This window comes from Dactylosporangium sp. CA-152071 (assembly GCF_050936335.1).
GTDB lineage: Bacteria > Actinomycetota > Actinomycetes > Mycobacteriales > Micromonosporaceae > Dactylosporangium > Dactylosporangium maewongense.
Genome location: NZ_JBNJMZ010000002.1, coordinates 3,113,126 through 3,224,499, shown reverse-complemented (window position 1 = coordinate 3,224,499; position 111,374 = coordinate 3,113,126). Strand labels below are relative to the sequence as shown.

The window sequence follows — 111,374 nt, the reverse complement described above, 5'->3', positions numbered from 1 at the left end:
CGAGGACCTCGGGGTGTCGCCGGAGGCGCTCGAGGTGTACGACGTCGAGCCGGGGCTCGGCAACGGCGGGCTGGGGCGGCTGGCCGCGTGCCTGATGGACTCCATGGCGACGCTGGACATCCCGGCGGTCGGGTATGGGATCCGGTACGAGTTCGGCATCTTCAAGCAGACGTTCCGCGACGGCAAGCAGGTCGAGCGGCCCGACGACTGGACGTTCTACGGCAACCCGTGGGAGTTCCCCGCGCCCGACGACCGGCAGCTGGTCGGGTTCTACGGCACGACCGTGGCCGACCCGAAGGACCCGGAGAACCTGCGGCGGAAGTGGACGCCGGCGGAGACGGTCAGGGGCGAGCCGAGCCACATGCTCGTGCCGGGGTACGGGACGCAGACCGTCAACATCATCCGGCTGTGGCAGGCCAGGGCGAGCCGCGAGTCGTTCGACCTGGCGAGGTTCGGGGTCGGGCAGTACGTCGAGGCCGTCGACGACATCGTGAGGGCCGAGAACATCAGCAAGGTGCTGTACCCCGACGACAGCACGGAGCCCGGGCGGGAGCTGCGGCTCAAGCAGCAGTACTTCCTGGTGGCGTGCTCGCTGAGGGACATCATCCGGCGGTACCGGCTGCGCAACAGCGGATGGGAGGGGTTCGCCGACAAGGTCGTGATCCAGCTCAACGACACGCATCCGGTGATGGCGGTGACCGAGCTGATGCGGCTGCTGGTCGACGAGCACGGGCTCGGCTGGGACGAGGCGTGGGGGATCACCCGCCGGACGTTCAACTACACGTGCCACACGCTGCTGCCGGAAGCGCTCGAGACGTGGCCGGTGCAGCTGCTGGAGCGGCTCCTGCCGCGGCACATGGAGATCGTCTACGCGATCAACCACTTCTTCCTGGAGGAGGTGCGGCAGGCGTACCCGGGCGACGAGGACGTCGTGCGCCGCATGTCGATCATCCAGGAGGGCGACGAGCGGCGGGTGCGGATGGCGCACCTCGCGGTCGTCGGCAGCACCGCCGTCAACGGGGTCGCCGAGCTGCACACGAAGCTGCTGGCCGGCACGACGCTGCACGACTTCGCGCAGCTGTGGCCGGAGCGGTTCCACAACGTGACGAACGGGGTCACGCCGCGGCGGTTCCTGCGCATGGCCAACCCGGCGCTGTCGGAGCTGATCACCGAGATGCTCGGCGACGAGGGGTGGCTGACGGACCTGGAGCGGCTGCACGGGCTCGGTCCGCACGCCGACGACCCCGCGTTCCGCGCCGCGTGGCGGGACGTGAAGCGGCACAACAAGGCCGGGCTCGCCGCCGCGGTCGAGCGGTCCACGGGCGTCCTCATCGACCCCGACGCGCTGTGCGACGTGATGATCAAGCGGTTCCACGAGTACAAGCGGCAACAGCTGAAGCTCCTGCACGTGATCACGATGATGAACCGGATCCGGGCCGACCCGCAGGCGACGTACGTGCCGCGCACGGTGCTCTTCGGCGGGAAGGCGGCGCCGGGCTACCACGCGATGAAGCTGCTCATCGAGCTGGTCAACGCGGTCGCCGGCGTGGTGAACGCCGACCCGGTCGTCAGCCGGTATCTGCGGGTGGTGTTCCCGGCGGACTACAACGTGACGAAGGCGCAGTTCATCATCCCGGCCGCCGACCTGTCCGAGCAGATCTCCCTGGCCGGCAAGGAGGCGTCCGGCACCGGCAACATGAAGCTCGCCCTGAACGGCGCGCTCACCATCGGCACCCTCGACGGCGCGAACATCGAGATCCGGGACCGGGTCGGCGCGGACAACTTCTTCCTGTTCGGCATGGACACCCCGGCGGCGACGGCGCTGCGCCGGTCCGGGTACTCGCCGCGGTCGTTCTACGAGGCGGACTTCGAGCTGCGGCTCGCGGTCGACACGATCGCCTCCGGCACGTTCGCGAAGGGCGACCGCGACGTGTTCGCCCCGGTCGTCGACGCGATGCTGGGGCGCGACGAGTACATGGCGCTCGCCGACTACCGGTCCTATGTGGACTGTCAGGACACGGTCGCGGAGGCGTGGACGGATCCGGACCGGTGGACGCGGATGTCGATCCTCAACACGGCCCGGTGCGGCTTCTTCTCCTCCGACCGGACCGTCCGGGAGTACTGCGAGCAGATCTGGAAGGTGGACCCGGTCCGCGTCGGGGAGGCCTAGACCGCAGCTAGCTCGCCAGGGCGTCGACGATGCGCTTGGTGGCGCCGGCGAGGCCCCAGCGCTCGGCGAGGGCGAGCAGCGCGTCGGGGTCGGCGGGGGCGGATGGCAGCTTGGTGTCGACGTCGCCGAGCGGGATGGTGCGGGCGACCGCCACCACGTCGCGGGCGGCGGTGAGGTACTCGCGACCGGCGGCGATCTTCGTGCGCAGTCCCGGGGCGAAGCCGGACGCCGGGTCGTCGAGCGCGGCGAGGATGCCGTCGAGGTCACCGTACCGGTCGACGAGGCGCGCGGCCGTCTTCTCGCCGACGCCCGCGACGCCCGGCAGGCCGTCGGACGGGTCGCCGCGAAGGGCGGCGAAGTCGGCGTAACCGGCGGCGGGCACCCCGTACTTGGCGTGCAGGGCGGCGTTGTCGAGGACCTCCAGCTTCGCGACGCCGCGGCCGCAGTACAGGACGGTCACCTCGCGGGTGTCGTCGATGAGCTGGAAGAGGTCGCGGTCGCCGGTGGCCACCTCGACCGGGCCGGGCTCGCGGGTGGCGAGGGTGCCGATGACGTCGTCGGCCTCGTAGTCGTGGGCGCCGACGGCGGTGATGCCGAGCGCCGCCAGGAACTCCAGGATGATCGGCACCTGCGTCGACAGGGCGTCGGGGACCTCCTCGCCGCCGGCGGGGGTGAGCCGGTGCGCCTTGTAGGACGGCAGCAGCGCCACCCGCCACGCCGGCCGCCAGCTCTCGTCGAGGGCGCAGACGAGCCGGTCCGGCTGCCGGCCGCGGACCAGGGTCGAGAGCATGTCCAGGAAACCGCGGACGGCGTTGACCGGGGTGCCGTCGGGGGCGACGGCCGCCTTCTCGGGCACGCCGAAGAACGCGCGGAAGTAGAGGCTGGCGGAGTCGACGAGCAGCAGAGGTCGGGCCACTGCAGCAGCCTACCCAGTCAGCCTAGCGAAGCACGTGCACCCGGGTGGTGGTGCCGGTCTGGCTGGTGTGTCGCTGGACCAGGTCGACCAGGTAGTGGACCATGACGAGGCCGCGCCCGCCGCGGCCGCCGGTGGGGCGCAGCCGGCCGGCCATCACGTCGGTGAGGTGGCCGAAGTCGCGGACCTCGCAGACCACCCGCTCCTCGTCGCGCCAGGTGCGCAGGGTGCCGGAGCCGCCGGCGTGCATGATGCTGTTGGTGGCGAGCTCGTTGACCGCGCTCTGCAGGTCGCCGATGCGGTCCGGCGGCAGGTCCGCGTCCAGGCCGATCTCGGCGACGGCGCGGCGGACCTTGACCAGCCCGCCGACCTCGAAGCGCAGCGTCGTGGCGCCGAACGGGGGCTCCGACAGCGGCACGTTGTAGGCCTCGGTGATGCTGTAGGGATCGTACGCGTCGCTGGCGGACCGCGCGCCGTCCTCGATCATCGTCGGGTGCGTCGCGTAGGCGTCCTTGACCATGTGCGGGTCGAGGCGGCTGGTGTCGTAGGGGCAGAGGATCGACGCCTCGCGGCCGTGGAACGCCACGTTGATCATCGCCTCGTGCTGGACGCAGGCCGGGTACTCGTCCTCGGAGCGGCCGGACCAGATCGGCTCGCCGATCACGCGGACCCGCTTGCCCGGGTGCTCGTCCATGAACTTCGACAGCACCCAGGGGATGATCCGGCCCGGGTTGCGGCCCGCCTCCCGCATGTCGGTGAACGCGCCGAGGCGCTCGCGGATCAGCTGCACGTTGGCCGGCGGCGCGGCGACGGCGACCGGCTCGCCGAGGGAGACGCCCTCGTAGATGAAGTGCATCGTGCCGTCGAGGAACGTGGCGGCGTCGCGGTAGAGCAACGCATCATGGGCGAACGGCTCGTTGCGCCGGTCGCCCGCGATGGCGGCGTTGCGTGCGCTCATGCGATGCGCTGCTCGTCTCGATCGGGGAACCGCTCGGTCCGTGCGATCTCTGCCCTTACTCAAGCTCCGACTGCAGACTACGCCAAAGGTCCCCGACCGACACCTATCCGTTGGTGTCGACTCCGGGTGGTCGCCCGGAAACCAAACGAACGTTAAGCTTGCACACGTGTCCCAGAAGGAACAGCGACTCCGTGCCGCGCAGTCCGCCGCCATCGCGGCCGGACTCGACGCGCTCCTCATCCCGCCAAGCGCTGACCTGCAGTATCTCACGGGTTACGACGCGCACGCGCTGGAGCGGCTCACCCTGCTCGTGCTGCCCGCCGACGGCGAGCCGACCCTGATCGTGCCCCGCCTGGAGCGCCCGGCCGCCGAGGCAGCCGATCCCCACGGTGTACGGATCGTCGACCACGTGGACGGTTCGGACCCGTACGAACTGGTGAGCGCAGCCATCGGCAAGGCCGACGCGGTCGGGCTCGGCAACCGGATGTGGGCCGAGCAGGTCCTCGCCCTGCGCGCCGCGCTGCCGTCCGCCGAGCAGCGCCTCGCCGGCGCCGTCCTGGCCGCCCTGCGGGTGCGCAAGTCGCCCGGCGAGGTCGAGGCGCTGCGCCGGGCCGGGCAGGCGATCGACGCCGTCCACACCCAGATGGGGCAGTGGCTGCGGGCCGGTCGCACCGAGAACGAGGTCGCCGCCGACATCGCCGCCGCGATCCGCGCCGCCGGGCACGCGACCGTCGAGTTCACGATCGTCGCCGCCGGACCCAACGGCGCCAGCCCGCACCACGGCACCTCCGACCGGGTGATCGCCGCGGGTGAGCCCGTCGTCGTCGACATCGGCGGCCGCATGCCCGACGGCTACTGCTCCGACTCGACCCGCACGTACTGCATCGGCGAGCCGCCCGCCGAGTTCGCCGCGTACTACCAGGTGCTGTTCGAGGCGCAGCGCGCCGCGGTCGCCGCCGTGCGGCCCGGGGTCACCGCCGAGTCCGTGGACGCCGTCGCCCGCGACCTCATCGCGGCCGCCGGCTACGGACCGGCGTTCCTGCACCGCACCGGCCACGGCATCGGCCTGGACGGGCACGAGGAGCCCTACATCGTGGCCGGCAACGACACCCCGCTCGAAGAGGGCATGGCGTTCTCGATCGAGCCCGGGATCTACCTCTCCGGCCGGCACGGTGCCCGCATCGAGGACATCGTCGTGTGTACGAGCAGCGGCGTCGACCGGCTCAACACGATCCCGACCGAGCTGGTGATCCTGTGAGCGCCCAGCGGCGTCAGGTGGAGCGGATCCTGCCGACCGAGGAGGCCGCGGACCTCATCGGGCTCGTGCGGGAGATCTCTGACGGGGAGCTGGCGCCGCGCGTCGACGACTTCGAGGCCCGCGGCCAGTTCCCCCGCGAGCTGTTCCGCCTGCTCGGCCGGGCCGGGCTGCTCGGGCTGCCGTTCGACGCCGAGTACGGTGGCGGCGGCCAGCCCTACGAGGTGTACCTGCAGGTCCTCGAGGAGATCGCGGCCCGCTGGCTGGCGGTCGCCGAGGGCGTCTCCGTGCACAGCCTCGCCTGCTACCCGACCGCCGCGTACGGCACCGAGACGCAGCGCAAGCGGCACCTGCCCGACATGCTCGGCGGTGAGCTGCTCGGCGCCTACTGCCTGTCGGAGCCGCAGAGCGGATCCGACGCGGCGTCGCTCACCACCCGGGCCGACCCCGACGGCGACGGGTACACGCTCAACGGCACGAAGGCCTGGATCACCCACGGCGGCAAGGCCGACTTCTACGACGTCTTCTGCCGCACCCCCGAAGGCATCTCCTGCCTGCTGCTCGACGCCGGCACCCCCGGGCTGCTGCCGCAGGCACCCGAGCGGACCATGGGCCTGCGCTCCTCCACGGTCGCGCAGATCGTGCTCGACGGCGCGCACGTGCCCGCCGACCGGCTCCTCGGCGAGGCCGGAGGCGGTTTCAAGATCGCGCTGAGCGCCCTGGACGGCGGCCGGCTCGGCATCGCCGCCTGCGCCGTCGGCGTCGCCCAGGCCGCCCTCGACTACGCGGTCGCCTACGCCAAGGACCGCGCGCAGTTCGGCCGCCCGATCGTGGAGTTCCAGGGCGTCGGGTTCATGCTCGCCGACATGGCCACCCAGATCACCGCGGCGCGGGCGCTGTACCTGTCCGCGGCGAGACTGCGCGACGCCGGCCGCCCGCACAGCGCGGAGGCCGCGATGGCGAAGCTGTTCTGCACGGACACTGCGATGCGCGTCACCACCGACGCCGTCCAGGTGCTCGGCGGGGCCGGCTACGTGCAGGACCACCCCGTCGAGCGGTACATGCGGGAGGCCAAGGTGCTGCAGATATTCGAGGGGACCAACCAGATCCAACGCCTCGTCATCGCCCGGTCGCTCTGAGAATCGTGCCTGCGCGCCGGGGCGGGCACCAGTTAGGGTTCGTGCCGTGGAAGAGACCGATCGCGCGATCGTGGCGGCCCTGGCCGCCGACGGCCGCCTGTCCTACACCGACCTCGCCGAGAAGGTGGGGCTGTCGGTGTCGGCGGTGCACCAGCGGGTGCGCCGCCTGGAGCAGCGCGGCGTCATCAAGGGCTACACGGCACGGCTCGACCACGACGCGATCGGACTGCCGCTGACGGCGTTCGTCGCGATCCGCCCCATCGACCCGTCGCAGCCCGACGACGCCCCCGACCGGCTGGCGAAGCTGCCGGAGATCGAGTCGTGCTACTCCGTCGCCGGCGAGGACTTCTACATGCTGCTCGTCCGGGTCGAGAGCCCGCTCGCGCTGGAGCGCCTGCTGCAGGAGATCCGCACCGCCGCCAACGTCATCACCCGCACGACGGTCGTGCTGTCCACGCCGTACGAGAACCGGTCGCCGAAGATCTAGCGGCCGGTGCGGGCCCGGCTGATCGCGTCCCCGACTCCGCCGGTGTCGGACAGGTCGGGCAGGACCACGTGCGCGCCCGCCGCCGTCAGCTCCTCGACCGTGTAGCGGCCGGTCGCCACCGCCACCACGCCCGCGCCCGTGGCGAGGGCCGCCTCGACGTCCAGGGGTGTGTCGCCGACGAGGACCGTCCGCAGGCCGTCGAAGGAGCGCTCGTAGCGGTCCCGCGCCGCCGCCCTGGCGATGCCGACGAGGTTGGCCCTGACGGTGTGGCTCCAGCCGTACGCGCCCGCGTCCAGATCCAGGTGCTCCACCAGGCCGAACGGGCCGAGCTTCACCTCCGCGATCCGCCGCAGGTTGCCCGTCAGCACCGACTGCACCCCGTTCGCCGACATGACGGCGGCCAGGGCGCCCGGCAGCGCCCGGCCCCGCACCGGCAGGAGATGCGCCAGCTCGTCGAACGCCGTCTCCGCCGCGACCCGCAGCCCTTCCAGATGCTCCGCGGACGTCGGCGCGCCGTTGAGCCGCAGCACGTCGTGCGCGATCGCCCGGTCGGTGCGGCCCGCCATCGGCGGCTGGTTGGTCACCGGCCGCCCGTACCGGCGAAAAAACGCCAGATCGTAGGCCTCACGACCGAGTCCATCGACGTCGACGAGTGTATGGTCAACATCCCAGAGCACCAGAACCTCGTCCACGAGACGCACTGTAGCGAAGCGAGGCAGAATGAGGCGGATGGGCGACATCGTCGTGGTGCGGCACGGACAGACCGAGTGGAGCGCCGCCGGGCGCCACACCTCGAGGACCGATCTCGACCTCACCCCGGCGGGTGAGCGGCAGGGCCGGGCACTCAGCCGGGCGTTCATGACGGCGGGCTTCGTCGCCGTCGTCAGCAGCCCCCGCCGCCGCGCGCTGCGCACGGCGGAGCTCGCCGGCCTCACGGTCACCGAGGTCGACGCCGACGTCGCCGAGTGGGACTACGGCACGTACGAGGGGCTGACCACCCCCGAGATCCGGGCCGAGCGGCCGGACTGGGACCTGTGGACCGACGGCTGTCCCGGCGGCGAGACCCCGGAGCAGGTCACCATCCGGCTCGACCGGTTCCTGGCGCGGGTCCGCCCGATGCTCGTCGTCGGTGACGTCGCCGTCGTCGGCCACGGCCACGCCTCGCGCGCCCTGGCGTCGCGGTGGATCGGCGAGTCCGTCGCGTTCGGCGCGCGCCTCAGCCTCGACACCGCGACCCTTTCGACCCTAGGCCACGAGCACGACCTGCCGTCGATCCGCACCTGGAACGCGACCATTTGAAAGACGGCCGATAAATAGGGTTGTCGCCGTCGGCGGCGCGCCCTATCGTATTCATCAACACCGGATGAAACACGAGAGACAGGAGAAGGGCCATGAAGCGGCTCCCCAGTGACGCGACGCGACGGCAGCTGCCGCGCGGTTGCGGGGAAGCCGTGTTCGGAGGCAATCTCCGCGGTTATCTCTGTGAGCGACTTCAGCAGCACCAGGGCAGGTGGAGCGGCTAGCATCCCGCTGGCACAGCACCCCGCCGCCCTTCCCGCACCCGGGACCGGGCGGTTTTTCTTTGCCCGCTCGCCGGTCGATGAATGCCGTTCTTTGACAACTCCACAATGGATGACACACGTCTATATGAATGTGCGAAATAGCGCCCGTGAGGCTGAGGAAGGTAGACCACTGGACTCTCAATCCGGAAGACCGGGTTCAACCCCCGGACGGGCGACGCAGCTCTGGTGAACTCGGCGGACACGCCGCTCTTCCACAGCGGAGAAACGGGGTCGGTGCCCGTGAGCTGTTCTGGGTGCCCGGGGAAGGGAACGCGAGGGGGACGCTCGCCTCCCGGGGCACCAGCACGTGCGGTTGTAGCTCAGTGGTCAGAGCGTCGCCTTGCCATGGCGAAGGTCCCGGGTTCAAGTCCCGGTTGCCGCTCCGTTGTTCCCCGGCCGGCGGGCCATCACCCCGCCGGCCCCTTGCAGGCTGGTGTAACCCGGCAACACATCCGGCTCTGAACCGGACATTGGGGGTTCGAATCCTCCGCCTGCAGCGCACGCCCCGGGGCTGTCCGGGGCGCCGTCAAGAAAGTCCGGCCCTCGTGGTCCAAAGGTAGAGGCACGGCGTTGAGGTCGTCGTAGGTGCGCGTTCGAATCGCGCCGAGGGCACGCAGTTCACGTCTTCGTAGCTCAGGGGAGTAGAGCGCCAGGTTGCGGACCTGGGGGTCGCTGGTTCGAATCCAGCCGAGGACACGCAGTACAGCGCGCCGCTAGCTCAATGGGTAGAGCGGCTGGCTCTTAACCAGCAAGTTCGGGGTTCGAGTCCCTGGCGGCGCACTGCGGGGTGGAGGAGTTCGGTCGTCCTCGCCGGTCTCATAAGCCGGAGCATCGTGGGTTCGAATCCCACCCCCGCATCTCACGTGTACGACCGTGTATGAAGCATGGCGCGGTGGACGAATTGGGAGAGTCGCCCGGCTTTCACCCGGGACACTGTGCGGGTTCGAGGCCCGTCCGCGCTACGTCAGTTCGGTGTCAGTCCGGTCCGGCGTCGCCCAATCGGCAGGGCAAACGGCTGTTAACCGCAGGGGGTGCGTCGTGGTAGGGGTCGGTGCGAGGCGAGGTCCAGGCGTCGACTGGGGCCGCGCTGGGCGCGCCCGGATACCGGGGTTGTATCCGGGTGTGACCGGCGTGGTTCCAGGCGGCGTCTGGGCCCGCCGCAGCCCGGCACCTACCGCGACGCACCCCCTGGGTCCCGGTTCGGGTCCGGGCGCCGGAGCAACACCAGATCATGCGGGTGCGCCGACGTTGGAGAGTCGGGCTTGGCTGTAACCCAGGTGCCTTTGGCTCAGGGGGTTCGAATCCCTCCACCCGCACGCAGTACACGCGCCTTCGTAGCTCAGTGGAGCAGAGCGCCAGGTTCCGAACCTGAAGGTCGCTGGTTCGAGTCCAGCCGAGGGCACGCAGTATCACGACCGTATGCCCGAGTCAGGTCAGGGGGCCGCCTGCAAAGCGGTGCACGCCGGTTCGAATCCGGCTTCGGTCTCCATCGTCACATCATGACGTCGTCATCCACTGTGCGAGTGCGAAGATCGTTGCGCCGCGCATGTCGAAACCGCCGGGGTGGCTCCGTTCCCATGGTGACCGCCGCCGGACGGCGCGGCGCGACGTGAGGAGCCGGGGATGGCGAAGTACCTGCTGATCGTGGACTACAACGGCGGCGACGTGGACACGCCGATGGACGAGTGGACGCCGCAGGACATCGCGGCGCACATGGACTACTACGGGGCGCTGCGGCAGGAGCTGCTCGACAGCGGTGAGCTCGTCGACCAGCAGGCGCTGACCGGGCCGGAGCACGCGAAGGTGGTCACGTCCGACGGCGTCGCGGCGCCGGTCGTCACCGACGGGCCGTTCGCCGAGTCGAAGGAGCTGCTCGCCGGGTATCAGCTGGTCGACGTCGACTCGGAGGCCCGGGCGATCGAGATCGCCGCGAAGATCTCCTGCGTGCCGGGGCCGGGTGGGGTGCCGCAGCGGCAGCCGATCACGGTCCGCAGGGTGATGGACGCGGCCGACTTCGAGCTGCTGACGTCCGAGGTCTGAGCCGGTGAAGGACTCCGTCGAGGACCTGCTGCGCGAGCTGGCGCCGCAGGTCCTCGGCGCGCTGGCCCGCCGGTTCGGCGACTTCTGCGCCGCGGAGGACGCCACGCAGGAGGCGCTGCTCGCCGCCGCCACACACTGGGACGAGATCCCCGACAACCCGCGGGGCTGGCTGATCCGGACCGGTTCGCGGAAGCTGCTCGACCAGCTGCGGGCCGACCAGGCCAGACGGCGGCGCGAGGTGCTCGCCGTCGAGCCGCCGCCGGTGGTGTACGAGCGGGACGACACCCTGACCGTGCTGTTCCTGTGCTGCCATCCGGCGCTCACCGAGGCGTCGGCGATCGCGCTGACGCTGCGGGCCGTCGGCGGGCTGACCACGGGTGAGATCGCCCGGGCGTTCCTGGTGCCGGAGGCGACGATGGGTCAGCGGATCAGCCGCGCGAAGCAGAAGGTCCGCTCCCTCGACGCGCCGTTCCGGATGCCGGAGCGGCCGGAGTGGGCGTCCAGGCTGCGGTCGGTGCTGCACGTGCTCTATCTGATTTTCAACGAGGGGTACGCCGGCGGTGGCGGCGAGCTCGTCCGCGTCGACCTGTCCGCCGAGGCGATCCGGCTCGCCCGGATGCTGCGCGCGTTGCTGCCCGACGACGGTGAGGTCGCGGGGTTGCTGGCGCTGATGCTGCTCACCGACGCCCGGCGGCCCGCCCGCGTCGACGCCGCCGGTGACCTGGTGCCGCTCGCCGAGCAGGACCGGCGGCGGTGGCTGCGGCCGCTGATCGTGGAGGGCACCGCCGTGCTCGACGCGGCGTTCCGCGCCGGCGCGGTCGGGCCGTTTCAGCTGCAGGCCGCGATCGCCGCCCTGCACGACCGGGCGGCGAGCACGCAGGACACCGACTGGCCGCAGATCCTCGCCCTGTACGGGCTGCTGGAGCGCATGACCGCGAATCCGGTCGTCGCGCTGAACCGGGCGGTCGCGGCCGCGATGGTGGACGGCCCGGCGGAGGGGCTGCGGCTGCTGGCGGCCCTGGACGGGCGCCTGCCGGGCAGCCACCGGCTCGACGCGGTCCGCGGCCACCTGCACGAGCTGGCCGGTGACGCCGCGGCGGCGGCCGGGCACTACCGGGCGGCGGCGTCGGCCACGGCGAGCATCCCGGAGCGGCGGTACCTGACGATGCGTGCCGCGCGGCTCAACGCCGGCGGAAATGTCGTACCCGGGTCGTAGCGTGTGCGCATGGCAGACACGAACCAGACGGTGGCGGGCGACGGTGATGTCGGCGAGTTCGTCGAGGGGGTGGCCGACGAGCGGCGGCGCGGGGAGGCGCGGCAGCTCGTCGCGCTGATGGGCGCGGTGACGGGCGAGCCGGCGGTGCTGTGGGGCAAGGCGATCGTCGGCTTCGGCTCGCGGCACTACCGCTATGACTCGGGCCGGGAGGGCGACATTCCGGCGGTGAGCTTCTCGCCGCGCAAGGCGCAGACGGTGCTGTATCTGACCGGCGGGGTGGACGCGTATCAGGACCTGCTGGGCCGGCTCGGGCCGCACACGACCGGCAAGGGCTGCCTCTACATCAAGCGTGTCGATGCCGTCGACGACGCCGTCTTACGCGAGATCGTGGGTCGTTCGTTCCACATGACCTTGTAGCAAGGGGTTCACGAGACATTCATACCCTGATATACGTCGATGCGTGACGTCACCCGTCACGGATGGACCCACTCAGGGAGGGCCAGTGAGAAGAAGCTTCGCGGCGCTGATCGGCGCCGTGCTTGTCGTGCCCGCGACGGCCACCGCCGCGTTCGCGGGACCCGTCGGCTCCGGCGGACCGGCCGTCGAGGTGTCCGGCGGCTCGGCCGGCTCGGCCACCGTCGACCGGGCGCTGCGGCTGCACGGTGCCGACGCGAAGGTCGCGTCCGGTGACGCGTTCAAGGTCTACCGCGCCGAGGTGGAGGCCGGCGGCGCCGCCCACGTGCGTTACACCCGCACGTATCACGGGCTGCGCGTCTACGGCGGCGACGTCGTCGTGCACACCGACGCCAAGGGCGCCTACGCGGGCACGTCCAACAGCCTCGACGCGCCGCTGCGGATCTCCGTCACCCCGTCCGTCGCGGCGGTCGCCGCGCAGCGCACCGCCAAGGCCGCGTTCGCCGGCAGCGTGACCGCCACCCGCGCGCCGCAGCTCATGGTCGACGCCTCCAGCGGCACGGGGCGGCTCGCGTGGGAGAGCGTCGTGGAGGGCTGGGCGCCGGACGGGCAGACCCCGTCCGTGCTGCACGTCGTCACCGACGCGACCAGCAACGAGGTCCTCGGCACGTGGGACGAGATCGAGACCGTGGCCGGCACCGGCAAGACCATCTACTCCGGCAACGTCAGCATCGACACGACGCTGAGCGGCAGCACGTATCGGATGAGCGACCCCTCGCACGGCAACAACACCGCCTGCGACATGAACAACACCACCTCCGGCACGTGCACCGTCTTCACCGACGCCGACAACACGTGGGGCACCAACGCCAACAGCAACCGGCAGTCCGCCGGCGCGGACGCCTACTTCGGCGCCGCGAAGACGTTCGACTACTTCAAGAACGTGCACGGCCGCAACGGCATCTTCGGCAACGGCGCCGGCGTGCCGTCGCGGGTGCACTACGGCAACGCGTATGTCAACGCGTTCTGGAACGGCTCGCAGATGACCTACGGCGACGGCTCCGGCAACGCGCGGCCGCTGGTCTCCCTCGACGTCGCCGGCCACGAGATGAGCCACGGCGTCACCGCCAACATCGTCTCCGGCGGCCTCACCTACTCCGGCGAGTCCGGCGGTCTCAACGAGGCCACCAGCGACATCTTCGGCTCGATGGTCGAGTTCTACGCCAACACCGCCAGCGACCCGGGCGACTACCAGATCGGCGAGAAGATCAACATCCGGGGCAACGGGACGCCGCTGCGGTACATGTACAACCCGTCGCTGGACGGCTCGTCGCACAGCTGCTGGTCCACCAGCACCAAGAACGTCGACGTGCACTACTCGTCGGGCCCGGCGAACCACTTCTTCTTCAACCTCGCCAACGGCACCGGCAGCACCGCCTTCGGCACCTCCCCGGTCTGCGGCTCCGCCCCCGCCGTCACCGGCATCGGCCGGTCGAAGGCCGAGCTGATCTGGTTCCGCGCCGTTAACCTGTACTTCACGTCCAACACGTCCTACGTCAACACCGCCAACCCGGGCAACACGGCCCGCGCCTACTCGCTGCGCGCCGCCGCCGACCTGTACGGCAACTGCTCCACCGAGTACAAGGCGGTCAAGGCCGCCTGGACCGCGGTCAACGTCGCCGGCAACGACGCCGCCTGCCCGTAGCGGGCAGCGTTTCAAGTCCAACGTCGAGACAGGGCCCGGCCATGCGGATGGTCGGGCCCTGTCCCGTGACGGGGCTCGCGCCTGTCGATGACTCCCTTGCGCCGGCGATCTACCGCCGTTCCCGGTTCGTGCCGCTGGTGCCGGGGCCGGGTGGGGGATCGCTCGCGGAGGTGGCCGGGAGCGTCGCCCGAGTCGGTCGCCGACGCTCCGCCATCTGCCTGTGAAAGGGTGAGACCGGGGGCGGGACGCGCTTCGCGGCGCCGGCCGGGTGCGTCCGGTCACACGAGGCGAACGCCTAATCGTCTGTGTGGCAGAATATCTGCATGACCGACTACGGGCACGAGCTGCGCTTCGGGACGTTCCTGCCGGCCGAGGCGGCGACCGCCACGGAGACGCTCCGGCTCGCCCGGCTCACGGAGGAGCTCGGCCTCGACCTGACCAGTGTGCAGGACCATCCGTACCAGGCGCGGTTCCTGGACGCGTGGACGCTGCTGTCCGTCGTCGCGGCGCAGACCAGCACGCTCACCGTCTTCCCCAACGTCGCCAACCTGCCGCTGCGCCCGCCGGCCGTCCTCGCCCGGGCCGCCGCCAGCCTCGACGTCCTCACCGGCGGCCGGGTCGAGCTCGGCCTCGGCGCCGGCGCGTTCTGGGACGCGATCGCCGGCATGGGCGGCGAGGTGCTGACCCCCGGCGCGTCGCTCGAGGCCCTGGAGGAGGCCGTCGATGTCATCCGGGCGCTGTGGAGCACCGAGCGCAGCGCCCGCGTCGACGGCACCCACTACCGCCTGCGCGGCGCCCACCCCGGCCCGCCGGCCGCCCACCCGATCGGCATCTGGATCGGCGGTGTCAAGCCACGCATGCTGCGCCTCGTCGGCCGGCTCGCCGACGGGTGGCTGCCGAGCGCCCCGTACGTGCCGCCGCCGCAGCTGGCCGAGGCGAACCGGCGCATCGACGACGCCGCCACCGCCGCCGGCCGCTCCCCGGGCGACATCCGCCGCCTGTACAACGTGGCCCCCGGCCAGGCGCCCCTCGCCGGGCACCCGAGGACGTGGGCGGCGCAGCTGGCCGACCTGGCGCTGGGGGAGGGGATGAGCACCTTCGTCCTGATGGTGCAGGCGGGCGGGGACGGTGTGCTCCGCACGTTCGCCGAGGACGTGGTGCCGGAGACCCGCCGCCTCGTGGCCGCGGCCCGTGGCGCCACCGACGCGCCCGCGCCGGACGCCGCGCCGGAGGTGGTGTCCGTGACGGCGGCGGGCGAGGTGTCGGGGGCGGTCGCGCTGTGGGACGAGTCGCAGCGGCCGGCGGGGCCCGTGCCCGGGACGCCGCTCACCGCCGCGCAGCGGGCGTCCGGGCAGCACCTGGTCGACGTGCACGACCACCTCCGCCAGGAGCTGGAGCAGCTGCGGGACCTGGTCGAGCAGGTCGCCGCGGGCGGCATGGACGTCGGCCGGGCCCGGTCGATGATCAACACGATGACGATGCGGCAGAACGCCTGGACCCTCGGCACGTACTGCGAGAGCTACTGCCGGGTCGTCACCACACACCACACCATCGAGGACGTGAACCTCTTCCCGCGCCTGCGCGCCGCCGACCCGCGCCTCGTCCCGGTCGTCGACCGGCTGGAGGCCGAGCACCACGTGATCGCCGACGTGCTCGAGCGGGTCGACGCCGCCCTCGTCGCCATGGTGTCGCGGCCCGACGGCATCGCCGACGTCCGCAAGGCCGTCGACCTGCTCGGCGACACGCTGCTGTCGCACCTCGCCTATGAGGAGCGCGAGCTGGTCGACCCGATCGGCCGCCTCGGCCTCTTCTGACGCCGCCCGCAGGACAGCCGCCCGCGGGAGGCCGGCCCGCGGGACGTCAGAGGTCGACCCAGGCGTCCAGGCCGCTCGGGGAGACGCAGTGGACGCGGCCGCCCGGGTGCAGGGCGGGGTCGGCGGTGTACCGGTCGGCGAGCTCCCGCTCCGCCTCGACGGCGCCCGCGTCGGCGGCGAGCAGCCGCTCGGCGACCCAGTCGGCCAGCTCCTCGTCGACCTCGCCCCACTCGTCCCAGAGCAGCAGCTCGTCGCGCTGGCGGTGGGCGAGCTCGTGGCGGACCTGGTCGAGCAGGAAGCGGTGGCCGCGGTACGGGCCGACCGGATCCGCGCCGAAGTTGTCGGCGTCGATCTCCTCGCGGCGGTGCGCGGTCCACGCCTCGGCCGCGGTGATGAACTCCCGCACGTCGAAGGTGTCGACGTCGGTCGAGGCGGGGTCGAGTTGGGCGTCGACGCGGACCCAGCGCTCGCCGTTCCAGTACTCGGCGACCACGTGGTCGTAGTGGAACGCGTCGCCGAAGTAGCCGGCGAAACCGATCCGGCTGCGGGCGGCTACCCCGCGGTGGCGCAGCGCGGCGACGGTGAGCAGGGTGAAGTCGCGGGCGCAGCCGACGACGCGGGTCTTCGGCTCGCGGGGCGCGCCGAGCGGGCGGGTGTGCCGGGACCGGTCCGCGGCGAGCATCCGCGACACCCACCGCGAGTCGACCTCGGCAAGTCGAACGCCGGAGAACGACAGGCCCTGCGCGAAGTAGTGCACGACGACGTTGCGCACGACGCTGACCAGGCCGGGAATGTCCGTCGGCAGATGGTTGAGCAGCGCGGAGTACGGACCCGGGTCACTGAAGGCGGACTGCGACCGGTACCGATCGACCATGCGCCTCAATGTACCGTCACCCGATGCGCATCGACGTTCGCGGGTTGACCTTCGAGGTGCACGCAAAGGGTCCCGCGGACGGCCCGCCGGTCCTGCTGCTGCACGGGTTTCCACAGGACAGCCGGGAGTGGGACGGCATCACCGGCGGGCTGCACGACGCCGGCCTGCGCACCTTCGCCCTCGACCAGCGCGGCTACTCCCCGGACGCCCGGCCGGACGGCAAGCGGGCCTACCGGATGGCCGAGTGCGTCGCCGATGTCGTCGCCGTGCTCGACGCGCTCGGGCTGCCCGACGCGCACGTCGTCGGGCACGACTGGGGCGCGGTGGTCGCGTGGCAGGTCGCGGCCCGGCACCCGGACCGGGTCCGGACGCTGACCGCCGTGTCCGTGCCGCACCCCGTGGCGTACGCGACCTCGGTCAAGCGCGACGTCGCGCAGACGCTCAAGTCGGCGTACATGCTGTTCTTCCGCACGCCGTGGCTGCCGGAGCGGCTGCTGTCGGCCCGCGGTGGCGCGCTGCTGCGCAGGATCGCCGGCGGTCACCCCACCACGGAGCCGGACAACCTGACGGGTGCGCTCAACTGGTACAGGGCGATCTCCGGCCACGACCTCAAGGGACTGGGGCCGGTCACGGTGCCGACGACGTTCGTCTGGAGCGACGGCGACGTGGCGATCTCCGGTCACGCCGCCCGCCGGTGCGCGGCCTTCGTGACCGGAGACTTCCGCTTCGTGACCCTGCGTGGCGTCAGCCACTGGATCCCCGACGAGGCACCCGGGCCTCTGCTGGAGGCGGTGCTGGAGCGGGTCAGCCCCCGTCCACCGCGGTGAAGGGCTTCAGCGGTTGCTTCGCCGCGATCGCCGGCACCGTGACCCGCTCGACCACGTCGAACATGGCCCGGCCGAGCACCGCGTGGGCCTCGACGGCGGGGTGCGTCGCGCCGTAGTTGTCGAGGTCGCCGAGGCCCTCGGCGAACAGCCCGTAGACGAGGGCGGGCGCGCCGTCGGCGCCGAACATGATCCCGGCCTCGTGCCGGGAGGCGCCGAGGGTGTTGAAGTCCTGGCCGTACTTGGACGCGACCCGGCTGCGCTCCGCCGAGGACATGTTGCGCCGGATCCCGTCGTGGTAGCCGTTGATCCAGCGCAGGATGCCCAGCAGGAAGTCGCAGGAGGCGGGCTTCAGCAACGTCTTCGTCGCCAGGCGCCACAGCAGGTCGTGGATCTCGCGGGGCGTGGTGTCGCCGAGGAAGAACCGGTTCGGGTTCGCGACCGGCTCGACCCTGGTGTGGGTGAAGCCCTTCGCGGCGAGGATCTCGTTGATCTCCAGGGCCGGCACGACCCGGCCGCACATGCGCACCGCGGTGTTGTCGGAGACGAGCAGCATCGCGGTGAGGAAGTTGGCGACCGTGATGTCGTCGCCCCACACCGTGTGCAGGAAGTAGATGCCGGTGCCGCCGAGGATGATGTCGGCCTGCAGGTCGAGCTTCTGGTCCAGCCGCAGCTCCCCACGGTCGATCTTGTCCATGACGGCGGTGGCGACGGCGAGCTTCTGCACGCTGTAACCCTTGGTGACGTGGTCGGCGTCGTCCTGGACGACCGGCTGCGGCACCCCGGCCGCGTCGACCAGGGCGATGTGGGCGTGCCAGGTGCCGCCGGCCTTGGCCTTCTGCCGCTCGTACACGCGACGGATGCGCTCGGAGGGTGACCCTGCCGCCGTCGTCGCCGCCTCCGCCGAAGCGGGTGAGCCGACGAGCGGGACGGCCGCGGCCCCGGCGCCGAGCGCGATGGCGGCGCGGCGGGTGAGCTTGTTCGTCATGGTCTGGACGCTAACCACGCGCCATGACCGATTCAACATGACAAATCCCATCTGCTGCGCTTTCAACCTTTGACCGCCCTGCGGCGTCGTCCTTGTAGCGTTTCATCATGGACATAGCGGCGTCCCTCACCGAGGCACTTGAGGCCGTCACGTTCGCCGACCGGGGCGCCGACGAGGTCACCGGGCTGCTCGTCGAGGCGGTCGTGGCGTGGGCCGAGGGGCAGGGCTGGCGGACCTATCGCCGCGCCGCGAGCGTGTTGCCGTTGCCGCCACCGTACGAGCGGCAGCGCTCCGTCCTGGATGTCGCCTGCGCGCGGCCCGGCGGCCCGCCCGTGGTGGTCGAGGTCGACCACGGCGACCGGCAGCGCACCGTCGACAAGCTCGCCGCCGAGGCCGCCGCCGGGCGGGTCGCGATCTGGGTGCGGTGGGGCACCGGCCGGCTCGCCGTCCCGGAGGGGGTGTGCCTGGTGGCGCTGCCGGTGACCGCGCGGGCCGGCCTGCACGGGCGCGGCAGGCTGTTCTCCCGGGTGCCGGACCTGCCGGCCCCGGAGCACACCGCGGGCGGCGGGTCGTACACGGCGGAGGAGCTCGGCGCGAGCGGCGGTTCCGACACGGCGCAGGAGCTCGGCGCGGATAGCGGGTCATCCACTGTGGAGGAGCGCGGCACGGGCGGCGGGTCATCCACTGTGGAGGAGCGCGGCGAGGGTGGCGGGTCGTACACGGCGAAGGAGGCCGAACAGGACCCGCCGGCACCGGAGCGCGGTGCGGGCGGTGGGTCACCCACCGAGGAGGAGCTGGACAGCGATCTGGCGCTGGTGCTGCGCGCCTACGCCGCGTTCGCGCGGGGTGACATCGACGGCGCGGTGCGGGACCTGGCGCCGGACGTGGACTGGGTCGAGCCGGACGAGTTCCCCGACGGCGGACACCACCGCGGGCCGGCGGCGGTCGCGGCGTACCTGCGTAACTCCTACGACGGCTGGGGCGAGCTGCACTCCGAGCCGGTCGCGCACCGCCGCGGCGACCAGATCGTGATCGTGCACCGGGTGTGGGGCGCGCTCCGCGACGGCACGCCGGCGTCGGCGACGGTCGCGGACGTGTTCACCGTCGAGGACGGCAAGGTCGTGCTGATGATGGCCTACGCGGACCCGGCGGACGCGTTCCGGTAGGCGGCGCGCTGCGGGCACGGGGCGTGGGCGACGCGGCCCTTGCCGCCGGTCTTCGCCGCGTACATGGCGACGTCGGCGTCGTGCATGAGCTCGTCGATCGGGACCTCGCCGTCCCACAGTGACACGCCGACGCTGGCCCGCGGGGTGAGCGTGGCGCCGTTGTGCTCGGTCGGGACCTGCAGCGCGGCGAGCAGGCGGCCGGCGACGGCGTCCACGTCCTAGCCCCGTCTTTCGCACATCGTTGTGAGTGGCGGTGTGGGTGTTGGCGGGTTGGGGTGTTTAGGTCGGTGGGTGGGTGTTGGTGGTGGGTCTCGGGGTCGTCGGGTGGTGTCCGGGCGGCGGGCTGAGGTTGTCGCGGTGCCGGTGCTGGAGAAGCGGTTGGGGTCGTTGCCGGTGATCGCGGAGTTCTCCCGTCGTCTGGACATCGCCGGGGTCATCGACCGGGCGTGCCCGATCCGGGATCTGGCCGACGCGACGCATGGTCAGGTGATCGAGGTCCTGATCGCGAACCGGCTGACGAACCCCACGGCGATGGTGGGGATCGCCGGGTGGGCGCAGGCGTGGGCGGTTCAGGAGGTGTATGGGATGCCGGCAGCGGTCCTCGGTGATGACCGTCTCGCCCGGGCTCTGGACGCGATCGCCCCGCACCTGGATCAGATCATCGGGTCGGTCGGCGCGGCAGCGATCACGGCGTTCGGCATCGACGTGGCCCGGCTGCACTGGGACATGACCAGCGTCTCGCTGCACGGCGCCTACGACACTGTCGATGACGGGTTCCCGGCACCCGGATGGGGACACCCGAAGGACCGCCGCACCGATCTGAAACAGATCCAGGCCGGGATCGCGGTCGCTTCCGATGGCGGTGTCCCGATCTTCCACCAGGCCTACGACGGCGGCGCCGGGGAGATCTCCCAGGTCGTCGAAGCGATGCAACGCCTGCAGGCTCTGGCCGGACCCCGCCGGTTCCTGCTGGTCGGGGACTCGAAACTGCTGTCCTACGGCAACATCACCGCCATGGCCGATGCCGGGGTCGGGTTCATCGCACCCCTGGCCGCTGCCCGGGTCCCTGCCGGGCTGTTCGCCGGACTCGACCCGGCCGCAGCCGTGCCGGTGGACTACACCGCCCTACGCGACGCCGCCAAGCCCGCCGACCGGCGCGGCGGCTACCGGGTCATCGAGGACGTCATGGACATCCCCGGCCCCCGCAAACGCGACCCGATCCATCACCTGCGCCGAGTCCTGGTCCACTCCACCGCCAACGCCGCCGCCGCGGTCAAGGCCAGGACGCTGAAACTCGGCAGAGCCGCCACCGAGCTGGACACCCTCACCCGGACCGCCGGCACCCGCTACCACCCCGACACCGCAGCGGTCACCGCCAAAGCTGAGCAGATCAGCCGGCACCGCCGCATCAGCAGCTACCTGCGCACCCGGATCACCGAGCACCCCGACACCGGCAAACCAATCTTCGCCTGGCACTACGACCAGGCCGCGATCGACGCCGAAGCCGCTACCGACGGCTGGTACGCCCTGCTGTCCAACCTGCCACCCGACGAATCCGACGCCGCGGAGATCCTGCGCCGCTACAAGAACCAACCCGCCGTGGAACAGCGCTACGCCACGATCAAAGGCCCCTCGCGGTCGCTCCCATGTTCCTGCGGCACAACCGGCGCATCGCCGCACTCATCACCGTCATCTGCCTCGCCCTGCTCATCTTCAGCCTCATCGAACGCGAGGTCCGCACCAACCTCGCCCCCGACACCGAAATGATCGGGTTCTACGCCTACGACAACCGCGCGATAAGACCCACCGGCCGGCTCATCCTGCAAGCCCTCCACGACCTACGACTCATCCCCGCACACGACCGCCAGCCACCCAGGATCCCCCAACCCGGATGGCTGCAAGCCCAACTCCTCGCCCTACTCAACACCGACCCAACCCAACCCCGCTGGTGAACCACAAGCCACCGCTCACAACCATGTGCGAAAGACGGGCCTAGCGGGCGTCCATGCCGTCGAGCAGGACCGCGAACTCGTCCCCGCCGAGCCGGGCCACGGTGTCGCAGGCGCGGACCCCGGCGAGCAGCCGCTCGGCGACGACGGTGAGCAGGTGGTCCCCGGCGGCGTGCCCGTGCACGTCGTTGACCTGTTTGAAGCCGTCGAGGTCGACGAGCAGCATCGCGACGGGCAGTCCGCTGCGGGCGTTGCCGCGGGCCGCGCCGAGCCGCTCGCGCAGCAGCGCCCGGTTGGCCAGGCCGGTCAGCCCGTCGTGGGAGGCCCGGTGGTGCACCTCCTCGAACACGCCGCGCAGCACGCCGAGCGTCTCGTTGAGCGAGCGCCCCATCTGGCCGACCTCGTCGGCGCGGTCCAGCTCGACCCGGCGGCTGAGATCGCCGCGGGCGACTCTGGCGAGGACGTCGACGACCTCCCGCAGCGGTCTGGAGATGGTGCGGGCGGCGAGCACCGACAGCAGCACCGCGGCGAGCGCGCCGATGGCGAGCAGCAGGCCCATCAGCTGGGCGGTGCGCACGCTGTTGGCCCTGGTCCTGCGGGCACCGTCGTCGACGGCGTCGACGAGCTGGTCGAGGAAGCTGCTGGCCCGGTCCTTGACGGCGCGGGCGATCGCCTCGGAGCGCACCAGCATGACGGAGGCGGCCTTGCGCTGGTCGCCGTCGCGGGCCGCGTCGAGCGCCGCGTCGCGGGCGGTGCGCCACATCGTGATCGTCGCGGCGAAGGAGCGCAGGCTCTCGTGTTCGGCGGCGGACAGCCCGATGACGGTCAGCGCCCGCACGTCGGTGTCGATGGCCTTGTCGGTGTCGGCGATGATCTCCGCGTAGCTGTCCCGGTAGAAGCCGGGCTCCGACAGGATGTACGACAGCACGGACTCCTGCTGGGAGCCGACGGCGGAGCGGACCGCGGTCATCCGCGCCAGGGCGACGACGTTGACCTTGTACTCGTGGTCCTGCTCGGCGACGAGCCGGCGCAGGTTGAGCAGGCCGACGACGCCGGACGCGGTGAAGATCGCGGTGACGACGAGCGACACACTCATGATCTTCGTGGCGATCCGGCGGTCAGCCGTCCAGCGCCGCATCCGGTCGTACACGCCGCTGACATCGGCTCGGGGCGGCGGAAGCTAAGCGGGCCATGTGGCGTCGACCCGGTGCAACGCGGTTGCCGTGGGGGTGCCCTTCACCCACGCGGTCATCTCGGTCCAGAACGAGCCGGCGCCGACGGTCGCGGGCATCAGGTCGGAGCCGTCGAAGCGGAACGTGACGGCGGGGTCGGCGAGCAGGTCCGCGGACAGCTTCGCCACCGGCGAGGTGAGCAGCGACCGGTCGAGGCCCTTGTTGGCGCTGACGATGTCGCCGCTGACGGCCCGGCGGTCGGCGAACTCGGGGGTGGCCAGGTAGGCGGCGAGCGCCTGGACCTCCGGGCGGTCGGTGAAGGCGCCGGCGAACACCCCGGCGCCGAGGACGGGGCGGCCGGCCCCCGATCCCGCCGCGGGGTCGACCGGCGGCAGGTAGAACGCGAAGATGTCGCCGTCCTCGGTGATCTTCGCGGTCGAGGGCCACCAGGTGCTGTAGAACGACGCCTGCCGGTGCATGGCGCACTCCTGCTGCAGGATCGGCAGGCCGCCCTCCTGGAACGCGGTGGTGGCGACGCTGTCGACGCCGCCGTAGCCGCCGTTGACGTAGGCGGGGTTGCGCAGGATCCCGCCGACGCGGTCGAGCGCGGCGACGACGGCGGGGTCGTCGAACGGGATCCGGTGCTCGACCCACCGGTCGTAGACGTCGGGTCCGGCGGTGCGCAGCAGCGTGTCCTCGAGCCAGTCGGTGACCGGCCAGCCGGTCGCGGCGCCGGACTCGATGCCGGCGCACCACGGCTTCACGCCGTCGGCGGCGATGCGGTCGCTGAGCGTGAGCATCTCGGCCCACGTCTTCGGCACCGTGTAGCCCTTCGCGGCGAAGTACTTCGGCGAGTACCAGACGAAGGACTTCACGTTGGCGTCGACGGGGGCGCCGTACAGGACGCCGTCGACGCTGCCGTAGCGCTTCCAGTCCGCGGAGAACCACCGGTCGACGTTGGCGACGACCTCGGTGCCGGCGGGCTTGAGGGCGCCGGCGCGGACCATGCTCGTCAGCAGGCCCGGCTGCGGGAAGAGGGCCAGGTCGGGCGCGTCGCCGGCCTTGACCCGGGTGGGCAGCGCGGTCTCGAAGTCCGCGGAGCCCGTGTAGTTGATGGAGATGCCGGTGCACGCCTGGAACGCCTCCCAGGCCTTGGCGAGCTTGTCGGCCTCCACGTCCCGGATCGACGAGGAGACGCTGACGGTGGTGCCGCGGTGGCCCTGGTAGTCCGCGTAGGGCGCGCAGCTGGCGGAGGCGGCCGGCCCGTCGTTACCGCCACCGCCGCAGGCGGCCGCGGCGAGCACGACCGCGATCGCGACACCCCTCCGCAGCGTCCGCGAAATCCCCATGAATGCAGCATATGCGGTTGATTCGGTCAGGTGGGCGCGGTCGCCGTACAGGGTCGGCCGGTCGGCTCCGGACCGGTCGGCCGTTCGGTACGGACAAATACGGCCATTCCAGGGTGCAGGCGGGCAATCGTGGCTGTGAATGATTTCACGCCCGCCAACGTCGGGCGGATGCTGCGGTTAGCGTCGCCGACGGCCCTCATGACGGCCGGTAACCACATCGTCCGTTTCGCCCGGTACTTCGGGTCCGTCCGGCTTCCGCAGCGGCAGGCATCCCGAGACACGCATGAGAGCACCGGGCCGACAGTGGAGTCATCCTGAACGCACGCCAGCCCCTGCACCGCATCGCGGCCGGCACCGCCGCACTCGCCCTCACCGCCGTCTGGCTCGGCCCCTCGGCCGCCGCGGCCCAACCAGCACCACCGAACGAACTGAGCGTCGACTCGGCCGGCACCCTCGCCGACCAGGAGCTCCAGTTGGCCGCCTACGAGCGGGCCGACAAGGCCTACCGGACGCTGCGGCTGCAGACCCGCACCGCTCCCGGCGCCCACGACGCCGACACCCGCCCCGCGCCCCCGGCGCAGCCCTCGGTCAACGTCGCCAAGCCGGCGCCGAAGACGGCGGCACCGAAGAAGTCGACCGGCTCAGGATCGGGCGGGTCCACCGTGAAGCCGTCCTCCGGCGCCGCCGGGACCGTGGTGTCCTTCGCCCTCGCCCAGGTCGGCAAGCGCTACGTGTACGCCACCTCCGGGCCGAACACGTATGACTGCAGCGGCCTGGTGTCGGCCGCCTACGCCCGGGTCGGGATCAAGCTGCCGCACCAGAGCGAGCAGATCGCCGCCCGCGGCCGGCGCGTGCCGTCCGGGCAGTGGATGCCGGGCGACGTCATCCACACCTCCGGGCACGTCGCCATCTACATCGGCGGCGGCAAGGTCGTCGAGGCCGCCAACCCCAGCGCCGGTGTGCGCGTCGCGCCGGTGCGGGGCGGCACCGCGTACCGCTTCCTCTGACGTCTCAGGCCCCGCCGGTGCCGATGTACCGGCGGGGCCCGAAACGCTCAACAACCGTCCCGCACCGCCGATGCACCCGGTGTGACCGCTTCTGGACGGCCGGTCCTGCTCGCGCCGGCACTCTGGCTCGCGGACCGGGTCCGCACCAGCACCCGCCTCGCGGTGCTCTGCGTGGTGCTGCTGATCCCCGGCCTGGGCGCCACCTGGGCGTACACCGGATCCATCAACCACCAGATCGACCTCACCGGCGCCGAGGTCGACGGCACCGAGGTGGTCCATCCGGCGCTGGACGCGATGGCCGACCTCGCCGCCGGCCGCACCCCGGACCTGGGCCGGCTGCGCACCGAGGTCGCCGGCCACCCGCGCCTGGGCCTGTCGGACGAGATGAACGCCGTCACCGCCGCCCAGGGGAAGCTGCCGGCGGCCGAGGCCATCGCCGCGCTCATCACCGAGGCCGGCAACACGTCCAACCTCACCCTCGACCCGGACCTCGACACGTCCCACGTCGCGGGCATCCTGATCGGGCTGCTGCCCGAGGCGATCCTGGCGGCCACCGGCGCGGCAGCCCAGGACACCTCCGCACCCCACCACGACCGCGTCGCGGCCCAGGCCGTCCTGGCCGGCACCCTCAACGGCACCGCCGGCGAGATCCGCGAGGCGGTGCAGACCGCGACCCGCGACACCGGCGACGCGTCGCTCGCGCAGCGGCTCACCACGCTCGGCGCCGCCGCGGACGCCGTCGAGGCGCTCGGCGCCACCCTCACCGCCACGCTCACCGAGCCGGGCCCGACCGCGTTCGACGGCGCCGCGGCCGTCGTCGCCACCGTCGAACCGGCCATCGCCGCCCTGAACCGGCTGCTCGGCACCCGGCTCGACCACCTGCGCCAGGACCGGCTGATCAACCTCACCGCCACCACCGCCGGCCTCGTCATCGCGCTGTGGCTGGCCGCGGCCGTCTGGTGGCGCACCCGCCACGACGTGAACCTCGCCTGCGACGGCGTCGTCGCCACCGCCGACGGCGACCTTGCCGAGCGGGAACTGCCCGACGGGCGCGACGAGCTCGGCGACCTCGGCCGGGCCCTGCGCAAGGCCCGCGGCCGCCTCGCCGAGCAGGACGCGGAGCTGCGCCAGGCCCAGCACGTCCGGGAGGATCAGCTGCACGCGTCGTTCGAACAGCAGCGGGAGGCGCAGCGGCAGCTCCGCGAACGCGCCCAGGGCGTCGTCGACGAGTCCGTCGGCGAGATCTCCCGCGAGCTGCGCGACGTCCGCGCGCAGGTCGACGCCGTCCGCGACGCCGCCCGCACCATCGACGAGCGGGTCACCGAGGCCGACCACGCCACCGCGTCCGTCGTCGAGCGGGCCCGCCGCGCCGAACAGGTCGTCGCCGCGCTCGGCGAGAGCCTCCGCCAGGTCGACGGCACCACCCAGCTCATCGCCGGCATCGCGGCGCAGACCCGGCTGCTCGCCCTCAACGCCACCATCGAGGCCGCCCGCGCCGGGGAGGCGGGCCGCGGCTTCACCGTCGTCGCCAACGAGGTGAAGGACCTCGCCGGCACGACGGCCCAGTCCACCGAACAGATCGCCGCCACCCTCACCACGCTCGAGCGCAGCGCCGCCGACATGACGAACACGATCGCCGCGATGGTCGCCGGCGTCGGCGGCATCGGCGATGCGACCGGCGTCCTGCGGCACGTCGCCGTCGACCAGCACAGCGTCGTCGAGGTCCTGGACCGCCAGGTCAACGGCACGATGGAGCGCATCGAGCAGATGTCGGCGCTCGCGGAGAAGCTGGAACGCCGCCACGCCGAACGCATCGCCGCCACCGGCCCCGTCCGCCTCGGCCTCGCCGGCGGGCGCGACGTCGTCCCCGCCCAGCTGCAGGACCTCAGCCACGGCGGCCTGCGCTGCCAGGCCGACGGCACCCTCGACCTGCGCACCGGCGGCACCCTCGACGTCGAGCTCATGCTCGACGGCACACCCACCCGCCTGCACTGCCAGGTCGTGCACTGCATCGCCCGCGGCCCCCACCCCGAGCTCGGCCTGCAGTTCCTCGCCCCGCCCACGGACACCGTCGAACGGATCCGCCGGCACATGAACGCGACCAGCTGAATTCGGGGTACACCACGACATGTCGAAATTCCTGCGCGTCACAGCCATCCTGACCGTGGTGTTGGCGTCTGTACTGATGTCCGCGCCGGCGTCGGCCTCGCCCGTTTCGCCCGCTGTGCTGGATCTCCCCGAAGGGTTCCAGCCCGAGGGCATCGCGACCGGTCCCGGGCCCTTCGCGTACCTCGGCTCCCGCGCGGACGGCCGCATCTACCGCGCCAACCTCGTCACCGGCAAGGGCACCGTGATCAGCCCCGCCGTCGGCACCCCGTCGCTGGGCATGAAGACCGACCAGCGCGGCCGCCTCTTCGTCGCCGGCGGCAACGCCGGCAACGCCCGCGTCATCGACCTGCGCACCGGCGCCGTCCTGCGCTCCTACCAGTTCGCGACCGCGCCCACGTTCGTCAACGACGTCGTGCTCACCCCGCGGGCCGCGTACTTCACCGACTCCAACAAGGCCGTCGTCTACCGGCTGCCGCTCGGGCGCGACGGCTCCCTGCCCGCCACCTTCGAGACGCTGCCGCTCACCGGCGACTTCGTCCTCGACCCGAACGGCCTCAACCTCAACGGCATCACGCAGACCCCGGACGGGCGCGCCCTGATCGCCGTGCAGTCCAGCACCGGCTACCTGTTCCGCATCGACCCCGCGTCCGGCGTCACCGCCCGCATCGGCGACCTGGCCCTCGTCAACGGCGACGGCCTGCTCACGATCGGCCGCACCCTGTACGTCGTGCAGAACCGCCTCAACCTGCTCACCTCGGTGAAACTGTCGAAGGACGGCCGCGCCGGCACCGTCATCGCGTCGGTGACCGACGCCCGCTTCGACGTGCCGACGACGGTCGCGAGGTTCGGCAACCGGCTGTACCTGCCGAACGCCCGCTTCACGACGCCGCCGACGCCGACCACTCCGTACACGGTCGTCGCCGTCCGCCTCTGACCTTGATGTGTGCGGCCTTTGATGTGTGCTGCCGCCACCGGACACCCGGCGGCGGCGGCACGTCAGTCGTCCTGCTGCTCCTTCTTCTTGCGCTCCTCGTCCTTCTCGCGCTGCGTGGCGAGCTCGAGCGCGAGGACCGCGGCGAGGATCAGGACGTGGTTCTCCGAGTCGGCGATGCGCACCGCGTAGCTGTCGCGGATGCTCAGCCAGCGCTTCGACACCGAGGCGACCTCGCGGCCGTCGCGCTCCACCGTGTACTCGTGGTCGAACAGGTCACCGCTCATCGTCAGGTCGCCGTCGCCCGGCACGTCGATGGTGAACTTCTCGCGGAACGGCGTGAACAGCTTCTTGCGGACCTCCGCGGCGTCCTCGCCGGCGATCCTGATCTGGTACGTGGGCCGCAGCGCGATCAGCTGCCGGTGGACCGACGCGACCTCGGCGCCGTGGAGGTCCTCGATGACCAGCTTGTCACGCAGGCTCAGCACCTTGCCGTCGACGTGCAGCACCTTGCGGCCTGAGTCGTCGGTGATGTCGAAGTCGTCACCGATGTCGAAGAACCGTTCCTTGATGACATACATGATCCCGATTCTCCTCCGGTCAGGCGTTCCCTGCCCGGCGGGCGAGCGTCACGGTCGTGCGCAGGTCGAGGGTCGTGCCGCCGCCGAGGCCGTCCAGCGTCCGAGCCAGCGCGGCGAGGAGCGTCTCCTGCTCCTGCGGTGTCCTGGCCCGGAACGGGCCGAACGTGCGGACCAGCCGCAGGTACTCCGCCGTGGTCATCGGCAGCTCGCGGCCCATCTGCACCAGCTCCACGCCGGTGAACAGGCCCGCCGCCGCGATGTCGTCCCGCGCCCAGGTGTCGGGCCGCGGCCGCACGCCGTCGTCACGCAACGTCCGGAACGCGGCATCGATCGCGGCCTCGTGCGCCGGGTCGGCGTACGCGTACCGGTGCCCGAACACGGCAAGGGCCCCGCCGGGCGTGATCGCGTCGAACGCGCGCTTGGCGCGTGTCTGCGGGTCGAGCCAGTGCCACGCCATCGCGCAGCCGAGCAGCGACACCCCGCCCGGCGGCGGCACCCACCGCTCGAACGGCGCCACCACCACCGTCACCGCGGGAAACCGGGCCTGGAGGACCGCCGCCATCCTCGCGTCCGGCTCGACGCACGTGACCGGCGCCCCCAGCCCGAGCAGCACCGCCGTGCCGTGCCCGGTGCCGGCGCCGATCTCCGCGACCGTCTCCAGTGGACGCTCCACATAGGACGCCATCGCCGCGCCGACCTCCGGCGGGTAGCCCGGCCGGGCGTCGTCGTACACCGCCGCGACCTCACCGAACCGGTTTCCCCGTCCCTGCATGCCTCAGATTTTGTCAGACCCCGGGCCAGCAGTCGGGTTGGGGAGCGTCCACCATGCCGCAATCCTGCCCCATTGAGCCAGGGTGCCGCGGCGCGTGTGGATGGGTCGGCGCAGCATGTGTGCGGTGTTGTCCTGTGGACGTCTGCTGTGGACGTCTCCTGCGGACGCGGTGGTGTTCGTCCGCCCCGGGCGGGGCGGTGGCGGGACGGCCCGAGGGGTCACGGCGCCGGGGTGGTGGTGACGTTGTGCCACAGGTGGAGGTGGCCGTTGCCGTCGGCGGCGGCGAGGGTGGTGCCGTCGGGGTGGAAGGCGGGGGCGTTGACGAGGCGGGTGCCGGTGTTCAGGAAGCGGGGATCGGGGGTGCCGGGCGCGGGGCGCAGCTTGATGATGCCGCTCGCGCAGCCGATGGCGAGCACGTCGCGGCCCCAGGCGAGGGACAGGACCCGGCGGCGGCCGCCCGGGTTGCGGGAGCCGGTCAGGGTGCCGGTGGCGACGTCCCACAGGCGGACCACGCCGCCGAGGCCGCCGGCGGTGAGGGTGGTGCCGTCGGGGGAGTGGGCGAGCGCCATGACCTGGGCGCGGTGCCCGCGCAGGGTGGCGCGGCGGGTGCGTGACGGCACGTCCCACAGCAGCACGGAGCCGTCGAAGCCGGCGCTGGCGAGGGTGCGCCCGTCGGGGGAGAACAGCACCTTCTCGACGTGGCCCGAGTGCCCGGTCAGCACCGCGAGGGGGTCGCCGGTGGCGGCGTCCCACAGCCGCACGGTCAGGTCGATGCTGCCGGTGGCGACGAGCCGGCCGTCCGGCGAGACCGCGGCGGACTTCAGCGGCGCCGTGTGGCCGGACATGGTGGTCAGCTCCGCGCCGGTGGCGGCGTCCCAGCGTTGGGCGAGGCCGTCGGCGCTGCCGGTGACGAGGCTCCGGCCGTCGGGGGTGAACGCGACCGCCATGACCCAGCCGCCCGGCGCCGGCCGGTCTGCCCCGGTGTCCTCGCCGGTCCGCGCGTCCGCGATCCGCACCGTACAGTCGGCGCCGCCGGTGGCGACCAGCGTGCCGTCGGGCGAGAAGGCCACCGCGGCCAGCCCGTCCTGCCGCGGGTCCACGGACACGTCCGGCAGGCGGCCCATGCCGCGGTAGGAGTCCTTGACGAGCTTCGGGTAGCCGACGAACCCGGGCAAGAACACGGCCACCCGGCCGGCGGTGGAGTCCAGCTGCGTCATCCACCATACGGCGCCGACCGGCAGGATCACCCCGAGTATCACCCCACACATACACAGTGATGCTGATAGTTACGAAGGTGATCGTCAATGGCCGGGAAGAGGTCTCGGACACATCCCGGACAGCAGACACCGGACCGTTGCGCGGGTGCAGGAGAATAGCCCGGGCGTGATCACAGGTAGATCACGTTCACTGGGTGCCGCCAACCGCGCGGCGGGGGGAATGCGTCGGAGGTTGTGTGAGCCCAACTCTCGGCGGGGTGACGGGGCCCGCCCAGCGGGCGACCCTGCCCACAATCCCGCGTCAACGTGTCCAGCCCGGCGGTGTTCGTACACCGGCGGCGACGACAAGCCGGAAGACCCGGCTCGTCACGGTCGGGGCGGTCGTCGCCGGCCTGGCGGTCCTGCTCCTCGGCTACCTGCGCATGGCGCGGGCCACCCCCACCAACAGTGACGCCGCCGCCAACGCGCTGCAGGCCTGGGACATGCTGCACGGTGACGTGCTGCTGCGCGGCTGGACGCTCAGTGACGTGTCGTTCTACAGCACGGAGCTGCTGCAGTACGCGCTGATCGAGGTCTTCTTCGGTCTCGACCAGCGCGTCGTGCACGTGGCGTCGGCGACCACCTACCTGCTGCTGATCGTGTTCGCGTCGCTCGCCGCCAAGGGCGACGCGACCGGGCGCGCGGCGTGGGCGAGGGTGGCGGTGGTCGTCGCGACCCTGCTCGTGCCCCAGCCGCACGGCGGGTGGGCGGTCGTGCTGTATGCGCCGGACCACACCGGCACCGCCGTGCCGCTGCTGCTCGCGTGGCTGCTCGTGGACCGCAGGTCGGCGACGCCACTGCGCCGCTGGTGGCCCGTCGGGGTGCTGGTCGTGCTCGCGCTCGCGCAGGTCGCCGACCCGCTGGCCATGTTCATCGGCGCGGTGCCGCTCGCGCTGGTGAGCGCGGCGCGGCTGATCCGCGGGCGGACCTGGCGCGGCACCGACGCGCACCTGCTCGCCGCCGCCGCCGGGTCGGTCGTGCTCGCGCACGCGCTGCTCGCCCTGGTCTGGTGGGCCGGCGGCTTCTCGGTGCACTCGCCGGTGGCGCGCTTCAGCCCCGCCGCGGAGCTCGGCGACCACGTGGTGACGGCGGTGAACGCGACCGCACACAACTACGGCGCGTACCTGCCGACGCTGGACGGGCCGCTCGCGCTCGCCGCCGGGCTCGTCAACCTGGCGCTGCTGCTGCTCGTCGTGGCCGCGCTCGGCGCGACGGTGGTCCGGTTCTTCCGCACGTCCCCGGACGGCGCTTCCCCGGACGGCAGTTCTCCGGGGGGCGGTGACCGGATCGCGCAGGTCCTGACGGCCGCGATCCTGGTCAACCTGTCCGCGTTCATCGCCTCCACGCAGGCCGGCGACATCGGCAGCGCCCGGCAGATCGTCGCCGTGCTGCCCTTCGGCGCGGTCCTCGCCGCCAGGGTGTGGGGCGACCGGCTCCTCACGGCCGCCCCCGCCGTACGGCGGATCGGGGCCGTCGCCGGCGTGATCCTCGTCGTCGCGTTCGCGACCCAGTCAGCCGGCGCGAAGCCGCAGCCGCCGGAGGCGCACGAGGTCGCGGAGTACCTCGTCGCGCACGACCTCCGGTACGGGCTCGGCAGCTACTGGGGCTCCAATGTCATCACCCTCGCCAGCAACGGACGGGCGCAGGTCGCGCCGGTGATCGGCCCCGACATCCGCTCGTACCGCTGGGAGTCCGACGCCGACTGGTACGACGCCACCAAGCACGACGCCCGGTTCCTTGTCATCGACCTGAAGCACGCCCGGTACGGCACGGTCGACGCCGCGGTCGCGCAGTTCGGCGTGCCCGTCGAGCGGCACGACTTCGGCCGGTGGGCGCTGCTCGTCTACGACCACAACCTGCTCGCCGGACTGCCCGCGCAGTGCGGCGGCCTGGCCGCCGCCACCCACACGCACTGCCCGCCCCTGTCCCCGAAGATCCCCGGCGCCGGCCTATTGGACTGATGACCGACCCCATGGATGGCTGGTCCCATGGCTGGCCTGCTGGACTGACAGCCGATCCCGGCGCCGGCTTATCGGACTGATGGCCGACCTCATGGATGGCTGATCCCATGGCCGGCCGCTGAGCTGACGGCTGATCCCGGCGCCGGTCTGCTGGACTTAATTGCCGATCCCGTGGGCGGTCTGCTGGACTGATGGCCGGTTCCGTGGGCGGTCTGCTGGCGGATGCCGGCCGTCCACGTGCCCGAGCTCAGTGGTCGTGTTACACCTTGTGCAATTCCTGGACTGATGGCTGATGCCGGCCTTCTGGGCTGGTGCCGGGCTGCCGGGCTGACGGCGGATCTCGTGGGCGGTCTGATGGCGGATCTCGTCAGATCGCCCTGTGAGATCAGATCGCTGTGAGATCAGATCGCTGTGAGATCAGATCGCTGTGAGATCAGATCGCTGTGAGATCAGATCGCTGTGAGATCGGACTTGGTGCTTGGTTCCGGTGGCGCGCCGACTAACCCACCTTAGCATCACCGAAAAAACTTCTTGTCGGTCCTGCACCGACCGTAACTCCCCGCCGTCAGCGCGTCAAGCGGCGGTCCGGTTCCGGTGGTGAGTGGGCGCTCGTTGGGCGTCGAAAGTTTCGGGGGTATTTCGGTACTGCTTCCCGGGGTGTACGGTCCCCATCACTGTGTTGCCGTTCGAAAGGTTGCGGCATGGTGACGAAACGGCCGACGATGGCGGAGATCGCGCGGGAGGCCAACGTGGCGATCTCCACCGTGTCCAAGGTCCTCAACGGGCACACCGACGTCTCGAACGCGACCCGCAAGCACATCGAGCAGCTGCTTGCCGACCGTGGCTACCAGCGGCCGCACGCGTCGCGCCGGCCCGGGCGCCGCAGTGACCTGGTCGACCTGGTCATCAACGAGCTCGACAGCGTCTGGGGGCTGTCGATCCTGACCGGGGTCGAGGAGGTCGTGGAGGCCGCGGGCCTCGGGCTGGTGGTCTCCGCGGTACACAACCGGGAGAGCCTGACCAGACGGTGGCTGGAGTCGCTGCTGGCCCGCGGGTCGCAGGGCGCGATCCTCGTGCTGTCCGAGCTCAGCGAGCACCAGCGGGCCGAGCTGGCGCGCCGGAGCATGCCGTTCGTCGTCGTGGACGGGGTGAGCCAGCCGCCGCCGGACGTGGCCTCGATCGGCGCGACCAACTTCGCCGGTGGGTACGCCGCGACCGAGCACCTCGTCGGGCTCGGGCACCGGCGGATCGCCGCGATCGGCGGGCCGGAGCAGCTGCAGTGCACCCGCGCCCGCATCGCCGGCTACCGTGCCGCGCTCGAGTCGGCCGGGATCGCCGCGGACCGGCACCTGGTGCGGTACGGAAACTTTCACCACGACGGCGGGCTGCGGGCGATGGCCGGCTTCCTGGCGCTGCCGGACCCGCCGACCGCCGTGTTCGCCGGCAGCGACCAGCAGGCCACCGGCGTCTACGAGGCGCTGCGGCAGGCCGGGCTCGGCGTGCCGCACGACGTGAGCGTGGTCGGCTTCGACGACCTCAACTTCGCCGAGTGGACCGCGCCGCCGCTGACCACGGTCCGCCAGCCGCTGCACGAGATGGGTGTCGCCGCGGCCCGGACCCTGCTGCGCATCATCGCCGGTGAGCGCCTCGAGTCGACCCGGATCGAGCTGGCCACGCGGCTCGTGGTCCGGGAGAGCACCGCCGCGCCGGCGATGGTGCCGCTGTAAGGGCCGGCGATGGGTGCCGCTGTAAGGACCGTCACGCTCGGTATACGGGACAGGGGGCCTGACGGGGCGTCGCGGGCGGCGGACGATGGCGGGCATGGGCAAGGTCTACGAACGTATCGCCGGCCGGCTGCGGGCCTTCATCGAGGCGCAGCACATCTTCTTCACCGCGACCGCGCCGCTGTCCGGCGACGGCACCATCAACCTGTCCCCGAAGGGGCTCACCGGCTCGTTCGCCGTCATCGACGAGCTGACCGTCGCCTACCTCGACTTCGCCGGCAGCAACGCCGAGACCGTCGCCCACCTGCGGGAGAACGGGCGGATCACGCTCATGTGGTGCGCCTTCGACGGCCCGCCCAACATCGTGCGCGTGCACGGCCGGGGCGAGCCGGTGTTCCGCGACGACCCGCGCTGGTCCGGGCTCGTGGCACACTTCCCCGGCATCGACACGACCCAGCACGGCCTGCGCGCGATCATCGTCGTGCACGCCGAGCTGATCCGCGACACGTGCGGCTACGCGGTGCCGTTCATGACGTACGACGCCGACCGCGACCTGCACGGCAAGCGCTTCGCGCGGGAGGACGACGCCTCGCTCGGCGCGTACTTCGAGAGCAAGGAGCACGTGGGGGTCAGCATCGACGGGCTGCCGGGCCTGCCGCTGCCACTGCCGCCGACCCCCGTTTGAGGTAAAGGACGGAACCTGTCCGCAATGGTCGGCAGGATGGACCCTGACAAGCGAAACAAGCGAAATAAGCGAAATAAGGGGTCCTGTCATGCCGGGTAACGTGCCTCCGGTCGCCGACGAGCGTTCAGGTCTGCTCGCGTTCCTCGACCAGCAGCGCCAGGGCGTGCGCATCGCGGCGTTCGGGCTCACCGACGAGCAGGCCCGGCTCGCGCCGGTCGCGAGCACGCTGAGCGTCGGCGGGCTCGTCAAGCACCTGGCCCAGATGGAGCGCAGCTGGGTCGCGACGATGCTGCAGCGGCCCTCGCCCGCCGTCGACTACGAGGACGGGTTCGTGCTGCGCGCCGACGAGACCCTCGCGGACGTCCTGGCCGACTACGTGAAGGCAGGCGAGGAGACCGACGCGGCGGTCGCCGGGATCACCGACATGGGGCAGTCGGTGCCGGTGCCGAAGGGCGTGCCGTGGTTCCCGGACGACGTGGACGCCTGGTCGGTCCGCTGGGTGCTGCTGCACCTCATCGAGGAGACCGCCCGCCACGCCGGCCACGCCGACATCGTCCGCGAGGCCGTCGACGGCGCCACCTGCTGGCCGCTGATGGCCGCCGCGGAGGGCTGGCCGGCGACGCCCTGGGTGCAGCCCTGGCAACCCGCCACCGGGACCGCGCAGCCCGTCTAGCCTGGGGTTCATGGCCGTCCTCCGACGCGCCCCGGCGGTGGCCGGGGCAGTGGTCGCCGCCGTCGCCGCGAGCGGGGCCGCGATGCTGGCCGGTTCGGGTCGTGGCGCGCCGGCCGGCCCGTCCCTCGCCGCCCAGGTCGCGCCGGCCCCACCGCCGCCAGGACCGTCCGGCCCCGGATCCGGCCCGCCCGACGGGTCGCCGCAAGGTCCGCTGGACGGGTCGTTGCCGGGTCAGGTGTACGGGTCGCCGCCTGGCCCGCTGGACGGCTCGCCGGGTGGTTCGGCGTCGCCGTCCGGGCTGGCGACGGGGCCGTTCGCCGGCACCGTGACCGGGCCCGCGCCGCCGTCGCCGTCGATGGAGCCGCCGTCGCCCGGGGCGTCGCCGTTCGCGTCCGGTGCCGCCTGGGGCGCCGTGAACTGCGCCGAGGTCCGCATCCGCTTCGCCGGCGGCCCGCCGACCGACGCCGGCGGCCCGCTCGTGCCGTTCGGCGCGACCACCGTGACCCGCTGCGAGACGCCGCTGGCCCGCACGGCCCCCGCGGTCACCGGCCTGACCCCGCCGAAGGTCCTCACCACCGACGTCGACCGCCTCACCGCGATCCTCAACGCGCTCCCGGCCGTCCCCGCCGACCAGGCCTGCCTGCCGATCACCCTGCCGGTCCAGGTCAGCCTGGTCTTCACGTTCCGCGAGCAGCAGCCGCTCGCGGTCGTCGTCGACCCCACCTGCTCGGCGCTGATCGCGGGGGACCGGGCCAGGTCGTACACGGCGATGAACCCACTACCGGTCTTCGACGCCCTCTTCGGCGCTCAGCCCGGCGTCACGCCCTCCGCACGGCGATGACCGCACCGTCCGGGCCGAGGACGACCCGGCCGCCCAGCGGGGCGTCCAGGACGAGCGTGTGCTGGGCGTAGCGGAGCACGTCGTCTGAGGCGCAGTCGTCGCGCGTCGGCCCGGGCACGACCGACCCGGTGCCCGCGGCGCGCAGCCCGACGGCGACCGCCGCCGGGGAGGCCACCGCCTCGGCGGTGAAGGCGACCACGGGGCTGCCCGGGCAGGCCCCGCCGGCGGGTGTGAGCAGCGCGACGGTCAGCGTACGGTCGTCGCCGGCGATCACGGCGGTCGTGCCGGCGTCCGGGTTCTCGCCGGGCCGCCACAGCGCCGCCGGGTCGACGGCGGGCCACGCGATCGCGCCGAGCACGCCCGGCCCGGAGAACTGCCACGCGGGCAGGGCCAGCGGCCCCCGGTCGGTGGGGAACGTCGCCGGCGCGTACCGGACCTGGTCCAGCACGAGCACGGGGTCGGCCGAGCCGGCGAGGGGGCGGGCCAGCGCCGCGACGGCCGCGGCGGCGCCGATGACACCGAGCTCGGCCGGCCCGTCCGGCAGCGCGACGGTCGCGGTCGCCGACCCGGCGGGCAGCGCGGCGGTCACACTGAACCGCTTCGCCGCGAAGGCCTGCTTCGCGGCGCCGTCGGTGAATCCCGCACCGGCCGACGCCGGGTCGCCGAGCAGCACGACCGGCCGCGGATGCCGCCCGGCCGGGAAGTCCGACCAGCGGGCGAGCGCGGCGCGGTCGGGACCGGCCGTGCCGACGACGAAGGGCGGTGGGCCACCCCGCCGGAAGTCCGGCCCCGCACAGCCGGCGAGCAGCACAAGGACCGCCACCACCACGGCGACCGCTGCCCTCCGCGCCGTCATCTCGCCGGGAGGCCCGCGGCGTCCGACGCCGCGGGCCTCACGGGGTGAGTGCGGGTCAGCCGAGCTTGAGCCACAGGGCGCCGAGGGGCGGGATGCGGAGCTCGGCGGAGGCGGGCAGGCCGTTCCACGGCTTGGCGGTGGCCTCGACGGCGCCGAGGTTGCCGACGCCCGAGCCGCCGTAGATGTCGGCGTCGGTGTTGAGGATCTCGGCCCAGCGGCCGGCGAAGGGCAGGCCGACGCGGTAGCCCTCGTGCGGGTGGGCGGCGAAGTTGACGACGACGGCGACCGCCGAGCCGTCGGCGGCCCAGCGCAGGTAGGAGAAGACGTTGCCGCCGGAGTCCTCGTTGTTGATCCAGCGGAAGCCGTCGGGCGTGACGTCCTGGCTCCACAGGGCCGGGGTGCGCTGGTAGACGGCGTTGAGGTCGCGGACGAGGCGTTGCAGGCCGGCGCGCTGCGGGTCCTGCAGCAGGCCCCAGTCCAGGCCGCGCTCCTCGCTCCACTCCTGCTCGTCGCCGAGCTCGCAGCCCATGAAGAGCAGCTGCTTGCCGGGGAAGGACCACATGTAGGCGAGCAGCGCCCGGGCGTTGGCGAGCTTCTTCCACAGGTCGCCGGGCATCTTGCCGATGAGGGAGCCCTTGCCGTGCACGACCTCGTCGTGGCTGATCGGCAGCATGTAGTTCTCGCTCCACGCGTACACCGTGGCGAACGTCATCTGGTTGTGGTGATACTGCCGGTAGACGGGGTCCTTGGCGACGTAGGTCAGGGTGTCGTGCATCCAGCCCATGTTCCATTTGAAGCCGAAGCCGAGGCCGCCGGAGTCGGTGGGGCGGGTGACGCCGAGCCACGCCGTGGACTCCTCGGCGATCATCATGATGCCGGGGTGGTGCTTGTAGACGGTCGCGTTCGTCTCCTGCAGGAAGGAGATCGCGTCGAGGTTCTCCCGGCCGCCGTACTGGTTCGGCGCCCACTGGCCGTGCTCGCGGGAGTAGTCGAGGTAGAGCATGGAGGCGACGGCGTCCACGCGCAGCGCGTCGGCGTGGAACTCCTCGCACCAGTAGAGGGCGTTGGCGACGAGGAAGTTGCGGACCTCGGCGCGGCCGAAGTCGAAGATGAGCGTGCCCCAGTCGGGGTGTTCGCCGCGCCGCCAGTCGCCGTGCTCATACAGCGGCGTGCCGTCGAAGCGGGCGAGGGCCCAGGCGTCCTTCGGGAAGTGCGCCGGCACCCAGTCGAGGATGACGCCGATGTTGGCCTGGTGCAGGCGGTCCACGAGGTGGCGGAACTCGTCGGGGTGGCCGAAGCGGGCGGTCGGCGCGTAGTAGCCGGTGACCTGGTAGCCCCACGACCCGCCGAACGGGTGCTCCATCACCGGCAGGAACTCGACGTGGGTGAAGCCGAGGTCGGTGACGTACTCGGTGAGCTGGTCGGCGAGCTCCGTGTAGGACAGGCCGGGGCGCCACGAGCCGAGGTGCACCTCGTAGACGCTGATGGGCGCCTCGTGGTTGTGGCGGTCGGCGCGCTGGGCGAGCCAGTCGGCGTCCTTCCAGTCGTACGTCGAGCGGTAGACCACGGACGCGGTCGCCGGCGGCACCTCGGTGTGCTGCGCGAGTGGGTCGGACTTCTCGACCCAGCCCTCGTAGGGGGTCAGCAGCCGGAACTTGTACCGGTTGCCGGCCTGCGCGCCCGGCACGAACAGCTCCCAGACGCCGCTGCCGCCCAGCGACCGCATCGGCCAGCCGTCGTGCGGGCCCCAGCCGGTGAAGTCGCCGACGACCCGGACGCCGCGGGCGTTGGGCGCCCACACCGCGAACGCGACGCCGCCGGGGCGGGTCTGCGCGCCGAGGACCGTCCACAGCCGCTCGTGCCGGCCCTCCTGGATGAGGTGCAGGTCGAGCTCGCCGACGGTCGGCAGGTGCCGGTACGGGTCGTCGGTCAGCACCCCGTCGGCGTCGATGCGGTAGTCGGTGACGACGCCGGGCAGCTCGATCTCGAAGACGCCCTCGTCGTGCACCTGCCGCATCGGGTGGCGCTCGTCGTCGACGACGACCGACACGGTGCCGGCGCCGCGGCGCATGGCCCGGACGACGGTCGTCTCGGCCCCGGAGCCGGCACCAGCGCCACCGACGGGGTGGGCGCCGAGGACGCCGTGCGGGTCGTGCGAGCGGCCGGCGATGAGGTCGTCGAGATTCATAAGCTCCGTCACCTGGGTTCCGTCAGAGAGCCGTTGACCAGCCGCTCGATGGACTGCAGGGGGATCCGCAGCCAGGTCGGCCGGTGCCGCGACTCGTAGGCGGTCTCGTAGACCGCCTTGTCCAGCTCGTAGGCGCACAGCAACGCCTGATCCTCGCGGGGGTCGTAGCCGGCAGCCGCAGCGTAGCCGTCGCAGAATGCGGCGCGGTTACGGTCCACCCACTGCTTCGCCCGCGCGGCGAGCGCCGCGTCACCCTCCTCGCCGACGAGCAGCTGGTAGGCGGCGTACTCGTAGGAGCGCAGCATCCCGGCCACGTCCCGCAGCGGCGAGTCGGGGCGGCGGCGGACCTCCACCGGTACACCCGGCTCACCCTCGAAGTCGATCAGCAGCCACGACTCGGGGGTCCGCAGCACCTGACCCAGGTGCAGGTCGCCGTGGATGCGCTGCACGGTGATCGGGTCGTCGCCGGCGTCGCGGAACATCGCCTGGGCGCCCGGCACGAACTCGGCGAGCTGCGGCACCGCCTGGACCGCGGCGTCGAGCCGGGCCAGCATCGCCTCCGCCGGCGCCGGGGCGGTCTGCGTGCCGAGCTCCACGGCCAGGGTGCGGTGCACGTGCGCGACCGCCTCCCCGAGCCGCCACGACTCGGCGGCGAAGTCGCCGCCGACCTCGTCGGGGTTGAGGTCGTGCTCCGCGAACAGGTCGCGGGCGCTGGTCGCGGCCATCGCCCAGCCCTCCGCGGAGTTCTGCGCGTACTCGGTGACCATCGCGAGGGTGACCGGCGCGCCGTCGGCGTCGGTGCTCTCCACCGCGCCGAGCAGCCGTGCCACGTTGGGGCAGCCGGCGCGGGCGAGGACCCGGTTGAGCTCCAGGTCCGGGTTGATGCCGGGGGTCACCCGGCGGAACACCTTGAGGATCGCGGCGCTGTCGTACACGACGCTGGTGTTGCTCTGCTCGGCGTCCACGACCCGGGCCGGCGCCTGCACGGGCAGCGCCACGCCGGGCTCCGGCACGAACCGGACCCCTTCGACGGTGGCGCCGGTGTCGATCAGGCCGAGCAGGCGCTGCGCGGACTGCTCGTCGTAGAGCGCGTCGAAGCCGGCGCGGTCGTGCTCGGCGGCGCCGATCAGCGCCGCCGCGTGCAGCTCGGGCACGACGTTGAGGTCCCAGCCGACGAACACCTGGTAGCGCTCGGTGCCGCCGTCCTCGTAGTGCGCGTCGAGCAGCACGTGGTCGACCTGGTCGGGCAGCGCCGTGACGGCCGCCGGGCGGACATCGGTCAGGGTGCGGTTGCGGCCCGCGTACCACCGCTGGTGCGGCAGCCACTCGGTGAACGGCAGCGTCGTCATGAGATGGGTCTCTCCTCAGCTCTGCTCGGCCGGCGCGACGAGCTGGAACCAGTAGAAGCCGTGGCCCGGCAACGTCAGCAGGTACGGCAGTTGGCCGATGTTCGGGAACTGGACGTGTCCGGTGAGCTCGATCGGGGTGTACCCGGCCCACTGCTGCAGGTTGAGCTCGATCGGCTGGGGGAAGCGCGACAGGTTGTTGACGCACAGGACCACGTCCTCCTCGTGCACGCGCACGAACGCGAGGATCGAGGGGTTGGACCCGCCGAGCTCCCGGAACACGCCGACCGCGAAGGCCTCGTGCCGCCGGCGGACCTGCAGCATGGTGCGGGTCCAGTTCAGCACCGACGTCGAGCTCTCCTTCTGGGCCTCGACGTTGATCGACTGGTAGCCGTACACGTGGTCCTGGATCGCCGGCAGGTACAGCCGGCCCGGGTTCGCCTGCGAGAAGCCGGCGTTGCGGTCCGGGGTCCACTGCATCGGGGTGCGCACGCCGTCGCGGTCGCCGAGCCAGATGTTGTCGCCCATGCCGATCTCGTCGCCGTAGTACAGGACCGGCGACCCGGGCAGCGACAGCAGCAGCGCGGTGAACAGCTCGATCTGGTTGCGGTCGTTCTCCAGCAGCGGCGCGAGGCGCCGCCGGATCCCGACGTTGGCGCGCATCCGCGGGTCCTTGGCGTACTCCGCGTACATGTAGTCGCGCTCCTCGTCGGTGACCATCTCCAGGGTCAGCTCGTCGTGGTTGCGCAGGAAGATGCCCCACTGGCAGTTCGCCGGGATCGGCGGGGTGTGCGCGAGGATCTCCGAGATGGGGAAGCGCGACTCGCGCCGGACCGCCATGAAGATGCGCGGCATCAGCGGGAAGTGGAACGCCATGTGGCACTCGTCGCCGTCGCCGAAGTACTGCACGACGTCGGCCGGCCACTGGTTGGCCTCGGCGAGCAGGACCCGGCCGGGGAACTCGTCGTCGATGACCTTGCGGCAGCGGCGGAGGAACTCGTGCGTCGCCGGCAGGTTCTCGCAGTTGGTGCCCTCGTCCTCGAACAGGTAGGGCACCGCGTCGAGGCGGAAGCCGTCGATGCCCAGCCCGAGCCAGAACCGCAGGACGTCGAGCATCTCCCGCTGGACCTCGGGGTTCTCGTAGTTGAGGTCCGGCTGGTGGTGGAAGAACCGGTGCCAGTAGAACTGCCGCCGCACCGGGTCGAACGTCCAGTTGGACTCCTCGGTGTCCACGAAGATGATCCGCGCGTCGGAGTAGGCGGTGTTGTCGTCGCTCCAGACGTAGTAGTCGCCGTAGGGCCCGGTCGGGTCGCGCCGCGACTCCTGGAACCACAGGTGCGAGTCCGAGGTGTGGTTCATGACCAGGTCGGTGATGACCCGGATGCCGCGCTTGTGGGCCGCGTCGAGCAGCTCGACGAAGTCCTCGACCGTGCCGAAGTCCGGCAGCACCTTGTAGAAGTCGCGGATGTCGTAGCCGCCGTCGCGCAGCGGCGAGTCGTAGAACGGCGGGAGCCAGAGACAGTCGACGCCGAGCCATTGCAGATAGTCGAGCTGGCCGATCAGTCCCTGGATGTCCCCGGACCCGTCGGCGTTCGAGTCGGCGAACGCGCGGACGAGCACTTCGTAGAACACCGCGCGCTGATACCAGGTCTCGTCCGCCGGCAGGATTCTCGCGTTGCCGAAGTCACTGGCTGAGGGGTGTTCGACCGTGCCGTCCGCGACGACGTGGGTGCCCTCGACCGGATCCGTCATGCTGCCACCTACCTTGTGCTGTCACCGGTGACGATGCACCGTGAACACGTGTGCCGGCTCGTACAGGGGGTCGAGTCGGACCGCGTTGTGTTGTCCCCAGTCGAAGGTCGCACCGCTGAGCTCGTCGCGCACCGTGAACCGCTCGTGCCAGTCGAGACCGAGCGCGGGCATGTCCAGGGTGGTGTTACCCCACTGGACGATGTGCGAATCCAGCGAGACCACGACGAGCACGGCGTTTTCGCTGTCAGGGTCCCGTTTTGAGAAGCACAGCAATTGTTCGTTGTCAATGCCGTGGAAGACGGTGTTGCGCAGCCAGTGCAGTGCGGGGTTGTCCCGGCGCACGAGGTTGAGCCGGCGCAGGTACGGCGCCAGGGACTCCCCGACGGCCTCGGCGGCGGCCCAGTCCCTGGGGCGCAGCTGGAACTTCTCGTTGTCCAGGTACTCCTCGGAGCCCGGACGGTGCAGGTGCTCGTAGAGCTCGTAGCCCGAGTACATCCCCCACGAGGGGCTCAGCATGCTGGCCAGGACCGCCCGGATCTTGAACATCGGCGGGCCGCCGTGCTGCAGGTGCTCGGGCAGGATGTCCGGCGTGTTGGGCCAGAAGTTGGGCCGCATGTAGTCGGCGGCGGCGATCAGCTCCTGTACGTATTCACGCAGCTCCCATGCCTGCACGCGCCAGGTGAAGTACGTGTAGGACTGGGTGAACCCGATCTTGCCCAGGCCGTGCATCATCGCGGGTCGCGTGAACGCCTCCGCCAGGAACAGCACGTCGGGATCGACCGACTTGACCTCGTTGATGATCCAGTGCCAGAACCCGACGGGCTTGGTGTGCGGGTTGTCGACCCGGAAGATCTTGATGCCCTGCTCGACCCAGTGCAGCACGATGCGCAGGATCTCGTCGCGGATGCCCTGCGGGTCGTTGTCGAAGTTCAGCGGGTAGATGTCCTGGTACTTCTTCGGCGGGTTCTCCGCGTAGGCGATCGAACCGTCGGCGCGGGTGGTGAACCACTCGGGGTGCTCGGTGACCCACGGGTGGTCCGGCGCGCACTGCAGCGCCAGGTCCATCGCGATCTCGACGCCGGCGTCGCCGGCCGCGGCGATGAACGCCCGGAAGTCCTGCAGGGTGCCGAGGTCCGGGTGGATCGCGTCGTGCCCGCCCTCCTCGGCGCCGATCGCCCACGGCGAGCCGACGTCCTGCGGCCCGGCGACCAGGGTGTTGTTCGGCCCCTTACGGTTGACCCGGCCGATCGGGTGGATCGGCGGCAGGTACACCACGTCGAACCCGAGCTCGGCGACCTCGGCCAGGCGCGGGGTCGCGGACGCGAACGTGCCGTGCTTGATCGGCTTACCGTGCTCGTCGACGAGCGCACCCTGGGAGCGGGGGAAGAACTCGTACCAGGCGGAGAACAACGCCCGCTTCCGGTCGCACCACAGGGGCAGCTCCTTGGAGCGGGTCACCTGCTGGCGCAGCGGATGACGCCACAGCACGTCGGTGAGGCCCAGCGCCGGGGACACCCTGGCGAACAGCGGGATCGCCGTGTCGGCGAGGGCCTGCGCGGCGCCGGTGACCCGGGAGCGCTCCGCCACCGGGACGCCGGTCGCGGCCTGGTTGAGCAGCGCCGCGCCCTCGGCCAGGTCGTTGCCGAGGTCCTGCAGGCCCTGCCCGGCACCGATCTTCTTCGTGACGGCGTCGTGCCAGGTCAGGTACGGGTCGGAGAACGCCTCGACCGCGAACGTCCACGCGCCGACCGCGTCGGGGCGCACCGTGCCGAGCCACGTGTCGGTGCCGGCCGGGCCCGGGCCCATGCGGGTGAACGGGCCCTCCTTGCCGTCGGGGCCGATGAGGACCACGTTGCAGCCCATCATCGAGTGGCCCTCACGGTAGGAGACGGCCGTCACCGGGACGAGCTCGCCGACGACGGCCTTCGCCGGGAACCGGCCGCCCTCGACCTGTGGCGTGATCTGCTCGATGGGGAACCGGTCCGCGGTCACGACACTCGGACCGGTGGCGGCCTGCCATGTTCCCGCGGGCGCGTCTGGTACCACCACGGGATCCTCGGAGGCGAGCGCGGTCTCGGTGTCGGTCCGGGCGATGGCAGGTGCTTCGGGTGTCGGGGTACCCATGATCCTCACCGTATCGAATCCGCGCGGGGTTGGCAGCGTTAGCGTCGTCTTCCTACGGCATGATGCGTTGACCCTTGCCGATGACCACGATCCCGCCCTCGGAGACCGTGTAGCGGGTCCGGTCCTTCTCCAGGTCGACACCGATCTCGGTGCCCTCCGGCACGATGACGTTCTTGTCGATGATGGCGTTGCGGATCACGGAGTGCCGGCCGATGTCGACGCCCTCCATCAGCACCGAGCCCTCCACGTGCGCCCACGAGTGGACCTTCACGTTGGGCGACACCACCGAGTTCTCCACCAGGGCGCCGGAGATCACCGCGCCGGGGGAGATCATCGACCCGACCGCCCGGCCGACCCGCTCACCCCAGCCGTGCACGAACTTCGCCGGCGGCCACGGGCTGTTGCCGGTGTAGATCGGCCACTCGAAGTTGTACAGGTTGAACACCGGCTGCACGGCGATGAGGTCCATGTTGGCCTCGTAGAACGAGTCCAGGGTCCCGACGTCGCGCCAGTAGCCGCGGTCGCGGTCCGAGCTGCCCGGCACGACGTTGTTGCTGAAGTCGTAGACGGCCGCCTCATGCTTGTCGACGAAGTACGGGATGATGTTGCCGCCCATGTCGTGCTTGCTGGACGGGTCCTGCGCGTCGCGGGTGACCGCGTCGATCAGCGCCCCGGTGGTGAAGATGTAGTTGCCCATCGACGCGAAGATCTCGTCCGGCGCGTCCGGCAGGCCCCGGGCGTCGCGGGGCTTCTCCCGGAAGGCGGAGATCCGCCGCCCGTCGTCGGCGACCTCGATCACGCCGAACTGGTCGGCGGTGGACAGCGGCTGCCGGATCCCGGCGACCGTCACCGACGCGCCCGACTCGATGTGCTGGCGCATCATCTGCTCCGGGTCCATCCGGTAGATGTGGTCCGCGCCGAACACGATCACGTAGTCGGGACGCTCGTCGTTGATGAGGTTCAGGCTCTGGTAGATCGCGTCCGCGGACCCGGCGAACCAGCGCGGCCCGAGCCGCTGCTGCGCCGGCACCGGCGTCACGTAGTTGCCGAGCAGGGTCGACATGCGCCAGGTCTTCGTCACGTGGCGGTCCAGCGAGTGCGACTTGTACTGGGTCAGCACGACCATCTTCAGATAGCCGCCGTTGGCCAGGTTCGACAGGACGAAGTCGATCAACCGGTAGATGCCGCCGAACGGCACCGCCGGCTTCGCCCGATCAGCGGTCAAGGGCATCAATCGCTTGCCCTCGCCGCCGGCGAGGACGATCGCGAGGACTTTTTTGGCGGCCATGGTCGTGACGCTAAACGTGTCCGGCGTGTTGCGCCAGACGAACCCAATTAGTCTTTCCAACGTGCGCGTAGACCTACTGACTCGAGAGTACCCCCCGGACGTTTACGGTGGTGCCGGCGTTCATCTGGAGTACCTGGCGCGGGAACTGCGCCGGCTGCCGCTGGACGTGCGGGTGCACTGCTTCGGCGCGCCCCGCTCGGAAGCGGGCGTGGTCGGCTACCCGGACCCGCCCGGGCTGCAGGGGGCGAACGCCGCCCTGCGGACCATGGGGGTGGACCTGGAGATGGCCGCCGGCGCGGCAGGCACCGACCTGGTGCACAGCCACACCTGGTACGCCAACTTCGCCGGGCACACCGCCAAGCTGCTGCACGGCGTCCCGCACGTCATCACCAGCCACAGCCTCGAGCCGCTGCGCCCGTGGAAGGCCGACCAGCTCGGCGGCGGCTATGCGCTCTCATCCTGGTGTGAGCGCACCGCGGTCGAGGCCGCCGACGCCGTGATCGCGGTGTCCGCCGGGATGAAGGCCGACGTGCTCCGGGCCTATCCGAGGGTCGACCCCGACCGGGTCCACGTCATCTACAACGGCATCGACACCGAGCAGTACGCGCCGGACCCCGGCCTGGACGTCGTCACCCGGCTCGGCATCGACCCGCAGCGGCCCAGCGTTGTGTACGTCGGCCGGATCACCCGGCAGAAGGGCCTGCCCTACCTGCTGCGGGCGGCCCGGCGGCTCCCCGCCGACGTGCAGCTGGTGCTGCTCGCCGGCGCCCCCGACACGCCGGAGATCGCGGCGGAGGTGACCGCGCTCGCCGATGAGCTGCGCGCCACCCGCTCCGGCGTCGTCTGGGTGCAGGAGATGCTGCCGAAGCGGGAGGTCATCCAGGTCCTCACCCACGCCACCCTGTTCGTCTGCCCGTCGATCTACGAGCCGATGGGTATCGTCAACCTGGAGGCGATGGCCTGCCAGACCGCGGTCGTCGCGACCGCCACCGGCGGCATCCCCGAGGTCGTCGCGGACCGCGAGACCGGCCTGCTCGTGCCGATCGAGCAGGTCACCGACGGGTCCGGCACGCCGCTGGACGAGGACCGCTTCGTCGCGGACCTCGCCGACGCGATGAACGAGCTGCTGGAGGAGCCGGCCCGGGCCGCCGAGCTCGGCCGTGCCGGGCGGCAGCGCGCCCTGGACCACTTCTCCTGGTCGGCGATCGCCCAGCAGACCCTGGACGTCTACCGGTCCGTGTCGTAACCCGCCACGTGGTGCTGGACCGCCCACGCGAGGCGGTCCAGCCAGCTCTCCGGGTCGTGGACGGGCCAGCTGGTCCAGTCGACCCGCATGACGCGGACGGCGTCCGGGTCCAGGGCCGGCAGGAGGCGGTGCAGGCGCGGCGGGAGGGTGACGCCGTCGAGCTCGCCGAGCAGGACGGCGTCGTAGACGTCCTTGCCGTGGGCGGCGCCCTCCCGGGTCAGGTCCTCGGCGAGCCACTGCAGCTTCCACAGCAGCGACAGCGCCCGGCTCGCCGTCCACACCGCCGTCGGCGGCCGGCCCGCGCCGCAGGGCACGACGGTCAGCACGGGCGGCTCCGGCAGCGCCTCGTCGTAGGCGAAGTCCAGCTGGACGGTGCCCTCCTCGTCGCCGGACCGCCACGGGATGTGGACGCGGGCACCGGCCGAGCCGCCGTAGTCGAGGCGGTAACCGGCGTAGTCCCAGTCCGGGTCGGGTCTGGCGTTCGCGATGTCCAGGACCGCGCCGCCCGGCGTCCGCGGGTGCCGCTCGAGCGCCTCCATCACCTTCAGGTGCGGCTGGTCGTCGGGGTCGATCTCCTCCGCGTGCATCCAGCGCAGCCCGTCCGGCGGCAGCAGCGCCCGCACCCCGCCGGTGTCCTCGTCCAGGAACGCCGACGGCTGCGCCCGGCCGGCGCCCTGCGTCGCCTCGGGCCAGTACTGCACCGGGTCGACCCGGTCCACCCACGGGTGCGGGTGGCGGCTGTCCAGGCCCGTGACCAGCACGGGGCGGACGACCCAGTCGAGGTCGCCGGGTGGGCGGGCCCGGGCGCCGACCCAGGCGGGCATCGTCATGCTGCCCCGCAGGACCAGCGACTCGCCGGCGGGGTCGGCGGCGACGACGGCGAGGACGTGGTCGAGCACGTCCCGGTGCGCGGTCACTGGATCCATCCGGCGTCCAGCCCCGGGTTGTCGTCGACCAGCACGTACTCCTCCTCGACCTCGACCGGCACGAACGGCAGCTCGGCCAGCAGCGCGTCGAGGCGCCGCCGGGCCCCGGCGCGGTCCATGTCGTGGCAGCGTTGGGTCACGAACCGCTCGTGGCGGCCGTCGTCGCGGGTCCGGCGCGCGTTGCGGGACAGGTGGGCGCCGTGCCGCACGGCCACCGACCGTGCCGCGTCGATGTCCGCGGCGGTCAGGACCAGCTTCACGTGGTGCTCGAAGTAGCCCGCCGGCACCACCGGGTGCCAGGGCGGGGCCTCGATCTTGACCCGGCGCACCGTGAACCCGTCCCCGCGCAGCCGCTCCACCAGGGCGCCGGCCGCCGCGCGCTGCCCCGCCAGGTCGCCGCGGCCACGGCCGGTCAGCATCGGCTGGTCGGCGTGGCCGCCCCGGTCGAGCCGGATCCTCGTGTACTTGAGGCCGGCGGCCGACGCCCACGCCGCGAGGCGCGGGTCGAAGTCGACGGTCACGTGGGTCTCGTAGTCACCCACCCACGTGGTCCCTGACGAGCTGGGCGATCGCGTCGGCCTGCTCCACGTTGGCCAGGTGGGCCGCGCCCGGCAGGACCACCAGGCGGCTGCCGGCGATCCCGGCGTGGATGCGCTCGCCGTGCTCCGGCGGGGTCGCCGGGTCGTCGGCGCCGGCGATGACCAGCGTCGGCGCGGTGATCCGCGGCAGGTCGTCGCGCAGGTCCATGGCGCCGATCGCCTCGCAGCAGCCGGCGTACCCCTCCGCCGGGCACGCCGCGATCATCGCCCGGTAGGGCGCGACCTTCGCCGGCAGTGCTGCCCGGAACCTGGGCGTGAACCAGCGGCCGAGGACCGCGTCGGCGATGCTGCCCATGCCCACGGTGCGGACCTGCTCCGCGCGCACCGCCCAGCCGTCCGCGGGCGGCAGGTGCGCGGCCGTGCAGATCAGCACGAGCCGCTCGATCCGCTCGGGCGCGTTGGCGGCGAGCCACATGCCGACCATCCCGCCCAGCGAGAGCCCGCAGTAGGACGCCCTGGCGATGCCGAGCCGGTCGAGCAGGGCCAGGACGTCACGGCCCAGGTCCTCGATCCGGTACGGCCCCGGCGGGGCGGGCGAGGCGCCGTGTCCGCGATGGTCGAAGCGCACCACCCGCAGGTCCGCGAGGGCGGGCAGCTGGGGGCGCCACATGTCGAGGTTGCTGCCGAGCGAGCCGCCGAGCAGCAGGACCGGCGCGCCGGGGGGTCCACTGGTGCGCTGGAACAGCGTCGTTGCCGTCACCGCGTCGTTGTACCACGCCACCCACCCGGCGGCCCCGCGCCGAGGTCCTAGCGTGTGAACAATGCCGCTGCGAACACGGCCACGATCCACGTCCAAAGTACGGTGAACCCGGCGTACCCGGCCCGGTGCAGCCGCGACCCGCGCCAGGTCCCGGGCGGGAACGCGACGAACTGCGCCGCCCACCGCAGCCCCCAGAACACGCACTCGGCGCCGAGCACGGCCGCCGGGACCCGCCCGGGCCGCAGGAGGTCGGCGGCGAGCAGCAGCGGGGCGAGACCGAGCAGCACGCACATCACCCCGATGAAGCCCGATGAAGAAGGTGTGGGTGTACAGCACGTGCCGGGTCAGCGGGTGCAGCGCCGCGAACTGCGGCCGCCACGCCAGGACGCGGGGCAGCGCCACGTGCGCGACGCCGAGGGCGACGAGGACCGCCCCGACCAGCCGCAGCTGCACCTCGACGGCCGTCACCGCCGTCGCGTCGACGGCCACCGCCGTCATGTCGATGGCGGTCACCGCCGGAACACCAGCGCCCGCACCAGGGGCGTCATCGTCGTCTCGCCCGCGAGGGTGAGCCGGGCGCCGCGGGCCAGCCCGAGCCACTCCCGGCGGGGGTAGAAGTGCCAGGCGCCCGGCCCGTACGCGGCGACGGTCGCCGCGCCGCGGCAGTGCTCGACGAGCACCAGGTGCCCGCCGGGGCGCAGGGCGCGGGCGACCTCGGCGAACAGCGCCGCCCGCTGCTCCGGGACCCGCAGCTCGTGCGCCGCGAACGCGAGGAACACGGCGTCCTGTCCGCCGTCGGCCACCGGCAGCGCGGTCACCCCGGCCGGGATCGCGCCGGCCGGCGGCGGGTGCAGCCGCCTGGCCCGCCGGACCGAGCCCTCGGTCATGATCACCGGGTCGAAGCAGTCGAGCACCGTCGGCTCGGCGTCCGGCAGCAGGCCGCGCAGCGCGGGGCTGATCTCGTCGAGGCCGGTGCTGATCACCGCGTACCGGCGCGGCGGCGGCACCAGGTCCAGCGCCCAGCGCCACTCGTACAGGCGGCTGCGGTCATACACCCACCAGGTGGCGGCGAGGCTCACCGCGACCCCGGCCGCGCCCGGCACCGCCAGGAGCCGCCACGGCCACGGCAGCGCCGCGGCGGCGACCAGCAGCACCGCCGCGACCAGGTACTTCGGCCAGTTGTAGCGGACCATGTGGATCACCGGGCGCTCCCGTCGAGGGCGCGGCGGACCCCGCGGTGCCAGCCGTAGTCGAGCCCGGCGACGTGGAACGCCTGCGCCAGGACCGGCGCCGTCCCTTCGAACGGGCCGCGCTCCAGGAACGTGCACCGGGTGACGCGGACCGCGACCGGCACCGGCGTCCAGGTGCTGCGGTGCGCCTTCACCACGACGATCCCGCCGTCCTCGGCGTCGAAGGTGTACGGCAGCGGCCCGGCGAACCTGCGGGCGGCGGTCGCGTCGGCGAACGGGGAGCCCGCCGGCAGCGGCGCGGGCGTGCCGTCCCGTGCCGGGGCGAGGTCGGCGGTGACGGTGAGGTCGGCGCCGCCGTCCCGGCTGTCGACCGTGGCGGTGAGCACGTCGCCGTCGACGGTGAGCCCGACCGTGCCGACGTGGTAGCGGTACCGGGTGAGCAGGTTCCCGGCGCGGGCGAGGGCGGGCCGGCCCGTGTCGCTGCGCAGGATGTACAGGCCGCGCATGGTCCTCCCGGCCGGCGTCGGGAACCTGGTGAAGATCCGGTAGCCGGTGAGCACGGCGTCGATGCCGAGCGCCGCGGGCAACGGCGCCGGCCGCAGCCCCTGCGTGGACACGATGCCGATCGCGACGAAGCCGTGGCTGCCGTGCGGGCCCTCGTACGTGTCGAGGGTCAGGCCGGGCGGCAGCAGCGGCGCCAGGACCGGGGCCGGCAGCGCATACGTGAGGACGAGCGAGTGCCCGAAGCGGGTGCGCATCGGCAGGGGGTGTCGTCGCAGGGCCTGCAGCATGGTCATGCTCCGGCGGTGAGGGGGTGGAGGCGGACGACGGCGCCCCAGAGCAGGGACCGGTCGGGCAGCGGGTCGCCGGGCAGCGGGGGCGTGTCGCGGAACGTCCGCAGCACGACCGGGCCGCCGGGCCGGACCCCGTGCCGCAGCGCCGCGGCGAGCTCGGCGGCGAACGCGGGCGGCGGGCCGTCGAGGACGTTGGAGAGGGTGGCGGCGTCGTACCAGCCGGGCGGCACCGACCGGAGGTGCTCGACGACGTCGGCGTGCACCCACTCGATGCCGCCCTCGATGTCGCCGGCCGCCGGTCCGGGTGGTGCGGCGGGGCACTCGCGGCCCAGGAGGAGGCGCCAGGCCCACGGGTTGGTGGCGTTCGGGTGGCCGGTCAGGCCCTGCTCGAGGCGGCGGCGCAGGACCCGGTCCATCCGGGGCGGCAGGGCGCGCCACAGGTCCCGCCGGACGAGTCCCGCGGAGGCGAACGCGAGCCGCATCAGCGCCCTGAGCGCGGGCCGGTCCAGTCGCTCCCGCCAGTGCGCGCGCTGCGCCTCGAGGTCGGCCAGGCGCAGGAACTCCGTCATCGCGGCGGGGCGCCAGCCGGGGACGACCAGGCCCGCGGCGCGGCGGGCGACGGCCTGGAGGCGCTCGGCGGTGCCGGTGACCGTGGGGCCGCCGGCGAGCCTGGCCCGCGCGTAGGCCAGCTGGGTGGCGCTGATGTCGACGGCCGTGACCCGGTGCCCGGCCCGGGCGAGGGCGGCCGCGGTGTCGCCGGCGGAGGCGATGGCGAGGACCCGCCCCGCCGGTGGGAACACGCTCAGCTCGGCGGCGGGGTCCTCGTACATGCGGCCGAACATCACCTGGGGGCGCCTGCCGACGGTGAGCCGGCCCCGCTGCCAGGGGTTACGCATCTGCGGTCTCCGGTGCCGCGAGGAGCCAGGCGAGGGCGAGGAGCGCGGCGTTCGCGGTGAGCATCCGGCCGGCGTCGGTGATGTGGTCCCGGGCGAAGAGCAGGCCGCCGGCGTTGAACGCGACCAGCAGCACCGTCTGCGTCACCGCCGCGGCCCGCGGCCACCGTCCGGTGAGGACCCAGGCCGCGAGGGCGACCTCCGCGAGGCCGATCCCCGTCAGGGCGGCGGGCCCGAGCAGCGGCGCCGCCGCGACGATCTTCTCCTGGTCGGGATCGCCGTGCAGGAGCTGGCACCACAGGCCCTCATACAGCCACACCGCCGCCACCGCGGCCCGCGCGGCGTGCTTCGCCTTCACCGGGCGGCCTTGCGGAGCTTCGCCTGCAGGGCGCGGCGGGCGACGGGGCCGAGGCCGTCGACGACCTCGACGAGGACGCCCAGGCGCTCCAGCGCGGCGACGGCGGTGGCCGCCCCGTCCGGGTCGACGCCGGTGAGGAGCTCCAGGCCGATGAACGTCGACGCGACCACCCTGGCCAGCCCCGGCACGTCGACGAGGTCGGCGACGGGGGAGGCGGCGGTGACCCGGTGCAGCACCGGCTCGATCTCGGCGATCCACAGCTTCAGGCAGGCGGCGACGGCCGGTGCGAGGCGCTTGTCGGTCTGGGCGCCGGCGAGCATCTGCGCGAGGATCGCGACGTTGCCCTCGGCCCGCTCGATCTGCTGCAGCTGCCGGCCGACGTCGAGGAGCTCGCCGATGCTCGACACGGCCGCGAACCGCTCCCGGTAGAGCGCGACCCGGCTCTCGGTCGCCTGCCGGCAGGCGACCGAGAGCAGCTGGTCGACGGTCCCGAAGTGGTAGAAGACGAGCGCCTGGTTGACGCCGGCCGCCGCGGCGATCGTCCGCGCCGACGCGCCCGCGAGGCCGTCGCTGCCGAGGACCTTGATCGCCCCGTCGACCAGGCGCTCCTTCGTGTCCGCCACCACGCACCCCATTCAGTTGAGCACTCGCTCAAGCCGTCGGGGCTATTTAAGCATTCGCTCAAGCTCCCGGGAAGTGACGAACGTGAGACCGTCCTCATCGTGGTCGATCGTGACCGTGTCGCCGGGGCGCAGCGCGCCGAGCAGGATCCGCTCCGACAGGGGGTCCTCGACCGCCCGCTGCACGGTGCGCCGCAGCGGCCGGGCGCCGAGCACCGGGTCGTGGCCGCGCGCCGCCAGGTGCGCGCGGGCCCGCGGCGTCACCGCCAGCCCGATGTCCTGGAGGGCGAGCCGCGCCGCCACGTCCAGCACGAGCCGGTCGACGATGCCTTCGACCTCCGCGGGGCCCAGCGGATGGAAGACGACGGTCTCGTCGATGCGGTTCAGGAACTCCGGCCGGAAGTGCTTGCGCAGCTCGTCGCCGACCCTGTCGTACATGGGCAGCGGCCCGTCGTGGAAGCCGGCCGGCCGGGTCAGGTCGCGGGTGCCCAGGTTGGTCGTGAGGATGAGCACGGTGTGCTTGAAGTCGACGACGCGGCCCTGGCCGTCGGTGAGCCGGCCGTCCTCCAGGATCTGCAGCAGCGTGTGGAACACGTCCGGGTGCGCCTTCTCCACCTCGTCGAACAGCACGACCGAGAACGGCCGCCGCCGGACCTGCTCGGTGAGCTGCCCGCCGTCGTCGTAGCCGACGTAGCCGGGCGGCGCGCCGACCAGCCGCGCCACCGTCGCCCGGTCGTGGAACTCCGACATGTCCAGCTGGATCAGCGCGTCCCGGGCGCCGAACAGGAACCCCGCGAGGGCCTTGGCCAGCGACGACTTCCCGACGCCGGACGGGCCGGCGAAGATGAACGACCCGGCGGGCCGGCGCGGGTCCTGCAGGCCGGCCCTGGTCCGGCGGATCGCCCGCGACACGGCGGCGACCGCCGCCTCCTGGCCGACGAGCTCCTCGTGCAGCGTCTGCTCCATCCGCAGCAGCCTGGCGCTCTCCTGCTCGGTGAGCCGCTGCACCGGGATGCCGGTCCACGCCGCCACCACGGCCGCGATCTCGTCCGCGTCGACCTGCCGCGCTTCCGACGTTCCGGTCTTGTTCGCGGCTCCGGCCCCGGTCTTGTTCGCGGCCCCGGCCTCGTCGATCAGGTCGATCGCCTTGTCCGGGAGGCGTCGGTCGGTGATGTACCGGTCGGCGAGCAGCGCCGCCGCCCGCAGCGCCGCGTCGGTGTACGTGACGCCGTGGTGCTCCGCGTACCGGTCGCGCAGGCCGCGCAGGATCAGCACGGTGTCCTCGGCGGTCGGCTCCGGCACCGCCACCGGGTGGAACCGCCGGTCCAGCGCGCCGTCCTTGGCGATGAACCTCCGGTACTCCTCGTCGGTGGTCGCCCCGATCGTCCGCAGCTCCCCGCGCGCCAGCAACGGCTTGAGCAGCGACGCGGCGTCGATGGCACCCTCGGCCGCGCCCGCGCCGACCAGGTTGTGGATCTCGTCGATGAACAGGATGATGTCGCCTCTGGTGCGGACCTCCCTGGTGACCTTCTTCAGCCGTTCCTCGAAGTCGCCGCGGTATCGGGAGCCGGCGACCAGCGCCCCCAGGTCGAGCGTGTACAGCTGCCGGTCCTTGAGCGAGGCCGGCACGTCACCGGCGACGATCCGCTGGGCCAGCCCCTCGACGACGGCGGTCTTGCCGACGCCGGGCGGCCCGGTCAGCACCGGGCTGTTCTTCCGGCGCCGCGACAGGACCCGGATGACCCGCTCCACCTCGGCGTCCCGCCCGATGACCGGGTCGAGCTGCCCGTCGCGGGCCGCGGCGGTCAGGTTGACGCCGAACTGGTCGAGCACCGTCACCGGCGGCGCGCTCTCCGGCGCCTTCGTGCTGGACGGGTGCCCGGCCAGCAGCTGGATGACCTGCGCCCGCAGCCGGTTGAGGTCGGCACCCAGCCGGACGAGCACCTGGGCCGCGACGCCCTCACCCTCCCGGACCAGCCCCAGCAGCAGGTGCTCGGGCCCGATGAAGTTGTGCCCGAGCTGGAGCGCCTCCCGCAACGCCAGCTCCAGGACCTTCTTCGCCCGCGGCGTGAACGGCACGTGCCCGCCCGGCGCCTGCCCACCCAGGCCGATCATCTCCTCGACCTGCCGCCGCACGTCCTCGAGCGACACCCCGAGCGCCTCGACGCTCCGCGCCGCGACGCCGTCGCCCTCCTGGATGAGCCCGAGCAGCAGATGCTCGGTCCCGATGGCATGGTGATTGAGAACCCGGGCTTCCTCCTGCGCCAGCACCACGGCACGTTTGGCCCGGTCGGTGAACCGCTCGAACATCGACGATCACGCCCTTCGCCTTCACGGCGTTCGGCGGGCCCACGCAGCCGCATCCCTTCGGATGCGCTGAGTCAGGGCCTCTTGACCGCCGCCGGAGGCGTGGGCTCCGTCGATCCGCGGCACGGGCAGGCGCGCTGCCCCCTCCACCATAACCGACCGCCGGCACCCCGTCGCCCCACCAACTCGGGCCGCCGATCAGGACGGGTGCGGATCCGGGTCGCCAGGGACGTCAGGATGATCGACCTGTCGGGGGATTGGGTTCGGACCGGCTCCGGACGCATTCAGCAGACCACCGACCCGCGTCGTCATCCTGAGCGGTTTCTGGTCGTGCCAACCGCCCCGGCGGTGTGGGCCGTCGTGCTGGTGCTGGCCGTCGTGCTGCCTGGGAGGCTGTCGGGTGGGGCCTCCTGCGCTGGGGCGGTCAGACCTGGAGGGCGGTGGCGGTGGACTCCTGGCGTGGCAGGACGATCAGGTCCTCGGGGCGCATCGTGTGGGTGGCGGGGTCGCCGTCGAGACGGATCTCGTAGCCGCGTGGTGGTCCTGCGGCGGCCCAGCGTGCTCCGATGATCGTGCCCGATGCCGGCGGGCCCGGGAGCGGCGCGCCTGCTGCCGGCGGATCCTGGGCGGCCTCACGTGCTTCCGGCCGGCCTTGGTCGGCCTTCCCTGCTGGCTGTCGAACCTGGGTGACCTCACGTGGTTGTGGCCGGGCCTGGGTGGTCGTGCCTGGTGCCGGTGGGGCGGGGGTGGTCGTGCCCGCGGCGGGACCCGTGGTCGCTGGGTGGGTGAGGCGGACCCTGGTGCCGGGGGCGTGGCCGTCGTCGGCGATGACGAGGAGGGCGTCGAGGATCTGGGCGGCGCCGGTCCAGGGGGCGCGGAGGACATACGGCTCGCCGTCCGGGCCCTCGACCGGCATCGTGAACATGCGGCACACCAGCGACAGCCGGTCGGCGTCGTGGCGGATGGCGGGGCTGGGGTTGGCCTGGCCTGACCGGAGGGCGTCCTCGACCCTGGCCCACAGGCCCGCGATCCCGTCGTCGAGGACGAGGCGGGCGGCGCGGTCCACCTCGGCGCACTCCATGTCGACGGCGGTCTCCTCGCCGAGCTCGGCGGTCCATGCAAGGTCCAGGGCGGCGGGCACGAGGCCCGGGGCCTCCCGCACCACCACCAGGTAGAGCATGGCGAGCAGGTCTTCGAGGCCGTCGCCGGCGTAACAGGGGCCCGCGTGGCTCTCGCCGGGTGGGAACCGCTCCACCAGGTGCGCCGCCCGCCCACCCGCGAGGCGTGCCGCCCGCCGCGTGTCGTGGATCTTCACGGCGGCGGGGCGTAGCTCCCGGGCGATGACGGTCCACCTGCCGGGCAGGCCGACCGGATACACCGTCCTGCCGAGGCTGGCCAGGGTCTCGCCCGGGCCGACGCCGAACCCCGCGAGCTGCCGCGCGGCCACCGAATATGCGACACCCGTCTGGGCCGCATGCGCCCTGATCGCCCGCCGCCGCTTCCGATCCCGCCGCGCCCGCCCGGTCCCGTCCTGCTGCTGCCGGTCCTGCTCTCCGCCGCTGCGCTGTTGCCCGCCGTCCCGCTGCCCGCCGCTGGGATGGCCGCCGTCCTGGGCGGGGTCAGGGGCTGGCTGGTGCTGGTCCTCTTCGTCTGGCATGGCGACCTCCGGCGTCGACCCACGCTCGCACCGATCGGACGGCGGGACCTCCGCCGGGCAGCCTGCACCACCGCGCTGAGTCTGAGACTCTTGGCCTCGGGTCACGGCAGGCGTGGGCAACCGTGTCGGGCTCAGGCAGGCGCTCTACCCACCACGACCATACCGCCGCACCGCCCCCCGAGCGCACCCCAAACCTGTTCGCCGACAGCGGACTGCCGGGCGGCGGGTCCGCCCCGCGTGGTCAGAGCGTGACGAGGGAGCGGACCGCCAGGGCGGAGCCGACGAGCAGGACCAGGGCCGCGGTGCCGGTGGGGGCGAGCCGGGTCAGGCGACCGCTGATCCGCAGGCGGGCGGGCCAGCGGTCGCGGATCTTGATGAGCAGCAGGCCGGCGGCGGTGAGGGTGGCGGCCATGCCGAAGCCGTACGCGAGCACGAGCAGCACACCGAACCACGTCCTGCCGAGGGCGACGGCGCCGAGGAGGACGACGAGGGCGGAAGGGCTCGGCACCAGGCCGCCGGCGATGCCCATGCCGACCAGCGCCAACCTGTGCGGGTGACCGTGGTCGTGCGCATGGTCATGGTCGTGGTCGTGGTCGTGGTCGTGCGAGCCCGAGCCGTGGGAGTGGGTGTGGGAATCAGCGCCGTGGGAGTGGGCGGCGGGCCCGTGGCTGTGGGAGTGGGCGGCGTGGGAGTGAGAGTGGGAGTGGTCATGGGAGGAGGCGCGGCGGGACAGGAGCATGGTCAGGCCGATCGTGGCGACCAGCACGCCGCTCGTCACGCCGAGCCAGCCCAGCACCGTCTCCCCGGCCAGCCCCGCCGCGGTGGTCAGGAGCAGGCCCAGCAGCAGGACGCCGCCGGTGTGGGTCAGGGTGACCGTGGCGCCGACGGTGAGCGCGTCCCGGGGGCGACCCGCGCGGCCCGCGAGGTACGCGGCCATCACCGTCTTCCCGTGCCCCGGCAGGGCGGCGTGCGCGGCGCCGAGGGCCAGCGCGAGCAGCACCGCCAGCACCCCGACCCACGGCGTCAGCGACCGCGAGGCCACCCATCCGCGCAGCTTCAGCTCCGCGGTCCCGGCCCAGCCGGGCAGGACCGGCGACGACAACGGTCCAGGGGGAGCCTGAGCGGCCGGGCCCGTGCTGCCCCCGGGTTCGAGTCGCAGTGTCGCCCGATGTACCGCCGGCGGAGAGCTGAGCAGGTCGGCAGGGTAGGACCGCAGCCCCGCGGAAGCCGAGACCGTCGGCAGCGGCGAGCCGACGATGTGCACCCCGGCCGCGACGGCGGTCAGCTCGCGCCACCCGACGCGGTCGGCGGCGAAGTCGTTGACGACGTCCACAGTGGACGGGCCGGAGACCGCGAAGGCCCCCGAGAACGCGCATTCCAGGCGGCTGGTACGCAGCCCGGCCGCACCGTCGGAGTAGGTGAAGGAGGACCGGTCGACCGTCCAGCCGACCGGGCGTCCGTCGACGGCGACCCGGAAGAGCGGCGCCACCGTCGTACACGAGGGGACTGACTGCAACGTGGGGAGCTCGGCCAGGTCGGCCACGTAGTCGACCGTGACGCGGTCGGGGTGGAAGGTCAGCGCGCCCAGCTGGTTGACGGAGAAGTTGCCCAGCGGGTGCGCCTGCGCGGTGCCGGGCCACAGCAGCGGCCCGCCCACGGCCAGGCACAGCAGGACCAGTGCGCGACGAAGCACCATCAGGACTCCAGGGTGGCGAGGGTCCGCACCGCGATCGGCGCGTCGACGGGGGAGAAGTGCGGGTTGAGCGCGAGCGCCAGCCGCAGCTGCACCCGGGCGGTCTCCCTGTCGCCGGCGGCGGAGGCGACCATGCCGTAGTGGTAGGCGAGGGCCGCGTCGACCTGCCCGAGCGCGTTGGCCCGCTTCGCGAACGGCAGCGCGGCGGCGGGGTCGCCGGCGGCCATCAGGGTCCACGCGACCATGTCGGCGACCTCGCCGAACTGGCGGCGGTCCCACTCGGCGACCGCGAGCCTGGCGGCGGTCACGGCGTCGCCGGTGGCGAGGGCGAGCGACGCCGCGCCGAGGTCGTCGGTGCCGCCGTTGGCGGTGAAGAGCGAGTGCGCGGCCCGGGCGAGGGCGAGCGACGGCCCGGGGTCACGCCCGGCGGCCCGCAGCATGCGCGCCTGGTCGAGCAGCGCGTCGACGGTCGGCGTGCGGGCGACCACCTTGGCGAGGTCGTCCAGCGCCGCGGTCAGGTCGCCGGCGGCCGCGTCGAGCTTGGCCTTGAGCTGCCAGAGTCCGACGGCGCCGGCGTCGGCGGCGAGGCCCAGGGACACGTGCCGGGCGGCGGTGGCCAGGTCGCCCGCCGCCCACGCCAGGCCGGCGAGGTGCTGGTGGCAGAACGCCACGTCGGCCGGCTCGGTGGCGGCGGCGAGGGCGAGCCGCATGAGCGCGACCGCCTCGGTCCGCTTGCCGTGCTGTTCGAGGTCGTACGACCCGCGGGTGTACGAGCCGAGCCCCGGCCGCAGGTCGAGCATCCGCTGGACGGCGGCGGTCGCGGCGTCGGGGTGCCCGAGCTGGGTCTCGGCGTCGGCGAGGACGCCGTAGGCGGTGTCGGACCACGCGTTGACGGCGAGGGCCCGGTTGGCGAGCTCGCGCGCGCCGGCGAAGTCGTGGCGGGCGTTGGCGAGCGCGCCGAGCCCGGTGAGCGCGTCCGCGTTGCCGTCGGGGCGGACCTCGAGGGACCTGCGCAGCGCGCCCTCGGCCTTCGGGTAGTAGGCGGGGTCGGCGCTGACCCGGGCCTGCTCCAGGTACGCCTCGCCGAGCGCGGCCCACGCGGTCCAGTCGCCCGGCACCTCGCGCAGCCGCTCCTGGTGCGCCGCGATCGCCGCGGCGAGCCGGCCTGTCGACTGTGGACGGTCGGGCTCGACGAAGGCCGGCGACGGGCGCCGCCCGATCAGCGCGCCGAGGCCCAACAGCAGCGTCGCAGCCAGTACGACACCCAACACCATGCGAACCCGCATGACTCCTCCTCCCGGGAGATGAAGGGGGCGCGCCACGCGCACGAAGCGCGCCCCCGGGGAACGGGTCAGGGCTGGACGGACCCGCGGCGCCGCCGCCACCAGCCGACGAAGAGCAGGGTGCCGAGGCCGGCCGCGATCGCCGACGTGCTGACCGCGACGGCCGTCATGCCGGTGCCCGACTCGAACGCCGACGGCGTGGTGGCCGGCTGCGCCGCGACGGACGCGGACGCGGCGGCGGACGGCCGCACCGGGGACGGCGCCGAGCCGTTGGGCAGCGCCACGTACGGGAACTGCGCACCGAACGCGTTGTCGTTCGCGTCCACCTTGTCGCCGGTGGCCAGGGCGTCGACGAGCTTGCCGGTCAGCGCCGCGCCCTCGACCGCCTGCACGGCGATGTCGACGACGTCGTCGGTGAGCCGCCGGCCGTTCGGGAAGCCCTGCAGGTCGCCGGCGAGCACGCCGAGCCGGTTGGGCTGCGCGGCGACCGGCACGCCGAGGTTGAGCCGCAGCATCTCCGACGGCCGGAAGTCGGCCGCGACGACGTCGGCGTTGTTGAGTTGCGAGTTGAGGTCGGCCTTGATCGGCCCGCCGGCCTTGGTCGTGATGCCGGTCAGGAAGATCTCGACGAGGTCGTTGCGGGGTGCGGCGGGCGCCGGCACCTTGTAGATGCCCTCGATGAGCTTCGGCAGCTCGGGGTCGGTGACCCGGGCGACGACGGCGGGGATGCCGGCGTCCTGGTCGGGGCTGATCGAGTTGAACGCGTCCTTCAGCGACGCCGGCACGACGACCTCGTTGACCAGCGGGTTGCCCAGCCGGGACACCTGCACCTTCTCGCCGGTGACAGGGCCGGACTGCCCGGTGACGCGGGTCTTGGCCCGCTCGGTGGTCGTCCAGATCCCGATGACCGGGTTGCGCTTCACGTCGCCCTTGAGCGCCACGTCGGAGAACGGCACCTGCAGCGCGATCGTGTTGACGTTGTAGCCGGCGAGGGTGTCCTGCCCGACCTCGCTCAGGTCGCCGCCGTACAGCAGGTCGAACACCCGCAGGTCCAGGAAGAACGGGTCGTCGGCCTGGCCGGCGTAGACGTTCCAGCCGCCGGGGAGCCGCTTGTCGGCCTCGCCGCGCAGCTTCGCGTAGTCGGGCATCGTGGCCTTGCCGACCCGGGACGGCGCGACCGGCGCGCCGGTGACCCGCGTCTTGAAGGGCTCGCCGTGGAACGAGGACTCCAGCGTGTACGTCTGGCGGAAGAGCAGGTTCTCGTCGTCGATCGAGGTGACGGGACCGTTGGCGTAGAGGAACGTGTCGCCGCCGCGGCGGTCGATGTTCTGGAACGTCCAGCGGAACACCGCGTCGGCCTTCGCGTCGCCGTCGCTGTCGACGTTGATGTTGTAGACGGCGTCGGTGGCGAAGGGGAAGAAGTTCGGGCCGCCGTCCGGTGCCGAGAACGGCTGCCAGTTGGCGATGAAGGTGACGTACCCGGCCCGTTCGGGGCTGACGAACGCGTACAGGTCGGTGTTGTCGACGGCAGGGTCGGCGGCGACGAGCGGCGCCTCCCGGTGGCTCGAGGCCGACGACGTGCCGGGCCCGAGGCCGGCGAACGCCACACCGGCCGCCACGAGCGCGGCCGCGGTGGCGCGCCACCGGCGGCCTGCCCGGGTTGGAGTGGTCATCTGCGTGGTCCCCTCGCGTCTGGAGCGGTCCGGTGACCGCCGCACGAGAGGACTTCGCCTTCACCCGGGTCGATGGATGGGTCGGTGTCGGCTTGCTGTCAGCGACCCATCCGCGCCCCCGTCAGCTCCGAATCGGCCGCCCGCCCCCGCCTTGCCGTCAGCGAGCCGGCCGCACGCCCACGCCTTGCTGTCAGCGGCCCGGCCGAACGCCCACGGCGCCGTACCCGTGGGAGACCTGCTCCTCGCCGTTGTCGGGGCGCCAGTCGCCGAGCCACACCAGCCCCGGGTCGAGCAGGTCGTAACCGTCGAACAGGGCAGCGATCTCCGCCCTGGTACGGGGGACGATCGGCGCGCTGGACCGCCGGTACACCTGCTGGCCGGCGGCGGCGGGCGCGGCGGGGACCCCGTCCAGGGTGAGGTGGGAGACGACGAGGTGGCTGCCGGGGACCGTGGCGTCGCGCAGCCGGGCGATGATGCCGCCCGGGTCGGCCTCGTCGGGCACGAAGTGCAGGATCGACACCATCAGGATCGCGACCGGCTCGCCGAAGTCGAGGTGCCCGGCGACGTCGGGGTCGGCGAGCAGCGCCTCCGGGTCCCGCAGGTCCCGGCACGCCACCGACACGCGGTCCAGACCGTCCACAAGGGACCGTGCCTGGGCGACGGCCACGGGGTCGTTGTCGACGTAGACGACCCGGCCGTCGGTCATCTCGTGCACGTTGCCCTGCGTCGGCAGCCCCGTGCCGATGTCGAGGAACTGCCGCACGCCGGCCCGGTCCAGGTGCTGCACCGCCCGCTGCAGGAACCGCCGGTTGGTCCTGGCCGCCGCGGGCGTGTCCGGGAAGATCGCGAGGATCTGCTCCGCGGCCTCGCGGTCGGCGGCGAAGTTGTGATACCCGCCGAGGTAGTAGTCGTACATGCGGGCCACATTGGGAACGCTGGCGTCGACGTCGCCGAGACCGGTCATCCATCCACCTTAATGGGGTAGGTTCTGCGACCGTGCTGGACGGACTCGACGAGATCGACTGGGCCTCGCTGGAGCACGCGTACGGCCCGGCCGCCGACGTGCCCGGTCACCTGCGGGCGCTGCGCTCCGGCGCCGCCGGGGACCGGCGCGGGGCGCTGTCAGGGCTCATTGGCGGGATCTGCCACCAGGGGACCCGGTACGAGGCGAGCGCCCCGGCGGTGCCGTTCCTGCTGGAGCTCCTGGCGGACCCGGCGACCCCGGACCGGGCCGCGGTCGTGGAGCTGGTCGCGTCGATCGCCGTCGGGCACCACGGGGCGTGGCTGCCGGACGGGTTCCCGGTCGCCGAGCTGCGGGCCGCGGCCGTGGGCGGCGCCGAGCTGCTGCGTGCCGCGCCACCGCCGGCCGAGGACGACGAGGACGAGGACTTCGAGGGGGAGAGCCGCCTGGACTACTGGGAGGCTCTCGACGACGACCAGCGGTCGGCCATGGCGGCGCACGTGGAGCTGGCCGCCTACGACGCCGTGCGCGCCGGCCTGCCCGTGCTGCGGGAACTCGTCGTCGGCGGCGACGCGCACGGTGACGCCGCGTTGCGGGCGGCCGCGGCGTTCACGCTCGGCTGGTTCCCCGAGGACGACGCCGCGAGCGTCGCGGTGCTCACCGCGGCGGTCGCCGACCCGTCCCGGTCCGTCGCCGCCACCGCGGTCGTGTCGCTCGGGCTGCTCGGCACCGTCGTGCCGGCGGCGCTGCGCGACACCAGGGGGGAGATCCGCTGGGCGGCGGCGGTCGCACTCGCCCGGGTCCGGGGCGCCGGTGCCGGCGACGAGGCCACGCAGGAGCTGCTGCGCTGGGCCGGGGGCGCGAGCACCGCCCGGGCCGGCATCCCGTTCCTCGGCGGTGACCTGGCCGGCTACGCGGCGCTGTCCCTGCCCGCGCTCGCCGCCGGTGACGCCGCCCTGGACGCACTGCTGGCCCGGCTCGGGACGGTCACCGGCGTGGAGACCCTGCCGGTGCTCGGCACCGCGCTGCGGCTCGTGTTCCCGGACGGTCCCGGGTCCGGCGTGGCCGGCCCGCGGCAGAGACTGGTGCGGGCGCTGGCGGAGGCGCCCGCCGCGTGGCAGATCGGCGGGCGGAAGTCCGGCGACGTGTCGGGGCTGCTGCGGTCGTTTGGCCTGCCCGGCGACCCTGCGGCGATGAACGACCTGCTAGAGGGCTGACACGCCGGTCGGAGGGGTGCGACTGTTGTCATGCGGCAATCTGTTGTACGGTGGGTGAGTCGTCACCTCCGGCGGCCTGCCACATGTTGCGCAAGCAGCGTGCGCGGCGGGTCACCGGCCGGGCCCGTCCAGACAGCGGCGGTCCACCCGGTGCCGTGACGGTTCTCGGTCTCACCGCCGGCGCTCAAGACACGGGCGCTGTGAGCGATTTTCTGACCGGTCTCGAGTCTCGTGCGCCCTCAAGCTGGGGATGCCCTGCTCGGCGTTGCCTTAAACGACGTCCTACAGGACGGACCGGTCATTGCACCGAAAGGCTGACCCTGCCGTGAGCACTGACCTGCACACTGACGCCACTCGCACCGCCGACCTCCACGACGTCGACTCCGTCCCGGCCGCCGACGCGGCCACGGGCGCCGGTTCGCACCGGACCAGGGAGACCGACGCCCAGGCCAAGGCGTTGCTGTCGCTGCTCGGCGACCTGCCCGCCGGCACCGACCGCGACCGCGTCCGGGCCCGCCTCATCGAGCTGTACATCCCCCTCGCCGAGTACCTCGCCCGGCGCTTCCGCAACCGCGGCGAGCAGTTCGACGACCTCGCCCAGGTCGCCAACCTCGGGCTGATCAAGTCGGTCGACGGGTTCGACCCGGAGCGCGGTGCCGCCTTCACCAGCTACGCCATCCCGATGATCGTCGGCGAGCTCAAGCGCCACTTCCGTGACAAGGGCTGGGACGTCCGCGTGCCCCGCCGCCTGCAGGAGCTGCGCCTGGAGATCTCGAAGGTCTCCGGCGACCTCGCCCAGGACCTGGGCCGCTCCCCGACGGTCGCGGACCTCGCGGCGAAGCTCGGGGCGAGCGAGGAGGACGTCATCGAGGGCCTGGACTGCGGGCAGGCGTACCGCGCGCTGTCGCTGGACGCGCCCGTCGGCGAGGCCGGCGACGGCGGCGTCACGGGCCTCGGCGACCTGCTCGGCGGCGACGACCCCGACATGGCCAACGTGGAGAACCGCGAGGCGCTGCGCCCGCTGCTGGCGAAGCTCCCGGCCCGCGAGCAGAAGATCATCGCGATGCGGTTCCACGGCAACCTGACGCAGTCGCAGATCGCCGCGGAGCTCGGCATCTCCCAGATGCACGTGTCCCGCCTCCTGGCCGGCGCCCTGCGCACCCTGCGCACGTCGCTCACCCAGGACTGACCACAGTCGGCGAAGCCGGCTGACCACGGTCGCCGGCGACGTCAGGACTGACCACGGTCGCCGGCGACGTCAGGACTGACCACGGTCGCCGGCAAAGCGAAGGCGGCGGGCCTCGGCCCGCCGCCTTTCACCGTCCCGTGAACCGGGCGGCCGGCAGGCCGGTCGCGTCCGGGTCGAGCAGCAGCAGGTGCCCCGACCGGGGCGCCGCGGCGCCGCGCCCGCGGCGGGCGCTCGTCACCGCCATGAGCTGCAGCTCCGGCCCGACGAACGCGCACCGCGTCGGGCGGGGCACCGGCAGTTCCACCACCCGGTCGATCCGGCCGTCGGGGGAGTAGCGGACGATCCGCCCGCCGTCCCACTTGCAGTTCCACACGAAGCCGTCCGCGTCGACCGTCACCCCGTCCGGGAACCACGCCTCGTCCTCGTCGGAGGCGAAGAGCCGCCCGCCCCCCACGGCGCCCGTCGCGGGGTCGAACTCGTAGGCGGTGATCCGGCTGCGGGCGGAGTCGACGTGGTACAGGGTGCGCCCGTCGGGGCTCCACGCCGGGCCGTTGGAGACGACGACGCCGCCGAACGCCTTCGTGACGCTCAGGTCCTCGCGCAGGCAGTAGAACGCGCCGCTCGCCGTCGCCTCCGTCTCGTTCATCGTGCCGAACCAGAAGCGGCCCCCGGGATCGACGGCGCCGTCGTTGCAGCGGTTGCCCGGTACATCGGACTCCACCTCGGCGACGACCTCGACGGTGCCGTCGTCGGCGACGAAGGCCAGGGCGTGCCGCAGCGCCGCGACCAGGCCGCCGCCGGACCGCAGCCCGACGCTGCCGACCGTGGCCGGCAGGCGGATGCTCGCCACCCCGCGGGTGGCCCAGTCGAGGGTGAACAGCAGCGCCCGGTCGATGTCGACCCAGTGCAGCCGGCCCGTGACGTCGTCCCACAGCGTGCTCTCGCCCAGCTCGCAGGGGATGTCGCAGAGTGTGTCAGCCGGGGTCTCAGTCATCGGCGCGCTCCCTGCCGTAGGTGAAGAGGATGGCGAGGATCACCAGACCATAGATGACGTTCCGACCGTACTCCGGGACCCGCTCCGCCTGGAGCAGCGTCACGATGGCGACCAGGGTGACCGATCCGGCGACGACGCCGGCGTAGTGGCCGCGCCCGCCGAGGATCGAGACGCCGCCGACGACGACCGCCGCGATCGACTCGAACAGGTACGGGTCGCCGAGCCCGAGCGACGGCTGCCCGCCGTAGGCGACGAGCGTGACCCCCGCCAGGGCCGCGAACACGCCGCTGAGCACATACAGCGCGACCGTGACCGGCCGGACGCCGACCCCGGCGAGGAAGGCGGCGCGCGGGTTGTTGCCGACCGCGTAGACCCGGCGGCCGAACGTGGTGAAGGTCAGCAGCACCGTCACGAGCAGCGCCACCCCGGCCCACAGCAGCAACTGCGACGGCACGCCCCACACCCGCCCGACCACGAGCCGGCGCAGCGGCTCCGGGGCGTACGACGCGCACGAGGCGCAGGTGAGCCCCTTCGACAGGCCGAGGGACAGCCCCTGCAGGACGCCGTTCATGCCGAGGGTCATGACGACCGCGGGCACGCCGAGCCACGCGACGCCGAGCCCGTTGCACAGCCCGACGGCGGCGCCGGTGCCGAGCGCGAGGAGGACCGCGAGCGGCAGCCGGCCGGACTGGCCGAGGCTGCTCGTGGTGAGGACGATCGCGGCGCCGTTGAGCACCCACGGCATCGACAGGTCGATGCCGCCGACGAGGACGACGAGCATCTGCCCGGCGCCGACGAACCCGATGAAGCTGGCGAGGACCAGCATCGTGCGCAGGCTCGGCCACGACCCGAATCCGGGGTGGATGACCGCCCCGGCGACGAGGATCGTGGCGGCGGCCGCGAACGCGTACCGGATCCGCCGCTGCGGGGCGGCCTTGCGCAGCACGGCTTCCAGGTTCATGACCGCCTCCAGCGCAGCAGGCCGCCGAACCGCCGCAAGCGCAGCGGGCTGCCGAACCGCCGCAAGCGCAGCGGGCTGCCGGACCGCCGCCAGCGCAGCAGGCTGCCGAGCAGCACCGCGACGACCAGGAACAGGCCCTGGAACAGCGACTGGTACAGCGGATCGATGCCGGCGAAGAACAGCACGTCGATGACGAGGGTCAGCGCGAACGCCCCGGCGACCGCGCCCAGGGCGGAGCCGCGCCCGCCGGCGAACGCGATCCCGCCCACGACGACCGCGGCGATCGACGTGAGGATGAACGGGTCGCCGGCGTTCGGGTCGCCCGACGTCGTCGTCGACACGTAGAACACCGCGGCGAGGCCGCTGCACAGCCCCGACAGGCTGTACACCCCCACCTTCACCCGGACCGTCGGCACGCCGGAGGCGCGGGCGGCCGCCTCGTCGCTGCCGACGGCGTAGACCCGCATGCCGAAGCGGGTGCGGCGCAGCACCAGCCACCCGGCGACCGCGGCGCCGAGCCAGATCAGCCCCGTCGGCAGGTCCGGGTCGGTGAGCACCGAGCGGACCGCCGGGGAGATCTCGCCGCCCGGCACCGGCAGCACCTTGAGCGCGAGTCCACTGTAGACGGACAGGGTGGCGAGGGTGGTGAGGATCGGCGCGATGCGCCCCCTGGCGACGACGACCCCGTTGACGGCGCCGCAGGCGGCCCCGGCGGCGACCGCCGCGAGCATCCAGCCCGCGGTGACGGCCGCGCTGCCGGTCGACCCGGCCGCGACGATCGCGACGCCGAGGCCGACCATCCCGCCGACGGACAGGTCGATGCCGCCGGTCAGCACGACCAGGCTCTGCCCGATCGCCACGAAGACGAGGGGCAGCGACGTGTTGAGCAGCGACAGGTAGTCGAACGGCGTCGGCAGGTGCCCGAGGCTCGTGGTGTAGACGGCGAGGTAGGCCGCGGCGGTGGCCGCGAGCACCGCGTAGCCGAGCGTCGCGGCCCGCAGCTCAGACATGCTGATGCTCCTTCATGGCGGCCGCGACGATGCGCTCGGCGTCGCCGACCGGCCCGTCGAGGGTGGCGGCGACCCGCCCCTCCCGCATCACCAGGACCCGGTGGCACAGGTGCGCGATCTCCTCGGTCTCGCTGCTGTACAGCAGGACCGCCCGCCCCTGCGCGGCGAGACCGGCGACGAGGACGTAGAAGTCGTGCTTGGTCGCGGCGTCCACGCCCCGCGTCACGTCGAACAGCAGCAGCACCTCGGCCCCGCTGAGCAGCCAGCGGCCCATCAGGACCTTCTGCTGGTTGCCGCCGGAGAGGGTGCCGACGGGGTGCGCCGTCGAGGCGGCCCGCACCGCCAGCCGGTCGACGACGCCCTGCACCGCCGCGCGCTCGGCGGCCCGGCGCACGAACCCGGCCACCGACCGCCGCTCGAGGGTGGCGAGGGCCAGGTTGTCCCGCACCGACATGGGCAGCAGCAGGCCCTCCGCCTTGCGGTCCTCCGGCACGTACGCGATGCCGATGCCGGCCCGGATCGCGTCCTTCGGCCTCCTGATCGTGGTCCGGATGCCGCCGACGGTGACCTGCTGCCGCCCGATGCCGAAGAGCCGCAGGAACAGCTCGCGCTGCCCCTGCCCGGCCAGGCCGCCGATGCCGACGATCTCGCCGCGCCGCACCGTGATGTCGACCTCGCCGACCCGCGCCTCGAGCGCGACGGTGTCCTGCGGCGGGGCCAGCGGCGGGTAGGTGGCCTCCAGGGTGCGGCCGCTCATCAGCGTCACCGCCTCGGACTCGGTCAGCCGCGACCGGGTGGTGACGTGGGTGCCGTTGCGGAACACGGTGACCCGGTCCGCCAGGGCCTCGATCTCGCGCCACCGGTGCGAGGTGAAGACCACGCAGCAGCCCTCCTCCCGCAGCCGCCGCATGTGCGCCGCCAGCCACGCCACCTGCTGCTCCTGCAGCGCCGCGGTCGGCTCGTCGAGGATCAGCACCTCGGGGCGGGTCGCGAGGACCCGCACCAGCTCCACCACCTGCCGGCGCGCCACCGACAGGTCGCGGGTCACGGCCGCGGGGTCGAGGTCGTGGATGCCGTGGTCGCTCAGGATCCGTCCCGCCACCGGCACCAGCCGGCGCCGCGCGACCAGCCCGAACCTTCCGCGGGGCGGGTCGTGCAGCAGGAGGTTCTCCGCGACGGTGAGGTCCGGCAGCAGCGAGAGCTCCTGGAAGGCGGTCGCGAGCCGCCCGGTGACGCGCACGGTCCCCTTGTCGGGCCGCACCAGGCCGCAGAGCACCTTGATCATCGTGCTCTTGCCGGCGCCGTTCTCGCCGGCCAGGGCGTGGATCTCGCCGGGGCGCGCCGAGAAGGACGCGTCCCGCAGGGCCCGTACCCCGCCGAAGGAGCGGTCGACCCCTTCGGCGTGCACGGCGGTCTGGTCCGTCATCCGAGCTTCACCGCGAGCGTCCTGCCCGGGCACGGCGTGCCGTCGGTCGCGGCCTCCTGGCACAGCACCACGGTCGCGTTCGGCCCCGAGTCGGTGAAGTCGGCGAAGAAGCTGTCCGGCAGGTCCGGGAACACGGTCTCGCCGACCTTCACCGTCTCCGACGTCACCATCGGGAACGGGATCGTCACGCTGGTCTTCGGGTGCTCGCCCTTGATCACGGCCCGGGCAAGCTCGAGCGAGATCACCGACAGGAACGGCGGCTGCCCGATGGACATGCCGTTCACCTTCGGCGTCGACAGCCCGGCCAGGTACTTGCGGAAGCCGTTCTCCGCCTCGCCGCCGGTCACCGGCACGGGCCGGTTCGCCTCGATGAACGCCTTGATCACCCCGTCGGTGCCGCCGGACACCCACACGCCGTCGACCTTCGGCAGGCTCGGCAGCTGCGCCGCGGTCTGCCGCTGGGCCGTCGCGGAGTCCCACATCCCGCTGTACGTGGCGACGACCTTGATGCCCGGGTTGGCGTCGAAGACCTTCTTGGCGCCGGCGTTGCGGTCGTTGTCGGCGCCGGTGCCGGCCACGCCGGTGACCATGACGACGTTGCCCTGGCCCTTGAGCTGGTCCACGACGAACTGGGCGAGCTGCTCGCCGAACTTGACCTGGTCGGTGTTGACCGTCAGGCCGCACTTGGCGTCGACGGTGTTGTCGAACGACACGACGACGATGCCGCGGTCACAGGCCTGCTGGACGACCCCGTTGAGGCCGCTGGTCGACGCCGCGTTGATGACGATGCCGTCCACGCCCTGGGCGATCAGGTTCGAGATCTGGCGGGTCTGCGTGGCGACGTCGTTGCCGGCGTTGAACACGCTGCAGTCGACCTGGTCCTTGTACGGCGGCATCGCGCAGGCCGCCTTGAACACGTTCTCCATCTCGACGCGCCAGCCGTTGCCGATGAACGAGTTCGACAGCGCGATCTTGATTTTCCCTTTGCTCTCCTTGGGGCTGTTCTCGCCGGTACTGCAGGCGGCGGCGACCGGAAACAGCAGTGTGAGCGCTAAAAGGGCCGTGACGGAACGCGGTAGAATCATGGTTGCTCCACCTTCGACGATCGGCTCTGGACGGCAATCCGCGGCCGGTTGTTGTTTGCTGCATTGGCGTGCGGCGAGGGCGGCCAGAGCTGTTTCGCTCTGGCCGTTTCTTCTATTCCGGTGCATTTGGCGCGCCGGCCGGCCGACGGGTTGGGAAGGCCGGCCGGCTGGTCAGCGGACTGGCAGCGGGAACCTGTTGGCGTCGCGGAGCACGGCGGCGGCCGCACCCACGACGACGACCACGTCGATCCCGATCTCACCCGCGACGACGTCGGGGACGGCCTCCCCGGCGTGGATCGCGCGGCGCATCATCGACTGGCGCAGCGGCTCGATGAGGATGTCACCGGCCGGCGCGAGGCTGCCCCCGAGGACGATCAGCTCGGGGTCGAGCAGGTTGTACATGTTGGCCATCGCGACCCCGATGTGCCGGCCCGCGTCGGCGAGGACGCGGCGGCACCCGGCGTCACCCTGGTGCGCGAGGCTGATCACCTCGCCGATCGACGGCCGCCGGCCGTGGCTCTGCCACAGCTGGTCGGTGATGGCGTCCGGGTTGGCCAGGGTGTTCAGGCACCCCCGGCCGCCGCACGCGCACACCAGGCCGTCCTCGTTGATGGTGGTGTGGCCGATCTCCCCGGCCGTGCCGTTGGCGCCGACGTAGAGGCGTCCGTCCATGACGAACCCCGCGCCGATGCCGGTGGCGGTGTAGATGTACGCGTAGTCCCGCAGCCCCCGCGCGGCGCCCCAGGTCATCTCGGCCAGGGCGGCGAGGTTGGCGTCGTTGCCCGCGTGCACCGGCAGCCCGAGCACGTGCTGGGCGAGCAGCCGCGGGTCGAGGCCCACCCACGGCTTGAGCGTGCACGCGCGGCCGGTCAGCCCGGTCCGCCGCTGGATCGGCCCCGGCATGGCGATGCCGACGCCGATCACCTCGTCGCGCCGGAACCCGGTCTGCTCCAGCAGCTCGTCGATCAGCCGGTCGACCAGCAGCAGGGTGTCCTGCGGCGAGGTCTGCTCGTCGACCTGGACCGTCTTGTGCCGCAGCATCGCCTGTGCCACGTCACAGATCGCGATCCGCACGATCCCGTTGCCGATCTCGACGCCCACCGCGACGCCGAGGCCGCCCTTGAGCCCGATCAGGGTGGGCGGCCGGCCCGCCTTGCTCCTGCTGCCGTTGCCGTTCGGATGGGGGCCGTTGGCGCCGCCGACCTCGACCACCGCGCCGGCCTCGATGAGCTCCCCGACGACGCTGGCGACCGTCGACCGGGACAGCCCTATCTCGGCGAGGGCGGCCCGGCTCATCGCACCGTGCTGCCGCAGCGCGTGGATCACGCGGCTGCGGTTCGCGCTGCGTTGTGCGGATCCCGAGTCGAGCGGCGACATGACTTGAGTATTCGCATTCACCATGGTCCAGTCAATAGAGCAGACGGTAGAGCGCTTCCCCGACCTTCATTCTGCCTGAATCACGCAGAATTGATTTTCCTGGAGTGGCGATAGAAATGCACCACGCAATGACGGCGATGAATCACTGGATCGCCGGCGCCGCGACCGGGGACTGGTCCCGGCTCATCGGCATGCTCGATCCCGCCGTGACGTTCCACGTCCCGGTCGAGGGTTTCGCCGGCGTGCGGCACGGCGCCGAGGACGCCGTCCGCTTCTTCGACTGGCTGGCCGCCTCGGTCCGCGCGGATCTGGTCGTCCAGGCGGTCCTGACGGGGGAGTCCGGCGTCGCCTTCGAGGTCCGCGTCGCCGGCACCATGCGCGGCGAACCCTTCACCCAGCGCCTGTGCCTGATCTTCGAACTGCGCGACGGGCGCGTGACGGGCTTCCGCGAATACCTCGCCTGGCCCGGCGGTCTGCGATGAACGCGCCCCGGCTCACTCACACGGGTACCACGCCCGGCCGGTCCGCACCGGGCGCCCGTCTCGCCCGTTAGCCTCGGACGAAGGGGGTGGGCGAAATGGGTAAATCGCCGGAATTGAAGTGGGTCCTGCGGCCGGACCGGAACGGCGTGCACCACGCCGAGCTGGCCCCGCACGACGGCAAGGAGATCTACGCGTTCGGTGACACCGACGCCAACGGCCGGGTCGAGATCACGCTGGTGGACGGCACCCGGGTCCGGGCCCGCCGCGGCGAGCTGATCCCCTGCTGACCCTTCGGACCGGACGCTGACCGGCAGGACCTTCCGGCCTGCCGGTCAGGCCCACCCGCCGTACTACGCTCGCCCGTCATGGGAGACATCACGCCGATCGCGGACCGCGAAGGGCAGGTCGGCGGCATCGAGTCGATGGTGGTCGACGGCCGCCGGTGGTTCTTCGGGTTCGACTACAGCATGGACACCGCGGTCTCGCCGCTGGTCGACGACCCGGCGCGGATGGCGGAGTTCGCGAGCCGGCACATGCTGCAGCGGGACGGGACGCACGACGTCGCCTACTGGCGGGACCTGGTCGACCTGTCCGTCGGGGAGTCCGGCATCGTGGGCGAGGACGAGGACCGCACCTATGACAGCGGGACGCTCGCGGCGCAGCTGCTGACGCCCAGCACGCAGCTGATGTACCTGCTGGGCGCGGCGACCGCGTGGGACGACGGCTTCTTCGAGGACGATGCCGTCCAGGCGGCGCTGGCCACGATCGGCGTACCGGAGCGCGACCGGGAGGAATGGGACTGCCTCGACCGGTGCGTGGCGGCGATCCGCTCCGACGACGCGGAGGTGCGCGCCGCCGCCGTCGGCCTCATGACCCGCTACCAGCGCTTCATCTGGGACAACCTGCCGGCGAACTGGCCCGACGTCTTCGCCGCCCTCCGCCCGGCCTGACGGTGCGTTTCCGCCGGGTCAGCTCGTCGACGCCAGGGTCCAGCTCGGTGACACGGGCCGCCTGGGCGGCGGTCAGCCGGGGCAGCACGGCGGTGGTCAGCCAGGCGCGGTGGTGGCTCTCGTCCGGCTTCAGGTGCGGCGCCACCCCGGTCAGCGCGCCGGCCCGGTCGATGCCGGTGCCGATGTCCCGGGCCAGCGCCAGCGCGACGCCCAGGCGGTCCCGCGGGAGCAGCGGCGCCACCTCCGCCACCGCGAACGCCCGCACCGGATCCCGCTCGATCGCCGACAGGAGCGACAGCACCTCGTCGAGGGCGGCAGGCGGGTCACGACACGGCGGAGCGTCTGGTAGTGCCTGCCGGGGTCCTGCCGCGCCCGCAGGGTCCGCAGCGTGGCGACCAGGCGGCCCGGCGGCAGGAACGGCGCCGCCCAGGCGAGCAGGTCGTCCGCCTCCGTGGGTACCTTGACGGCGCGGCGCACCGCGGCGGCCACGGCGTCGTCGCGCTGCGCGTCGGGCAGCCGGTCGGCGACGCAGCCGAGGGCCGCCAGCCGCGACCCGGCGCCCTTGGTCGTCGCGATGATCGTGGCCACCTCGGCGACCTGCGCGCGGTCCAGGTGCGGCGCCAGGAGGCGCACCAGCTCCACGTGGGTCCGGCGACCGGCCCGGGGGATCGCCGCCAGCAGCGCGGTCACCTGCTCCCAGTGCAGTGCCGGCAGCAACCGCTGCACCGCCTGGACCCAGTCCAGATTCGGGCGCTGTGCGGCGAAGACGCGGATGAACTCGTCGACGGTCACGGAACACTCCGGATCAGCGGTGGAAGACCTGACGGTAGGTGGTGGGGGTGACGCTGGTCTGGCGGGCGAAGTGGGCGCGCAGGTTGGCGGGGGTGCCGAGGCCCGTCCGGTGGGCGATGCGCTCGATCGAGTCGTCGGTGGTCTCCAGGAGCTCCTGCGCCAGTCGTACCCGCTGCCGCAGCAGCCACTGCAGCGGGCTGGTGCCGACCGACTCGCGGAAGCGGCGGGCGAACGTGCGGGGGCTCAGGCGGGCCTCGCGGGCCAGGTCGGCGACGGTCAGGGGCTGGTCGAGGCGGGCCCTGGCCCAGTCGAGGGCGACGCTGAGCGCGTCGGGGGTGCGGGGGCGCGGCGGCGGGTGGGCGAACTGCGACTGCCCGCCGTCGCGGTGCGGCGGGACGACCATGCGGCGGGCGACCTCGTTGGCGACCGCGGCGCCGTGGTCGAGGCGGACCAGGTGCAGGCAGAGGTCGATCGCGGCGCCGGTGCCGGCCGAGGTGAAGATCGTGCCGTCGGACGTGTAGAGCACGTCGGGGTCGAACGTGACGGCGGGGTGGCGCTGGGCGAAGTCGAAGGCGTTCATCCAGTGGGTCGTGGCGCGGCGGCCGTCGAGGAGGCCGGCGGCGGCGAGCACATACGCGCCGGTGCAGATCGCGACGATCCGCCTCCCGCGCCGGTGCGCCTCCCGCACCACCTCGACCAGCGCCGGCGGGGGCTCCACCTGCCTGGCCCGGGCGAACGCCGGGATGATCAGCGTGTCCACGTCGGCCAGCGTGCCGAGGTCGTAGGGTGCGGTCACGGACAGCCCGGAACGGGCCTGGACGACGCCCGGCGCGGCGGCGGCGAAGCGCAGCTCATACCAGGGGTCCGCCAGGTCGGACCGGTCGATGCCGAACACCTCGCACGGCACGGCCAGCTCGAAGACCGGCATGTCCTCGGTGACCGCGACGCCGACGAGATGACGCATGGCTGGAATCTTACCCAACATGGCATTCCTGCCACTCGCTCTTGATCCGCGGGGGATGTCGAATAGCAGGCATGTTGAACGTGCCCCAAGGGGCGGCCCTGTCCATCGGCGCGGTCCTCGGCACCGGGGTCATCGCGCTGCCCGCCCTCGCCGCGCAGACCGCCGGACCGGCGTCGCTCGTCGCGTGGGCCGCCCTGATCGCCCTGTCGGTGCCCCTCGCGGCGACGTTCGCGGCGCTCGGCGCCAGGTTCCCCGACTCGGGCGGTGTCGCCACGTATGCGGGCAAGGCGTTCGGCGACCGCGCCGCGGCGGTCGTCGGCTGGTGCTTCTACCTCGCCGTGCCGGTCGGCGCGCCGGCCGCGGCGCTGTTCGCCGGGGCGTACGTGGCCGCGGCGCTCGGCGGCGGCACCCGCACGGAGCTGCTGACGGCCGCCGCGCTCATGCTCGTGGTGACGGCCGGCAACCTCGGGGGCGTGCGGGTGTCCGGCCGGCTGCAGCTCGGGCTGGCGCTGCTGCTCGTCACGCTGCTGCTGACGGCGACCGTGACCGCGCTGCCGCACGCCGACCCCGGCAACCTGCGGCCGTTCGCCCCGCACGGCTGGTGGGCGGTCGGGTCGGCGGCGGCCCTGCTGGTCTGGGGGTTCGCCGGGTGGGAGGCGGTCACGTCCCTCGCCGGCGACTTCCGGCGCCCCGCCCGCGACCTGCCCCGGGCCACGGCGATCGCCCTGGTCGTCGTCGGCGTGCTGTACTTCGGCATCGCCGCCGCCAGCATCCTGGTGCTGGGCCCCGCGCCCGGCGACGCACCCCTCGCCGAGCTGCTCGCCCGCGGCGTCGGCGGGCAGGTCAAGGCGCTCACCGCCGGCGCCGCGGTGCTGCTGACGCTCGGCACGATGAACGCCTACTACGCCGGCGCGGCCAAGCTCGGTGCCGCGCTCGGCCGCGACCGGGCGCTGCCCGCGTGGTTCGGGCGGGGCAGCGGCGCCGGCGAGGTGCCCCGGCGCAGCCTCGCCGTCGTCGCGGCGCTGGGCGGCGCGTCGCTGCTGCTCGTGACGGCGACCGGCACCGGCACCCGCCCGCTGGTCCTGCTCACCAGCGGTGCGTTCGTCCTCGTGTACGTGCTGGGCACCGCCGCCGCGCTGCGCCTCCTGCCGCGCCGCACGCCCGTGTGGTGGTGCGCGGCGGTCTCCTGCGCCGCGTCGTTCGGACTGCTCGCACTCAGCGGCTGGTACGTCCTGGGCACCCTCGCCGTGGCCGGCTGCGCACTCGCGTACAAATTTTTCGCCCGGCCTGTCGATTCGGGTCCGGTGCCGATTGACGTAGGAGTGTAAGAGGACGCATTCCCTTGAAGGAGCAGCCACGATGGCCCAGTACCTGATCCTCATCTACGAGAACGAGGCGGACTACGAGAGCGCCGACAAGTCCGTGTACCAGGAGGTCATGGACGCCCACAACCGCTTCTCGGAGCAGGTCGGCGAGCGGCTGGTCGGCGGCAACGCCCTCCAGGCGGTCGCGACGGCCACCTCGATCCGCGGCGACGTCGTCACCGACGGCCCGTTCGTCGAGACCAAGGAGGTCCTCGGCGGCTACTACGTGATCGAGGCGAAGGACCTCGACGAGGCGCTGGAGATCGCCAAGCTGTGCCCGGCCCGCTTCGGCGGCGTCGAGGTCCGCCCGGTGATGGTCTTCGAGTAGGCCGCGCCGTTCGTGGAGTCCGCCGCTGTCAGGCAGGCGGTCGCCGACGCGCACCGTCGCGAGTGGGCCAGGGTGCTCGCCGCGACGGTGCGCGTCGCGCGCGACCTCGACCTCGCCGAGGAGTGCGTCCAGGACGCGTACGTGTCCGCCATGGACGCCTGGCTGCGCCAGGGCGTGCCGGCCAACCCCGGCGCCTGGCTGACCGTCGCCGCGCAGCGCCGCGCCCTCAACGCCCACAAGCGTGCCGCGACGCTGCGCTCGAAGCTGCCGCTCCTGGTGGTCCCCGACGCCGGGGACGACGCCGGGGACGACGCCGGGGAGGAGATCCCCGACGACCGCCTGCGCCTGGTGTTCACGTGCTGCCACCCGGCGCTGGCCCGGGAGGCCCAGCTCGCCCTCACGCTCCGCCTCGTCTGCGGCCTGACCACCGACGAGATCGCCCACGCATTCCTCGTCAGCGAGCCGACCATGGCGGCCCGGGTCACCCGCGCCAAGAAGAAGATCGCCGCGGCGGCCATCCCGTACCGCGTGCCGCCCCTCGAACAGCTCCCGGACCGGCTCGACGCCGTCCTGACCGTCGTGCACCTGGTCTTCACCACCGGCCACGCCGCCCCGACCGGCCCCGGCCTGGTCCGCGCCGACCTCGTCGACCGCGCCCTCGACCTGGCCCGCACCCTGTGCGCCCTCATGCCCGACGAGCGCGAGGCCCGCGCCCTGCTCGCCCTCATGCTCCTGCACGACGCCCGCCGCGCCACCCGGACCGCCCCCGACGGCCGCCTGCTGCTGCTGGAGGAGCAGGACCGCGCCCGCTGGGACCGCCCCCAGATCACCGCCGGCCTCGACCTCGTCCGCGCCGCGCTGCGCGGCGGCCGCCCGGGCCGCTTCGCCCTGCAGGCCGCCATCGCCGCCGTCCACACCGAGGCCCCCACCTACGCCGCCACCGACTGGCGGCAGCTGCGCGGCCTGTACGACCTGCTCCTGCGCGCCTGGCCGTCCCCTGTCGTCGCCCTGAACCGCGCGGTCGTCGTCGCCATGTCCGACGGCCCCTCGGCCGCCCTGGCCCTGGTCGACGAGCTGGCCGCGGACCCCCGCCTGGCGTCGTACCACTACCTGCCGGCGACCCGCGCCGACCTGCTGCGCCGCCTGCACCGCCTGCCGGACGCCGCGGACGCCTACCGCGCCGCCATCGCCCTGTGCGACAACGAGGTCGAGCGCGCCTTCCTCGAATCCCGGCTCGCCTCCCTCCCCGAGTGACGCCGGGTGTTCGTCAGCCCGCGGCGGCGGGCTCGGCGGGCCGCGTGAAGAAGCGGACGATGTCGTCGGCCGCGGTGGGGGACAGCATCATCGCCTGGACCCGTGCGGACATCTCGGCGATCGGGTGGATCCGGGTGAACATCGCCTCCTCGTACGTCCGGATCGCCGCGTCGGGGTCGGCGGGGCCGGCGGCGAGCGCGGCGGCGAGCTCGGCCCCGTCGAGCATCGCCTGGTTGGCGCCCTCACCGACCGGCGGCATGAGGTGCGCGGCGTCGCCGATGAGGGTGACGCCCGGCCGGTGGGCCCAGCGGGTGCCGGTGGGCATCGCCTCGATCCTGCGCATCGTCGGGCCATCGCCGGCCTCGATGAGTGCGGTGAGGGCGGGGTCCCAGCCGTCGAACAGCTCCAGCAGGGCGGGCTTGCTGCGGTAGGTGTGCAGGCGATCGTCCGCGCCCAGATCCTCAGCGGGCAGATCGTCCGCGCCCAGATCCTCAGCGGGCAGATCGTCGGCGGGCAGATCGTCGGCGGGTAGATCGTCGGCGGGTAGGGAGATCCCGACCCGGATGCTGCCGTCGCCGAGGCGCTGCGCCGCCAGGATCCGGCTGACGCCGATGCACCAGAGGTTTCCGGGGCCGACCAGCTCGGCGAGGTCGGGGTGGCGCCGGTCGGCGTCGCGGATGCTCAGCTCGACCAGGACGGCCACGCAGGACAGGGGCGCGTCGGTCAGCAGCGACCGGACGGCCGAGCGCGCGCCGTCCGCGCCGACGAGGAGGTCGCAGCCGGCCCGGTCGCCGCCGTCGAACGCCAGCTCGAACCCTCCGCCGGGTCTGGGTGTCGCCGCGACGAGCCGGTGCCGCCAGGCCACCGCGTCGCCGGGGACCGAGTCGAGCAGCAGGTCGCGCAGCGCGGCGCGGTCGATCTCCGGGCGTCCGTCGAACGAGCCGGGCCGTGGCGTGTGGTGCACGAGCACGCGTCCTGCCGGGTCGAGGATGCGGTGCTCCTCGCCCTCCGGCCGCGCCGTGGACCGGAACCTGCCGGCGAGGCCCGCGTCGGCCAGGGCCCGCTGCCCGGACTCCGGGTGCAGGTCGAGCGACCCGCCCTGGGACCGCGCGGACCTGCCCGCCTCGCGCTCGTACACCACCGCGCCGATGCCGTGCCGGTGCAGGATCCGGGCCAGCGTCAGCCCGCCGAGGCCACCACCGGCGATCGCGATTCGCATCGTCGTCTCCCTTGCCGTACGCTGTACATTATGGATACGCCGTACGGTAGCGCGCCGCTGCCAGTCTGGGAACGGCCCGAGCCCCAGCCGCGGGCGGCGCCGGTGCCGCTGAGCCGCGCGAAGATCGCCGCCGCGGCGATCCGGCTCGCCGACGCGGACGGCCTCGAGGGGCTGTCGGTGCGCAAGATCGCCAAGGAGCTCGGCGTCGGCCCGATGCGGCTGTACGACTACGTGACCAACCGATCCGAGCTGCTCGACCTGATGGTCGACGCCGTCTACGCCCGGATCGCCGAGCCCGGCCAGGACTCCGCTCAGGAGTCAGAGTGGCGGGCCACGGTGCTGGCCATCGTCCACCGGACCCGCGCCGCCGCCCTCGAGCACGAGTGGTTCGCCGACCTGCTCGGCGCGCGGCCGCACCTGGGCCCGCACGCCCTCGCCGTGGGCGAGTCGACCGCGGCGGCGCTCGGCCAGGCCCCCGGCCTGCACGGCGTCGACGACCTCCAGCGGGCCCTGGGCGCCCTCAACGCCTTCATCGTCGGATCGCTCCGCCGCGAGATCACCGAGCGCCGCACCGCCCGCGCCACCGGCACCGACGTGTCCGCCTGGCAGGCGGCCCTCGGCCCCTACCTGACCCGCATGCTCGAAACCGGCCGCTACCCCACCGTCGCCCGCCTCGTCCACGACGGCGCCCACCTCGACGCCGGCGAGACCTTCCACCACACCCTGACCACCATCCTCGACGGCATCACCGGCCACCCCCGCACCTGACCTGTCACACCTCCGTCGCCACAGCCAGACGGGCCGGCGCCTCCCCACAGAGGCGCCGGCCCGTTTTCTGGGGTCGCTGGGTCCGTGGCGTTACTCAGCGACCGCGTTCTCCGGCCCCCGGGGGGCCTTGATGAGCGAGGCGAGGGCTCCGACGACCGACATGGCGATGGCCAGCCAGAAGACGACGACCAGGCCGTCGTGGAAGGGGCCGGAGACCAGGTGGGGGAAGAACTCGCGGCCGGTGAGGGTGGTGGCGTTCGCGGCCGGGAGCTGGGCCAGCAGCTGCGGGCCGAGCAGGGCGGCGATCGGGTTGTAGCCCAGGAAGGCGGCGAAGAGGGTGCCGACCGGCGGGAGGTTGGCGATGGTGTGCGCGGCGGAGGCCGGCACGCCCTGGGCGGTGAGGCCGGTGTCGAGGGTCGAGGGGAGGGAGCTGGAGAGGCCGGCGACCATCAGGGAGAAGAAGACGCCGATGGAGAGGACCATGCCGGCGTTCTGGAACGTGGCCCGCATGCCTGACGCGGCGCCGCGGAGGTGGGCGGGGACGCTGGACATGACGAGGCTGGTGTTGGGGGCGGCGAAGAGGCCGCCGCCGAGGCCGTTGAGGAAGACGAGGAAGGCGAAGGCCCAGTAGCTGAAGTCGGTCGGCAGGATGAGCAGGCCGCCGAACGAGAGGGCCATGACGAGCAGGCCGCAGGCGGCGAAGAGGCGCGGGCCGTACTTGTCGGAGAGGTGGCCGGCGATGGGGCCGGCGGCGAGGAAGCCGACGGTGAGCGGCAGCAGGTAGATGCCGGCCCAGAGCGGGGTCTCCTCGTAGCGGTAGCCGTGCAGCGGCAGCCAGATGCCCTGCAGCCAGATGATCAGCATGAACTGCAGGCCGCCGCGGGCGATGGAGGCGAGCAGGCCGGCGATGTTGCCGGAGGCGAACGCCCGGTTGCGGAACAGGCCGAGGGGGAACATCGGCGAGTCGACGCGGGTCTCGATCCAGGCGAAGAGGCCGAGCACGGCGACGCCGCCGATGAGACCGGCGAGCACCCACGGGTTGGTCCAGCCCTGACTGTGGCCGCCGTAGGGCTGGATGCCGTACGTGATGCCGGCGAGCAGGGCGGTGAGGCCGACGGCGAAGGTGAGGTTGCCCCACCAGTCGATGCGGCCGGGCCGGCGCACGCCGGTGTCGTGCAGCGAGCGGTACGCCCAGATGGTGCCGATCACGCCGATGGGGACGTTGACCCAGAAGATGGCGCGCCAGTTCCACTCGGCGAGGAGGCCGCCGAGGACCAGGCCGATGAAGGAGCCGGCGATGCCGGCGACGATGTTGACGCCGAGGGCCATGCCGCGCTGGGCGGCCGGGAAGGCGTCGGTGAGGATCGCGGCGGAGTTGGCCATGAGCATCGAGCCGCCGACGGCCTGCAGGACGCGCCAGCCGATCAGCCACAGGGCGCCGCCGCCGCCGTCGAACGGGTCGAGGGACAGCGCGATCGAGGTGATCGTGAACAGTGCGAAGCCGGCGTTGTAGATGCGGACGCGGCCGTACATGTCGCCGAGGCGGCCGAGGGTCACCACGAGGACGGCGCTGACGAGCATGTAGCCCATGAGCATCCACAGCAGGTAGCTGACGTTGCCGGGGCTGAGCGGGTCGAGGTGGATGCCGTTGAAGATGGCGGGCAGCGAGATGAGCACGATCGAGGAGTTGATCGTGGCGATCAGCATGCCGAGGGTGGTGTTGGACAGCGCGACCCACTTGTAGTGCGGGTGGTCGGTCCCGCCGACCAGGGCGCCGCGGAGGCCGGGAAGCGTCGAGGTCACGGTGCGAGCCTTTCCAGCGCCGGCAGCGCGGCCGCGAGCAGCGCCTGGTCGTCTGCGGACAGCGAGGACAGCAGGTCCTGCAGGTGCGCGGCGCGCACCTCCCGGCGGCGGGCGAGCAGGTCGCGGCCGGCCAGGGTGACCCGCACGAGCACGACCCGGCCGTCGGTGGGGTCGGGCGTGCGCTCGGCGAGGCCGTCACGCTCGAGGCGCTGGGCGAGCTGCGTCATCGCGGGCTGCGTGACGCCCTCCGCGGCGGCGAGCTCGGTGAGCCGGCGCGGCCCCTCCCGCTCCAGCCGGCGCAGCGTGGACGCGGCGGTCAGGCTGATGTCGTTGGGCGGGTTGCCCTGCCGGAGCAGGCTGAAGAGCCGCTCGACGGCAGTCGTCAGCCGCGCGGAGTCAACAAGGACCATGCTCCAATTTGTATCACGCACTTATAAAAGCATGTTATGTATCAGGTCACAGGAAATGGAGCATCAGGCGGATCCGCTGCCGTACGGGCGCGTGAGGATCTCCATGTTGTGTCCGCTGGGATCGTCGAAGTACACGCCCCGCCCGCCGTCGCGGTGGTTGATCTCCTGCGGCTGGTCGTGGTGCGGATCGGCGTAGTAGGCCACCCCGGCCTGCTTGATGCGGCCGAAGATGGCGTCGAACTCGGGCTCCGACACCAGGAACGCGTAGTGCTGAGCGGTGACCGGCCGGTCGCCGGTGTCGGCGAAGTCCAGGGTGACGCCGTTGCTCACCTCGACCGGGACGAACGGGCCGAAGCGCCGGCCCACCGGCACCCCCAGCATCGCCGCCAGGAAACCGGCCGATGTCTCCTTGTCGCGGGCCGCGACAATCGTGTGATTGAGCTGGACGGACATTGTGACGCCTCCCGATTCCAGCGTGATGTCTTCCGACTGTTACCCCAATGTTCCCCCGCAAAGCCGACAGGGCCGACCCAGCGACTGGGCCGGCCCTGAAAGGCCCTGAACCTGAAACCTGTTCCGCTTACTTCACCGTGACGATGACCCGCTGGTAGTGCTTGAGTGCGGGGGCGCCGTTGTCGGTGACCTCGAGGACGAGGTGGATGGTGTCACCCGGCTTGGCGTCGGCGGGGACGGTGAACGACGTGGTCGCCGTGTCCGCGCCGGAGAGCGCGACCGTGCCGGCGTAGGTGTCGGCGTCGGTGTACTCCCACCAGCGGTAGGTCAGGCTGTCGCCGTCCGGGTCCGAGCCGCGGCCGTGCAGGGTCAGCGTCTTGCCGGCCTTCGCCCGCAGGTCCAGGCCTTCGCGGACGGAGGCCGCCGGGTTGTGGTTCGCGTCGCCGTACTTCGCGGTGACGCCCCAGTCAGCCCGCGCCGCGAAGTCGTTCTGCAGGTCGGCGACCCACCGGGTCTGCGGGTACGCCCGGTCGTTCGCGCCGGTGTTCGGGTTGACGTCGGTGGTGTCGATCCAGCCGGTGGCGTTCGTGGCGAACCGGCCGCCCCAGCCGCCGTAGGTCGGGTTCTCCGACGAGCGCAGCCCGTTGAAGTCGAGCAGGTACATGAACGACGGGGAGTCGCCCTCGGAGATGAAGTCGTGCACGCCGTAGGTGAGGTTCTGCTCCGGCCGCCAGCGGTTGTTCTGGTCGTCGCCGGGGGTCGGCTTGCCGTCGCGGTAGGTGCGGTACTGCTCCAGCAGCGCGCCGTGCCCGGTCAGGAAGTTCTGCTCCATGTACGGCGCCCTGAGCGCGTACTGGTTGGCGGCCGGCACCTGGCGCGTCCAGAGGTAGGCGAAGCTCCAGAACTGGCTCTGGTTGTCGACGATCTTCATGTCGGGCCAGTTGGGCTTGATGTAGCCGTTGAGGGTCGAGTCCTGGTTCAGGATGTTGTAGATCACGACCTTCTGGCTGATCCTGCGCTGGATCTCCGGCCACCGGCGGTCGTTCTGGTACTGCTCCTGGATGGACTTCAGCGCCCGCGCGGTGGTGTTCAGGCCGCCCCACGACTGGATGTACAGCGGGCCGGGCTGGTCGTCGAGGATCACCTTCCGGATCAACTCGGAACCCTCGGTGACCTTGTCCATCTCGCTGACGTTGTCGATGTTTCCGATCTTGTACAGCGAGCGGAGCTTCGCGGGGCTCGGGTAGCCGTCCGCGTGCTTGCGCAGGTTCGGGTAGATCTGCTCGTACAGGTCGATGTAGTGGTTGAGCCACTCGGTGCCGGTCCAGCGGAACGGCTGCACGCCCGCGCCGTCGCCGGCGTAGTGGTACTGCGAGCTCGAGTAGACGATGCCCTGGATGTCGAACTCGTTCGAGTAGTACAGGAAGCGGATGAACGAGTCCATGTCGTCCACCTCGCCGTCCTGCGAGACGATGATGCGCGGCTTGGTGACCGACGAGCCCTGGGACTGCTGGCCCTGGGAGTCGCCGTCCTCGTCGGCGGCCAGGGCGGCGGTCGCGGCCGTGAGCGGCAGGGTCACTGCCAGGGCCGCGGCGACCAGGCACCTGCGGAGCGTTCGCGCTCGCATTGGCACGTTCCTTCCGGAGTCGGGCAGCCGCCATCGGCCCCCGTCGTGCTGGGGGCTGCCAGTAGGGGAGCGATCTCGCCTGAATATATATTCAGACTCGCATTTATATCGAACAGCACCGTAACTGCGCCGTAACTTGAGAGTCAAGACCTCGGGCCCGCTCGCCGCCGGGCGCCTCATGCCGGGCGTGCGGCTGCCGACGTTGGGTGCATGGTGGCTCGGGGGCGTCGGCGGTCGGCGGGCTGCGCCGCGGCCGCCGCCGGGTCGTGGACCGCCGGCCGGAGCAGCGATCCACGACCGTTCGGCCGGACTAGATGCACTTCTTGTTGTCGACGATGGTGAGACCGTCGACCAGGTTGCCGTAGCCCTCGTCGGTCGAGGCGCTCTCGACGGCCGTGAGCGTCACCCGGGTCATCGTCTGGTTGGAGCCCGTCTGGTACCAGCCGGACAGCCGCCGCCACGAGACGTCGGTCGCGGTGTTCATGTACGCGAAGGTCGAGCCGACCCCGTTGACGTTGCCGTTGTCGCTCTTCGGCGTGCGGCCGAAGTGGATCTGGGTGGCGTCGACGTCCTTGGCGCCGGAGGTGTCCCGGGCCCGGATCCAGAAGGACCAGTAGATCTTCGAGTTGGGCCTGGTCTTGATGTCCTGGTAGATCGAGTTGCCGGAGCCGGTCGCGTTGAGCTCGGCGAACTGGCTGCCGAAGCGGGCCGGCACGCCGTCCATGCCGCTCTTCCAGATCTCGATCTGGCCCTGCGGGTCGTCGGTGCGCCAGCCCGGCACGTCGTCCTCGTCGAACAGCATCCAGTCCGCGCCCTTGACCTTCGGCGCCTCGAAGCCGCCGTCGGTCGTCAGCTCCTTGCAGGCGGCCGACGGCGCCTTCTTCGACGTGGTGGTGGCGTTGCCGAACCCGCCGGGGCCGCCGGCGCCCGCGGCCGACGCCGGCGGCGCGCCGACGAGCGTCGCGAGCAGTGCGGCGGCGCCGACCGCGGGCAGCAGCTTGGTGTGCTTGAGCATGGTGATTCCCCCTGTCCGCCACGGCAGCGTTGCCGTGGCAACCTCCGCCGCAGAGCCAAACACGCTGACCTGGGCAAAGGCGGACAGTTAAGGGAAATTCCGTATTTCGGGCAGACTTGTCGAGCCGTTATGTGGTCGCCGGTCGCTTGCGCTTGCGCAGGTAGAGCCGTGCGAGGGGCTCCGCCGCGCGGGCCGCGAGCGGCCCCAGGATCGCCAGGATGAGCACGTACGCGGCGGCGAGCGGCCCGAGCTTCGCGTTGGTGCCGGCCGCGACCGCGAGCCCCGCGATGACGATGTTGAACTCGCCGTGCGGCAGCAGCGCGGCGCCGGCCCGGATCCGGCCGGTGATCGCCACCCCGGCCCGCCGGGCCGCGATCCACCCGGTCGCCATCTTCGACACGATCCCGGCGAGCGCGAGCAGCGCCGCGACGCCGAGCACCGGCGGCAGCGCCCGCGGGTCGGTCTGCAGGCCGAAGAAGACGAAGAACACGGCCGCGAACAGGTCCCGCAGCGGCGTCAGCAGCTCCCGCGCGGTGTGCGCCAGGGGCCCGGACAGCGCGATGCCGACGAGGAACGCCCCGACGGCCGCGGACACCTGCAGCAGCTCGGCCACGCCCGCGACGAGCACGGTCAGGCCGAGCACCTTGAGCAGCAGCACCTCGTCGCTGTCGGAGGCGACGAACCGCTCCACGATGTGCCCGAAGCGCAGCGCGACGAGGAGGATGGCGCTGATCGTGGCGGCGGCGATGGCGAGGGTCGCGGTGCCGCCGAGCAGGCCGACGCCGGCCAGCAGCGCGGTCAGGATCGGCAGGTACAGCGCCATCATCAGGTCCTCGAAGACCAGCAGCGACAGCACGACCGGGGTCTCGCGGTTGCCGAGCCAGCCGAGGTCGGACAGGATCTTCGCGGTGATGCCGGAGGACGTCACGTACGTGATGCCGCCCATCGCGACCGCGGCGACCGGACCCCAGCCGAGGATGAGCGCGGCCGCGACGCCCGGCGCGGCGTTGAGCACGAGGTCGATGAGCCCGGCGGGTGCGGAGGAGCGCAGGGTGCCGACGAGCTCCGGCGCGGTGTACTCCAGGCCGAGCGTGAACAGCAGCAGGATGACGCCGATCTCCGCGCCGGCGGAGATGAACTCGGTGCTGGTGGTCAGCGGCAGCACGCCGCCGGCGCCGAACGCGAGACCGGCCAGCAGGTACAGCGGGATTGGGGAGATCGAGAACCGCAGGGACAGGGCGCCGAGCAGGCCCAGCGCGAGGATGACGGCACCGAGCTCGATGAGGATCGTGTCGTGGTGCACGGGCGGCCCCTATCCGTCCGTGAGGAGCGTCGCGACGCCCTCGGTGCCGGCGGCGGTGCCCACCACGACGATCGTGTCGCCGGCGACCAGGCCGAAGTCGGGTCGCGGGCTCGTGTGCACGGTCCCGCCGCGCAGCACGGCGACGATCGAGGCGCCGGTGCGGGTGCGGGCCTGCGTGTCGCCGAGGGTGCGGCCGTCGTACGGCGAGCCCGGCGCCAGCACCAGCTGCTCGGTGACGAGGCCGGTCACCTGCCGCTGCAGCTCGGCGAGGTGCTCCACGATCCGCGCGGTGCCGAGGTATTCGGCGACCGTGTTGGACTCCTCCGCGGACAGGGCCACGGAGACCACGCTGGTATCGGGGTCTTCCTTGTCGTAGATGACGAGGTCACGCCGCCCGCTGCGGTGGGAGACGATGCCGATCCGGCGGCCACGTGCGGTGGTCACCACGTGGCTCGTGCCGATGCCGGGGAGGTCGGTGCGCTCGACGTTCATACCCCATGGTATCGGAATTGGATCTATGTCAGCGTCAGCGGCGCAACGCCTCGCCGAGCTCTTCGGTGGTGCGGACCAGATTGGCGGCGATCTCGACGGCGTGGTCGTCGGTGAGCCGGGCGAGCGGCACGGCCACGCTGATCGCGTCGGTGGTGCCGGGCACGGCCGCCGCGACGCAGCCGACCCCCGGCTGGAACTGGCCGCGTTCGTAGGCCCATCCGCGCGCCCTGGTCTCGGCCAGCTCCTCGAACAGCGTCGCCCGGTCGGCGACGGACTCGCTGGTGTGGGCCTCGAACCCGAGATCCAGCAGCGCGACGACCCGCTCCCGGGGCAGCTCGGCGAGGATCGCCTTGCCGCTGGCGGAGGCGTATGCGGGCATCCGCCGGCCGACGGCGGAGCCGGCCGTGTCCTGCGCCGGCTCCCGGCTCGCGATGCAGACGATGCCGGGCGGGTCGAGACGCACCAGGCGCACCGCCTCGTCGAGCCGGTCCCGCAGCTGCGTCAGCAGCGGCGCCGCGAGCCGGACGGTGCGGTCGGCCAGCAGATAGGCGCTGCCCGGTCGCAGCGCCACCACGCCGATGGCGTAGCTGTCGTCGGGCTCGGCGACGACCCAGCCGCGGTCCACGAGCTTGCGGAGCCGGCCCCGGAGCACGCCTTCGGGCAGCCCGAGCTGGCGCAGGAGCGACTCGAAGGTCACCCGGTCGGTGGCGGCGGACAGACGCTCGAGCACGTCGAGGGTCGGGCTATCGTCAGTGACGCGCATTAGAACCGCACTTCCCCGTGGGGCGAGACTTAAACATTCCGGCCTGAACTTTTCTTCACGAGTGGGAACGGCAAGGTCTCGCGGATCGTCCGGCCGGTCAGCATCATGATGAGCCGGTCGACGCCGAGGCCCAGCCCGCCGCTCGGCGGCATCGCGAACTCGAACGCGTCCAGGAAGTCCTCGTCCAGCGACATCGCCTCCGGGTCGCCGGCCGCCGCCCGCAGCGACTGGGCCGTGAGCCGGGCGCGCAGCTCGACGGGGTCGACGAGCTCGGTGTACGCCGTGCCGAGCTCCATCCCGAACGCGACCAGGTCCCAGCGCTCGGCGAGGCGCGGGTCGTCGCGGTGCTGGCGGGTCAGCGGCGACACGTCGACGGGGAAGTCCGTGTAGAACGTGGGCCGGACCGTGGCGCCCTCGACCAGATGCTCGTAGAGCTCGAGGACGATCTGCCCGTGGGTCCACCCCTCCTGCCACCCGACACCGTGCCGGTCGGCGATCGCCCGCAGGTCGTCGACGGAGGCGTCCGGCGTGACCGTCGCGCCCGCCGCCCGGGAGACCGCCTCGTACACCGGCACCACCGGCCACTCGTCGCGCAGGTCGACGACCTCGTCGCCGCGGGTGAGCACGCACCCGGGGCCCGCCTCGGCGGCGGCGAGGATCAGCGAGCGGGCCAGGTCGCGCATCGTGGTGTAGTCGCCGTACGCCTCGTAGGCCTCCAGCATCGTGAACTCGGGGTTGTGGGTGGCGTCGACACCCTCGTTGCGGAAGTTGCGGCCGATCTCGAAGACCCGCTCGACCCCGCCGACGGCGAGGCGCTTGAGGTACAGCTCGGGCGCGATCCGCAGGAAGAGCGGCATGTCGTAGGCGTTGGAGTGGGTCACGAACGGCCGGGCGTTGGCGCCGCCGTGCACCCGTTGCAGCACCGGCGTCTCCACCTCGACGAAGTCGCGGGCGTGCAGGGCGGCGCGCAGCGCGAAGCCGACCGCGGAGCGCAGCCGCACCATGTCACGGGGCGTCGAGTTGACGATCAGGTCGACGTGCCGCTGCCGGACCAGCGCCTCCGGGTCCGCGAGCCCGCGGTGCTTGTCCGGCAGGGGGCGCAGGCACTTGGCCGTCAGGCACCAACGGTCCGCCATGACCGACAGCTCGCCGCGTTTCGTCGTGCCGACGACGCCGCCGACACCGACGTGGTCGCCGAGGTCGACCGTGGCCGCGAACGACGGGTCGCCGCTGACCATGACCTGCAGGTCGCCGGACCAGTCGCGCAGGGTGGCGAAGCACAGGGCGCCGTAGTCGCGCAGCCGCACCACCCGCCCGGCGACGCTGACCCGCTCACCGGTGCTGACGTCGGGCGCGAGGCCTGGGTGCGCCGCCCGGATCGCGGCGATCTCGTGGGTGCGGGCGAACCCCGGCGGATACGGGTCGACACCGTCCCGGCGCAGCGCCTCGAGCTTGGCGAGCCGGACCCTGACCTGCTCCGGCCGCCGGTCCTGGACGGCGGGGGCGGGCTCGACCTCGATCAGCGCCCGCGGCGCCTCGCTGGAGACCGGCGTGCCCCGCCGCAGCAGGGTGCGCAGGTTGGGCACGACCAGGAACCCCTCGGCCGCCGCCGACGCGAGGCCGACCTTCGCGAGGTCCCGGACGTCCTCGAAGCACAGGAACCGCGGCAGCCACTGCGGGTTGTACTTCACGTTGGAGCGGTACAACGACTCCAGCTGGAACCAGCGGGACGCGAACAGCAGCAGCGTCCGCCACAGCCGCAGCACCGGCCCCGCGCCGATCCGCGCCCCCTCCTCGAACACGGCCCGGAACACGGCGAAGTTCAGCGACACCCGCTCGACACCGAGGCGCGGCGCCTCCCGCATCAGCGTCGCCACCATGTGCTCGACCAGACCGTTGTCGCTGGCCCGGTCGCGGCGCATGAGATCGAGGGACAGCCCGTCGGCGCCCCACGGCGTGAACGACAGCAGCGCCACCTCCCGGCCGTCGCGGTTGTGCGCCTCGACGAGCACGCACTGGCCGTCGTTGGGGTCGCCGAGCCGGCCGAGCGCCATCGAGAAGCCGCGCTCGGTCTCCGTGTCGCGCCAGCGGGCGGCGAGCTCGATGATCCGCGCCATCTCCTGCGCGCCGATGTCGGCGTGCCGGCGGATCCGCACCGTGTAACCGGCCCGCTCGACCCGGTGCACCGCCTGGCGGACCTGCCGCAGCCGCGGCGCCTCGAGGTCGAAGTCGCGCACGTGCAGGACCGCCTCGTCGCCGAGCTGGATGACGCGCAGCCCGGCGCGGGCGTACGCGGTCGCGCCCTCCTCGCTCGCGCCCATCACCGCCGGGGTCCACGCGTAGTCGCGGGCCTCCCGCAGCCACGCCTCGATCGCCGGTGGCCACGCGTCGGGCTCGCCGAGCGGGTCGCCGCTGGCGAGGGAGACGCCGAAGACCACCCGGTACGTGACCGCGGCGCGCCCGGTGGGGGAGAACACGACCTCCTTGTCCCGGCGGGTCGCGAAGTAGCCGAGCGAGTCGCGGCGGCCGTGCGCGGCGAGCAGCTGCCGGACGCGCCGCTCCTCGTCGGCGTCCAGCGACGCGGTGGCCCGCTGCGAGCGCAGCAGCGCGAACAGGGCGGCGAACAGGGCGATCGCGCCGAACGCGCCGAGGATCAGGTTGACCCAGCCGGGGGCCCGGCCGTGCAGCCCCACGTCGAAGCCGAACGCTCCACCGAGGACGGTCTTGCCGCTGTACGCGAGGCGCCCCGCCCCCGGCCCGAGCGAACCCGGGAACAGCTCGACCAGCCCCCAGCCGAGCAGTGTGAACACGCTGATCAGCACGCCGAGGGTCGCGAGGGCCTTCGGCAGGCTGGCCCGCTGGACGCGGGCGGAGAACCCGCCACGGGCCAGCCACAGCAGCGCCAGCAGCACGGAGGTGATGACGGCGTTGGCCAGGCCGGCTGCCGCGCCGTGCCACGGCAGCCGCAGCTCCCGCGCCTCCTCGCCGCGCTCGGCGCCGCCGAGCAGCACGAACACGTCGAACAGCAGCTGCGCGCCGAGGAACAGCGCCAGGATCCAGTAGATGACGCGCTTGCGGTTGTGCACGGCGGCGGCGAGGGTCGCCAGGATCGCGGCGTAGCCGAGGTTCGCGGGCGCCGGCAGCAGCAGCGCGTCGACGGTGACCCGCACGGGGTGGACCCGCGACCCGAGCGCCGCGGAGACCGCGGCGACGGCGCACAGGACGGCCACGGCCAGCAGCCCGCCGGCGAACCAGTCGGGAAGTCTCGCGCGCAGCGTGTTCATCGGGACATCATGACGGAGCACGTTTCGGATATCGCCCTGTGGGTGATGATGCGGGCATGGAGGACATTACCGCGCTCATCCTGGACGACCACCACGCGTTCCGCCGCGGCTTCGCCCGCCTCGACGACGCCCGCGGCGAGGAGCAGCTCACCGCCGTGTGGGAGTCCCTGGCCCTGCACCTGGAGATCCACGCCGAGGCGGAGGAGCGGATCCTGTACCCGCACCTGCTCAAGCGCTCCGACGACGCCGACGAGGAGACCGACGACGCGATCCGGGACCACAACAAGATCCGGGACGCGATCGAGGCGGCCCGCTCCCAGGCGGTCGGCTCCGACGGCTGGTGGAAGGCGGTGTGGGAGGCCCGCACCGAGAACAGCGAGCACCTCGCCGAGGAGGAGGACGAGGTGCTGCCCGACTTCCGCAAGCACGCCGGCATGGACCTGCGGGTGTCGCTCGGCGCGCAGTGGCTCACGTTCTACGGCGAGCACCCGAGCGGCAAGGGCCTCACGTTCCGCGACAAGGACCCGCAGCAGTACATCCGCGACAACGGCTAGGCATATCGGGTGCGTCGCGGGGGACCTACCCGCGCATGACAACTGTGCTGATCACCGGTGGTCTCACCGGCATCGGACGGGCCACCGCTGAGGCGTTCGTGGGCCAGGGCGCGGACGTGGTGGTCGCCGGCCGCCACGACGCCGACCTGCCCGCCGGCGCCGTCTTCATGCACGCCGACGTGCGCCGCGAGGATGACGTCCGCCAGCTGGTCGACGACACCGTCACGCGCTTCGGCTCCCTCGACGTCGCGGTCAACAACGCCGGCACCGAGGGCACCCCGGGTGCCGTGGTGGAGCAGACCGCCGACACCTACGCCGCGACCTTCGACACCAACGTGCTCGGCACCCTGCTGAGCATGAAGCACGAGCTGCGGGCCATGGCCGAGCAGGGCCACGGCAGCATCGTCAACGTCTCGTCGGTGCTCGGCCACCAGGGCGCGCCCGGCTCGGCCGTCTACGTCGCCAGCAAGCACGCGGTCGACGGGCTCACCCGCTCGGCGGCCCTGGAGGCGGCCGGCACCGGCATCCGGGTCAACGCCGTCGCGCCGGGGCCCGTCCAGACGCCGATGCTGCAGCGGTACGAGACCTCCACCGGCTCGTCCGATCTGGTGGCAGGCGTCCCGCTCGGCCGGCCCGCCACCCCCGACGAGATCGCGAAGGCCGTGCTGTTCCTCGGCTCCGAGGCGTCCAGCTTCATGACCGGCGAGGTGATGTACGTCGACGGCGGCGCGTCAGCCCGGTAGTTCGAGCCCATGGCGGTCCAGGGCCTCCTCGACCGCGGCGCACACCTGCTCCACCACGAGCACCCGGGCCGTGGGCTTGTCGTTGCCGGGGATGACGTGCCACGGCCCGGCCGGGTGGTCGGTGCGGGCCAGCATGTCCTCCACCGCCTGCTTGTACGCGGGCCGCTTCTCCCGGTTGCGCCAGTCCTCGTCGGTGAGCTTCCATGAGCGCAGCGGGTCGTCGCGCCGGCTCTGGAAGCGGCGCAGCTGCTCCTTGCCCGAGATGTGCATCCAGAACTTCACGATGACCATGCCCTCGGCGGCGAGCGTCCGCTCGAACTCGACGATCTCGTCGTAGGCGCGGCTCCACTGCTCCTCGGTCGCGAACTGCTCGACGCGTTCGACGAGGACCCGGCCATACCAGGACCGGTCCAGGACCGTCATCCCGCCCCAGCCCGGCAGCGCCGGCCAGAACCGCCACAGGAAGTGGTGCCGCTTCTCGTCGTACGTCGGCGCCGCGAACTGCGCCACCCGCACGTGCCGCGGGTCGAGGTGGTCGACGAGCCGCTTGATCGAGCCGCCCTTGCCGGAGGCGTCCCAGCCCTCGAACACCACGCACAGCGGCGGTCCGAGCCGCGCCTTGTCGCCACCGATCTGCCCGCCGAGCGTCAGCCGGAGCCGCAGCAGCCGCTCCTGGGCCGCCGCGAGCCGGAGGCCCGCCTCCGATTTGGGCAACGTGTCGTGGAGGTCGACCTTCGACAGGCGCTTCATGGCCTCCAGCCTCGCATGGGTTCACCCTCTGTGCGTGACGAGCGCAACGCACTTCCTGTCGCCCATGTGGCCGCGCCGCAACCAAAGGATGGGACAGTTCTCGGTATGAGCACGAAGCGGGCGCTGCGGATCGCCGCGCTGCTCGTCGTGCTGGGTGTGGCCACGGTCACGCTCAAGGACAAACTGCCCGACCCGGACCAGATCGCCGACACCATCGCCTCCGCGAGCCCCTGGTGGCTGGTCCTCGCCGCGGTGGCCGAGCTGGTCTCCCTGCGGCACTTCGCCCTCCAGCAGCGCCGCCTCCTCGCCGGTTTCGGGGTGCGGATGTCGGTGCCCCGGGCCGTCGCGGTCACCTTCACCCGCTCCGCGATCTCCTTCAGCCTGCCGGCCGGGTCCGCCGTGTCCGCGGGCTTCGCGTTCCGCCAGTTCCGCACCGCCGGCGCCACCCGCCGCACCGCCGGTGCCGTGGCCGTCCTGTCGTCCCTGCTGTCCGGTCTGGCGCTGCTGCTCATGTACGGCGCCGTCGTCCTCGTCCCGCACGGCGGCGTCACCGGCACCGGCCACACGCTCGGGCTGGTCCTCACCCTGCTGGCCGGCGCCACCGTGGTGTTCGGCCTGGACTTCCTGCTCTTCCGCGGCCCGCTGCCGCCCGCGCCCGCGCTCGACGAGGAGCCGGCCGGCCGGGCGCCCGGCGGCCTGGTCGCGCGGGCCAGGGCGGCGGTCGCGCGCACCGTCGCCGACCTGCGCCGCCTGCCGCCCCGCTCCTGGGTGGTGTCGCTGGTGCACGCCACCGTCAACTGGGGCCTGGACTTCGCCTGCCTGGCCGCGACGGCCGCCGCGTTCGGCATCGACGTCAGCGTGGTCGCGCTGGCCACGGTGTACCTGACGGTGCAGCTGGTCCGGCAGGTGCCGATCAGCCCCGGCGGCATCGGCGTGGTGGAGGTCGCCCTGCTGGCCGGCCTGGTCTCGGCGGGCGCGCCGCAGGGCCCGGCCGCCGCCGCGATGCTCGTCTACCGGCTGCTGTCCTGCTGGATCATCATCCCGCTCGGCGCTCTCACGTACACCGTCCTCCGCCGCCGCCCGGCGCCGGAGCCGTCCAAGGCCCCGCGCCAGCCGACCCCGGTCGCGTAAACCTCACACAGATCTTTCAAACTTCACAACGTCCTGTTAGATTCGGTACCGTGCCCGCACCGGATCGACTCGACCTCACCCTGCGCCTCGTCCGCGGCAGCGGCCGGCTGACTCTGGCCGAGCTCGCCACCCGCCTCGGCGTCTCGGAGATGACCGTCCGCCGCGACCTCGACCAGCTGCAGGAGCAGGGCCTGGTCCGCCGGGTCCGCGGCGGCGCCGTCGCCCTGGACGTCCCGGCGGACGAGGCGGGCTTCGACGTCCGCGCCCAGTGGCGGTCGGCGACGAAGGCCCGCCTCGCCGCGGCCACCGCCGACCTGATCGGCCCCGGCGGCACCGTCCTGCTCGACGCCGGCACCACCACCGCCGCGGTGGCCGCCGCCCTGGCCGCCCGCTTCGGCGCCGCCCCTTCCCCCGCGGGGCCGCTGACGGTGGCGGTGCTCAGCCTGCAGGCGGCGGTGCGGCTGGCCGACCAGCCCGGCATCAGGCTGCTCATCCTGGGCGGCGAGTCCCGCGCGGGGGAGCGCAGCCTGGTCGGCCCGCTCGCCCTGAGCGCCCTGGACCAGTTGCGCTTCGACACGTTCATCATGTCGATCGGCGCGGTCCATCACGACCTGGGCTGGTCCGAGTTCGACCTGGACGACGCCGCTGTGAAGCGCGCCGCCCTGCGCCGCGCCGGCCGGACCGTCGTGGTCGCCGACGCCAGCAAGCTGGGCGTCCAGGCGTTCGCCCGGGTCGCCCCCCTCTCCGCCGCCGACATCTTCGTCACGTCCACCGCACCCTCACCGGTCGCCGCTTCCAGCAGCGCCATCGGGGCAGGCGGTTCTTCTGGCAACGCCACATCTGACGGCGACGCCGCCGCGACGGATGCCGCGGCCGAGACGCTCGCAGCGCTGCGGGCGGCCGGCGTCGACGTCGTCACCACCGACAACCCTGAGGAGTTCCCGTCATGATGATCCTGGTAGCCGGCCCGTACCGCTCGGGCACCGGCGACGACCCCACCAAGCTCCAGGCCAACGTCGACGCCATGAACGACGCCGCCGTCACCCTCTTCCGCGCCGGCCACCTCCCGGTCACCGGCGAGGCCCTGGCCCTGCCCCTCATCGAGCGCGCGGGCTCCGCCACCGTCGGCGACCCCGTCTTCGACGAGATCTTCCACCCGATCTCCGCCCGCCTCCTCACCCACTGCGACGCCGTCCTGCGCATCGGCGGCCCCTCCACCGGCGCCGACGAGATGGTCGCCCAGGCCCGCACCGAGGGCAAACCCGTCTACACCACCATCACCGAGGTCCCCGCGGCATGACCCCCGACCGCTGGGCCGGCCCGAGCCGGACCGCTCGCCCCCGACCCCACGGCAACAGGGCAGCGGGGTCGAGGGTGACCGCCAAGGGCTCGGTCAGCGTGAGCGCCTCGCCCGGTCCCGCCTTCGCGCCCTCGACATAGCGGCCGCCGTCGAGCCGGTGCAGCCTGAGCGTCACCGCGCCCGGCGGCTCCTGCTCGACGAGGAGATACCAGGCGATGCCCGCCTCCGCGTAGCACCGCATCTTGACCACGAGGTCCGACTGGGCGTTGTCACGTGCCACGACCTCGGCGACAAGGGTCAGCTGCCAGGCCTCCAGCACCTGCTCGTCATCGTCAGCCGGGTCCGCCACGATCACATCGGGGATGACGATCCGGCCGGGGCGCAGCCGGACGTTCACTCCCTTCAGCGCGAGCAGGCCGGCTGCCTCGGCCGGACCGTCGAGCGCGCTCGCCAGCAGTGAAGACACCCGCTGGTGACTGTTGCTCAGCAAGGGGCCCGTCACCAACCTTCCGTCGAGGAGCTCCACCCGGCCCAGGGTCGGATCGAGTGCGAGGAACTCCTCTTCCGAGAGTATCGTCATCATATCATCTTATGCCGACAGCTCCTCGGGAGTGAGCGGTGCGGCGGGGAGGCCCACGGGGCGGGCGGGGCGCTCCAGGCGGGGGACGGCGGCGAAGGAGATGAGCTTGAACCAGGCGGGCACGTCGCGGCGCAGGTCGGGCGGGCCCTGGATGGTGACGGCGCCGGAGCGCAGGGCGTCGGACCAGTCCAGGTCGCCGAGCCAGACCTCGACCATGCTGCGCAGGTCGGCGGTCACGTGCACGGCCACGTCGAAGCCGGGGTCGGCGTCGCACACGTCCGCTTCGGTGGGGGTGAGGACGAGCCACCAGTTGCGCAGGGAGGCGGCGACGGCCGGGAACTCGAACTGGATGACGGTCCGGCCGGAGGGGAGGGCGTCGTGGTCGACCCGGCGGTGCATGTCCCACAGCAGGATCTTCGGGTCGAGGTCCTGGTCGCCGAGGTGGCCGATCCAGCGGATGCCCCACTCGCCGAGCGCGGCGACGATCGGGGCGAGCTCCTGGCCCGCGGGGGTGAGGCGGTAGCGGACCTCGACGCCTGACTTGTGGCGTTCGGCGATGCCGGCGGCGACCAGGTGCTGGAGGCGCTTCGACAGCAGTGTCGGGGACATGCGGGGCAGGCCGCGGCGCAGGTCGTTGAAGTGCCGGTCGCCGCCGACGAGCTCGCGGACGACGAGCAGGGTCCAGCGCTCGTCGAGCAGCTCCATGGTCTTGGCCACCGGGCAGAACTGGTAGTACGACGCTCCCATGTGCGCACCGTAATGTCGGCTCGGCGACTAGTACAGATCCTGTACTGGTGACGCCCCGGCGGCGATTCCTACGGTCGAAGACATGCAGATCACAGACATGACCGCCGACCAGCCGTTGAAGAGCAAGCACCGGGCGATGTGGGCGACGGGCGACTACGCGGCGGTCGCCGCGGACGTCATCCCGGCGCTCGGGCCCGTCCTTTCCGAGGCCGTGGCCGCCGGGCCGGGGCAGCGGATTCTCGATGTGGCCGCGGGTTCGGGCAACGCGGCGATCCCGGCCGCGCGGGCCGGCGCCGACGTGGTCGCCACCGACCTCACCCCCGAGCTGCTGGAGACCGGCGAGGAGCTGGCCGGCCGGCACGGCGTCACCCTCGAATGGCAGGCCGCCGACGCGGAGGCGCTGCCGTTCGCGGCGGGCGCGTTCGACACCGTGATGTCGTGCGTCGGGGTCATGTTCGCCCCGCACCACCAGGTGTGCGCCGACGAGATCGTCCGCGTGCTGCGGCCGGGCGGGTCGATCGGGCTGATCAACTGGACGCCGCAGGGCTTCATCGGGCAGATGTTCGCGACGATGAAGCCCTACGCGCCGCCCCCGCCGTCCGGCGCCCAGCCGCCGCCGCTGTGGGGCGACGAGGCCCACGTCCGTGCCCTGTTCGGCGACCGCGTCACCGACGTCGTGGCACAGCGGCGGATGCTGCCCGTGACCGTGTTCCCGACCGCGGAGGCGTTCCTGGAGTTCTTCAAGCGCACGTACGGCCCGACGATCGCCGTCTACGCCGCGAACTCCGGCGACCCGGCGGCGCTCGCGGCGCTGGACGAGGCCCTGCTGGACCTGGCCCGGCGCCACGACCTCGGCGGCGGCGCGATGGAGTGGGAGTACCTGCTGTTCACCGCCCGCACCGGGGCGGCCGGCGAGTAGCCCCCGGGGCCGGCTCAGCGCACGCCGCGGACCAGGAGCAGGACGCCGGTGGTCATCTCGAAGACGAACATCGGCGCGTACAGGGCGGGGTTGACGACCGCGGTCGCCTCCGGGAACGCGATCGTGACGAGGCTGCCCGTGGCGAGCAGCGCGGACGCCACGACGCCGAGCCCGGCCAGCCACCGCGGCACGTACCGCGACCGGTACAGCAGATAGGCGAAGACCGTCGAGCCGAGGCCGAGGAAGACCAGGCCGATGCTGTACCCGACGGTGTGGGCGCTGGTGGCCACCCAGGCCAGCGCCGCCGCCTGGTCCGGGTCGAGCGCCCGCACCTCGTCGGCGCCGCTGACGAGCTGGAGCACGACGGTGTTCGTCAACGTGTACGCGGCGAGCACCGCCACCTGCGCCAACCGCCAGAACGCGCCCAGCGCCGCCAGCGGCCAGCTGACCTTGCGCAGCAGCACGAAGTACGCCACGGCCAGCGCCGCGTCGCCGACGTCGCAGAGCAGGTCCACGGCGGCACCGACCCGCAGCAGCCGCTCGTGGTCGAGGAAACGCTGGGCGGTGTCGTCCGCGCCGGGGAACGTGCCCGGCACGTAGATCTGGGCGAACACGCCGGCCGCCATCAGCACGAGGTACAGGGCCCCGATGACCCGCGCGGCGCGCCGCTGCGCGGTGTCGACGGGCCGGATCGTCTCAGTCGTCTCAACGGTGTCAGTCATGCCCGACAGGGTGTCCGTGCGGGCGCGGGGGTCGCGTCGGTCCAGCGGCGGTGTCCGGGCTGCGCCCACCGTCGTACGCCGCCGCCCGGCTACGCCGTACGGAGTAGCCGAAGACCTCCGGACGGAGACGGTGCTGGATGCCCGGGCTGCCCTACAGTGCTCGCATGACCCTGAAGAGCCAGGTTCCGGCGCGGCGGTCCGCGCCCGGCCTGGCACTGTTCACCGCGGCCGTGCAGGTGCTCGGCACGGCCCTGCTCGCCCAGGGCCGGCCCGGGCCCGCCGGCTACACCCTGCTGGTCCTCGGCGGGTTCGCGCTGGCCGACCGGCACCGCTTCCCCCGGCGCAACTTCGTCGTCGTGGTCGCGTTCGCCGTGGCGTATCACGTGCTGTGGCCGCCGGTCGGGGTGACGCTCCTGGCGCCGGTGTTCGCCGCGTCGGCGGCGCTCGCGGCAGGTCACCGGATCCTGGTCTGGGCGGCCGCGCCGGGCGCGTACGCCGTCTGGGCGGTCCTCGGCCCCGGGGCGGCGGACCGGTTGCTCGCCGGCGCGGCCGCCGTCGCCGGACTGGGCCTGGCCGCCGAGGCCGCGACGCTGGCCGCCCGGCCGGTCGTCCGGGCGCTCCGCGAGCGGCGGCGCCTCGCCGAGGAGCGGGAGCGCCGGCAGGCCAGTGAGGCGCGCCTGCGCATCGCCGCCGAGCTGCATGACGTGCTCGGCCACCACCTGTCCCTGATCAACGTGCGGGCGGGCGTCGGGCTGCACCTGATGGACCGCGAGCCGGAGCAGGCCCGCAGCGCGCTCGACACGATCCGTCAGGCCAGCGCGGAGGCGCTGGGCGAGGTGCAGTCGGTCCTGGACTCGCTCTACCCGGACGGTCAGGCGGCCCCCCGCGCGCCGGCGCCGGGGCTGGACCGCCTCGACGGGCTCACCGCCGATGCCGGCCTGCCGGTGCGTACCGTCGTGGACGGCGAGGTCCGGGCGCTGCCCGCGCGCACCGACCGGGCGGCGTACCGCATCGTGCAGGAGGCGCTGACGAACGTACGCCGCCACGCCGGTCCCGGCGCCGCCGCGACCGTCACGCTCGGGTACGAGCCGGCCGCACTGGTCATCCGGGTCGACGACGACGGCGGCGGCGCGGCGCCGGCCCACACCCCGGCGCGGCCCGGCAACGGGATCACGGGTATGCGGGAGCGGGCCGCCACGCTCGGCGGCACGCTGAGCGCCGGGCCCGCCCCGGAGGGCGGCTGGCGGGTCCAGGCGAGCCTTCCCCTGGAGGCGGCATGATCCGGGTGGTGCTCGCCGACGACCAGACCCTGGTCCGGGTCGGGTTCCGGGCGCTGCTCGACGCGGAGCCGGACATCGAGGTCGTCGGTGAGGCGGGCGACGGCGCGCACGCGGTGCGCCTGGCCCGCCAGACCCGCCCCGACGTGGTGCTCATGGACATCCGGATGCCGGGCGTCGACGGCCTCGCGGCGACCCGGCAGATCGTCGCGGACCCGGCGCTCTCCGCGGTGCGCATCCTCGTGCTCACCACGTTCGAGCTGGACGAGTACGTTGCCGAGGCCCTGCGGTCCGGCGCGGCCGGGTTCCTGGTGAAGCACACCGACCTGGCCGAGCTGGTCCGGGGTGTGCGCGTCGTCGCGGCCGGTGACGGGCTGCTCTCGCCGGGCGTGACCCGCCGGGTCATCGAGCGGTTCGCGGCCCGCACCGCCGGCCCGGCGTCGCCGCGGCGGCTGGCCGAGCTCACCGACCGGGAGCGGGAGGTCGTCGCGCTGGCCGGTCAGGGCCTGTCCAACGACGAGATCGCCGCCCGGTTGACGGTGAGCCCGGCGACCGCCAAGACCCACGTGTCGCGCGCGATGGTGAAGCTCGGCGCGCGCGACCGTGCGCAGCTCGTGGTCTTCGCCTACGAGGCGGGCCTGGTCCGCCCCGGCTGGCTCGACTGAGGCGGGTCCGGGCCGGGCCCGCGGAGAAGGGCTGGACGAGGCGCCGGCGCCGGCGGTCCAGGCCGTCGATGGAGGGCTAGGCGAGGCGCTGGCGCTGGCGGCCCAGGCCGTCGATCTCCAGCTCCATCACGTCGCCGGCGCGCAGGTACGGCTGGCCGGGCAGGCCCATCGCCACCCCGGCCGGCGTGCCGGTGTTCACGACGTCGCCGGGGCGCAGCACCATGAACTGGCTCAGGTACCAGACGAGGTGCGGCACGTCGAAGATCATGTCGCCGGCGAGCTCGTCCTGGCGGGGCTCGCCGTTGACCCACGACCGCAGGCGCAGCTCGGGCACCGTCAGGCCGTCGGCGGGCACGAGCCAGGGGCCCAGCGGGTTGAACGTCTCGCACGACTTGCCCTTGTCCCACTGGCCGCCGCGCTCCAGCTGGAACTCGCGCTCGGAGACGTCGTTGCTGATGGCGTAGCCGGCGATGTGCGCGGCGGCGTCGGCGGGGCTGTCGAGGTAGCGCGCCTCGCGGCCGATGACGACCGCGAGCTCAACCTCGTAGTCGGTCTTGACGCTGTTGCGCGGGATGCGCACGTCGTCGTCGGGGCCGACGACCGTGTCGGCCGCCTTCATGAACACGACCGGCTCGGCGGGCGGCTCGGCGCCGGACTCCGCGGCGTGCGCGCGGTAGTTGAGCCCGATGCAGACGACCTTGCCGGGGCGGGCGACCGGCGCGCCCCGGCGGAGGTCCTGCTCGGGGAGCACGGGCAGGGTGTCGAGGGCGTCGCGGACGCGGGCGATCCCGTCGGCGGCGAGGAACCCGCCGTCGATGTCGGCGGTCAGCCCCTCGAGGCTCCGCGCGCGGCCCTCGGCGTCGAGCACCACGGGTCGTTCGGCACCGGAGGGTCCAAGCCGGGCAAGTCTCATGGGCTGCCACGGTACGAGTGAAGTGGCCAAGTGGTCAAGCCAATCCATGCCCTTCGCGGGCGACGGTCGCGATCCGCTCCAGGTGCGCCGTCATGGCCCGGCGCGCGGCGTCGGGGTCGCGCGCCTCCACGGCCGCGACGATGGCCTCGTGGTCCCCGGCCGTCCGCTCGTGGACGCCGGGCCGCCCCGACGTCATGGACCGGCTCGACCGGCCGAGCCCGGACAGGGACTCCAGCATCGCGGCGAGCAGCGCGTTGCCCGACGCGCCGGCGATCAGCCGGTGCAGCCGCACGTCGGCCTCGACCTGGTCCTCGCCGAGGATCGCCGCCCGCATGGCCGCGACCTGCTCGCCGGTGGCCCGCTGGGCGGCGAGGGCGGCCAGGGCCGGCTCGAGCAGCAGGCGCGCCTCGAACAGCTCCTCCACGGTGCGCTCGTTGAGCGCCATCACGAAGCGCATCGGCTCCAGCAGCGCCGCCGTGGACAGCCCCGCGACGAACGTGCCCGCGCCGTGCCGGCTCTCCAGGATGTTGAGCCCGACGAGCGCCCGGATCGTCTCGCGCAGCGTCGGCCGGCTGATCCCGAGCAGCTCGCTGAGCTCGCGCTCCGGCGGCAGTCGCTGCCCCGGCGCGAGCCGCCCGTCGACGATCATCTGCTGGATGGCGCGCACCGCCCCCGCCGCCGCCGAGGTGCGCTCCACCTTCGCGAACTCCGCGCCGCTCACCCCGCCCACGCTACGGCAGGCTCTGGGGTGGGCATGGGGTGGGCACGGGGTGGGCACGGGGTGGGCACGGGGTGGGCACGGGGTGGGCACGGGGTGGGCACGGGGTGGGCACGGGGTGGGCACGGGGTGGGCACGGGGTGGGCACGGGGTGGGCACGGGGTGGGCACGGGGTGGGCACGGGGTGGGCACGGGGTGGGCGGTGAGGCGGACCGGCGAGCCGCTACGGCAGGGTGGTAACGGCGAACGTGCCGGGGTCGGCGCCGGTCCGGGCGACCGCGGTGCCGTCCGGGGACCAGATCGTCGAGTGGCCGGCGGTGTCGGCGTAGCCGTCGCCGGTCGGGCCGGCGAAGCTGGCGAGCGCGACCCACACCCCGTGCGCCTTGGCGATGCGGGCGCCCCGGCAGTCCTGCTCGGCGAGCTCGTCGGCGGACATGCACATGGCGGCGGCGTAGACGTCGATGCCGAGGGCGGCGGTGCGGGCCTGGTGCTCCGGGACCGAGGTGTCCTTGCAGACGGCGAGGCCCAGCCGGTACCCGTCGACGGTGACGACGGCCGGACCCTCGGCGGGCCGGAAGCGGCGCTGCTCGGAGGTGCCCAGGTGCACCTTGCGGTAGGCGACGGTGACCGTGCCGGCGACGCCGTCCACGGCCAGGACCGCGATGTGCGGGCCGCCGGCGCCGTCGACCGGCGCGCCGGCCAGGGCGAGCGTGCCCGTGTCCTGGCAGGCGTCCAGGAGCGGGGACAGGGCGGGGTGGTCCACCGGCACCACGTCGGCGTCGAGCTCATAGCCCGTCAGTGACAGCTCGGGGAAGACGACGACCCGCGCGCCCGCCGCGTGGACCACCGCCGCGTGGGTGACGGCGTTGGCGGCCACGTCAAAGGCGTCGCACTCCGGCTGTGCGACGGCGACGATCAGAGGCATCCGTGAATCTTACGTGGCGGGCGGCCGTCCCCGAGGCCCGGCCGCACCAGGGTCACCCGCCGGCAACATCTTGACGTTCATCGATGTCGATGGTTGGCTGCAAGGGTGCTGAACCGGTGGTTCCCCGCCCTCGCGGCGCTTGCGCTCCTGACCGTCCCCACGCCCGCGCACGCCACCCCGGGGCAGCCGGAGGTGTCCGCGGACCCGTCCAACGCCTGGAGCGCCGAGCTGCGCGCCGTCGGCGGCGACGACGTCAACGTCGCCTGGACCGGCGCCGCGCTGCGGCTCGCCGACCCGTCCACCGCGCCGGGCGGGCAGCGGGCGCCGGTGGCGCAGGGCATGCTGCTCACCGCCGCGCACACCCTCGCCACGCCCGCGAACCTGGTCACGGCCGCCGTCGCCGGATCGGCGGACGTCGAGTACCGCGGCCGGCGCGGCGACCAGTGGACCGAGTGGCAGACGGCAGGCACCCCGCTCAAGGAGTCCGTCGGCGTCGTCGAGGTGCGGGTGGTCCTGACCGGGGCGGCGACCGTGACCGCCGTGCGGCTGGCGGCCTCCAGCGCGCCCGCCGCGACCGGGCTCGCCGCCGTCGGCAACGTCTACCGGGTGTACGCGACGCGCGAAGGGCTCGTCGGCGGCACCACCGCGAACGGCCACGTGATCACCAGCCGGGACCACTTCGTGGCGCTGCCGTCGCGGCGCGGCCTGTCACCGAAGGGCATCGGCGACTACACCGTGCGGGTCTGCACGACCAGCGGCGCGCGGTGCGAGTTCGCCCCCGTCTGGGACGTCGGCCCGTGGAACACCACCGACGACTACTGGAACCCGCCGGCGACCCGCCAGTCGTGGAAGGACCTCCCGCAGGGCCGGCCCGAGGCGCAGGCGGCGTACCAGAACGGCTACAACGGCGGGAAGGACCAGTTCGGCCGCGCCGTCGCCAACCCCGCGGGCATCGACCTCGGCGACGGCGTCTTCTGGGACGGGCTGCAGCTGACGAACAACGCGTGGGTCGACGTCGCCTACCTGTGGACGGCCGGCGGGCCGCGCGGCGTCATCGGCAGCGGGCCGCTGAACATCCGCGCCGGCGCCGGCTCGAGCTTCGCGAGCAAGGGCTACGCCGCGACCTACGCCCAGGTGCCGATCGAGTGCTGGGTGACCGGCCAGTCGATCGCCGGACCCTACGGCACGACGACCCGCTGGGACCGCGTCGGCGCCGGGCAGTACGTCAGCCACGCGTACATCTCCTCGACGTCAGGTGGCGCGGCACCCGCCTGCTGAATCCGTGCATTGACCGCACCGAATGCACGCGATCCCTCGTCGACACCCTCGCTATTCGATGCGAACGTTGCCGATGGATGCCGCGGCGATAGTGTGCCTTGTCAATATCATCACGGGTTCGGTCTGTCGGTTTCCGGTCGCGGTCACCCCCGTCCGGTGCTGCGGGCCGACTTGAGGAGGCTTCATGGTGCGGAAACGCCTGGTCACGACCGCGGTCGTCGTCCTCGCCGCGCCGGTGCTCGTCGCCCTGCCGGTTTCCCCGGCGTCGGCGGCCCCGGTCAAGGCGCCTGCGGCGTCCGGTGCGAGCAAGACGTCCGACACGCGGCACATGACGCGGACCCAGTTCACGTTGGACGGCAAGCTGGTCGACACGTCGAAGATGGCGAAGCCGGCGCAGCAGCGGCGCTCGCTGGCCGCGGGGGAGACCCCGACGGTCGGCACGGTCCGTCAGTGGCTGGGTTCGGACGACTACCAGGGCCGGCTGTACCGCAAGGACTACGTCCTGCGCGGTGTCGGCGAGCACATCGAGGTCTGGGTCGCGGTCGACACCTCGTTCCCGGCGGGCGACTGCCGTAACGCGGTGCCGAACACGACCACGGTCACCGACGCGCAGGTGGCGAACTTCATCCACGAGTTCGACACCAACATGTACCCGAAGGAGACCGCCGCCTTCAGCACGCCGCCGAACCGGGACGGCAGCAACGCGCTGCTCGGACCGGACGCCAACGGCAACGGCGGCGTCTACACCGGCGGCGGCGAGAAGACGGTCACGCTGGTCGACAACGTCCGGGACGACAACTACTACACGTTCCCGGCCGCCACGACCTACATCGCGGGCTTCTTCTCGACGCAGTTCAACGAACTGTTCGACCGCAACGTCATGACGATCGACGCGTACGACTGGGAGCACCGTACCGGCGCCAACCCCGTCGACGCGCCGAGCAGTGACGTCTGCACCAGCCGCCCGGCCCGGCCGACCCTCTACGAGGGCACGTTCGCGCACGAGTGGCAGCACCTGCTGCTGTCCTACGTCGACCCGAACGAGACGACGTGGCTCAACGAGGGTCTCGCGGACTTCGCGCAGACGCTCACCGGCTACGTCGACGGCACCAAGACGGTCTACGACAAGGGCGGCGACAGCCACCTGTACTGCTTCCAGGGCTACGGCCCGGTGCAGACACCCTTCAACCCCAACCCCCGTGACTGCGGTGGTGCCCAGAACTCGCTCAACCTCTGGGGTGAGGGCGGCAGCGGCGCCGGTGTGCTCGCCGACTACGGCAACGCGTACCAGTTCCTGCTGTACCTCTACGACCACTACGGTCAGGACATCATCGAGAAGCTGCACCGCGACGGCGCCCTGCAGGGCATCAAGAGCGTCGACGCGGCCGTGAAGGCCGAGGGTGCCAAGGACGCGTACACGGTGCTGCACGACTACCAGTCGTCGGTGCTGCTGGACAAGCTCCTGGACGACTCGCGCTGGAGCCTCGTGCTCGGCGCCGACAAGTCCAAGGTCACGTCGAAGAGCGTCCGCTCCTCGGTGAACCTGGCGAACACCCAGAGCTACAGCGTGCCCGGAGCGGCCCCCAACGGCGCCGACTACGTGCTGCTGCAGAAGAACGGCACGGCCATCAAGGGCAAGGACCTGCGTTCGCTCAAGTTCACCGGCGCGTCGGCCCTGCCGTCCCTGCCGCTGGCCTGGACGCTGGTCAACAACGACCCCGACCGGCCGGGCAACTCGGTGCTGTTCTCGGGCAACGCCAACAACACCGACGCCACCGCGGTCATCCCGGTGACGGTCCCCGCCTCCAACGCGACGCTGACCTTCCAGGCGAAGTACGGCGCCGAGCTCGGTTACGACTACGGCTACGTCGTGGTCTCCACCGACGGTGGCACGACCTACACCGCGATCCCCGGTGACAAGACCGTCGACGCGCCGCTCGGCCCCGGCCTGAACGGCACGACGAACGGCTTCGAGGCGCACAGCTTCGACCTGTCCGCGTTCGCGGGCAAGTCGATCCTGCTGGGCATCCGCTACGTCAGCGACGGCGGTGTCAACGAGGGCGGCCTGCTCGTCGACGACATCGCGCTCGGCGGCACCCTGCTGAGCGACGGCTCCAGCCTGGCGCCGTTCGACTCGCCGACGGAGATCACCCCGGTCAAGGTCAAGAACTGGCACGTGAAGCTCGTCGGCATCGACGAGGCGAACCACCTCGCGTGGCAGTTCGAGTTCACCGGTAAGAACAGCATCACGCTCAACTGGATCCAGCTGGCGCTGCTGTCGCTGTTCCCGAAGGTCGTGGCGGTCGTCGCCTACGACGAGCCGACGGAGCAGGTCCAGCAGTACGCGCCGTACACCCTCACGGTGAACGGCGTCGTCCAGCCGGGCGGAGCTGCCTGACACCTCCGGGTGCCATGACGGCGGGCACCCCTTGCCTCGTGCGAGGGGTGCCCGTCGTCGCGTTTGCCGCTGCTGTACTGAGTGTCGCGCGCCGCTGAGAAGGCGCTACCGGCCTTCAGCGTTGCTGTGACGCGTCACCAGCCGACGGCCACCAGCAGCCACTGCGGGTTGCCGTGCGAGACGAACGACGACTGGCCGGCGTAGTCGTCGTACGGGAACCCGTATGACAGCTTGTCGATGGCGTGGTCGTGCCAGAACTTGGCGTAGTAGTTCGCCGGCGCGGCCTGGTAGTACAGGCTCGGCGTCGACCAATCCGACTGCGGCAGCTGCCGCACGTGCCGGTTGAGCGCCGCGCAGTTCGCCGGGTCGTTGGCGAGCACCCCGGCGCAGCCGAAGACGTCCGACGTCGGGGCGTTGATGCCGTACTGCGAGGCGTACGCGGTGAAGTAGTTCGCGTTGACGCCGCCGGCGCGGAACGTCGGGTCGCTGCCCGGCGCGATGATCCGGTACGGCGCCTGCGACTGTGCCAGGACGTCGAACTGGGCCGGCACCTCGTCGATGAACCGCTGGAACGTCGCCGCGCGGCTCTCGGCGAACGTGGCCTGGTCCTCGCCGACCTGCACGTCGTAGCCGTCGCGGGCGTGCAGCCGCATCGCCAGCTTCAGCCCGAACGCGTCGACGCGGGTGGTGTTGCCGTTGAAGACCGACGGCCCGACGGTGAACTCGATGAAGTCGTAGTACTGGCTGTTCGGGCTGCCGAGGTAGAAGTACATCCGGCCGGCGGAGTTGGCCGGCATGTCCAGGTACGGCTGCTCGGCGATGCTGTGCGTCTGGCCGTTGAAGCTCCAGTACACCTGACTGTCGGGGTACTGCCCGTTGGTGCGGTTGAGCACCTTGACCATGACGACGTTGGACGGGTTGGGGATGGAACTGGTGTCGCCCCAGAACGACCCCGGCGGCTGCGAGGTCGGCGGCTGCGACGTCGGGGTCACCGGTCCGGTCGTGCGGACCTGGAACTCCCACAGCGAGTAGCCGTAGGCGGTGGCGCGGGCGGTGCCGTTCATCCGCACGTACCGGCCGCTCGCGTTGACGGTGAGGGTCTGGACGCCGCCGGTGCCGGCGGTGGTGGAGTAGATCGACGTCCAGGTGCTGCCGTTCGTGGAGACCTGGACGCTGTACGCGCTGGCGTAGGCGGCCTCCCAGTTGAGCACCACCTGGCAGATCGTGGCGGTGGCGCCGAGGTCGACCTGGATCCACTGCGGGTCGCTGAACGCGCTGGACCAGCGGGTGCCGGTGTTGCCGTCGAAGGCGGCCGACGCGGGCGACGCCGCGTTCTCCGTCGACGACGCGGTGGCCGGGCGGCCCTGGGCGGCGTTCGCCGTGCCGCAGCCGGTGCCGCCGGTCGTGCCGTACACCTGGAACTCCCACAGCGAGTAGCCGTAGGCCGTCGCCCGGACGGTGCCGTTCATCCGCACGTAGCGGGCGCTGCCCGACACGGCGAGGGTCTGGACCCCGCCGGTGCCGGTGGTGGTGGAGTAGGCGGTCGTCCAGGTGGTCCCGTTGGTGGACAGCTGGATGGTGAACGAGCGGGCGTAGGCGGCCTCCCAGTTGAGCACGACCTGGTCGACCGTGGCGGTCGCGCCGAGGTCGACCTGGATCCACTGCGGGTCGCTGAACGCGCTGGACCAGCGGGTGCCGGTGTTGCCGTCGGTGGCGAGGGCCGCGCCGGACGCGGCGTTCTCCGTCGACGACGCGGTGGTCGGCTTGCCCTGCGACAGCAGGGCGCCGGCGGCACTGGCCTCCGTGGTGACGGTGACGGCGGCGTACCCGGCGATCAGGGTCGCCACGAGCAGACCGGCGAGGCGCCGGCCCTTGAGTCTGTGCATGGTGCTCTCCCTGGGCATGGATAGGGGCGTGCGGGACCGTCGCCGCGCCGTGCCGATGCACCGGGAGGGCGGTTGCCGGTGCTGGCGGGCGTCCGGTCGTACCGTGTGAAGAGAGCGCTCTCTCGGGACTCAGCGTGGTCGATCGGTGGTCCAGCGTCAAGACCGCGTTTTGAGGTTCGCCGATGCGGGCACGGGGCTTGTCAGGGAATCCTGGGAGGTGCACCTTGTCCGACACGCAATCCAGCCCTCAGTCAGCCGCAGGGTCGACCGGCGGCGTCATCCGCAGCCTGATCCCGGCGCGGATCGACCGGCTCACCTGGGCTCCGTTCCACACCAGGATGGTGTTGGCGCTGGGCACCGCCTGGGTCCTCGACGGCCTGGAGATCACCATCGCGAGTGCCGTCGGGGCGGTGCTCAACAAGGAGGAGACGCTCGGGCTCAGCAGCACGCAGGTCGGCGCCATCGCCACCGTGTACCTGCTGGGCGAGGTCTTCGGCGCGCTGCTCTTCGGCCGCCTGTCCGACGCGCTCGGCCGCAAGAACCTGTTCATCGTTACGCTCGGCGTCTACCTCGCCGGCAACGCGCTGACCGCGCTCACCTGGGGAAACAGCACGCTGAGCCTGATCTTCCTCTACCTGACCAGGTTCATCGCCGGGGCCGGCATCGGCGGTGAGTACGCCGCCATCAACTCCGCGATCGACGAGATGATGCCGGCGAAGTACCGCGGCCGCGTCGACATCGGCGTGAACGGCACCTACTGGGGCGGCGCCATCATCGGCACGCTCGGCACGTACATCCTGCTGAACCACATCTCGCTCAACATCAGCTGGCGGCTCGGGTTCCTGATCGGGCCGATCATCGGTCTGCTCGTCTGGAACCTGCGCAGGCACCTGCCGGAGAGCCCCCGCTGGCTGATCATGCACGGGCGCGAGCGGGAGGCGGAGGAGAGCATCGCGGCGATCGAGCGGGACGTGGAGCGGTCGGGCCAGACCCTCGCCCCGGTCGACGAGCGCGCCGCCATCGAGATCAAGCCGTCCGCCTCGCACGGCTACCTGTCGCTGGTCAAGGTCCTGTTCCGGCGGATGCCGTCCCGATCGGCGCTGTCCGCGACCCTCATGATCACGCAGTCCTTCCTGTACAACGCCATCTTCTTCACCTACACGCTGGTGCTGTCGAAGTTCTACGACGTCGACGCGGAGAAGACCCCGATCTACCTGATCGCCTTCGCCGTCGGCAACCTGGCCGGCCCGCTCCTGCTCGGCCACCTCTTCGACACCATCGGCCGCCGCAAGATGATCACCGGCACGTACCTGCTCTCCGGCATCCTCCTGGCCATCTCGGCCTGGATGTTCGACGCGGGGATGCTCAACGCGTTCACGCAGACCCTCGCCTGGTGCGTCATCTTCTTCTTCGCCTCGGCCGGCGCCAGCTCCGCCTACCTGACCGTCAGCGAGATCTTCCCGCTGGAGATCCGGGCCCAGGCGATCGCCGTGTTCTTCGCCATCGCCCAGTGCTTCGGCGCCATCGGCCCGATCTTCTACGGCTGGCTCATCGGCGAGGGCGAGGACCCCGGCAAGCTCTTCATCGGCTACCTGATCGGCGCCGCGGTGATGATCGTCGGCGGCGTCGTCGCATGGTTCCTCGGCGTCGACGCCGAGGGCAAGCCCCTGGAGGACGTCGCCGTCCCGCTCTCCGCCGTCACCACCCGCCCTCGCTCGACGGGCTGACCATCACCGGGTCCCGCTCATGGTACCGTCTAGTACCATGAGCGGGACGCTGGTGCGGTGGGCGACGAGGCACGGGTTCGCGCGACTGGGCATCAGCGCCGCGGCCCGCAAGGGTGACCCGCAGGCGCGGTTCTTCGTCGACCCCGCCGTCCGCGCCGACCCGTACCCGTTCTACGACCAGATCCGTGCGCAGGGGCCGCTGGTCCACGGGCGGATCATGTGGGCGACCGCGCGGCACGACGTGGCGTCGGCGGTGCTGCGCAGCGAGGCGTTCGGCGTCGGGTTCAACGACCAGCGGCTGCCGGCGCCGATCGCGCTGCTGTGGCGGCTCGGCCGGCGCACCGCCCCGATCGGGCCGGTCGACCCGCCGTCGATGCTCGTCACCGACCCGCCGGACCACACCCGCTACCGGCGGCTGGTCTCGAAGGTCTTCACCGCCCGGGCGATCGAGGCGCTGCGGCCCAAGATCGAGCGGACCGCCGAAGAGCTCCTGGACGGCCTGGGCCCGCGGTTCGACCTGGTGGAGCAGTACGCGGCGCTGCTGCCCGTCACCGTCATCGCCGACATCCTCGGCGTGCCCCTGGCCATGCGCCGGCAGTTCCTCGACTGGGGCACCATGGCC

The 111,374-nt window shown here is 72.6% G+C and carries 101 protein-coding genes and 11 tRNA genes (2 of these 112 running past the window's edge); 54 read left to right on the top strand and 58 right to left on the bottom strand.

Features of this window, described 5'->3' with window-relative positions:
* On the top strand, positions 1–2,170 hold the 3' portion of the coding sequence (locus ACQEVZ_RS54500; RefSeq protein ID WP_433383728.1) for a glycogen/starch/alpha-glucan phosphorylase. 311 nt of this gene lie to the left of the window's left edge; 2,170 of the gene's 2,481 nt are visible here — the last part of the coding sequence; its start codon lies off the left edge, out of view; its stop codon occupies positions 2,168–2,170.
* Positions 2,171–2,177: 7 nt separating this feature from the next.
* Here the strand turns inward: ACQEVZ_RS54500 and ACQEVZ_RS54495 are convergent, their stop codons facing one another.
* Together ACQEVZ_RS54495 and ACQEVZ_RS54490 are read right to left on the bottom strand one after the other, a co-directional pair.
* Positions 2,178–3,086: a 5'-3' exonuclease gene (locus tag ACQEVZ_RS54495; protein ID WP_344502198.1), complete on the bottom strand. Its 909-nt coding sequence runs from the start codon at positions 3,084–3,086 to the stop codon at positions 2,178–2,180.
* 22 nt (positions 3,087–3,108) lie between these two features.
* Positions 3,109–4,041, bottom strand: coding sequence for an anti-sigma factor RsbA family regulatory protein (locus ACQEVZ_RS54490; protein ID WP_433383726.1), 933 nt, complete (start codon positions 4,039–4,041; stop codon positions 3,109–3,111).
* Positions 4,042–4,207: 166 nt separating this feature from the next.
* Here ACQEVZ_RS54490 and ACQEVZ_RS54485 point away from each other — a divergent pair, with 166 nt between their 5' ends.
* The 3 genes from ACQEVZ_RS54485 to ACQEVZ_RS54475 are packed head-to-tail and all read left to right on the top strand — an operon-like array spanning position 4,208 to position 6,922.
* A complete protein-coding gene (locus tag ACQEVZ_RS54485) occupies positions 4,208–5,299 on the top strand; it encodes a M24 family metallopeptidase (RefSeq protein WP_433383724.1) in 1,092 nt (363 codons plus the stop codon).
* On the top strand, positions 5,296–6,435 hold the full coding sequence (locus ACQEVZ_RS54480; protein ID WP_433383722.1) for an acyl-CoA dehydrogenase family protein: 1,140 nt from the start codon (positions 5,296–5,298) through the stop codon (positions 6,433–6,435). The genes ACQEVZ_RS54485 and ACQEVZ_RS54480 overlap by 4 nt, the downstream gene beginning before the upstream one ends.
* A gap of 46 nt (positions 6,436–6,481) precedes the next feature.
* A complete protein-coding gene (locus ACQEVZ_RS54475) occupies positions 6,482–6,922 on the top strand; it encodes an Lrp/AsnC family transcriptional regulator (RefSeq protein WP_360570413.1) in 441 nt (146 codons plus the stop codon).
* On the opposite strand, the gene ACQEVZ_RS54470 is transcribed toward ACQEVZ_RS54475, so the two are convergent.
* Complete coding sequence (locus ACQEVZ_RS54470) at positions 6,919–7,662, bottom strand: HAD family hydrolase (RefSeq protein ID WP_433383719.1); 744 nt, start codon at positions 7,660–7,662, stop codon at positions 6,919–6,921. The genes ACQEVZ_RS54475 and ACQEVZ_RS54470 overlap by 4 nt on opposite strands.
* Between ACQEVZ_RS54470 and ACQEVZ_RS54465 the strand changes: the two genes are divergently transcribed.
* The 17 genes from ACQEVZ_RS54465 to ACQEVZ_RS54385 all read left to right on the top strand — a co-directional run bounded on the left by ACQEVZ_RS54465 (position 7,652) and on the right by ACQEVZ_RS54385 (position 15,673).
* Positions 7,652–8,221: a histidine phosphatase family protein gene (locus ACQEVZ_RS54465; protein ID WP_433383717.1), complete on the top strand. Its 570-nt coding sequence runs from the start codon at positions 7,652–7,654 to the stop codon at positions 8,219–8,221. The genes ACQEVZ_RS54470 and ACQEVZ_RS54465 overlap by 11 nt on opposite strands.
* 365 nt (positions 8,222–8,586) lie before the next feature.
* Positions 8,587–8,660: transfer RNA gene (locus ACQEVZ_RS54460), tRNA-Glu, on the top strand.
* Positions 8,661–8,793: 133 nt separating this feature from the next.
* A tRNA-Gly gene (locus ACQEVZ_RS54455) sits at positions 8,794–8,866 on the top strand.
* Between the two features lie 42 nt (positions 8,867–8,908).
* A tRNA-Gln gene (locus ACQEVZ_RS54450) sits at positions 8,909–8,981 on the top strand.
* Positions 8,982–9,023: 42 nt separating this feature from the next.
* Positions 9,024–9,096, top strand: a tRNA-Leu gene (locus tag ACQEVZ_RS54445).
* A 10-nt stretch (positions 9,097–9,106) separates the two neighbouring features.
* Positions 9,107–9,180 (top strand) — tRNA-Arg (locus ACQEVZ_RS54440).
* Between the two features lie 11 nt (positions 9,181–9,191).
* A tRNA-Lys gene (locus ACQEVZ_RS54435) sits at positions 9,192–9,264 on the top strand.
* Between the two features lies 1 nt (position 9,265).
* A tRNA-Met gene (locus tag ACQEVZ_RS54430) sits at positions 9,266–9,342 on the top strand.
* Between the two features lie 28 nt (positions 9,343–9,370).
* Positions 9,371–9,446, top strand: a tRNA-Glu gene (locus ACQEVZ_RS54425).
* A gap of 271 nt (positions 9,447–9,717) precedes the next feature.
* Positions 9,718–9,800: transfer RNA gene (locus ACQEVZ_RS54420), tRNA-Tyr, on the top strand.
* 12 nt (positions 9,801–9,812) lie between these two features.
* A tRNA-Arg gene (locus ACQEVZ_RS54415) sits at positions 9,813–9,886 on the top strand.
* A gap of 11 nt (positions 9,887–9,897) precedes the next feature.
* Positions 9,898–9,973 (top strand) — tRNA-Cys (locus ACQEVZ_RS54410).
* A gap of 134 nt (positions 9,974–10,107) precedes the next feature.
* Positions 10,108–10,524 (top strand): YciI family protein, encoded by a 417-nt coding sequence (locus tag ACQEVZ_RS54405; protein ID WP_344502206.1) that lies wholly within the window; start codon positions 10,108–10,110, stop codon positions 10,522–10,524.
* A 4-nt stretch (positions 10,525–10,528) separates the two neighbouring features.
* Positions 10,529–11,740 carry an RNA polymerase sigma factor gene (locus tag ACQEVZ_RS54400; RefSeq protein ID WP_433383715.1) on the top strand — a complete coding sequence of 404 codons (1,212 nt, stop codon included), beginning with the start codon at positions 10,529–10,531 and terminating at the stop codon, positions 11,738–11,740.
* 9 nt (positions 11,741–11,749) lie between these two features.
* Positions 11,750–12,157, top strand: a complete 408-nt coding sequence (locus ACQEVZ_RS54395) for a DUF1801 domain-containing protein (RefSeq protein ID WP_354901294.1) — start codon at positions 11,750–11,752, stop codon at positions 12,155–12,157.
* An 85-nt stretch (positions 12,158–12,242) separates the two neighbouring features.
* On the top strand, positions 12,243–13,859 hold the full coding sequence (locus ACQEVZ_RS54390) for a M4 family metallopeptidase (protein WP_433383713.1): 1,617 nt from the start codon (positions 12,243–12,245) through the stop codon (positions 13,857–13,859).
* A 323-nt stretch (positions 13,860–14,182) separates the two neighbouring features.
* A complete protein-coding gene (locus tag ACQEVZ_RS54385; protein ID WP_433383711.1) occupies positions 14,183–15,673 on the top strand; it encodes an LLM class flavin-dependent oxidoreductase in 1,491 nt (496 codons plus the stop codon).
* A 46-nt stretch (positions 15,674–15,719) separates the two neighbouring features.
* On the opposite strand, the gene ACQEVZ_RS54380 is transcribed toward ACQEVZ_RS54385, so the two are convergent.
* Positions 15,720–16,547 (bottom strand): transglutaminase domain-containing protein, encoded by an 828-nt coding sequence (locus ACQEVZ_RS54380; protein WP_433383709.1) that lies wholly within the window; start codon positions 16,545–16,547, stop codon positions 15,720–15,722.
* A gap of 23 nt (positions 16,548–16,570) precedes the next feature.
* On the opposite strand from ACQEVZ_RS54380, the gene ACQEVZ_RS54375 reads away from it, so the two are divergent.
* Entirely contained in the window at positions 16,571–17,374 is an 804-nt protein-coding gene (locus ACQEVZ_RS54375) for an alpha/beta fold hydrolase (RefSeq protein ID WP_354901297.1), read from the top strand.
* Here the strand turns inward: ACQEVZ_RS54375 and ACQEVZ_RS54370 are convergent.
* The gene (locus ACQEVZ_RS54370; RefSeq protein ID WP_433383706.1) at positions 17,352–18,359 is read right to left on the bottom strand and encodes a serine hydrolase; all 1,008 of its coding nucleotides are present in this window, start codon (positions 18,357–18,359) and stop codon (positions 17,352–17,354) included. The two genes, ACQEVZ_RS54375 and ACQEVZ_RS54370, sit on opposite strands and share 23 nt — an antisense overlap.
* A 107-nt stretch (positions 18,360–18,466) precedes the next feature.
* Here ACQEVZ_RS54370 and ACQEVZ_RS54365 point away from each other — a divergent pair, with 107 nt between their 5' ends.
* Complete coding sequence (locus tag ACQEVZ_RS54365) at positions 18,467–19,525, top strand: nuclear transport factor 2 family protein (protein ID WP_433383704.1); 1,059 nt, start codon at positions 18,467–18,469, stop codon at positions 19,523–19,525.
* Here ACQEVZ_RS54365 and ACQEVZ_RS54360 read toward each other — a convergent pair.
* Positions 19,495–19,740, bottom strand: a complete 246-nt coding sequence (locus ACQEVZ_RS54360; protein ID WP_433383702.1) for a diguanylate cyclase domain-containing protein — start codon at positions 19,738–19,740, stop codon at positions 19,495–19,497. The genes ACQEVZ_RS54365 and ACQEVZ_RS54360 overlap by 31 nt on opposite strands.
* A gap of 142 nt (positions 19,741–19,882) precedes the next feature.
* On the opposite strand from ACQEVZ_RS54360, the gene ACQEVZ_RS54355 reads away from it, so the two are divergent.
* The gene (locus tag ACQEVZ_RS54355; RefSeq protein ID WP_433383700.1) at positions 19,883–21,292 is read left to right on the top strand and encodes an IS1634 family transposase; all 1,410 of its coding nucleotides are present in this window, start codon (positions 19,883–19,885) and stop codon (positions 21,290–21,292) included.
* Positions 21,293–21,517: 225 nt separating this feature from the next.
* Here ACQEVZ_RS54355 and ACQEVZ_RS54350 read toward each other — a convergent pair whose 3' ends face one another.
* Positions 21,518–22,624: a diguanylate cyclase domain-containing protein gene (locus ACQEVZ_RS54350; RefSeq protein WP_433383698.1), complete on the bottom strand. Its 1,107-nt coding sequence runs from the start codon at positions 22,622–22,624 to the stop codon at positions 21,518–21,520.
* A 30-nt stretch (positions 22,625–22,654) separates the two neighbouring features.
* Positions 22,655–23,995, bottom strand: coding sequence for an ABC transporter substrate-binding protein (locus ACQEVZ_RS54345; protein ID WP_433383696.1), 1,341 nt, complete (start codon positions 23,993–23,995; stop codon positions 22,655–22,657).
* A 473-nt stretch (positions 23,996–24,468) separates the two neighbouring features.
* Here ACQEVZ_RS54345 and ACQEVZ_RS54340 point away from each other — a divergent pair, with 473 nt between their 5' ends.
* The 3 genes from ACQEVZ_RS54340 to ACQEVZ_RS54330 all read left to right on the top strand — a co-directional run bounded on the left by ACQEVZ_RS54340 (position 24,469) and on the right by ACQEVZ_RS54330 (position 28,045).
* Positions 24,469–25,002 (top strand): C40 family peptidase, encoded by a 534-nt coding sequence (locus ACQEVZ_RS54340; protein WP_433383694.1) that lies wholly within the window; start codon positions 24,469–24,471, stop codon positions 25,000–25,002.
* Between the two features lie 81 nt (positions 25,003–25,083).
* Positions 25,084–27,111: a methyl-accepting chemotaxis protein gene (locus tag ACQEVZ_RS54335; RefSeq protein WP_433383692.1), complete on the top strand. Its 2,028-nt coding sequence runs from the start codon at positions 25,084–25,086 to the stop codon at positions 27,109–27,111.
* 19 nt (positions 27,112–27,130) lie between these two features.
* Positions 27,131–28,045 carry a superoxide dismutase gene (locus ACQEVZ_RS54330; protein WP_344502221.1) on the top strand — a complete coding sequence of 305 codons (915 nt, stop codon included), beginning with the start codon at positions 27,131–27,133 and terminating at the stop codon, positions 28,043–28,045.
* 62 nt (positions 28,046–28,107) lie between these two features.
* Here the strand turns inward: ACQEVZ_RS54330 and ACQEVZ_RS54325 are convergent, their stop codons facing one another.
* From ACQEVZ_RS54325 to ACQEVZ_RS54315, 3 genes are all read right to left on the bottom strand, one after another.
* Positions 28,108–28,623 (bottom strand): LURP-one-related/scramblase family protein, encoded by a 516-nt coding sequence (locus tag ACQEVZ_RS54325; RefSeq protein WP_344502222.1) that lies wholly within the window; start codon positions 28,621–28,623, stop codon positions 28,108–28,110.
* Between the two features lie 19 nt (positions 28,624–28,642).
* Entirely contained in the window at positions 28,643–29,395 is a 753-nt protein-coding gene (locus tag ACQEVZ_RS54320; RefSeq protein WP_433383689.1) for a class I SAM-dependent methyltransferase, read from the bottom strand.
* Between the two features lie 218 nt (positions 29,396–29,613).
* Positions 29,614–30,612 carry a WD40 repeat domain-containing protein gene (locus tag ACQEVZ_RS54315; protein WP_433383687.1) on the bottom strand — a complete coding sequence of 333 codons (999 nt, stop codon included), beginning with the start codon at positions 30,610–30,612 and terminating at the stop codon, positions 29,614–29,616.
* A gap of 236 nt (positions 30,613–30,848) precedes the next feature.
* On the opposite strand from ACQEVZ_RS54315, the gene ACQEVZ_RS54310 reads away from it, so the two are divergent.
* The 5 genes from ACQEVZ_RS54310 to ACQEVZ_RS54290 all read left to right on the top strand — a co-directional run bounded on the left by ACQEVZ_RS54310 (position 30,849) and on the right by ACQEVZ_RS54290 (position 36,535).
* Entirely contained in the window at positions 30,849–32,612 is a 1,764-nt protein-coding gene (locus ACQEVZ_RS54310; protein ID WP_433383685.1) for a hypothetical protein, read from the top strand.
* Between the two features lie 701 nt (positions 32,613–33,313).
* Positions 33,314–34,339 carry a LacI family DNA-binding transcriptional regulator gene (locus ACQEVZ_RS54305; RefSeq protein WP_360570454.1) on the top strand — a complete coding sequence of 342 codons (1,026 nt, stop codon included), beginning with the start codon at positions 33,314–33,316 and terminating at the stop codon, positions 34,337–34,339.
* A gap of 94 nt (positions 34,340–34,433) precedes the next feature.
* The gene (locus tag ACQEVZ_RS54300) at positions 34,434–35,021 is read left to right on the top strand and encodes a pyridoxamine 5'-phosphate oxidase family protein (protein ID WP_433383683.1); all 588 of its coding nucleotides are present in this window, start codon (positions 34,434–34,436) and stop codon (positions 35,019–35,021) included.
* Positions 35,022–35,109: 88 nt separating this feature from the next.
* On the top strand, positions 35,110–35,694 hold the full coding sequence (locus tag ACQEVZ_RS54295; RefSeq protein ID WP_433383681.1) for a DinB family protein: 585 nt from the start codon (positions 35,110–35,112) through the stop codon (positions 35,692–35,694).
* Positions 35,695–35,704: 10 nt separating this feature from the next.
* Positions 35,705–36,535: a hypothetical protein gene (locus ACQEVZ_RS54290; RefSeq protein ID WP_433383679.1), complete on the top strand. Its 831-nt coding sequence runs from the start codon at positions 35,705–35,707 to the stop codon at positions 36,533–36,535.
* Here ACQEVZ_RS54290 and ACQEVZ_RS54285 read toward each other — a convergent pair.
* The 6 genes from ACQEVZ_RS54285 to glgC form a co-directional block, all read right to left on the bottom strand.
* Positions 36,513–37,361 carry a hypothetical protein gene (locus ACQEVZ_RS54285; protein ID WP_433383677.1) on the bottom strand — a complete coding sequence of 283 codons (849 nt, stop codon included), beginning with the start codon at positions 37,359–37,361 and terminating at the stop codon, positions 36,513–36,515. The two genes, ACQEVZ_RS54290 and ACQEVZ_RS54285, sit on opposite strands and share 23 nt — an antisense overlap.
* 85 nt (positions 37,362–37,446) lie before the next feature.
* A complete protein-coding gene (glgB, locus tag ACQEVZ_RS54280) occupies positions 37,447–39,579 on the bottom strand; it encodes a 1,4-alpha-glucan branching protein GlgB (RefSeq protein WP_433386175.1) in 2,133 nt (710 codons plus the stop codon).
* Positions 39,580–39,587: 8 nt separating this feature from the next.
* A complete protein-coding gene (locus ACQEVZ_RS54275) occupies positions 39,588–40,928 on the bottom strand; it encodes a maltokinase N-terminal cap-like domain-containing protein (RefSeq protein WP_433383675.1) in 1,341 nt (446 codons plus the stop codon).
* 15 nt (positions 40,929–40,943) lie between these two features.
* The gene (gene treS, locus ACQEVZ_RS54270) at positions 40,944–42,677 is read right to left on the bottom strand and encodes a maltose alpha-D-glucosyltransferase (RefSeq protein ID WP_344502233.1); all 1,734 of its coding nucleotides are present in this window, start codon (positions 42,675–42,677) and stop codon (positions 40,944–40,946) included.
* A 21-nt stretch (positions 42,678–42,698) separates the two neighbouring features.
* Positions 42,699–44,801 carry an alpha-1,4-glucan--maltose-1-phosphate maltosyltransferase gene (locus ACQEVZ_RS54265; RefSeq protein WP_433383672.1) on the bottom strand — a complete coding sequence of 701 codons (2,103 nt, stop codon included), beginning with the start codon at positions 44,799–44,801 and terminating at the stop codon, positions 42,699–42,701.
* A 52-nt stretch (positions 44,802–44,853) separates the two neighbouring features.
* Complete coding sequence (gene glgC / locus ACQEVZ_RS54260; protein ID WP_433383670.1) at positions 44,854–46,089, bottom strand: glucose-1-phosphate adenylyltransferase; 1,236 nt, start codon at positions 46,087–46,089, stop codon at positions 44,854–44,856.
* A 61-nt stretch (positions 46,090–46,150) separates the two neighbouring features.
* Between glgC and glgA the strand changes: the two genes are divergently transcribed.
* On the top strand, positions 46,151–47,335 hold the full coding sequence (gene glgA / locus ACQEVZ_RS54255) for a glycogen synthase (protein ID WP_433383668.1): 1,185 nt from the start codon (positions 46,151–46,153) through the stop codon (positions 47,333–47,335).
* Here the strand turns inward: glgA and ACQEVZ_RS54250 are convergent.
* The 15 genes from ACQEVZ_RS54250 to ACQEVZ_RS54180 all read right to left on the bottom strand — a co-directional run bounded on the left by ACQEVZ_RS54250 (position 47,317) and on the right by ACQEVZ_RS54180 (position 62,992).
* Positions 47,317–48,261: a nucleotidyl transferase AbiEii/AbiGii toxin family protein gene (locus ACQEVZ_RS54250; protein WP_433383666.1), complete on the bottom strand. Its 945-nt coding sequence runs from the start codon at positions 48,259–48,261 to the stop codon at positions 47,317–47,319. The genes glgA and ACQEVZ_RS54250 overlap by 19 nt on opposite strands.
* Entirely contained in the window at positions 48,249–48,803 is a 555-nt protein-coding gene (locus tag ACQEVZ_RS54245) for a hypothetical protein (protein ID WP_433383664.1), read from the bottom strand. The genes ACQEVZ_RS54250 and ACQEVZ_RS54245 overlap by 13 nt, the downstream gene beginning before the upstream one ends.
* Positions 48,796–49,560, bottom strand: a complete 765-nt coding sequence (gene pcaD / locus ACQEVZ_RS54240) for a 3-oxoadipate enol-lactonase (protein WP_354901335.1) — start codon at positions 49,558–49,560, stop codon at positions 48,796–48,798. Before pcaD ends, ACQEVZ_RS54245 begins: the two co-directional genes overlap by 8 nt.
* Before the next feature lie 47 nt (positions 49,561–49,607).
* A complete protein-coding gene (locus ACQEVZ_RS54235; RefSeq protein ID WP_433383662.1) occupies positions 49,608–49,847 on the bottom strand; it encodes a hypothetical protein in 240 nt (79 codons plus the stop codon).
* 222 nt (positions 49,848–50,069) lie between these two features.
* On the bottom strand, positions 50,070–50,753 hold the full coding sequence (locus ACQEVZ_RS54230; protein ID WP_433386173.1) for a class I SAM-dependent methyltransferase: 684 nt from the start codon (positions 50,751–50,753) through the stop codon (positions 50,070–50,072).
* A 5-nt stretch (positions 50,754–50,758) separates the two neighbouring features.
* On the bottom strand, positions 50,759–51,547 hold the full coding sequence (locus ACQEVZ_RS54225; RefSeq protein ID WP_433383660.1) for a DUF2071 domain-containing protein: 789 nt from the start codon (positions 51,545–51,547) through the stop codon (positions 50,759–50,761).
* A complete protein-coding gene (locus ACQEVZ_RS54220; RefSeq protein ID WP_433383658.1) occupies positions 51,544–52,440 on the bottom strand; it encodes a methyltransferase domain-containing protein in 897 nt (298 codons plus the stop codon). The genes ACQEVZ_RS54225 and ACQEVZ_RS54220 overlap by 4 nt, the downstream gene beginning before the upstream one ends.
* Positions 52,433–52,795 (bottom strand): DoxX-like family protein, encoded by a 363-nt coding sequence (locus tag ACQEVZ_RS54215; RefSeq protein WP_433383656.1) that lies wholly within the window; start codon positions 52,793–52,795, stop codon positions 52,433–52,435. The genes ACQEVZ_RS54220 and ACQEVZ_RS54215 overlap by 8 nt, the downstream gene beginning before the upstream one ends.
* Complete coding sequence (locus ACQEVZ_RS54210) at positions 52,792–53,418, bottom strand: TetR/AcrR family transcriptional regulator (RefSeq protein WP_433383654.1); 627 nt, start codon at positions 53,416–53,418, stop codon at positions 52,792–52,794. Before ACQEVZ_RS54210 ends, ACQEVZ_RS54215 begins: the two co-directional genes overlap by 4 nt.
* Before the next feature lie 42 nt (positions 53,419–53,460).
* Positions 53,461–55,725, bottom strand: a complete 2,265-nt coding sequence (locus tag ACQEVZ_RS54205; protein WP_433383652.1) for an ATP-dependent Clp protease ATP-binding subunit — start codon at positions 55,723–55,725, stop codon at positions 53,461–53,463.
* A 421-nt stretch (positions 55,726–56,146) separates the two neighbouring features.
* Positions 56,147–57,379 (bottom strand): hypothetical protein, encoded by a 1,233-nt coding sequence (locus tag ACQEVZ_RS54200; RefSeq protein WP_433383648.1) that lies wholly within the window; start codon positions 57,377–57,379, stop codon positions 56,147–56,149.
* A gap of 241 nt (positions 57,380–57,620) precedes the next feature.
* Positions 57,621–59,075, bottom strand: a complete 1,455-nt coding sequence (locus ACQEVZ_RS54195; protein ID WP_433383646.1) for a hypothetical protein — start codon at positions 59,073–59,075, stop codon at positions 57,621–57,623.
* A complete protein-coding gene (locus ACQEVZ_RS54190) occupies positions 59,075–60,358 on the bottom strand; it encodes a hypothetical protein (RefSeq protein ID WP_433383644.1) in 1,284 nt (427 codons plus the stop codon). Before ACQEVZ_RS54190 ends, ACQEVZ_RS54195 begins: the two co-directional genes overlap by 1 nt.
* Before the next feature lie 65 nt (positions 60,359–60,423).
* Positions 60,424–62,028 carry a DUF4331 domain-containing protein gene (locus ACQEVZ_RS54185; RefSeq protein WP_433383642.1) on the bottom strand — a complete coding sequence of 535 codons (1,605 nt, stop codon included), beginning with the start codon at positions 62,026–62,028 and terminating at the stop codon, positions 60,424–60,426.
* Positions 62,029–62,218: 190 nt separating this feature from the next.
* On the bottom strand, positions 62,219–62,992 hold the full coding sequence (locus ACQEVZ_RS54180; protein ID WP_433383640.1) for an SAM-dependent methyltransferase: 774 nt from the start codon (positions 62,990–62,992) through the stop codon (positions 62,219–62,221).
* Positions 62,993–63,024: 32 nt separating this feature from the next.
* On the opposite strand from ACQEVZ_RS54180, the gene ACQEVZ_RS54175 reads away from it, so the two are divergent.
* Together ACQEVZ_RS54175 and ACQEVZ_RS54170 are read left to right on the top strand one after the other, a co-directional pair.
* The gene (locus tag ACQEVZ_RS54175) at positions 63,025–64,206 is read left to right on the top strand and encodes a hypothetical protein (RefSeq protein ID WP_433383638.1); all 1,182 of its coding nucleotides are present in this window, start codon (positions 63,025–63,027) and stop codon (positions 64,204–64,206) included.
* 325 nt (positions 64,207–64,531) lie between these two features.
* Entirely contained in the window at positions 64,532–65,395 is an 864-nt protein-coding gene (locus tag ACQEVZ_RS54170; RefSeq protein WP_433383636.1) for a SigB/SigF/SigG family RNA polymerase sigma factor, read from the top strand.
* Between the two features lie 127 nt (positions 65,396–65,522).
* Here ACQEVZ_RS54170 and ACQEVZ_RS54165 read toward each other — a convergent pair whose 3' ends face one another.
* The 6 genes from ACQEVZ_RS54165 to ACQEVZ_RS54140 form a co-directional block, all read right to left on the bottom strand.
* Positions 65,523–66,389, bottom strand: coding sequence for an SMP-30/gluconolactonase/LRE family protein (locus tag ACQEVZ_RS54165; protein WP_433383634.1), 867 nt, complete (start codon positions 66,387–66,389; stop codon positions 65,523–65,525).
* A complete protein-coding gene (locus tag ACQEVZ_RS54160) occupies positions 66,382–67,350 on the bottom strand; it encodes an ABC transporter permease (protein WP_433383632.1) in 969 nt (322 codons plus the stop codon). Before ACQEVZ_RS54160 ends, ACQEVZ_RS54165 begins: the two co-directional genes overlap by 8 nt.
* Entirely contained in the window at positions 67,347–68,360 is a 1,014-nt protein-coding gene (locus ACQEVZ_RS54155) for an ABC transporter permease (RefSeq protein ID WP_433383630.1), read from the bottom strand. The genes ACQEVZ_RS54160 and ACQEVZ_RS54155 overlap by 4 nt, the downstream gene beginning before the upstream one ends.
* Entirely contained in the window at positions 68,353–69,786 is a 1,434-nt protein-coding gene (locus tag ACQEVZ_RS54150; RefSeq protein WP_433383628.1) for a sugar ABC transporter ATP-binding protein, read from the bottom strand. Before ACQEVZ_RS54150 ends, ACQEVZ_RS54155 begins: the two co-directional genes overlap by 8 nt.
* On the bottom strand, positions 69,783–70,871 hold the full coding sequence (locus ACQEVZ_RS54145) for a sugar ABC transporter substrate-binding protein (RefSeq protein WP_433383626.1): 1,089 nt from the start codon (positions 70,869–70,871) through the stop codon (positions 69,783–69,785). Before ACQEVZ_RS54145 ends, ACQEVZ_RS54150 begins: the two co-directional genes overlap by 4 nt.
* A gap of 171 nt (positions 70,872–71,042) precedes the next feature.
* The gene (locus ACQEVZ_RS54140; RefSeq protein ID WP_433383624.1) at positions 71,043–72,248 is read right to left on the bottom strand and encodes an ROK family protein; all 1,206 of its coding nucleotides are present in this window, start codon (positions 72,246–72,248) and stop codon (positions 71,043–71,045) included.
* A 137-nt stretch (positions 72,249–72,385) separates the two neighbouring features.
* Here ACQEVZ_RS54140 and ACQEVZ_RS54135 point away from each other — a divergent pair, with 137 nt between their 5' ends.
* The 3 genes from ACQEVZ_RS54135 to ACQEVZ_RS54125 all read left to right on the top strand — a co-directional run bounded on the left by ACQEVZ_RS54135 (position 72,386) and on the right by ACQEVZ_RS54125 (position 73,680).
* Positions 72,386–72,730 carry a nuclear transport factor 2 family protein gene (locus tag ACQEVZ_RS54135; protein WP_433383622.1) on the top strand — a complete coding sequence of 115 codons (345 nt, stop codon included), beginning with the start codon at positions 72,386–72,388 and terminating at the stop codon, positions 72,728–72,730.
* Positions 72,731–72,825: 95 nt separating this feature from the next.
* On the top strand, positions 72,826–73,017 hold the full coding sequence (locus tag ACQEVZ_RS54130; RefSeq protein ID WP_344502264.1) for a hypothetical protein: 192 nt from the start codon (positions 72,826–72,828) through the stop codon (positions 73,015–73,017).
* Between the two features lie 78 nt (positions 73,018–73,095).
* On the top strand, positions 73,096–73,680 hold the full coding sequence (locus ACQEVZ_RS54125; protein ID WP_433383620.1) for a hypothetical protein: 585 nt from the start codon (positions 73,096–73,098) through the stop codon (positions 73,678–73,680).
* A 150-nt stretch (positions 73,681–73,830) separates the two neighbouring features.
* On the opposite strand, the gene ACQEVZ_RS54120 is transcribed toward ACQEVZ_RS54125, so the two are convergent.
* The gene (locus ACQEVZ_RS54120; RefSeq protein WP_433383618.1) at positions 73,831–74,472 is read right to left on the bottom strand and encodes a hypothetical protein; all 642 of its coding nucleotides are present in this window, start codon (positions 74,470–74,472) and stop codon (positions 73,831–73,833) included.
* Between the two features lie 13 nt (positions 74,473–74,485).
* Positions 74,486–75,436, bottom strand: a complete 951-nt coding sequence (locus ACQEVZ_RS54115) for a GlxA family transcriptional regulator (protein WP_433383616.1) — start codon at positions 75,434–75,436, stop codon at positions 74,486–74,488.
* A gap of 71 nt (positions 75,437–75,507) precedes the next feature.
* Here ACQEVZ_RS54115 and ACQEVZ_RS54110 point away from each other — a divergent pair, with 71 nt between their 5' ends.
* The 3 genes from ACQEVZ_RS54110 (at position 75,508) to ACQEVZ_RS54100 (ending at position 78,382) form a co-directional block, all read left to right on the top strand.
* Positions 75,508–76,764, top strand: coding sequence for an APC family permease (locus ACQEVZ_RS54110; protein ID WP_344502268.1), 1,257 nt, complete (start codon positions 75,508–75,510; stop codon positions 76,762–76,764).
* Between the two features lie 31 nt (positions 76,765–76,795).
* Positions 76,796–77,128, top strand: coding sequence for a YciI family protein (locus tag ACQEVZ_RS54105; RefSeq protein WP_354901373.1), 333 nt, complete (start codon positions 76,796–76,798; stop codon positions 77,126–77,128).
* Between the two features lie 72 nt (positions 77,129–77,200).
* Entirely contained in the window at positions 77,201–78,382 is a 1,182-nt protein-coding gene (locus ACQEVZ_RS54100) for an RNA polymerase sigma factor (RefSeq protein ID WP_433386171.1), read from the top strand.
* 13 nt (positions 78,383–78,395) lie between these two features.
* Here ACQEVZ_RS54100 and ACQEVZ_RS54095 read toward each other — a convergent pair whose 3' ends face one another.
* A complete protein-coding gene (locus ACQEVZ_RS54095) occupies positions 78,396–79,601 on the bottom strand; it encodes an FAD-dependent oxidoreductase (RefSeq protein ID WP_433383613.1) in 1,206 nt (401 codons plus the stop codon).
* A 30-nt stretch (positions 79,602–79,631) separates the two neighbouring features.
* On the opposite strand from ACQEVZ_RS54095, the gene ACQEVZ_RS54090 reads away from it, so the two are divergent.
* On the top strand, positions 79,632–80,369 hold the full coding sequence (locus ACQEVZ_RS54090; RefSeq protein ID WP_433383611.1) for a TetR/AcrR family transcriptional regulator C-terminal domain-containing protein: 738 nt from the start codon (positions 79,632–79,634) through the stop codon (positions 80,367–80,369).
* A 90-nt stretch (positions 80,370–80,459) separates the two neighbouring features.
* Here the strand turns inward: ACQEVZ_RS54090 and ACQEVZ_RS54085 are convergent, their stop codons facing one another.
* The 9 genes from ACQEVZ_RS54085 to lysX all read right to left on the bottom strand — a co-directional run bounded on the left by ACQEVZ_RS54085 (position 80,460) and on the right by lysX (position 91,519).
* Complete coding sequence (locus ACQEVZ_RS54085) at positions 80,460–82,172, bottom strand: MFS transporter (RefSeq protein WP_433383609.1); 1,713 nt, start codon at positions 82,170–82,172, stop codon at positions 80,460–80,462.
* Complete coding sequence (locus ACQEVZ_RS54080; RefSeq protein ID WP_344502273.1) at positions 82,169–82,582, bottom strand: MarR family winged helix-turn-helix transcriptional regulator; 414 nt, start codon at positions 82,580–82,582, stop codon at positions 82,169–82,171. Before ACQEVZ_RS54080 ends, ACQEVZ_RS54085 begins: the two co-directional genes overlap by 4 nt.
* Positions 82,583–82,645: 63 nt before the next feature.
* Positions 82,646–83,035, bottom strand: a complete 390-nt coding sequence (locus ACQEVZ_RS54075; protein ID WP_344502274.1) for a VOC family protein — start codon at positions 83,033–83,035, stop codon at positions 82,646–82,648.
* A gap of 127 nt (positions 83,036–83,162) precedes the next feature.
* Positions 83,163–84,662, bottom strand: a complete 1,500-nt coding sequence (locus ACQEVZ_RS54070; RefSeq protein WP_433383606.1) for a nucleoside hydrolase-like domain-containing protein — start codon at positions 84,660–84,662, stop codon at positions 83,163–83,165.
* A gap of 310 nt (positions 84,663–84,972) precedes the next feature.
* On the bottom strand, positions 84,973–85,677 hold the full coding sequence (locus ACQEVZ_RS54065; protein ID WP_433383604.1) for a hypothetical protein: 705 nt from the start codon (positions 85,675–85,677) through the stop codon (positions 84,973–84,975).
* A gap of 127 nt (positions 85,678–85,804) precedes the next feature.
* Entirely contained in the window at positions 85,805–86,980 is a 1,176-nt protein-coding gene (locus ACQEVZ_RS54060) for a cation:proton antiporter (protein WP_344502279.1), read from the bottom strand.
* A 9-nt stretch (positions 86,981–86,989) separates the two neighbouring features.
* Complete coding sequence (locus ACQEVZ_RS54055; RefSeq protein ID WP_344502280.1) at positions 86,990–87,472, bottom strand: cation:proton antiporter regulatory subunit; 483 nt, start codon at positions 87,470–87,472, stop codon at positions 86,990–86,992.
* A gap of 34 nt (positions 87,473–87,506) precedes the next feature.
* Positions 87,507–88,235, bottom strand: coding sequence for an IclR family transcriptional regulator (locus ACQEVZ_RS54050; RefSeq protein WP_433383603.1), 729 nt, complete (start codon positions 88,233–88,235; stop codon positions 87,507–87,509).
* A 29-nt stretch (positions 88,236–88,264) separates the two neighbouring features.
* A complete protein-coding gene (gene lysX / locus ACQEVZ_RS54045; RefSeq protein WP_433383601.1) occupies positions 88,265–91,519 on the bottom strand; it encodes a bifunctional lysylphosphatidylglycerol synthetase/lysine--tRNA ligase LysX in 3,255 nt (1,084 codons plus the stop codon).
* Between the two features lie 56 nt (positions 91,520–91,575).
* On the opposite strand from lysX, the gene ACQEVZ_RS54040 reads away from it, so the two are divergent.
* Positions 91,576–92,073 carry a hemerythrin domain-containing protein gene (locus tag ACQEVZ_RS54040; RefSeq protein ID WP_433383599.1) on the top strand — a complete coding sequence of 166 codons (498 nt, stop codon included), beginning with the start codon at positions 91,576–91,578 and terminating at the stop codon, positions 92,071–92,073.
* A gap of 35 nt (positions 92,074–92,108) precedes the next feature.
* Positions 92,109–92,816, top strand: coding sequence for an SDR family NAD(P)-dependent oxidoreductase (locus ACQEVZ_RS54035; RefSeq protein WP_433383597.1), 708 nt, complete (start codon positions 92,109–92,111; stop codon positions 92,814–92,816).
* Here ACQEVZ_RS54035 and ACQEVZ_RS54030 read toward each other — a convergent pair.
* Complete coding sequence (locus ACQEVZ_RS54030; RefSeq protein ID WP_433383595.1) at positions 92,805–93,566, bottom strand: polyphosphate kinase 2 family protein; 762 nt, start codon at positions 93,564–93,566, stop codon at positions 92,805–92,807. The genes ACQEVZ_RS54035 and ACQEVZ_RS54030 overlap by 12 nt on opposite strands.
* Positions 93,567–93,671: 105 nt before the next feature.
* On the opposite strand from ACQEVZ_RS54030, the gene ACQEVZ_RS54025 reads away from it, so the two are divergent.
* The 3 genes from ACQEVZ_RS54025 to ACQEVZ_RS54015 are packed head-to-tail and all read left to right on the top strand — an operon-like array spanning position 93,672 to position 95,997.
* The gene (locus ACQEVZ_RS54025) at positions 93,672–94,697 is read left to right on the top strand and encodes a lysylphosphatidylglycerol synthase transmembrane domain-containing protein (protein ID WP_433383593.1); all 1,026 of its coding nucleotides are present in this window, start codon (positions 93,672–93,674) and stop codon (positions 94,695–94,697) included.
* A gap of 50 nt (positions 94,698–94,747) precedes the next feature.
* Positions 94,748–95,647 (top strand): DeoR/GlpR family DNA-binding transcription regulator, encoded by a 900-nt coding sequence (locus ACQEVZ_RS54020; RefSeq protein WP_433383591.1) that lies wholly within the window; start codon positions 94,748–94,750, stop codon positions 95,645–95,647.
* Positions 95,644–95,997, top strand: a complete 354-nt coding sequence (locus tag ACQEVZ_RS54015) for a DUF4406 domain-containing protein (RefSeq protein ID WP_344502290.1) — start codon at positions 95,644–95,646, stop codon at positions 95,995–95,997. The genes ACQEVZ_RS54020 and ACQEVZ_RS54015 overlap by 4 nt, the downstream gene beginning before the upstream one ends.
* Here ACQEVZ_RS54015 and ACQEVZ_RS54010 read toward each other — a convergent pair.
* Positions 95,975–96,577: a Uma2 family endonuclease gene (locus ACQEVZ_RS54010; protein WP_354892840.1), complete on the bottom strand. Its 603-nt coding sequence runs from the start codon at positions 96,575–96,577 to the stop codon at positions 95,975–95,977. The two genes, ACQEVZ_RS54015 and ACQEVZ_RS54010, sit on opposite strands and share 23 nt — an antisense overlap.
* Positions 96,578–96,586: 9 nt before the next feature.
* Positions 96,587–97,324 (bottom strand): winged helix-turn-helix transcriptional regulator, encoded by a 738-nt coding sequence (locus ACQEVZ_RS54005; RefSeq protein WP_344502291.1) that lies wholly within the window; start codon positions 97,322–97,324, stop codon positions 96,587–96,589.
* A gap of 82 nt (positions 97,325–97,406) precedes the next feature.
* On the opposite strand from ACQEVZ_RS54005, the gene ACQEVZ_RS54000 reads away from it, so the two are divergent.
* Complete coding sequence (locus ACQEVZ_RS54000) at positions 97,407–98,243, top strand: class I SAM-dependent methyltransferase (RefSeq protein WP_433383588.1); 837 nt, start codon at positions 97,407–97,409, stop codon at positions 98,241–98,243.
* Positions 98,244–98,257: 14 nt separating this feature from the next.
* Here the strand turns inward: ACQEVZ_RS54000 and ACQEVZ_RS53995 are convergent, their stop codons facing one another.
* On the bottom strand, positions 98,258–98,965 hold the full coding sequence (locus ACQEVZ_RS53995) for a DUF4386 domain-containing protein (RefSeq protein WP_433383586.1): 708 nt from the start codon (positions 98,963–98,965) through the stop codon (positions 98,258–98,260).
* 164 nt (positions 98,966–99,129) lie between these two features.
* Between ACQEVZ_RS53995 and ACQEVZ_RS53990 the strand changes: the two genes are divergently transcribed.
* Both ACQEVZ_RS53990 and ACQEVZ_RS53985 read left to right on the top strand, forming a co-directional pair.
* Complete coding sequence (locus tag ACQEVZ_RS53990; RefSeq protein ID WP_433383584.1) at positions 99,130–100,245, top strand: sensor histidine kinase; 1,116 nt, start codon at positions 99,130–99,132, stop codon at positions 100,243–100,245.
* Positions 100,242–100,907, top strand: coding sequence for a response regulator transcription factor (locus ACQEVZ_RS53985; RefSeq protein WP_344502295.1), 666 nt, complete (start codon positions 100,242–100,244; stop codon positions 100,905–100,907). The genes ACQEVZ_RS53990 and ACQEVZ_RS53985 overlap by 4 nt, the downstream gene beginning before the upstream one ends.
* Positions 100,908–100,983: 76 nt before the next feature.
* Here the strand turns inward: ACQEVZ_RS53985 and ACQEVZ_RS53980 are convergent, their stop codons facing one another.
* The 3 genes from ACQEVZ_RS53980 to ACQEVZ_RS53970 all read right to left on the bottom strand — a co-directional run bounded on the left by ACQEVZ_RS53980 (position 100,984) and on the right by ACQEVZ_RS53970 (position 103,463).
* The gene (locus ACQEVZ_RS53980) at positions 100,984–101,820 is read right to left on the bottom strand and encodes a fumarylacetoacetate hydrolase family protein (RefSeq protein WP_433383582.1); all 837 of its coding nucleotides are present in this window, start codon (positions 101,818–101,820) and stop codon (positions 100,984–100,986) included.
* Positions 101,821–101,854: 34 nt separating this feature from the next.
* Positions 101,855–102,541, bottom strand: coding sequence for a FadR/GntR family transcriptional regulator (locus ACQEVZ_RS53975; RefSeq protein WP_433383580.1), 687 nt, complete (start codon positions 102,539–102,541; stop codon positions 101,855–101,857).
* 220 nt (positions 102,542–102,761) lie between these two features.
* The gene (locus tag ACQEVZ_RS53970) at positions 102,762–103,463 is read right to left on the bottom strand and encodes a carbon-nitrogen hydrolase family protein (RefSeq protein ID WP_433383578.1); all 702 of its coding nucleotides are present in this window, start codon (positions 103,461–103,463) and stop codon (positions 102,762–102,764) included.
* A 105-nt stretch (positions 103,464–103,568) separates the two neighbouring features.
* On the opposite strand from ACQEVZ_RS53970, the gene ACQEVZ_RS53965 reads away from it, so the two are divergent.
* A complete protein-coding gene (locus ACQEVZ_RS53965; protein WP_433383576.1) occupies positions 103,569–104,741 on the top strand; it encodes a hypothetical protein in 1,173 nt (390 codons plus the stop codon).
* Positions 104,742–104,925: 184 nt separating this feature from the next.
* Positions 104,926–107,139, top strand: coding sequence for a peptidase M6 immune inhibitor A (locus ACQEVZ_RS53960; RefSeq protein WP_433383574.1), 2,214 nt, complete (start codon positions 104,926–104,928; stop codon positions 107,137–107,139).
* Positions 107,140–107,273: 134 nt separating this feature from the next.
* On the opposite strand, the gene ACQEVZ_RS53955 is transcribed toward ACQEVZ_RS53960, so the two are convergent.
* On the bottom strand, positions 107,274–109,025 hold the full coding sequence (locus ACQEVZ_RS53955) for a galactose-binding domain-containing protein (RefSeq protein ID WP_433383572.1): 1,752 nt from the start codon (positions 109,023–109,025) through the stop codon (positions 107,274–107,276).
* Positions 109,026–109,249: 224 nt separating this feature from the next.
* On the opposite strand from ACQEVZ_RS53955, the gene ACQEVZ_RS53950 reads away from it, so the two are divergent.
* Positions 109,250–110,752 carry an MFS transporter gene (locus ACQEVZ_RS53950; protein ID WP_433383570.1) on the top strand — a complete coding sequence of 501 codons (1,503 nt, stop codon included), beginning with the start codon at positions 109,250–109,252 and terminating at the stop codon, positions 110,750–110,752.
* A gap of 37 nt (positions 110,753–110,789) precedes the next feature.
* On the top strand, positions 110,790–111,374 hold the beginning of the coding sequence (locus ACQEVZ_RS53945) for a cytochrome P450 (RefSeq protein ID WP_354892814.1). Its footprint extends 699 nt past the window's final position; 585 of the gene's 1,284 nt are visible here — the first part of the coding sequence; the start codon lies at positions 110,790–110,792; its stop codon lies off the right edge, out of view.

What these genes read in the sequence shown, in the direction of transcription:
- ACQEVZ_RS54305 (WP_360570454.1), top strand. Translation starts at nt 33,314, where the DNA reads ATGGTGACGAAACGGCCGACGATGGCGGAGATCGCGCGGGAGGCCAAC.
- ACQEVZ_RS54295 (WP_433383681.1), top strand. Translation starts at nt 35,110, where the DNA reads ATGCCGGGTAACGTGCCTCCGGTCGCCGACGAGCGTTCAGGTCTGCTC.
- ACQEVZ_RS54275 (WP_433383675.1), bottom strand. Translation starts at nt 40,928, where the DNA reads ATGACGACGCTGCCGTTCACCGAGTGGCTGCCGCACCAGCGGTGGTAC.
- ACQEVZ_RS54160 (WP_433383632.1), bottom strand. Translation starts at nt 67,350, where the DNA reads ATGAACCTGGAAGCCGTGCTGCGCAAGGCCGCCCCGCAGCGGCGGATC.
- ACQEVZ_RS54225 (WP_433383660.1), bottom strand. Translation starts at nt 51,547, where the DNA reads ATGACCATGCTGCAGGCCCTGCGACGACACCCCCTGCCGATGCGCACC.
- ACQEVZ_RS53980 (WP_433383582.1), bottom strand. Translation starts at nt 101,820, where the DNA reads ATGAGACTTGCCCGGCTTGGACCCTCCGGTGCCGAACGACCCGTGGTG.
- ACQEVZ_RS54145 (WP_433383626.1), bottom strand. Translation starts at nt 70,871, where the DNA reads ATGATTCTACCGCGTTCCGTCACGGCCCTTTTAGCGCTCACACTGCTG.
- ACQEVZ_RS54075 (WP_344502274.1), bottom strand. Translation starts at nt 83,035, where the DNA reads ATGTCCGTCCAGCTCAATCACACGATTGTCGCGGCCCGCGACAAGGAG.
- ACQEVZ_RS54130 (WP_344502264.1), top strand. Translation starts at nt 72,826, where the DNA reads ATGGGTAAATCGCCGGAATTGAAGTGGGTCCTGCGGCCGGACCGGAAC.
- ACQEVZ_RS54380 (WP_433383709.1), bottom strand. Translation starts at nt 16,547, where the DNA reads ATGGTCGATCGGTACCGGTCGCAGTCCGCCTTCAGTGACCCGGGTCCG.
- ACQEVZ_RS54325 (WP_344502222.1), bottom strand. Translation starts at nt 28,623, where the DNA reads ATGTATGTCATCAAGGAACGGTTCTTCGACATCGGTGACGACTTCGAC.
- ACQEVZ_RS54030 (WP_433383595.1), bottom strand. Translation starts at nt 93,566, where the DNA reads ATGAAGCGCCTGTCGAAGGTCGACCTCCACGACACGTTGCCCAAATCG.
- treS (WP_344502233.1), bottom strand. Translation starts at nt 42,677, where the DNA reads ATGACGGATCCGGTCGAGGGCACCCACGTCGTCGCGGACGGCACGGTC.
- ACQEVZ_RS54065 (WP_433383604.1), bottom strand. Translation starts at nt 85,677, where the DNA reads ATGCTCAAGCACACCAAGCTGCTGCCCGCGGTCGGCGCCGCCGCACTG.
- ACQEVZ_RS54090 (WP_433383611.1), top strand. Translation starts at nt 79,632, where the DNA reads ATGGATACGCCGTACGGTAGCGCGCCGCTGCCAGTCTGGGAACGGCCC.
- glgB (WP_433386175.1), bottom strand. Translation starts at nt 39,579, where the DNA reads ATGAATCTCGACGACCTCATCGCCGGCCGCTCGCACGACCCGCACGGC.
- ACQEVZ_RS53995 (WP_433383586.1), bottom strand. Translation starts at nt 98,965, where the DNA reads ATGACTGACACCGTTGAGACGACTGAGACGATCCGGCCCGTCGACACC.
- ACQEVZ_RS54155 (WP_433383630.1), bottom strand. Translation starts at nt 68,360, where the DNA reads ATGTCTGAGCTGCGGGCCGCGACGCTCGGCTACGCGGTGCTCGCGGCC.
- ACQEVZ_RS54205 (WP_433383652.1), bottom strand. Translation starts at nt 55,725, where the DNA reads ATGTTCGAGCGGTTCACCGACCGGGCCAAACGTGCCGTGGTGCTGGCG.
- ACQEVZ_RS54165 (WP_433383634.1), bottom strand. Translation starts at nt 66,389, where the DNA reads ATGACTGAGACCCCGGCTGACACACTCTGCGACATCCCCTGCGAGCTG.
- ACQEVZ_RS54180 (WP_433383640.1), bottom strand. Translation starts at nt 62,992, where the DNA reads ATGACCGGTCTCGGCGACGTCGACGCCAGCGTTCCCAATGTGGCCCGC.
- ACQEVZ_RS53955 (WP_433383572.1), bottom strand. Translation starts at nt 109,025, where the DNA reads ATGCACAGACTCAAGGGCCGGCGCCTCGCCGGTCTGCTCGTGGCGACC.
- glgC (WP_433383670.1), bottom strand. Translation starts at nt 46,089, where the DNA reads ATGGCCGCCAAAAAAGTCCTCGCGATCGTCCTCGCCGGCGGCGAGGGC.
- ACQEVZ_RS54300 (WP_433383683.1), top strand. Translation starts at nt 34,434, where the DNA reads ATGGGCAAGGTCTACGAACGTATCGCCGGCCGGCTGCGGGCCTTCATC.
- ACQEVZ_RS54110 (WP_344502268.1), top strand. Translation starts at nt 75,508, where the DNA reads ATGTTGAACGTGCCCCAAGGGGCGGCCCTGTCCATCGGCGCGGTCCTC.
- ACQEVZ_RS54385 (WP_433383711.1), top strand. Translation starts at nt 14,183, where the DNA reads ATGACCGACTACGGGCACGAGCTGCGCTTCGGGACGTTCCTGCCGGCC.
- ACQEVZ_RS54140 (WP_433383624.1), bottom strand. Translation starts at nt 72,248, where the DNA reads ATGTCGCCGCTCGACTCGGGATCCGCACAACGCAGCGCGAACCGCAGC.
- ACQEVZ_RS54395 (WP_354901294.1), top strand. Translation starts at nt 11,750, where the DNA reads ATGGCAGACACGAACCAGACGGTGGCGGGCGACGGTGATGTCGGCGAG.
- ACQEVZ_RS54250 (WP_433383666.1), bottom strand. Translation starts at nt 48,261, where the DNA reads ATGGATCCAGTGACCGCGCACCGGGACGTGCTCGACCACGTCCTCGCC.
- ACQEVZ_RS53960 (WP_433383574.1), top strand. Translation starts at nt 104,926, where the DNA reads ATGGTGCGGAAACGCCTGGTCACGACCGCGGTCGTCGTCCTCGCCGCG.
- ACQEVZ_RS54040 (WP_433383599.1), top strand. Translation starts at nt 91,576, where the DNA reads ATGGAGGACATTACCGCGCTCATCCTGGACGACCACCACGCGTTCCGC.
- ACQEVZ_RS54135 (WP_433383622.1), top strand. Translation starts at nt 72,386, where the DNA reads ATGAATCACTGGATCGCCGGCGCCGCGACCGGGGACTGGTCCCGGCTC.
- ACQEVZ_RS54035 (WP_433383597.1), top strand. Translation starts at nt 92,109, where the DNA reads ATGACAACTGTGCTGATCACCGGTGGTCTCACCGGCATCGGACGGGCC.
- ACQEVZ_RS54375 (WP_354901297.1), top strand. Translation starts at nt 16,571, where the DNA reads ATGCGCATCGACGTTCGCGGGTTGACCTTCGAGGTGCACGCAAAGGGT.
- ACQEVZ_RS54055 (WP_344502280.1), bottom strand. Translation starts at nt 87,472, where the DNA reads ATGAACGTCGAGCGCACCGACCTCCCCGGCATCGGCACGAGCCACGTG.
- ACQEVZ_RS54370 (WP_433383706.1), bottom strand. Translation starts at nt 18,359, where the DNA reads ATGACGAACAAGCTCACCCGCCGCGCCGCCATCGCGCTCGGCGCCGGG.
- ACQEVZ_RS54230 (WP_433386173.1), bottom strand. Translation starts at nt 50,753, where the DNA reads ATGGTCCGCTACAACTGGCCGAAGTACCTGGTCGCGGCGGTGCTGCTG.
- ACQEVZ_RS54465 (WP_433383717.1), top strand. Translation starts at nt 7,652, where the DNA reads ATGGGCGACATCGTCGTGGTGCGGCACGGACAGACCGAGTGGAGCGCC.
- ACQEVZ_RS54290 (WP_433383679.1), top strand. Translation starts at nt 35,705, where the DNA reads ATGGCCGTCCTCCGACGCGCCCCGGCGGTGGCCGGGGCAGTGGTCGCC.
- ACQEVZ_RS53990 (WP_433383584.1), top strand. Translation starts at nt 99,130, where the DNA reads ATGACCCTGAAGAGCCAGGTTCCGGCGCGGCGGTCCGCGCCCGGCCTG.
- ACQEVZ_RS54070 (WP_433383606.1), bottom strand. Translation starts at nt 84,662, where the DNA reads ATGCGAGCGCGAACGCTCCGCAGGTGCCTGGTCGCCGCGGCCCTGGCA.
- ACQEVZ_RS54125 (WP_433383620.1), top strand. Translation starts at nt 73,096, where the DNA reads ATGGGAGACATCACGCCGATCGCGGACCGCGAAGGGCAGGTCGGCGGC.
- ACQEVZ_RS54000 (WP_433383588.1), top strand. Translation starts at nt 97,407, where the DNA reads ATGCAGATCACAGACATGACCGCCGACCAGCCGTTGAAGAGCAAGCAC.
- ACQEVZ_RS54320 (WP_433383689.1), bottom strand. Translation starts at nt 29,395, where the DNA reads ATGCAGGGACGGGGAAACCGGTTCGGTGAGGTCGCGGCGGTGTACGAC.
- ACQEVZ_RS54050 (WP_433383603.1), bottom strand. Translation starts at nt 88,235, where the DNA reads ATGCGCGTCACTGACGATAGCCCGACCCTCGACGTGCTCGAGCGTCTG.
- ACQEVZ_RS54080 (WP_344502273.1), bottom strand. Translation starts at nt 82,582, where the DNA reads ATGGTCCTTGTTGACTCCGCGCGGCTGACGACTGCCGTCGAGCGGCTC.
- ACQEVZ_RS53970 (WP_433383578.1), bottom strand. Translation starts at nt 103,463, where the DNA reads ATGCCTCTGATCGTCGCCGTCGCACAGCCGGAGTGCGACGCCTTTGAC.
- ACQEVZ_RS54015 (WP_344502290.1), top strand. Translation starts at nt 95,644, where the DNA reads ATGATGATCCTGGTAGCCGGCCCGTACCGCTCGGGCACCGGCGACGAC.
- ACQEVZ_RS54220 (WP_433383658.1), bottom strand. Translation starts at nt 52,440, where the DNA reads ATGCGTAACCCCTGGCAGCGGGGCCGGCTCACCGTCGGCAGGCGCCCC.
- ACQEVZ_RS54105 (WP_354901373.1), top strand. Translation starts at nt 76,796, where the DNA reads ATGGCCCAGTACCTGATCCTCATCTACGAGAACGAGGCGGACTACGAG.
- lysX (WP_433383601.1), bottom strand. Translation starts at nt 91,519, where the DNA reads ATGAACACGCTGCGCGCGAGACTTCCCGACTGGTTCGCCGGCGGGCTG.
- ACQEVZ_RS54010 (WP_354892840.1), bottom strand. Translation starts at nt 96,577, where the DNA reads ATGACGATACTCTCGGAAGAGGAGTTCCTCGCACTCGATCCGACCCTG.
- ACQEVZ_RS54200 (WP_433383648.1), bottom strand. Translation starts at nt 57,379, where the DNA reads ATGCCAGACGAAGAGGACCAGCACCAGCCAGCCCCTGACCCCGCCCAG.
- ACQEVZ_RS54095 (WP_433383613.1), bottom strand. Translation starts at nt 79,601, where the DNA reads ATGCGAATCGCGATCGCCGGTGGTGGCCTCGGCGGGCTGACGCTGGCC.
- ACQEVZ_RS54330 (WP_344502221.1), top strand. Translation starts at nt 27,131, where the DNA reads ATGTCGAAATTCCTGCGCGTCACAGCCATCCTGACCGTGGTGTTGGCG.
- ACQEVZ_RS54150 (WP_433383628.1), bottom strand. Translation starts at nt 69,786, where the DNA reads ATGACGGACCAGACCGCCGTGCACGCCGAAGGGGTCGACCGCTCCTTC.
- ACQEVZ_RS54005 (WP_344502291.1), bottom strand. Translation starts at nt 97,324, where the DNA reads ATGGGAGCGTCGTACTACCAGTTCTGCCCGGTGGCCAAGACCATGGAG.
- ACQEVZ_RS54185 (WP_433383642.1), bottom strand. Translation starts at nt 62,028, where the DNA reads ATGACCACTCCAACCCGGGCAGGCCGCCGGTGGCGCGCCACCGCGGCC.
- ACQEVZ_RS54405 (WP_344502206.1), top strand. Translation starts at nt 10,108, where the DNA reads ATGGCGAAGTACCTGCTGATCGTGGACTACAACGGCGGCGACGTGGAC.
- ACQEVZ_RS53985 (WP_344502295.1), top strand. Translation starts at nt 100,242, where the DNA reads ATGATCCGGGTGGTGCTCGCCGACGACCAGACCCTGGTCCGGGTCGGG.
- ACQEVZ_RS54470 (WP_433383719.1), bottom strand. Translation starts at nt 7,662, where the DNA reads ATGTCGCCCATCCGCCTCATTCTGCCTCGCTTCGCTACAGTGCGTCTC.
- ACQEVZ_RS54315 (WP_433383687.1), bottom strand. Translation starts at nt 30,612, where the DNA reads ATGACGCAGCTGGACTCCACCGCCGGCCGGGTGGCCGTGTTCTTGCCC.
- ACQEVZ_RS54115 (WP_433383616.1), bottom strand. Translation starts at nt 75,436, where the DNA reads ATGCGTCATCTCGTCGGCGTCGCGGTCACCGAGGACATGCCGGTCTTC.
- ACQEVZ_RS54190 (WP_433383644.1), bottom strand. Translation starts at nt 60,358, where the DNA reads ATGCGGGTTCGCATGGTGTTGGGTGTCGTACTGGCTGCGACGCTGCTG.
- ACQEVZ_RS54365 (WP_433383704.1), top strand. Translation starts at nt 18,467, where the DNA reads ATGGACATAGCGGCGTCCCTCACCGAGGCACTTGAGGCCGTCACGTTC.
- ACQEVZ_RS54490 (WP_433383726.1), bottom strand. Translation starts at nt 4,041, where the DNA reads ATGAGCGCACGCAACGCCGCCATCGCGGGCGACCGGCGCAACGAGCCG.
- ACQEVZ_RS54345 (WP_433383696.1), bottom strand. Translation starts at nt 23,995, where the DNA reads ATGGGGATTTCGCGGACGCTGCGGAGGGGTGTCGCGATCGCGGTCGTG.
- ACQEVZ_RS54025 (WP_433383593.1), top strand. Translation starts at nt 93,672, where the DNA reads ATGAGCACGAAGCGGGCGCTGCGGATCGCCGCGCTGCTCGTCGTGCTG.
- ACQEVZ_RS54195 (WP_433383646.1), bottom strand. Translation starts at nt 59,075, where the DNA reads ATGGTGCTTCGTCGCGCACTGGTCCTGCTGTGCCTGGCCGTGGGCGGG.
- ACQEVZ_RS54265 (WP_433383672.1), bottom strand. Translation starts at nt 44,801, where the DNA reads ATGGGTACCCCGACACCCGAAGCACCTGCCATCGCCCGGACCGACACC.